71 protein-coding genes (1 of these 71 running past the window's edge) are annotated in these 115343 nt (G+C 35.8%); 15 read left to right on the forward strand and 56 right to left on the reverse strand.

Going from position 1 to position 115343, the window contains the following annotated elements:
• The first annotated feature begins 58 nt into the window (after window positions 1–58).
• Both ABD682_RS13155 and ABD682_RS13160 read left to right on the forward strand, forming a co-directional pair.
• Window positions 59–277 (forward strand): hypothetical protein, encoded by a 219-nt coding sequence (locus ABD682_RS13155; RefSeq protein WP_344741988.1) that lies wholly within the window; start codon window positions 59–61, stop codon window positions 275–277.
• A 7-nt stretch (window positions 278–284) separates the two neighbouring features.
• Window positions 285–1784 carry a recombinase family protein gene (locus ABD682_RS13160; protein ID WP_344741989.1) on the forward strand — a complete coding sequence of 500 codons (1500 nt, stop codon included), beginning with the start codon at window positions 285–287 and terminating at the stop codon, window positions 1782–1784.
• Window positions 1785–1977: 193 nt separating this feature from the next.
• On the opposite strand, the gene ABD682_RS13165 is transcribed toward ABD682_RS13160, so the two are convergent.
• From ABD682_RS13165 to ABD682_RS13180, 4 genes are all read right to left on the reverse strand, one after another.
• Window positions 1978–2865, reverse strand: a complete 888-nt coding sequence (locus tag ABD682_RS13165; RefSeq protein ID WP_344741990.1) for a hypothetical protein — start codon at window positions 2863–2865, stop codon at window positions 1978–1980.
• Between the two features lie 116 nt (window positions 2866–2981).
• Window positions 2982–3863 carry a T9SS type A sorting domain-containing protein gene (locus ABD682_RS13170; RefSeq protein ID WP_344741991.1) on the reverse strand — a complete coding sequence of 294 codons (882 nt, stop codon included), beginning with the start codon at window positions 3861–3863 and terminating at the stop codon, window positions 2982–2984.
• A gap of 27 nt (window positions 3864–3890) precedes the next feature.
• Window positions 3891–7073, reverse strand: a complete 3183-nt coding sequence (locus ABD682_RS13175) for a hypothetical protein (RefSeq protein WP_344741992.1) — start codon at window positions 7071–7073, stop codon at window positions 3891–3893.
• A gap of 211 nt (window positions 7074–7284) precedes the next feature.
• Window positions 7285–10479 carry a CHAT domain-containing protein gene (locus ABD682_RS13180; RefSeq protein ID WP_344741993.1) on the reverse strand — a complete coding sequence of 1065 codons (3195 nt, stop codon included), beginning with the start codon at window positions 10477–10479 and terminating at the stop codon, window positions 7285–7287.
• 627 nt (window positions 10480–11106) lie between these two features.
• Here ABD682_RS13180 and ABD682_RS13185 point away from each other — a divergent pair.
• Window positions 11107–15258: a caspase family protein gene (locus ABD682_RS13185; protein WP_344741994.1), complete on the forward strand. Its 4152-nt coding sequence runs from the start codon at window positions 11107–11109 to the stop codon at window positions 15256–15258.
• A gap of 43 nt (window positions 15259–15301) precedes the next feature.
• Here ABD682_RS13185 and ABD682_RS13190 read toward each other — a convergent pair whose 3' ends face one another.
• The 11 genes from ABD682_RS13190 to ABD682_RS13240 form a co-directional block, all read right to left on the reverse strand.
• On the reverse strand, window positions 15302–16978 hold the full coding sequence (locus tag ABD682_RS13190; RefSeq protein ID WP_344741995.1) for a DUF6531 domain-containing protein: 1677 nt from the start codon (window positions 16976–16978) through the stop codon (window positions 15302–15304).
• Window positions 16975–20004 carry a tetratricopeptide repeat protein gene (locus ABD682_RS13195; RefSeq protein ID WP_344741996.1) on the reverse strand — a complete coding sequence of 1010 codons (3030 nt, stop codon included), beginning with the start codon at window positions 20002–20004 and terminating at the stop codon, window positions 16975–16977. Before ABD682_RS13195 ends, ABD682_RS13190 begins: the two co-directional genes overlap by 4 nt.
• A 39-nt stretch (window positions 20005–20043) precedes the next feature.
• The gene (locus ABD682_RS13200) at window positions 20044–22020 is read right to left on the reverse strand and encodes a caspase family protein (RefSeq protein WP_344741997.1); all 1977 of its coding nucleotides are present in this window, start codon (window positions 22018–22020) and stop codon (window positions 20044–20046) included.
• A gap of 27 nt (window positions 22021–22047) precedes the next feature.
• Window positions 22048–23457 (reverse strand): coiled-coil domain-containing protein, encoded by a 1410-nt coding sequence (locus ABD682_RS13205; RefSeq protein ID WP_344741998.1) that lies wholly within the window; start codon window positions 23455–23457, stop codon window positions 22048–22050.
• Between the two features lie 36 nt (window positions 23458–23493).
• On the reverse strand, window positions 23494–24888 hold the full coding sequence (locus tag ABD682_RS13210) for an alpha/beta hydrolase (protein ID WP_344741999.1): 1395 nt from the start codon (window positions 24886–24888) through the stop codon (window positions 23494–23496).
• Between the two features lie 89 nt (window positions 24889–24977).
• Window positions 24978–26531 (reverse strand): trypsin-like peptidase domain-containing protein, encoded by a 1554-nt coding sequence (locus tag ABD682_RS13215; RefSeq protein ID WP_344742000.1) that lies wholly within the window; start codon window positions 26529–26531, stop codon window positions 24978–24980.
• 639 nt (window positions 26532–27170) lie between these two features.
• Window positions 27171–28559: a sialate O-acetylesterase gene (locus ABD682_RS13220; RefSeq protein WP_344742002.1), complete on the reverse strand. Its 1389-nt coding sequence runs from the start codon at window positions 28557–28559 to the stop codon at window positions 27171–27173.
• A 50-nt stretch (window positions 28560–28609) separates the two neighbouring features.
• Window positions 28610–30199, reverse strand: coding sequence for a sulfatase family protein (locus tag ABD682_RS13225; protein ID WP_344742004.1), 1590 nt, complete (start codon window positions 30197–30199; stop codon window positions 28610–28612).
• A 34-nt stretch (window positions 30200–30233) separates the two neighbouring features.
• Complete coding sequence (locus ABD682_RS13230; protein ID WP_344742005.1) at window positions 30234–32003, reverse strand: right-handed parallel beta-helix repeat-containing protein; 1770 nt, start codon at window positions 32001–32003, stop codon at window positions 30234–30236.
• A complete protein-coding gene (locus ABD682_RS13235; protein ID WP_344742006.1) occupies window positions 32000–34684 on the reverse strand; it encodes a LamG-like jellyroll fold domain-containing protein in 2685 nt (894 codons plus the stop codon). The genes ABD682_RS13230 and ABD682_RS13235 overlap by 4 nt, the downstream gene beginning before the upstream one ends.
• A 17-nt stretch (window positions 34685–34701) precedes the next feature.
• Window positions 34702–35985, reverse strand: coding sequence for a T9SS type A sorting domain-containing protein (locus tag ABD682_RS13240; RefSeq protein ID WP_344742007.1), 1284 nt, complete (start codon window positions 35983–35985; stop codon window positions 34702–34704).
• 453 nt (window positions 35986–36438) lie between these two features.
• Here ABD682_RS13240 and ABD682_RS13245 point away from each other — a divergent pair, with 453 nt between their 5' ends.
• Together ABD682_RS13245 and ABD682_RS13250 are read left to right on the forward strand one after the other, a co-directional pair.
• Window positions 36439–37992, forward strand: coding sequence for a sulfatase family protein (locus tag ABD682_RS13245; protein ID WP_344742009.1), 1554 nt, complete (start codon window positions 36439–36441; stop codon window positions 37990–37992).
• Between the two features lie 126 nt (window positions 37993–38118).
• Window positions 38119–42087: a hybrid sensor histidine kinase/response regulator transcription factor gene (locus ABD682_RS13250; protein ID WP_344742010.1), complete on the forward strand. Its 3969-nt coding sequence runs from the start codon at window positions 38119–38121 to the stop codon at window positions 42085–42087.
• A gap of 37 nt (window positions 42088–42124) precedes the next feature.
• On the opposite strand, the gene ABD682_RS13255 is transcribed toward ABD682_RS13250, so the two are convergent.
• The 24 genes from ABD682_RS13255 to ABD682_RS13370 form a co-directional block, all read right to left on the reverse strand.
• Window positions 42125–43930 (reverse strand): right-handed parallel beta-helix repeat-containing protein, encoded by a 1806-nt coding sequence (locus tag ABD682_RS13255; protein ID WP_344742011.1) that lies wholly within the window; start codon window positions 43928–43930, stop codon window positions 42125–42127.
• A 39-nt stretch (window positions 43931–43969) separates the two neighbouring features.
• A complete protein-coding gene (locus tag ABD682_RS13260) occupies window positions 43970–45436 on the reverse strand; it encodes a sulfatase-like hydrolase/transferase (RefSeq protein ID WP_344742012.1) in 1467 nt (488 codons plus the stop codon).
• 65 nt (window positions 45437–45501) lie between these two features.
• Window positions 45502–47559, reverse strand: coding sequence for a hypothetical protein (locus ABD682_RS13265; RefSeq protein ID WP_344742013.1), 2058 nt, complete (start codon window positions 47557–47559; stop codon window positions 45502–45504).
• 33 nt (window positions 47560–47592) lie between these two features.
• On the reverse strand, window positions 47593–48927 hold the full coding sequence (locus tag ABD682_RS13270; RefSeq protein WP_344742015.1) for a sulfatase: 1335 nt from the start codon (window positions 48925–48927) through the stop codon (window positions 47593–47595).
• Between the two features lie 89 nt (window positions 48928–49016).
• Window positions 49017–50660 carry a RagB/SusD family nutrient uptake outer membrane protein gene (locus tag ABD682_RS13275; protein WP_344742016.1) on the reverse strand — a complete coding sequence of 548 codons (1644 nt, stop codon included), beginning with the start codon at window positions 50658–50660 and terminating at the stop codon, window positions 49017–49019.
• Between the two features lie 11 nt (window positions 50661–50671).
• Window positions 50672–53782 carry a SusC/RagA family TonB-linked outer membrane protein gene (locus ABD682_RS13280; protein WP_344742017.1) on the reverse strand — a complete coding sequence of 1037 codons (3111 nt, stop codon included), beginning with the start codon at window positions 53780–53782 and terminating at the stop codon, window positions 50672–50674.
• 58 nt (window positions 53783–53840) lie between these two features.
• Entirely contained in the window at window positions 53841–55712 is a 1872-nt protein-coding gene (locus ABD682_RS13285) for a right-handed parallel beta-helix repeat-containing protein (protein ID WP_344742018.1), read from the reverse strand.
• Window positions 55713–56000: 288 nt separating this feature from the next.
• Window positions 56001–57518 (reverse strand): RagB/SusD family nutrient uptake outer membrane protein, encoded by a 1518-nt coding sequence (locus tag ABD682_RS13290; RefSeq protein ID WP_344742019.1) that lies wholly within the window; start codon window positions 57516–57518, stop codon window positions 56001–56003.
• An 11-nt stretch (window positions 57519–57529) separates the two neighbouring features.
• Entirely contained in the window at window positions 57530–60484 is a 2955-nt protein-coding gene (locus ABD682_RS13295; protein WP_344742020.1) for a SusC/RagA family TonB-linked outer membrane protein, read from the reverse strand.
• Between the two features lie 485 nt (window positions 60485–60969).
• Window positions 60970–62064 carry a glycosyltransferase family 2 protein gene (locus ABD682_RS13300; protein ID WP_344742021.1) on the reverse strand — a complete coding sequence of 365 codons (1095 nt, stop codon included), beginning with the start codon at window positions 62062–62064 and terminating at the stop codon, window positions 60970–60972.
• Between the two features lie 108 nt (window positions 62065–62172).
• Window positions 62173–63048 (reverse strand): T9SS type A sorting domain-containing protein, encoded by an 876-nt coding sequence (locus ABD682_RS13305; RefSeq protein WP_344742022.1) that lies wholly within the window; start codon window positions 63046–63048, stop codon window positions 62173–62175.
• Between the two features lie 31 nt (window positions 63049–63079).
• The gene (locus ABD682_RS13310) at window positions 63080–63412 is read right to left on the reverse strand and encodes a hypothetical protein (protein ID WP_344742024.1); all 333 of its coding nucleotides are present in this window, start codon (window positions 63410–63412) and stop codon (window positions 63080–63082) included.
• Window positions 63413–63622: 210 nt separating this feature from the next.
• Complete coding sequence (locus tag ABD682_RS13315) at window positions 63623–64468, reverse strand: alpha/beta hydrolase (RefSeq protein ID WP_344742026.1); 846 nt, start codon at window positions 64466–64468, stop codon at window positions 63623–63625.
• A gap of 72 nt (window positions 64469–64540) precedes the next feature.
• Window positions 64541–65863, reverse strand: coding sequence for a sulfatase family protein (locus ABD682_RS13320; protein ID WP_344742027.1), 1323 nt, complete (start codon window positions 65861–65863; stop codon window positions 64541–64543).
• A 34-nt stretch (window positions 65864–65897) separates the two neighbouring features.
• Window positions 65898–67733 carry a sulfatase family protein gene (locus ABD682_RS13325; RefSeq protein WP_344742028.1) on the reverse strand — a complete coding sequence of 612 codons (1836 nt, stop codon included), beginning with the start codon at window positions 67731–67733 and terminating at the stop codon, window positions 65898–65900.
• Window positions 67734–67735: 2 nt separating this feature from the next.
• Window positions 67736–69325, reverse strand: a complete 1590-nt coding sequence (locus ABD682_RS13330) for a RagB/SusD family nutrient uptake outer membrane protein (RefSeq protein ID WP_344742029.1) — start codon at window positions 69323–69325, stop codon at window positions 67736–67738.
• Window positions 69326–69337: 12 nt separating this feature from the next.
• On the reverse strand, window positions 69338–72550 hold the full coding sequence (locus tag ABD682_RS13335) for a SusC/RagA family TonB-linked outer membrane protein (RefSeq protein ID WP_344742030.1): 3213 nt from the start codon (window positions 72548–72550) through the stop codon (window positions 69338–69340).
• A gap of 11 nt (window positions 72551–72561) precedes the next feature.
• On the reverse strand, window positions 72562–75027 hold the full coding sequence (locus ABD682_RS13340; protein ID WP_344742031.1) for a T9SS type A sorting domain-containing protein: 2466 nt from the start codon (window positions 75025–75027) through the stop codon (window positions 72562–72564).
• A 2-nt stretch (window positions 75028–75029) separates the two neighbouring features.
• A complete protein-coding gene (locus tag ABD682_RS13345; protein WP_344742032.1) occupies window positions 75030–76229 on the reverse strand; it encodes a hypothetical protein in 1200 nt (399 codons plus the stop codon).
• Between the two features lie 8 nt (window positions 76230–76237).
• Complete coding sequence (locus ABD682_RS13350; protein WP_344742033.1) at window positions 76238–77509, reverse strand: hypothetical protein; 1272 nt, start codon at window positions 77507–77509, stop codon at window positions 76238–76240.
• Window positions 77510–77667: 158 nt separating this feature from the next.
• Complete coding sequence (locus ABD682_RS13355; RefSeq protein WP_344742034.1) at window positions 77668–81489, reverse strand: hybrid sensor histidine kinase/response regulator transcription factor; 3822 nt, start codon at window positions 81487–81489, stop codon at window positions 77668–77670.
• Window positions 81490–81554: 65 nt separating this feature from the next.
• Window positions 81555–83045, reverse strand: coding sequence for a sulfatase family protein (locus ABD682_RS13360; protein WP_344742035.1), 1491 nt, complete (start codon window positions 83043–83045; stop codon window positions 81555–81557).
• Between the two features lie 17 nt (window positions 83046–83062).
• Window positions 83063–84694, reverse strand: coding sequence for a sodium:solute symporter (locus ABD682_RS13365; RefSeq protein ID WP_344742038.1), 1632 nt, complete (start codon window positions 84692–84694; stop codon window positions 83063–83065).
• A gap of 25 nt (window positions 84695–84719) precedes the next feature.
• On the reverse strand, window positions 84720–85733 hold the full coding sequence (locus ABD682_RS13370) for a glycoside hydrolase family 130 protein (protein ID WP_344742040.1): 1014 nt from the start codon (window positions 85731–85733) through the stop codon (window positions 84720–84722).
• Between the two features lie 298 nt (window positions 85734–86031).
• On the opposite strand from ABD682_RS13370, the gene ABD682_RS13375 reads away from it, so the two are divergent.
• On the forward strand, window positions 86032–87597 hold the full coding sequence (locus ABD682_RS13375; RefSeq protein WP_344742041.1) for a sulfatase family protein: 1566 nt from the start codon (window positions 86032–86034) through the stop codon (window positions 87595–87597).
• Between the two features lie 37 nt (window positions 87598–87634).
• Here ABD682_RS13375 and ABD682_RS13380 read toward each other — a convergent pair whose 3' ends face one another.
• The gene (locus tag ABD682_RS13380) at window positions 87635–89842 is read right to left on the reverse strand and encodes a TonB-dependent receptor family protein (protein ID WP_344742042.1); all 2208 of its coding nucleotides are present in this window, start codon (window positions 89840–89842) and stop codon (window positions 87635–87637) included.
• Window positions 89843–90097: 255 nt separating this feature from the next.
• Here ABD682_RS13380 and ABD682_RS13385 point away from each other — a divergent pair, with 255 nt between their 5' ends.
• From ABD682_RS13385 to ABD682_RS13415, 7 genes are all read left to right on the forward strand, one after another.
• Complete coding sequence (locus ABD682_RS13385) at window positions 90098–91603, forward strand: AGE family epimerase/isomerase (RefSeq protein ID WP_344742043.1); 1506 nt, start codon at window positions 90098–90100, stop codon at window positions 91601–91603.
• A 255-nt stretch (window positions 91604–91858) separates the two neighbouring features.
• Window positions 91859–93172, forward strand: a complete 1314-nt coding sequence (locus tag ABD682_RS13390; RefSeq protein ID WP_344742044.1) for a Xaa-Pro dipeptidase — start codon at window positions 91859–91861, stop codon at window positions 93170–93172.
• A gap of 413 nt (window positions 93173–93585) precedes the next feature.
• A complete protein-coding gene (locus ABD682_RS13395) occupies window positions 93586–93873 on the forward strand; it encodes a hypothetical protein (protein ID WP_344742045.1) in 288 nt (95 codons plus the stop codon).
• A 165-nt stretch (window positions 93874–94038) separates the two neighbouring features.
• The gene (locus tag ABD682_RS13400) at window positions 94039–94863 is read left to right on the forward strand and encodes a DUF6090 family protein (protein ID WP_344742047.1); all 825 of its coding nucleotides are present in this window, start codon (window positions 94039–94041) and stop codon (window positions 94861–94863) included.
• Between the two features lie 94 nt (window positions 94864–94957).
• Window positions 94958–95845, forward strand: coding sequence for a dienelactone hydrolase family protein (locus ABD682_RS13405; protein WP_344742048.1), 888 nt, complete (start codon window positions 94958–94960; stop codon window positions 95843–95845).
• 137 nt (window positions 95846–95982) lie between these two features.
• Window positions 95983–96543, forward strand: coding sequence for an HdeD family acid-resistance protein (locus ABD682_RS13410; protein ID WP_344742051.1), 561 nt, complete (start codon window positions 95983–95985; stop codon window positions 96541–96543).
• Between the two features lie 63 nt (window positions 96544–96606).
• A complete protein-coding gene (locus ABD682_RS13415) occupies window positions 96607–97518 on the forward strand; it encodes an alpha/beta hydrolase (protein WP_344742052.1) in 912 nt (303 codons plus the stop codon).
• 20 nt (window positions 97519–97538) lie between these two features.
• On the opposite strand, the gene ABD682_RS13420 is transcribed toward ABD682_RS13415, so the two are convergent.
• The 4 genes from ABD682_RS13420 to ABD682_RS13435 are packed head-to-tail and all read right to left on the reverse strand — an operon-like array spanning window position 97539 to window position 99298.
• On the reverse strand, window positions 97539–97997 hold the full coding sequence (locus tag ABD682_RS13420; protein ID WP_344742053.1) for a hypothetical protein: 459 nt from the start codon (window positions 97995–97997) through the stop codon (window positions 97539–97541).
• On the reverse strand, window positions 97997–98440 hold the full coding sequence (locus tag ABD682_RS13425; RefSeq protein WP_344742054.1) for a hypothetical protein: 444 nt from the start codon (window positions 98438–98440) through the stop codon (window positions 97997–97999). The genes ABD682_RS13420 and ABD682_RS13425 overlap by 1 nt, the downstream gene beginning before the upstream one ends.
• A 52-nt stretch (window positions 98441–98492) precedes the next feature.
• Entirely contained in the window at window positions 98493–99074 is a 582-nt protein-coding gene (locus ABD682_RS13430; RefSeq protein ID WP_344742055.1) for a hypothetical protein, read from the reverse strand.
• Window positions 99071–99298 (reverse strand): hypothetical protein, encoded by a 228-nt coding sequence (locus ABD682_RS13435; RefSeq protein ID WP_344742056.1) that lies wholly within the window; start codon window positions 99296–99298, stop codon window positions 99071–99073. Before ABD682_RS13435 ends, ABD682_RS13430 begins: the two co-directional genes overlap by 4 nt.
• A gap of 286 nt (window positions 99299–99584) precedes the next feature.
• On the opposite strand from ABD682_RS13435, the gene ABD682_RS13440 reads away from it, so the two are divergent.
• Complete coding sequence (locus tag ABD682_RS13440) at window positions 99585–100040, forward strand: hypothetical protein (RefSeq protein ID WP_344742057.1); 456 nt, start codon at window positions 99585–99587, stop codon at window positions 100038–100040.
• A gap of 169 nt (window positions 100041–100209) precedes the next feature.
• Here ABD682_RS13440 and ABD682_RS13445 read toward each other — a convergent pair whose 3' ends face one another.
• The 12 genes from ABD682_RS13445 to ABD682_RS13500 all read right to left on the reverse strand — a co-directional run bounded on the left by ABD682_RS13445 (window position 100210) and on the right by ABD682_RS13500 (window position 113636).
• A complete protein-coding gene (locus ABD682_RS13445) occupies window positions 100210–100665 on the reverse strand; it encodes a universal stress protein (protein WP_344742059.1) in 456 nt (151 codons plus the stop codon).
• The gene (locus ABD682_RS13450) at window positions 100662–101165 is read right to left on the reverse strand and encodes a hypothetical protein (protein ID WP_344742060.1); all 504 of its coding nucleotides are present in this window, start codon (window positions 101163–101165) and stop codon (window positions 100662–100664) included. The genes ABD682_RS13445 and ABD682_RS13450 overlap by 4 nt, the downstream gene beginning before the upstream one ends.
• Before the next feature lie 164 nt (window positions 101166–101329).
• On the reverse strand, window positions 101330–102010 hold the full coding sequence (locus ABD682_RS13455; protein ID WP_344742061.1) for a hypothetical protein: 681 nt from the start codon (window positions 102008–102010) through the stop codon (window positions 101330–101332).
• Between the two features lie 367 nt (window positions 102011–102377).
• Window positions 102378–102905, reverse strand: coding sequence for a hypothetical protein (locus ABD682_RS13460; RefSeq protein ID WP_344742062.1), 528 nt, complete (start codon window positions 102903–102905; stop codon window positions 102378–102380).
• Between the two features lie 181 nt (window positions 102906–103086).
• Entirely contained in the window at window positions 103087–103791 is a 705-nt protein-coding gene (locus tag ABD682_RS13465) for a Crp/Fnr family transcriptional regulator (RefSeq protein WP_344742063.1), read from the reverse strand.
• A 150-nt stretch (window positions 103792–103941) separates the two neighbouring features.
• A complete protein-coding gene (locus ABD682_RS13470) occupies window positions 103942–105213 on the reverse strand; it encodes an NAD(P)/FAD-dependent oxidoreductase (protein ID WP_344742064.1) in 1272 nt (423 codons plus the stop codon).
• 140 nt (window positions 105214–105353) lie between these two features.
• A complete protein-coding gene (locus tag ABD682_RS13475) occupies window positions 105354–108200 on the reverse strand; it encodes a gluzincin family metallopeptidase (protein WP_344742065.1) in 2847 nt (948 codons plus the stop codon).
• A gap of 186 nt (window positions 108201–108386) precedes the next feature.
• Complete coding sequence (locus ABD682_RS13480; RefSeq protein ID WP_344742066.1) at window positions 108387–110381, reverse strand: LTA synthase family protein; 1995 nt, start codon at window positions 110379–110381, stop codon at window positions 108387–108389.
• A gap of 201 nt (window positions 110382–110582) precedes the next feature.
• On the reverse strand, window positions 110583–111035 hold the full coding sequence (locus tag ABD682_RS13485; RefSeq protein ID WP_344742067.1) for a PepSY-like domain-containing protein: 453 nt from the start codon (window positions 111033–111035) through the stop codon (window positions 110583–110585).
• A gap of 112 nt (window positions 111036–111147) precedes the next feature.
• Complete coding sequence (locus tag ABD682_RS13490) at window positions 111148–111603, reverse strand: PepSY-like domain-containing protein (RefSeq protein ID WP_344742068.1); 456 nt, start codon at window positions 111601–111603, stop codon at window positions 111148–111150.
• 92 nt (window positions 111604–111695) lie between these two features.
• Window positions 111696–112958, reverse strand: coding sequence for a sensor histidine kinase (locus ABD682_RS13495; RefSeq protein ID WP_344742069.1), 1263 nt, complete (start codon window positions 112956–112958; stop codon window positions 111696–111698).
• A gap of 3 nt (window positions 112959–112961) precedes the next feature.
• Window positions 112962–113636, reverse strand: coding sequence for a response regulator transcription factor (locus ABD682_RS13500; protein ID WP_344742070.1), 675 nt, complete (start codon window positions 113634–113636; stop codon window positions 112962–112964).
• 146 nt (window positions 113637–113782) lie between these two features.
• Here ABD682_RS13500 and ABD682_RS13505 point away from each other — a divergent pair, with 146 nt between their 5' ends.
• Window positions 113783–115343, forward strand: partial view of an APC family permease gene (locus ABD682_RS13505; protein ID WP_344742071.1) — the 5' portion only. It continues 170 nt past the right edge of the window; 1561 of the gene's 1731 nt are visible here — the first part of the coding sequence; its start codon is at window positions 113783–113785; the stop codon falls past the right edge of the window.

The following is a 115343-nucleotide window of genomic DNA, read 5'->3' on the forward strand; positions in this document are numbered from 1 at the left end:
ATACATGTAGAACACAAATGGTTCCTGGAAAAGCAGCCCGTTTTAATCCTGACAAGGAATGGGCCAAACAAAAAATCAGAATTCAGAACCAAAAAGTCGAGTTAATGATACCCATGGTGAATTTAATAATTTAAACACCAATGACCTTAAAACCCTTGAAAAACGAGAAGAGGTAAAGAATAAATTAAAAACTATATGCGAACCAAACCAGGATATCGATGAACTCATTAGTTCCATTGAAAATTACTGTTTGATCATCCTACATTCATTAAAATAAATCCGCTATGGATAATCTTGAAAAATTTAAACGTTTTAGCCCGGAGAAAAAGACTTTCGGGAGTAATAAAAATGCGATCATATATACGCGTGTTTCAACTAAAGAACAGGCTGATACTAACACTAGTCTGGAAACTCAAAAGAAATACTGCGAGAACTACGCTAAGTCAANAGGATATATCATTGTCTATTCTTTTGATCGATTTTCAAGAACAGGTTCTAGTGCAGCACAGATTAGTCATGAATTACTTCTTCAAGGGGTTCAGGTAAAAGCGGTGACTCAAGATGTTGATTCAACCTCTCCTTCCGGAAAGTTTCAACAAAACCTATTTTTCATGTTCAGTCAGTTTGATAATGAACTTCGAAAAGATAAGACTATTACAGCTATGAGTGACCTTATCAGAAAAGGCTATTGGTTATGGACGCCTCCTCTAGGGTATATAAACAAAAAGAAATATCACAAAGCTGTAGATTGGGAGATCGTTATTGATAACAAAGGAAAACTCCTTAAAAAAGCTTTTAAATGGAAGGTTCAAGGAACTTATTCAAATGTGGAAATTGTCAGAAAGCTAAATTTAGCTGGAATGAAAATTAATGAAAAACGTCTTCATGAAATATTCAAAAATCCTTTTTATTGTGGCATATTAATAAGCAACATGCTTCCGGGAGAAATTAACTTAGGAAAGCATGAACCTCTGGTATCAAAAGAAAATTTCTTAAAGATTAATTCTAGCGATTCTCCTCATCCTAAAACTCACAAATCAGATGATGTTAATTTGCCTTTAAAACGCCTTATGTATTGTAATAGTTGCAATACACCTCTCACTGGGTTTTTAGTCAAACGAAAAGGCCTGTATTATTACAAATGCCGTAATAAAGGGTGTTCTTGCACCAAGTCTGCAAAGCAATTACACAAAGCATTTAGAAATACACTTGATTGCTACCAGATCGATTCAAAATATAAAGATATCATTAAAGATGTCATGATTTATGTTTATTATGACATTACCAAAGAATTACGAGAGAACGAAAAAAATGTCAAAAAACAAATTACTGAGACCAAATCAAAACTTGACGCCATAGAAGAGCGATTTGCTACAGGAGAAATTACACAGGATATTTATCAAAAATTCAAACCTAAATACGATAAAGAATTAATGGCTTTAGAGTCCAATTTAGTTGATTCCTCGATTTCGAGTTCAAACCTTAAAATTGCGATTGAAAAAGCATTAGAAATGTCTTCAAACCTCAATGAAATATGGACTTCTGGAGATTTGATACAAAAAAAGAAAATTCAAAGATTAGTCTTTCCATCCGGTTTGGGTTACGACAAGCAAAACAATAAAGTTCAAACCCCAAGAGTAAATTCTTTATTTTCTCTTATACCAAGTATATCAAAGGATTTGAAAGAAATAAAAAACGGAGAACCTATCAATTTTGACAAATTCTCCGCTCGAGTGAACCAGATAGGATTCAAACTTTTATATGGATTTAATAAAGTAATTTAAAATTATAGAGAGAAATTTTTATCAATTGAAAAAATCGGTTACCCAAATCAGTTACCCTATGATTGGTAAAACATGGAATCTCTTGCCATACTTAATATAACTTCTTGGAAAGCGGAGCCTCAAAAGAAAGTTGAAATATAAAATACTTATTCAGGTAGCGTCCTAATAATTTAAAAAAAGAATAATTCTGATCTTATAATTTTCTGATTGTAGAAGCACCATTTTTAATAATGGCATTTTTGTTTTCACTCAGAATACTCGGTAATTTATTGATGAATTTACTTTTACTTCCTTCGTATTCTTCTAATCGTATGTTTACTTGTACAACTCCGTAGCTATAAACATCGTCGGATTGAGAAACAATAGGTATATCATAATACCAAGGTGATAATATTGGCTCAGAAATCTGATTTTCAAAACCATACTTTAAATTTTTAAAATCATATTCTTGCTCTATTAAAATTGCCTTTTTAGGCGATCCGTCAGCATTTCGCCATTGTCCCTCTATAGAGACTGAAACCCTGGCATTTAGATCTTCATCAGCAAAAACCTTTGTTTTAGAAAAGAGTACTCTGAGTTCATTAAAACTCAATCTGGTTACCCCCGGATTATTCTTATCACTTATTAGTTCAATTACTGCCTGGAAATTCAGTAAATCGTCCTCCGGCATTCTTATGATATCATCCATAGAAAAATTGGACTCCTGCCCTCTTGTCTTTGGCACATTGGAAAGGTCATGCTCTAAGGAACTTTTTATTCTTAATTCCTCATCAGGAATAACTGGTTTTGAAAATTTTTTTATGACAATTATATTGTAAGTTTTACTAGTTTCTCCCAGGTAAGATGTATAATAATCATTAATAGAAATAGACTGCGAATAGGAACTGGTTAGGGTCTTTGAGGATTTTTTCGCTAAATAATTTGCCCCCGAGAAAAGCACTTGTAGTGTAGATTCTAATAACCCTCCTCTCGACGCAGGCCTTTTGAGTTCAACAATAAATTCTTCGGATGCTTTTATATTAGACTTTTGATTTACTGCACAACTTGTAAAAACAATAAATATTACAAATAATTTCTTCATTCTATTTTTGAATATTACCCGTTTATTTAACTCATTGCTTAATTACTTTTTCTTTTTACAAAACAACAGATACATTTTTGTTGTTTTAATTGTTCACAAAAAATTGGTAGAATAATTTAATCTATAACTACTTTTTTAACACTACTGCCAATTTCAGAATATGCTTTAAGCAGATATATGCCTTGTTCCAAATGATTCACTTTTATTTCTGAATTCATATCGGTTTCTAAAACTAGCTTACCAAGCATATCAAACATCTCCACCTTTTTTATAGTAACTCCTGATCTTAGGTAAATAATATCTCTAGCAGGATTTGGGTAAACCGCTAATTCATTAGATAAATCTTTGGTTTCTACTGAAAGTGTCGCTCCGCCGCTATCAAAGGTATCATTGGTTAGATTTGTACCTGGATAACCACCACAATCTGCTGTATCAACAATGCCTCCTCCGGCAGAACCACAGGCTGTGAAAAACTGATCATCATAGGTGCTTCCATCTTCAAATTGTAACATAGGGTCTGCATTGGAATCCACAAACGTAAAATCCAAATGACATAACTTTTGTGGGGTACTATTTACATTATCATTTGCAATTGTCGATGAACTGTAAGCCTGACTAAAAGCCCAGGAAACCCGAGAGGTAGAATTATCATTTACAGTGAAAGGACCATACATAAAAAAGGGTGAACCGAAATCTATGTATTGCCCGCAAATATAGCCATCAGCATTTGGTTGCGTAACAACGAATCGCGCATTCGCCTGAACATTTTGACCAAATGCTGCCGTGTTATAGTTGAAATATAATTGTCCTGATCCCAGCTTAAAGCTTCCTGTAGTGTTAATTGTTTGGATCATAACATCCACTTCATAATGATCGTTAGTTCCATCATTGGTTATTTGAGCATTCGCAAAAGTAAAGTGAATATCCTGCCCATAGTTTAGCAAGCCACAAACAGCCATTAACACTGTTAAGATTAGTTTTTTGTAGTTTTTTTTCATAATTAAATGTTTTTGGAAATTGGAATTTTACTGTTGAATTATTTTTCGTTTGGCATTCAGCTTTTTGGCTAAATATTGAACCCCTTTACCTAAATTAGGATTCAATAAGGTGTTGATATCTGTATTTTGAACTTCTCCATTCATATCAATGTCAGCATTATTATAGCCACTGATACCCCGTAATTGCTCAACGGCACTTTTATCGGTGTTCTGTACCTGACCATCGCCATTGTAGTCACCCGCGTATAAGGCAAAAGCACCATCCCCTAAATCCATCATGGCATTATTCCCGCCTTGAACCAATGAGCTGTCAAATCTTAAGTCGACATTAATAGTACCGCAACTTACATGAATAGGATTCGCTGTTATAACCCCTAAATGATTGCGATGACTTACCACGACATAATAATCTCCCTCCGGAACATTATCTAATAAAATTGGTTTTTCAACACCATCGGCAGCATCCACGATCACCACATCGCCATTTCTTTTTAGCAATGCAGAACTTTTAAAAGGTATATTATCCTGATTTGTGGAATCTCTTAATTCTATCCATACCCAATCTACAATTTCTTTTGAAAAAGAAGAATAATTGTTTGGTAAAGCAAGACCATCACTATAAGGACTTATCCGCTCTAAAGCCCCGGCTTTGTATAAATTATTATTCATCCATCCTGTGAAATAATTATACGGCCCTTGTAAGAAAAGAGAAAGTTTAAGTAGCGGAGTTTGGAGTACAGTAACAATTCCACCAGGCTCATATATACCGGATGTCTGGGAATCTGGGGAATAATATGTGTAATCGCCTAAACCATTTATTTCTGGGGTGAAATAACAACCAGAAAAATCTTTACTTGTTGGATTACCTCCTAAGGCTTTAAATAAATCATACTGATCAAACATGTCTCCTTCGCAAATACTTAAGTACCCGTTTTCACCCCCAGAAGAGTTACCTGTAATAAAAAAAGTATAAATTGTTATACTTTCTATGCTACCACAATCGTCTTTGACAGTGTATATATATTCAAAACCATCATAATATGCTCCAGTGCCTGTATTAGGGAAATCTACTTCTCCACGATCAATTAGATCATTATTGGTAGTAGTAAATGTGCCCCGTTTCCTTTTGACAAGAGCTAGTTTTGCTGTTTTACTGGACTCATGATCATCAATTAAAACATACAAATTTGTATCACCAGGATCGGCTTGTATAGTGTCATGGCTTACGATAGGAGCCTTCCTATTATATAAAAATTTACTACTCGTTTCCGAACATGAGCTTGTTGCCGGCTGGGTATAAACATAGGTGCCATAGCCTTGAAATGTACTTGGTGTCCATGTGCCACCCGGATCAACCGTTTGGGTATTATTGTTTGAATGCTTTTCGAAAGCCCACTGTTGAAATGCCGCGTCATTTTCAAAGGTTAACTCACTACAATTTGCAGTTAAATTATTATCAAAAAATTCAGAATTTGCACCAACAGCTAATTTTTTTTGAATTTGAAATTCTATGATGGCTTCATCAAAACATGTTGTGTATTTAAACTTATAAGCTCCGTTCTCTGTTATATCATCAAAATTAATTGAATTTTCATTAGTATCAGCAAAAGGCAAACCATCTAAACTTGTCCAATCACCCGCACAACTATTACTTACGCCCACTAAATAACTACTTAAATCCCCATTAGGTTTATTTATATCTTCAGGGATAATACAAATGTTATATGAAGCATCCTCACCAGCATAAGCAGTATCTTCAGAAATACGAAACTTATCAAAAGCAAAACCATCGTTTTCAATTGACCCATTCGAACCAAAAGCAATTCGAAAAAATACACTTTGTTCTCCTAATAAATCTGTATTGTAAGGGTAAATACGGAATACCACTGTTTTCCATCCACCAGAAAATATATTTTCACTAACTCCAGACCAACCAATATTTTGGCCACCAGGCGCACCAACAAGAATATTAGAATTATAAGGGTTTATATTTACAGAATTAAAATTTCCACCGCCAACGTTCTGCCAGGTAGAACCACCATCTATGGAGGATTGAAAAACAGCACCATCTACATTATTTTCACAATTATACCAAATATCAAATTGTATTTGTAAACCACCATATATTGGATCATATGCTCCAAAATCAAATTCCGGACTAATGATCCAACCACTTTCGTTTGAGTTATAATTTCCAGAAAGATTTGTAACCCAGGCGTTATTTCCTGAAGCTGCCGTATTTAAATTTGTAGAAGATGGTGTTCCTAATTCCCAGCTTGAATTGGAAACATTTACAACGTTCCAACCGCCATCGCCACTTTCAAAATCTTCAACATAAGGAAACGTTCTAATTTTATATCCACAATAATCGGAATAAGAGGCACCTATATCCTTGATCCAACCGGAATTTGCAGCAGCGCTTATTGGGTCATCTACTTGAATACAGCTTAGATAAGGATTATTTTCAAGTTGAATCGACGTTAATACATTATTGTTTCCGTTTTTTAAATTCACTTCGGTGAGTACCCCCGTATGCCCGTTTAATCTCGTCAATTTTGTATTCTGCGAAAGATCTAAGTAAGAAATTTGGGACTCATAGGTGTCGAGAGTTTCCAAATCTGGAAGAAGACTGGTATCTACCGAATTTAATGGGTTTATAGCCACACTTAGTGTTTTTAATTTGGTATTATTGGATAGGTCAAGACTAGTGAGTTGATTATCAGCAAGCGATAAATTGACCAGATTGGAATTATTATATAAGTTTATATTGTTGAATAAATCACCTCTGGTTACGACGGTTAAGCTTGTTAAATTTGGGAGTGAATACAGGTAAGACAAATGATTAAGATAAGGCGTATTTATTATGGTGATTTCCTGTAAATTAATATTACTTCCGAAACCTATTGAAAAACTACTACTACTCTGATCATTAATTAAGGTAAATAGGGTTAATGCCAGAAAATCTTGTAAGCCTGTAAAATCACTTATATCATAGCCAATAATATTTAATTCGTTTAGAGCGCTAATATCAGAAGTTAACACCTGACCATTAATTGTTAAGTCAGAATCAAAACCTTCATCAACTAAATATTGTTCAAATTGGCTGTCTGGAATTAAAGTTGTTTGAGCATTTAAGCTTGAACAAAAGCCTAAAATAATAAGAAAGGAAGCAAAAATTAATTTTACCGAAGAAATAGCATTGCAAAACATTTTGGTTGTTTTAAATAAACAAAAATAAGTTGAGACTTATTACAATTGCTAGCAATGAATTCTTAGGGATTTGGAAAATAAAACTATTTTTCCTTCAAAAAAAAAGATTGGAATTTATTTGAGTAAATTTCGATAAAACACAAAAAAAACCCCATAAAATACTGGCTCTCTTGATTTTGTAAAGTGTGTATAGGATTTTTGTAAAAGGTTTCTATTCAAATAAAACAAACGCGGCCCATTTAAATGGTTGATTCTTATATTTAGCTTGCATGATGCGCTGCGTTTCAATAAACGCCTTTTTTACGTTGCCGCTTTGAATCCAGTCCTTGTAAAAAATATTCATAAATTCTACCGTCTCCTTATCAGGAACTTGCCATAGACTCATAATAATAATATCAACTCCAGCCATCTTAAAGGCTCGCTGCAAACCATAGACTCCTTCATTCCCATCTATGTCGCCAAGGCCGGTATCACACGCACTAAGCACTACCAAATCTGTATTTGACAAATCTAAATTTGCAATTTCCATGGCGGTTAAAATACCATTGTCGTCATTTATTGAATTATGCGTGTTATTCCAATAATAATTTGCGCCGGCAAAAATAAGTCCGGAACGCAGCAAAGGATCATCTGACAAATGATAAGGATTTTCTAAACCATATAATTGACTTTCTTTATCAGTATTTTTATTATTATCAAAAAAGAATCCATGCGTCGCAATATGAATAATGTTTGGGCTATGACCACTTAAACCCTTAAACCTTGTTTCTGTTGCTTCGTCTCCACTCCACCTATTTACCGCACTTTTTTTATCTATCAAAATGGATTCTAAAGATTTAACTTCTTGCAAAGTTCCCTCCAGATAAGACCAATTATCACCTTGGTTATTAGACCTCGTTTTATTGGGTTTATTGCGGTTTGATTTTAAATCTACAGCCGGTTTTTTAACCGATGAAATTTTAGAATCATAATTAATACCACCAATGAGCAAGGCGTTATTGAATTCTGGATTAGCTAATTCCTTGCCTATAACACCCGTGTTACTAATTTGATATAAGTCATATTTTTCGCTTAAAGTTCCCTCCTTTTCGCTTTTAAGAGCAGCAAATGATATTTGATTTAATAACCCACTGGGAGAAAAAAAGATCTTATTACTCCCCTTAACATATTTTTCTAATGGACTCCAAATCAAATTATAAAGTGATTCAAAGTTCTTCAAACTACTTCCCTTGGACCCTCTGCTAGCATACAACTGATTGGGGCCATTTTTTGATAAAACGGATTTCAATTGTCGTTCTTCAAATAAAGGTACCATTACGGGAAATTCCCAGGTTTTTTTAAAAACATAAGCAACATACTGAATGCTATCGGTCAATTCGTTATTATCAGAATACCGAAAATGAGAAAACTCAATAGCTATATCCTTATGCATTAAATTAGCTTTTGATTTCTTCCAATTTTGATTTAGACTCAAATTATCGTGAAAATTGCTACTATAAATTCTTACTAATTCAGATTCTTTGGTATTCACTTGAGATTTCAGACTATCAATATTGAGAACCTGATCCTCAGGTGGAAGTGAAAGTACTTTTGTTAGCTTAATTTTTGAAGATCGATAACTTTGGAGTTTATTGTTGATATCAGGATTATTTAGACCAGTTAATTGATCCATAAGATTTTTTGAATTATTAAGTAACAACCCCTTCAAAATTATCTGATTGTTCAAATTTATTTCATTTAATTTATAAATCTGCTTTCCAGACCTAAAGGCTACAGACTGAATTTCATCGAAGTTTTGATTTGTTATTTTTAAAAATGCCTTTTTTTCTTTTTCACTTCTGAATTTAAAGACCTTATCAATTTGATTAAAATGAACAGCATTTGAGGAGTCTATTATCGGGATTGCTTTATTAATTTCATCTAATCCCACGTAGGTTTTCCAAAGCGTTTTCAAGATAGCGCCATAATCAGCATGATCATTACCTAATTTTTCTTTTAATTTTTCTAAATAAGTACTTAAAATTTTTAAGGCTTCATTATAGTTACCAATTTGATAATAAGCCTTAGCCAAAGCATGTTGTTTTTGATAATAAACAATGTTCTCAGTACTGGAATTGGCCTCAGAAATTTTTAAATTTTTGTGCATTAGATCAATGGCCTCGTCATATTGATTTAGCTCAAGTAATGCATTCGTATAATGATTTAAATAAAAACCGTATTCACTATGGTTGGTATCAAAATTTTTCAGAAAAATTTCCAGAGCCTCTTCAAACAATTCTTTTGCTGGAACCAAATCTCCTTTCTTTAAGTAGAGTTGACCCATACAGTCCAGAATATCAGCATTTTTAGGATGGTTGAGACCAAAAATCTTTTCAGATGATTTTAATGCCAGGTCATAGGTTTTAAGAGCTTTACTAAACTCTCCTAATTCCGAATAGCTATATGCCACATTTTGTAGCCTTACGGGATAGTTTGGATCATTTTCGGCAGTGCTGTTTGCGACCTCCAACGCTATTGAGAGTGCTTTTTCATAATCACCCATTTCTTCATAGGCTACGGCTAAATTATTATTGGCCGAAATATAAATGGTTTTATCTTGCTCAGTTAAGGACTTTACCTCTTCTAATAATTTAATTTCTTGTTTAAAATCATATTGATTATGGCTTAATACCGCCTTTGTAAATACAGCTTGGATGTAAGCTATATCTTTTCGATCCTGATCTTTTAAAATAGATAGGGCTTTATTTAAGTTTGTTAATGCCTCATCGTAAAGCCCCATTTCAATATATATTTGACTTAAACTAGTCAGATTTTTGGCGTAACTGGAATTTTGATTCCCCAACAAATTCTCAATGATCTCGTTTGATGATTTATTATATTTAATGGCTTTATCGTAATCCCCAATCTTTTTATAAGCAATGGAGATTTTATTTAAGGTTTGGCTGTAATATAAATTTTCTTTGCCTTGGACCATCTCTATTAATTTCAGGCCCTCTTCCAAGAGTTTTATAGAATTATCAAAATCACCAATAAATCCATAAATGGTTCCCACTCTAAGAAGCATTTTAGCAAAATAAGGCTCCTTTTCTTTGTTATTCAATCTTAAATTATTCAAAGCTTCCAAATAAAGTGGTAAAGATTTTTTGTAATCTCTTAAAATATCATAGGTGTACGCTAATTGATAAGCCGTTTCAGCAAATTCTTCCTCATTATTAACAAAAATAATTTTTCCAAGATCGTAGGCCTTTTTAAAAATAGGCAGTGCGTCATTAAAATTTTTAGCTTCAAAAAACTCGAATCCTTGATCAAATGTATTTTCCCAATTTGTATAATCGCTATTGGATTGGCCAAAAGACTTTAAAAAAAATAAAAGTATAACGAGCCTAATAAAAAGTGTGTATTTCATCTTAAAATAACTTATGCGAAAAAACGGTTCAGGTCTTTTCTAAAACTAAGATTAAAGTAGTGTTTTCTAAGATAATGGAAAAACTCAGAATCCACATATTAACCTATCTATCTAAAAAAGAGTAATTTATGATATTTTTATTATATTTAAAATTCCTACATGCATTTAATCTTTATCGCATGAAAATATTTTGCATTTTATTATTCCCGATGATTTCAATTAGCGGTAATTCTCAGAAAAAAAATAGAGTTGTATACTCTTCCGCAAAGTGTAACTCACATTTTATTGAATTAGTTTTTTTTAGTAGTTTCTAAATTTAATTGAAATAAAAAATTCAGATCGTGGAGCGGAATGTGGGTTCCATTTTTAAATTGGATTCTTTTTTGTGAATCAAGACTTATAATCCCTCTTCTTCCTCAATCAAACTCAAGGTCTGAAAACAGAAAACCGTTTATATTTATTTTATCCGGTTTTTTTTGTAGGGCTATACCTCTTTGTTATTAATTCAACTCTTCGATAACATACGTTTTTTAATAAATAATTCCGATAGCTTAACATTATAGAAATCGAAAAAATAATTAGTATTTTACAAATTCTTTTAAAACAATTTTAAAAAGATCATAAAGGATGAAAATAAAGCTGACTTTGGCCCTTTTCCTGTTTTTTTTGTTTGTTAAAGCACAAGAGTCCAATACGGTAAAGGTGAATCTCAAAGATTATCATTCTGCAAAAATCACAGATGCCGTTTTAAGTAAGGATGAATCTTATTTTATTTCTAGCGATGAATCTGGTAAGGTTTTGATGTTTAAAACTAAAGACTATAGTTACTATAAAACCATACGAGAAGGACACGGGATTCCTGTTAAAAGTTTAAGATTAATTGTAAATGATTCCATCCTACTTTTTCAACAAAAATATTCTTTTGCCGATGGTAAGACAGACTCCTTGTTCGGTGTTCGACTTTATGACAACAAAACCGTATTAAGCAGAAAATTAACCGGTGATTTTGTAGGTAATCAGGATGAGTTCATCATTGGTGCTTCAAAAAATAATAGTGGTATTTATGTTCTGGAAGCCTTTAATACCAGGTTTCAACCGATTACCAAAGCGTTCTCTAGTAAACATGTTAGTATAGCATCCCTTTCTTACTCTAAAACGCTTGTAGGTTTCGTTACCGATACGTTTGGAACACAAGAAGATTTGGTACTCGTGGACACCGCGGTAGGAAAAGAAATTATTGAAACAAAGATCCCGGAAAATCTTAATGTGCTGCATTTATTTTTTAACAAACTAGATAACCAACTTTTCGCATTAACTGTAGATTCCGAAAAAAATATACTTTCCATATTCAATCTGTCAAAACAAAAACAATTTGTAAATCCAGTTTGGGAAACGTCCTGGCCCTATGGCAGACAACCAAATATCGAAGCTCACTATTCAGGTAACCAATATAGAATGATTATTTCATCGGATCTTAATATGCCTGTCAATCCGCTTGTAGTAAATTTTAAGAATAACACGTTCTCTGAAGAAGTACTAAAGCTCAGAAACGGTTCACATTTGAGCTTAGAGCACCCGAAAAAAAATGACATTCTATTTTTCCCAACGTTCATGTCAGTTTACAACAGTACTGTTGGTTTCAATGTATACAATACGAATGCAAAAAGGGTTATTGATAGTTTTCCAAAGGGAAACAGAAAGTTTTATTCCGGTACATTTTTACCCCAAAACTATTGGATGATATTGGGGAGAGCCTTGAATACATCAGGGATAGTAACACATTTTGAACCGCAAATTAAATTGTATGAAGCAGGAACTTTTAATAACCGCTTCGGAAAACTGAGTTATCAAAATTATTTAGAAGCGAAACATGACATGATAGAATTACCTTCTCAAAATTTTATGTTTGATAAGCACACTGGCATTCATCCTTTCTATGGTTATAAAAAAGAGGGAACAGAAAATGTTTATGCCTTTTATAAATATGATCTTATCCATGACAAGATTACTAAAATAGCGGATGAGATTACCAATGAACGCACCCTTGTTGATTATAATAACCCTCAAAATATGTTATTGCTAAGTATGCAGCGCTATAATAATTCAGGGTATGTAGAGCCGCAGGAATTTGTGATTCTAAAAAATGAGAAACCCACAAAATTAAATGGGCTTTATAAGTTTGGAAAGTTCTCTGTAGACGGCAATTACCTTTTAACCGTAAACAAAGACAATAAAATAAAGGTTTACCAAACCAAGGATTTAAAACAAGTTTTTGAGGAACAACTTACTGAAGGTACTTACAGTTTGTTTAATATGGATGCCACAAATTTCGCGGTTAGTAATAAGTATCAAACCATAAGCTTAAATAGCTGTAACGAAGCATCAATTATTATTGCACAAGATTCCATAACGGGCAAGTATAAATCGCAAAAAATGGATTGCACAAATATTAAAGATCTAAGTTACAGCAATGATAAAACAGCTATTATTTTGGAAAACTTTGGTCTTATTTTAAACAACAAAACCTTCCGGTTTGAGACTTCTGAATTTCCGGAAAATGTTTCCTTAAATACTAACGGCACCAAAGTTATGCTGAGTTTTAATAACGGGAAAATTGTAGTGTACGATAGCGAGACTTTTGAACCATTGGGAACAACCATACAACCGGACCTGGTTAGTCATGTGTTTTTAAGTTCTGAAGGTTATTATTTCAGCAATACAAACCCTGAAGATTATCTCATTGCTACATCAGGAGGGCAATCGGTACCTCTACAGGAGGTTGAAAAGGATTATTTTAAACCTGAAAAAGTACTGGGGGTTTTTGGCGAACCAAATAAAGACTATGTGGCTGTCCTTAAAAAAGCCATGCAGTTAAAGACTGATAATTATTACAACAGCAGCCCTAAGGAAGATTTAATAACTGATACTAAAAAGGAGACATTTGAGTCTGGACCGGGTGATCTTTATGTATTGTCCATTGGTGTTTCTGACTATAAACAATCCAATTTCAATCTGACTTACGCTGATAAGGACGCCTTAGACATGGCTAAAATTTATGGTGCATTAGACGACGAAACTATCAAAAACTATAAAACCAAGTTTTTTGGCAAGCAGTATAATTTAACCGATAGCAATTATAACGTTCAGGCCAGTTTAAAAAAGTACAGTGAACAATTTAAAAGTATAGGTGATTTAAGATGTTTAAGCACTGATGCCAATTATTGGCTAGAAAATGATTTTAGAACGTATTCTCTATGGATTTTTAAAGATAAAACCACAATACCATTCAATATGCCTCAAGGCTTCGAAGAAGATACCTACACTTCAGCGATAAAAACTATTTTTATTCATCCGGATAACACCGGGTTTTATATAAAATCGAAGGATTCGATATATTTCTACAACTTCGTTAACAAAACATTTCAAACCATATCGTTACCATTTAATGATTTTCAATATGATAATACAGTTCCTCTTACGAATGATAGGTGGTTACATTTTGAAGTGAAAAGTGACGGACTTACAAATCAAGCGGAGATACTAATCGCAAAAAATAACGCTTCTGAAATAGACCAAAAGATCACTGTAAATTTGGATGAATACTATGAAGAAACTACAAACAATCAACCCACATTAAAATCTGAAAATCAAGATTATGGCTATTCCTTTAAAGCTACCTCTTCTAATGGTAAACATATTATTTATTCCAGCTTAAATGATAATGTGTATTACCTCAATTTAAATGAACAAAAGATAATTCCGTATAAAACCAGAACAAATAATGATTTTGATAAATATGGTGATATTTATCTTTCAGAAGATGGAAGTCAGTTTTCAGTGGTCTCTGAATCTTCTGGTGATTCGAAGTTTGAAATCCGGCAATACTATACCAAAGGCGGGTTTTTAAAAACCATAACCCTAAATGATGATGATGAACTCAATTTAAAGGCCATTGCCTGTTTCAATAATGATCCTCGTTGGATAAAAGCAAGCGCTGCTTTAGTTGAAGAAGAGTTTCTAGACAGCAATAATTTACTAGCTGAGAATCAACCTTTCTCCTTTAAAAAAACCTTTGTTAAGCATTTAACTAACGCAGACGCTTCCTCAACAAACATAAAAACAACTCTTAAAAATTTTTTCAATCAGGCCAAGCCTAACGACCAGGTTCTCGTATTTTTAGCCGGTCATGGTGTTCTGGATAAGGATTTGAATTATTATTTTGCGCCTTATGATATGGATTTTAATGCGGTCACCAAGTATGGGGTTTCTTTAAATACTATTGTAGAAAGTTTAAAAGTGATACCTTCAAAAAACAAACTATTGCTTATGGATTCCTGTCATTCAGGAAATACGTTGGATATGGATAATTCAGGGACGGTTATCGTTAATACGAACAGCAACCTAAACCAAAGAGGATCTAAGGCTAAGTCTACATCCAAAAATTCAGATTTTAAAGTTTCGGATGTGATCTCAACGCTTTTTGAAGATTTCCTTTCAACCAGCGGAATCACAATTGTTTCCGCTTCTTCTGGTGAGGATGTAGCTTACGAGAACAAAGCCATAGGAAACGGCGCCTTTACTTCTGCTTACATCAAATTACTAAAAAAAGAACTCATGGGCAACGGTTATATTATTGATGAGTCTAATTTAAAGCAAAGTATCGATCTCAACAACGAAGTTATCGAAGCGCTCATGAAAGATGTTATGATTATTACTAATGGTAAACAAGTGCCGGATCTTAGAGAGCTCAATAAAAGTTCACATTTAAAAATGTGGTAATTAAAATACATCTAAGCCCAAGGACTATCTGAAATATCCTTATCTACATATTGAGGTTGACACCTGCAGGTTTTACCAAAGCTAACAAGTTTTGAAATGCCTGCGTTACTTTAAGAGAAATATTACTTCCCTCATCACTGGAAACCCTGGTTATTTCGCCGTATTTATCGTACTCTACTTTAATAGCACCAACCTCTTCCATTTCAATTTTTATTGGTTTTCCTATGTCGTTATAAGTAAAGATTAATGAATTTTTTTCTTGTTCCATTTTAGATATCTTTCCATTTTCATTATAAATTAATCGCACCCAATTATCTCCTTTTTTGGCATAGGTTAAATCACCATCGTCAGAATATTCAAATTCCGTTTCACCGTTATTATTTTTAACGTAAACTATTTTTTCAAGTTTAGGATGATAACGCATGGTAATCGTGTCATAATTGGTAGCCTTATACGTTAGCAAGCAACGATTATTGTATTTAAATGCTGTTGATCTGTTTCCTCGAATGATCAAGGTAGGCACGTTACATAGGTCATCATAGGTCGTTTCTGTAGTTATTCCGTTTATGGTGGTTTTTATCTTTTGAGTGAAGCGATTTCCATCTCTTTTCACCCCAATAAAATATTCATAACTGTTCTTAAGAGGCTGACCGTTGAAACCTCTCTTTGTAACTTCCGTGCCATAATGGTCGTCATCCACAGAACCATCTTCTTTATAAAAAACCAAATAGTTGTATTCTGTTATATCACCATTTCGATCGATTATTTTTGAAATATAATAGGTTTTTGGAGAATACTCCATAATCATAGCATCCTCTTTTACACCTTCCTGTCTATCAAGGTTATAAATTATCTTGATGAGGTTATGATGATTATCATACTCAAAGCCGTAAATGTTTCCTTCTACATCCTTCGAATAAACCAAATCTTGACCGTCATATTTAAATACAGAAACATTATCATTCACGCTTGAGCTTAATTCAATAATAAAACCATCAGCATTAGTTTTAAAGTAAACCTCAGATCCATCAGCATTAATCATTTTAGTAATACGATTTTCAATATACTCCAGTTTCGTGAAAACACCATTTCCATTGTCCTTCAATATCAAATTGCCATCATTGTCAAACTGTTCAATTTCTCTTCCGCTCACACGTTCAAAACCAAAGCCGGTTTTTTCTAATCTTTGATTTCCTCTTTGAAAGGAATCCCACTGCATACCCTCAGGCATTCCGTAAAAGGGTTCCAGTAATCCTTTTTTAACATATTTATCCCAATATACAGATCTTAAAGCCGCATTTTCGGTAAGCTTTTTACGTCGTTCTAAAATAGCATCAGGATTATAATCAAGAGCGCCATCTTCAATCTCCGCATCAATAATTTGATCAATCATGTCTTCTAGCATATCATCTGTAGCAAACTGAGACGTATACATGGTTCGTCCTCCGGAACCGTGTTCTTGAATTACAACAGTTCCATCAGGATAGGCATACAAGTGCGTCTGAAATTCAACACCCCAGCCATAACCGAATAAACCAATTCTCGTAGCCTTCGAATTATAGGTTCTTGTAATATCCTTGAATGCCGTGTATGGTGATATTTGTGATAAATCGGTATATGAAATATAGAAATTACCGTTTTTTAGATTTACGCCTGCGAAAGCCGTGAGATGCAGTGCGAGAAACGTAAAAACTAGGGTTGAGAACTGTTTTAATTTCATTTTGTTAGTTGCTTTAAAAGGTTAATAGTATTCTTGCTATATTTCTTTTTTAGGAAGGTTTCATTCAGCATGATTTTATTCAGTTTATTGATTTCCTGACGTGCTTTTGAATTTTGGCCATTAAGTTTAAGTACCAAAGCATTTAAAATGACATCAGGCCGAGGATTAATTTTATTTAAAGAAGCGGTAAATTTCTGGGATTCTTGTTTTTGACCGAGATCAATAGCAATCTTAGTGGCCAATTCATAATACTTTAACTTCCAGGATCTTGTAGATTGCTTTTCAATATATTCTGAAACTACAGTTTCTGCCTTTTCGGGTTGATCTTGTAAATAGTAAAATTCACCTAATTTAAAGACTGTTTCATTATTTTCAATGAGGTCTTTTGCTAGTACTAATAAGTGTTCCGTAACTTTCAGATCTCCTTTTCTTCCCTGCTTTCTGGCCTCACTACTTAATAGTTTAGAAAAAAGGTCTAAACTGTTTTTGTACGGATTATTTTCAAAAGCCATTTTAAAGTTTTTTACAGCTTCGTCATAATTTTCATTCTTCAATAAACAAAAGGCCAAGTTAGTATAGCCTTTGGCATAGGTAGCATCGAGATCAATAGATTTTTGATAAGCTTCAGATGCTTTTTCAAAATCCTTCAGATCGAAATAAGTATTGCCCAATAGCGTATACAAAACCGGAGATTCTCCATTCCATGAGAGTAGTTTATTCACTAAATCTATAGATTCCTCCTGGCGATCATTATCGTTATACAAATCAACCAAACCTTCATAAGCGGGTATGTAGAAGGAATCTTTTTCCACAGCTCGCAAATAGTTTTCTTCAGAAAGACCACTATCTCCCAAAGCGCTTTTATAATAACCGGCTAGATAATAGTACGGTCGTGGCTTTTGACTATTCTTTTCTATACCTTCATTGAAGGACTGCAGCGCTTTTTCCTGATTACCTTGCTTTTCATATAACCAACCTCGACCCGCATAGGCCCAAGTATAAAAAGGATCATTTTTAATAGCAAAGTTGTATAAGCTATCTGCCAGTTTTAAATCTTCATCACCAGAATTATAGCGTCTTAAATAGTCCCCATATTTAGCATAGCCTTGTGAAAAAAAAGGTTCTATTTCTATAGCCTTTTCAAGCATTTGTTTTGGCTTTCTCGCATCCAGATTATAGTCATTTATAATGTCACTGTAATCATATAAAGTGTAAACATTATCCGGATCTTTGTCATAAGCCATTTGATAATACTCTATCGCCTTCTTTATATTTCCTCGATTATTATATAATTTCCCCAGATTGCGAAGGGTTGTTACTGAATAAGCGCCATCTGTTTCTTTAACCTTGTGATAAAAGGCTTCCGCTTCATTGTATTTACCTTGTCTTTCACTGATTGCTCCAAGATTGTTTAGAATACTTCCATAAGAATTTTGATCCCTGTCCAGCGCTTCCTCATAGTAAAATTTAGCATTTTTGTATTGATATTGTTCATAAAAATTCACCCCTAAATTGAGAAAAGGATAAGACCAGGTAGGAATTAATTCCATAGCTCGTCTGTAATGGTATTCAGCCTCCTTAAAATTATTTTCATGATTTAGAACAATACCGAGGGCATTATGAAGATAAGCTGCCCTATTTTCAATTTTTAGGGCTTGTCGCAATTTTGCTTTTGCCTCAGGATATTTAGAGAACTGCTGCGCCCTGATAATGGCATAGGACTCCAAAAAGAGCTTACTCATAAGCAAGCGTTCATAATTAAAATCATCTTTTCTTAACAAGTCCAAACAAATAGTCAGATATTTTGCTTTGGTCTTAAAAGTTTTACTCCCCGGCAAGAATTCAGCATTACCGATATAACTGTTTATTAGAATTTGAGCATCAGTGGACAAGGTATTTACGAGACTGTACTGCATACGTCCTAAAATTTCAGGTTCAACTAAAACCTGATCTTTTGCCTTATTATACAATTCCAAAGCACTGTTTTCAGAACCAAAATAATTTTCATTTTGTAAAGCCCTATTAAATTCTTTAATTATAGGAATTTCGGTTAAGGTTTCAGTTACAGTACTTTCAATACCTCTACTCTTCCAAATGTTCTTCATGGTACTGCTATTCTTTAGAGCTTCAAATGCTTTTTCTTTATAAGAAATATTTACCGGAACAAAGATTTCGTTGAAATACTGCGTCCAAACGATAGGTGATTGTCTTGTATTAGTTTCTTTTGAAACATTATTGGCTAAAAATGTGCTTAATTCGAAATACTGAAGGTTATTGTCCGGCATTAAATTATCCGCAGCTCCAAGTAAACCAAGAACAAGATAGTACGTAAAATAACCATGGCCTATGTCTTTACTTTCCAGAGATAGTTGCTCTGGTTTACAACTAAAAAATTTAGTAGAGTTTTGAAAGTTATTATTAAAAGTTTCAAGGTTTTTTTGGGTACCTTCCTTATATAAAAACCCGGATCTACAAGCATCTAGAACCAATACAAACTTCGCGCCCTTATCTGTGATACTTGTTATCACTCGATTTAGATGTTTTAAGGAAACCACACCTGGTGTTCCAAAATACTCTCGGTTGTCATTGGCATCTTTAGCTAGTAAAAAACCTTCTTCCTTGTTTTCAGGATTCACAACAACATCACCGTGGCCAGCGAAATAAAAAAAGATGGTGTCCCCTTCTCTGGTATTGTCTTCTATCTCCTTTAACTCGTGTAAAATATTATTTGAGGTAGGCTGAGTTTCGGGAGTTCCGGAAATAGAATCATCAGCAATTAGAGCTACTAATCGCTCCTTTGGGATCTGCTCCACCTCTTCCAGATACTCTTTGAAAATCTTTGCATCATCATCGGAATAATTCAATTTTAATGATTCGGCATTATAATCGGCAATGCCTACAACCAGAGCCCTTTTAACTCCTCGCTTCTTTTTAAGATTTACCGCACCGGATCCCCTCTCTCCATCTTGAGCAAAACCAGAAAAGGAAAGCGTAAATAAAACCAAAAAGATCAGGATTCTATTCATGTAATTGCATTGAGCCTAAAAAACCTAACATCAAATATCTTATTCCTTTTTTACGATCTCGTAAACGAACTCAGTGCTGTAACCGTCTATATTTGCTGAACTTTTATTACCATCAGAACCTCTTGACTGAGAATAGGTATCTCCCAGAAAGCTCTCCAAAGGATTAGATGCACTTCGGGAAGAATCTCCTCTGGTCTCTACAGTTGATTGAAAATTTATAGGATATGGCGTTGCAAATCCCTTTAAAACCAATTTTTCATAAGGTGGATAAAAGGAAAATACACAATCATCAAAGGTCATGGTTTTTCCCGGCAATAATTTACGTTCGTTGTCATTTAAAGAACAATCTCCATTTGGCATAAAAGGATTTATTTCTCCTTTTGAATTGATCTCTATAATACTGAAGTACAAAGGCGTTTTACTTTTATTGGTAACCTGAAGTACTACATGATCGGTTTCTTCATGAACCTGGAAGGTTCCGTTGTCATTTTCAAAATCCTTTGGATCTAGTTTTTCTCCAATTTCATCAAGTAATACATCATATGAAACCGGAATCAATTTAAACTCAAATTCATAATCGCTATTCTTCATATCCAGATTCTTCAAGTACTGACCCTGAGCAAAACTGAAAAGTTTGTTCTTAATATCATCTAAGGTTGCACCTCCACGGGAGTCTTCATCATTAGAAATAGGAACCCTTCCGTTTGGGGCGTAAATAGTTATCTCTTCACCTTCCTGAGCCAATATGACATCAGATTCGAGAGTGTCTTTTACAACCTTTCCTAAATGATTTTCTTCCAAAAACGCTTCAATACCACTTCTTATAGATTTATTGGTAAGTGTTCCATCGAAATATACATCAACAGCTATATCACCATAGGCTGGTTTATCAATAAACACCCAATATTTACTAATATTAGTATCCTCCAGAGGTTTATCTAATTTAATAATAGCCTCATTGAATTTTGCATTAACCACTAAACCTTTGGTAATTATATTTCCTTCCTCTACTCTGGCTGAACCGGAAGGCAAAATATTAATTGTAGTATTTTTAAAGATTCCCTGAAGTTTGCCTGCCTGAATCTTTAAAACATCACCTCTAGGAATGGCAGTTACTTTAAAAAATGGCTGTTGTTTTATGTAAGCGTTGTTGAATAGCGCCACGTTAACATCTCCTTCGATGGTTGGATTTTGTTGCGGAGAGATCACGCTCATCACTGTTTGAATGTTCGCGAACAACTGATTATAAGAATAATCACTTCCCAGTTTACTCATAGCTTTAGAAAAGGCATAACTTAGGGAACCAGTTCCTTTATATTCGTAATTGAGCTCATCAGCCGAAGCACCTGATATCAAAACAAAAGGAGCTGCGTTAGAAGCTAACTTTTCCGTAGATTGCTCCGTCATATCACTACCTTTAGAGGATCCTTCTTTGTCTGGTTTCCAGCCATCGGGTGCGAAAACCGAACGACTTCCTCTGGCAATACCGCCGCGTGTTGAAGATCCAGAATGGCAACTATCTAACAAAAGTAAAAGTTGTCCTTTACTCTTTAGTGCATTTCTAAATTTCGTAATGTAATTCCCCAGTTCATCATCGCGAAAATGATGCTCTCCTTTATAATTATAAGTATACTTGGCCCAGGCATCATAGGGTACCAATGCTTCATCCTTATCATCGATCTCTTCGTTTTCATCGTCATCAAAAATTTGCTGCCCGTGACCAGAATAATGAATCACAACGATATCATCCGGTTGAATTTTTTTTAGCAGAGCATTTAATGCATTTTCAATACCCGCATAGGTAGCATCTGCGTTTAAAAGAATTTGGATGTTCTCAGCTTTGAAATCCTGATTTAGTAAGGTTTGTTGAATGAGTGGAACATCATTAGCAGAACTAATCGTGCTCCAACCTGTTTTTTTAGGATAATCCCCAATGGCTATAATTAATGCATATTTTTCAGCATGAATAAACTGAAAACAAAAGCAAAGTAATAGCGCAATTACAATTTTTTTCATATTTAAAATGATGGTTAAACTTAAATTTTAGTTGATATCGAATAAGCTAAAAGATATTCCGAAAAAGTATCCAAAGTCATAAACTTCTTTAGTAAAGTTATCTATGGAACTAAAATTTACAACATCGCCAACCTGGTAACCGTTAGTTAATTTTTTAACCGGTCCGTAGGCTAATCCTCCCGATAAGGAAACCGTATTTTTAGATCCAAAATGTATGGAAGGGCCCAATAAAAAACTGAGACCTTTAACATTGCTATCACCGGAAATAGGTATGGCCAAACCAAAAGAGCCACCAATATTAAAATTTCCTCCGGTGTAAGGATAAAAATTTATCATGGTACTCAGGTTTGGTGTAAAATAATTGTTTTCATCCGCACCAATAGTACCACCCTCGCTGATGTAAAAGTCTTTAGATTTGGAACCAAAATTACTTAGTGTGAGTGCGATCCCAGTATTTATTTTGAAACCGCCTTTAGCAAATAATTTTATGTTTCTGGTTTTGATCGTATTCCCATTATTCTTGACGTCTGCACTTTTAGCAAAATTACTTTGCACAAATTTTAATTCAATATTTACCTTATCGGCATTTAATTCGTAATCATAGGTTCTACTAAAATCAGAACTTTCAAGCATGGTGTACAACGACTTGATTTTGTCCAGATTCTCTACCGTTTGGGTCGTTGAAGAATTCAAGGTTTTTAATAAATCCTGTAAATCACTGATAAAATAATTCCGCTCAATTAACTCACCTCTAGACAATACCTTATCGTTATCTGTTTTCTTATCAACTTCCTTAGATGCACTATTAATTTCAGAGCTTAAATCAACTTTATCTTCCTGAACTATTTTTTCTAATTCCGTGAGAAAAGCATAAAAGTTCTCTTTAGGATCGGGTAATCGGGCATCTTGCTGCATTCGGGCTGTGGCAACAACACTATTCAATATCTCGTCTTTACTCAGATTTGGATTGAGTAACTTCGACATAAGTGTAGTTTTTAAGGTAGAAACATTAGCAATTTTCTCGTTTAAATCTGAAAATCCGCTCGTAATTTTATCACCTCTGGAACTCGCTTGTTCCAATAATCCTCCCGTAGGTAAATTACCTACATTCAAATCTAAATTTCCACTGCTAAACGTATTTATACCCCCTAATAATGAACTAAAGTTAAATCCCTGTCCTGATTGCTGCACCTCTTCCTCTTTCACATCCGTTTCCACATCAACCGCGAAGGGATTCACATTTTTCAATTCAAGTTCAACCAGGCTGTTTCTTCTTATTTTAGGCTTGTTCAAAGTGTCTATGACCTTGTAGTTTTTATCTAGCTTATAATAGGTTATATTTTCTGAATTGTAATCATATACAACTTTATACTTTTCTTGGCCGAAAATGTAGGTTGACATTACAATGAAAAGAAGTGAAACTAATATTTTTTTCATGGCATTGTTTTTATTGGTCTGATGATAAAAATTTTATTATTGTTTTACCTTCCAATATGGAAGATTCGTTACTTTAACCGGGGTAAGTTGCGTTCTTTGCATGGCCCGTTTACCTGTATTTATGAGGTCAAAAATATCGGAGATAATGGAATTCGTATCGGCAAAATACGAATGACATAAAAAACTAGTATCAATTCCCGTAGCATCAATAGTTTCTACACCATTCAACAAAACAACACCATCCTCAGAATCACCCGCTCTAGGATTTCCATGAAGGAGTTTTGAAGCCCTAAGCGCTAAGTCATCAGCTGACACATATAAGGTAATTGGTTTGTTGATATCCGAGACCATCTGTGGAGCAATATCATTTTTGAATACATCAGCATCAATATCTGGTGCAGCCAAAATAACCTCTTTAATATTTTTATTGAGTTCGGGTTTTTCGTTGAATAACTCAACTAAGGCCTTTGTTAACCCTCGGTTTCCCATACTGTGTGCCACCAAATAAATATCTTCTGCTCCGGATCTTGTTATGTAATCCTCCAAAAAACGTTTTATGTTGTATTTGGACCACTCAATATTCGCTTCATCTTTCGAGTATTTAAACATAGAAGCTTGAGACGGCCAGCTGTAAAACACAGCTCTGCCATCAAATTTCAAATCGTAGGATATCTGTGCGGTGCGTTTCGCCGCTTCACTAAAGGACGTATTATAACCATGAACGAAAAGGAATGAACTTTTTCTCGGAGATTTTTTAATGGACTTTGAAAGTGATTTAAAGAATTTTTCTTTATCCAAAACATTGATATTCTGGATCATCACATGTTTAGAAGGATCTTCACTGAATTCAAAACGCCATATGGACGGACTTTCAACTTGTCCAACATCATGACTGTTCGGAATACTAACCTGACAAATACCATATTTAAGTTTTGAGCGCTCCGTACCAAAAACATCATTGAGGTTTTCGGTTTTTACATAGTTCCTGTCGGTTGCGAAATATACAGGAAGTTTAATGAATTTAGAAGGTGCCTCCGCCATAGCTTTTCCTTCTCCTCGGGAAGCTGCCACAACATATTTGAGACAAACCTTATAGAATAATTCAATGGTATTCGGTTGCTCCTGACTCTTATATTGAATGGTGATTTTTAAAGGAGTTTCAGATTTAAAAGCCTCATTTTCGAGTAACCAAAACTCTAAATCAAAATCATTAAAAGCCTGAACACTTTCAAAAATTTCACTTTTAAAATTAACTTCAATAAAAATCTTAACATTATCAACTTCAGTATCTGGTTTAACTAGCAGCTTCAATTGTCTAAAATCACTTGTATTACTTAAACACTCCCCGGATGAAAAAAGACCTTCATCAGTCCAATAAATACTATTATTTTGCCCAAGCATACTAAATTGAGTGAACAAAATAATAATCATAGATAATATAAACTTATGCTTCTTAAAGCTTAATTTAAAACATTGCATCATTTTAAAATTATAATATTACATGAAATATTTAACTACTTTCAACGTGAACGTTTTTGCTTTTTTCGTAGTTTTTTCAAATATTTTTTAGCTGATTTGTTACCAAATTTTTTCGCGATATCCTCAGGCAGTTCTCCTTTTGTATTGGTTTGCATCGCACTTACGCCTCTGGAGGCCAAGCTTTGAAGTATCGAGGTGTTACCTGAACTTGCAACGAGATGAAGTAGATTATTACCGTCATGATCACGGACATTAGGATTAAAACCTCTATCTATTAGCTCGAGGAGTATTTTTGATCTTCCGTTTTTATAAGCCGTAATTAATGGTTTATTTGGATCATCTAAAATTTCCACAAAGGAAACGTGATCTAAAACGTAATTTACGAGAGCTTCATTATTATTTCGGATACCCGTATAAAGAAGTCTGGAACCAATAGCATCCAAATCCTGAGCTTCAGATTTTTCAAATATCTTTTGTAATGCTGACAAATTATTGTAGCTCGCAGCAATATATTCAAATCGCTCATGTTCGTTGGTATATTCGTGGTTGATCATCCAGGAGTAAGTCAACCAGGTATTCAATCTATCCGAAAGATTATTTCTAATAGCATATGCTATATTTTCGTAAAGTGCTCTGTATAAAACATGATATGGGACCTTGTTTATCCTATGTGCCTGGGCACCGGCATTCCAGTACGCACTAGTCGATTGTACAGTTTTAATACAGTTACATATATAGTCGTACATGTAATCTCCTGTATATGTTCCATTCTGCGATTGTACCGTCGCAACCCGGACCATAATACCCTCAATAAAACCGTTTGGATCAAAAACGGGTCCTCCTGAATTCCCTGGAAATGTATCAATACTATTTTTAAACCAATTAGGCTTGGAGTTCTCTACAACAATAGCATTATCGGCAAATTTTAAGGGAAGACCTGTGGGGCTTCCAATGGTGTTTACCTTAGTATTTAATGCTACTTTACCACTTGTTCTAAAGCGATAGGGAGCTCTGGTTGACTGTCTGTTTAGTCTTAAAAAAGAATAATCATCATCTGTTTTATCGTTGAGATCTGCTGTCAAAACCTCGGCCACCTCATAAATATCATTTGGATCTACCTGTACATATTTATAAGTTTGGTTGTATTTCAAATCGTTAGTATAATCAAAAACCCAAACATATTTATTAGCATCCTGCATTTGCTTCACACAATGGCCAGCAGTGACGAGAATATCCGGAGCGATTAAAAACCCAGTACATTGAGCACTTGTAGGCTGATCTAAAAATCGGACATTTTTATCGAACTTTGAAGTTCCGAACATACGGGATAGACTTTCCCGTAGCGTATAACCATATATTCGGTTGTCTGTAATTAAATTTTTTGGAATCATCACGGCCGTTGCACGAACAAAATCTTTAAAACCATAGGCATCTTTAACTTCTTTTCGATCATCTGTTCCAAAAACGCCTCGAGGGCTTTCAGTGCCTAATTCCGCAAACGGATATTGAAGTTTAGGTTGGTCTTTTTTATCTTGTGAATAGGTTAAATAAAATAATAAAAGGGCAACGGTTACTAAAAAAGATTGTTTCACCATAAGTCTGATTGAAAGTAAATTAGTAGTTAATAGCTTTTAAATATAATAATTTTTTGAAAACACTAGTAATAAAGAATGTTTATGGCCCGTTCAACTGTTTTTTCGCGGATTTCATCCAAAAAATTAAAAAGGATAACCTAAAAAAATCAGTAGTCTTTACCAGGGTTAATACATCATCTTTTTACTTTTGTACAAATAATAATGGAAAATTTACAATCGTTAATGTTTACCTAAAATTCATTATAAGAGAATTAAAACATAAACAAATCTTATTTTCATGAAAATTAAATTTGAATGTAAAATTTAAAGATGCCCCATTAATCACACTAATTATTTTAAAAAATAATTATCTTTACAATAGTATTACGTTCATTAATAAGTATGTATTGACTTACAAAAGCGGTTACCCTATGAGTTACCTTTTGGCTATTTAAAAAATAGGAAAACCTTGCTATCACTGATAAAATTAAAGGTTCAGCGGGGCCTCTTCCTCCGCAATCAAGCGCAAGGCTTGAAATAAAAAAACCGCTGAGTTTACTCTAGCGGTTTTTTGTTTTATAAAGTTTGGAATTCATAATTGATCTTAAAAGATTAATTAAGGAACTGATGAGATCAAAAAGTGAACTCTAGCTTGTAAGTTTAGTCATCCCAATCATCTGTTCTAAAGGACGATGCCGGTAGGCCGGCTGTATTGAATAAGGTAGCCTCCGGGCAACTTTCAAAAGCATACCTCACGGCTACTGGATTCGGCACTTCTTCGGAAAAAACAGAAATTGTACCATCTCTATTAATAACGGCTTTTGCGGGGTAAAAAATCTTATTTGGACCCGCTATTTGAAATCCCGTTTGAGTTTCATTGATTGGAAGAAAACCATTTTCAGAAAACTTGAAATACAACTTGATTTTTCCATCATTTGTAATATCCATCTTTTCATAAACCGGACCTAAGAAAGTGATACCATCAAACCCATAGTTCTTAGACAAGGCCCAATACGCTAATCGTTCACCAACTTTACGTTTTTGAGCCGGGTGGATTCTATTACAGTCTCCTGCATCGAGCGACACTGCCATACCCGTATTATTTACAGTTAACATCGTTTTTAATTGTGCTTCTCTCAGGTAGCCAGCATTCATGCCTTTGTAGCCAAATGGAGCAATTTGAACAAAATAAAAAGGTAAATCGCCCTGATTCCATTGGGATCGCCATTGTTGGATCATAGCAGGAAATAATTTGGAATATTCCTCTGCATTAAATCTGTTGGCCTCCCCCTGATACCAAATAAACCCCTTCAATGTAAAATTCTGAAGCGGGTGTAACATACCGTTGTATAATAAATAGGGTGATTTTTGAGGTTTATCTTCTGGTACTTCTTTTAAATCTTCAATTATTTTATATTCAGACAAGGTCTCTTTATCCATCCAACTTTCAATGTTAGAGCTACCCCATGACGTATTTATTAATCCAATAGGCACATTTAGTAATTCATTAATCTTATTTCCAAAAAAATAGGCCACAGCGCTAAATTCTTTAGCGGTTAATGGATTACTCTTTTCCCATGAACCGGCTACGTTGTTTAATGGTTCTAGACTTGCACGACGCTTTACATTAAACAAGCGAATCTGGTTATTTGTAGCGTTTAAAATAGCTTCGTTACTGCCAATAATGGGTTGATTTTTATATCCTTTTAAAGGCATTTCCATATTAGATTGTCCTGAGCAAAGCCAAACCTCTCCAATTAATACATCCTTAAAAATTTTTTTAGTGCTTCCTTCTACAGTCAAAGTGTAAGGACCGCCTGCTTCGGGAGTTTTAATTTTCACCTTCCACTCACCCGAATTACCGGATCTAACCGTGGCTTCTTCATCCCAACTTCCGGACACCTTGATTAAAGTATTTGGTCTATCTGTTCCCCAAACAGAGACATGATCATGACGTTGCAAGACCATATTATCATCAAAAATTGACGGCATTTCAATTTGAGAGAACACCAGACATGGTAAAAATAAGAGAAATGTAAAAATTTTCATGGTAATTTCATTATTCAGTGAAGCTCGATCAAACTTTTTAATTACCTTTTTTAATGCTCTTTTCTTTTTTCAAAATCAGATGCATTGATCCAACCTGCTTTAACATCTTCACCATTCATGTATCTTTCGTAGAAATGAGCATTTCTATCAGGAGGATAATTATCGAAAACATCTCCATTACCGAATTGCCTCGGATCTTTTTGACTTTTTAATTCTGAAATTAAAAGATTTTTTAAATCGGCTTTTAACGATTGATATTCTTTATTTTCTGCCAGATTATTTAAGCAATTTTCATCCTTACTTATTTGATATAGTTCTTCCGGTGGATGCTTACCAAAATTCCATTCCCAATACCGGTGGTTTTCACCACTTCTATTAAGATTTAATATTTCTGTTTTTGTTGGGCTTCCATCAGTATTGGTATAACCTGTTTCAGGATTGCCTGCCGGCCACCGGTCATTTTTATAATTAATTACATATAGAAAGCCATCTTTTACAATCCCTCTAACCGGATAACCTACATCGTTGGGTCTGCCAACATCATGTCTTTCCTGCCCTAATAATACATAGTCTTTTTCAGCTTTAATAACATCTTCTTTATCGGAATCAAAAAATGGTTTTAAACTATTTCCTTGTATTGGATGCATCCCCAGTGTTTTAGCATCGTATCCCGCCAAATCAATAAATGTAGCTGCAAAATCGACAAAACTTACATAATCTTCAATTTTTCTACCCGGATTTTTAATGCCATTTTTCCACATAATAGCCAAGGGTAAATGGTTTGAATGCTCATAACTCAGTCCTTTTACGCGTGGGAAAGGCATACCATTATCTGAGGTAACTACAATAATTGTATTATCTAATTCTCCACGCTCTCGTAATATGTTGAGCATTTCACCTAATTGTTTATCAAAGTATTCTAATTCAAAAGCATAATCTAAAACATCGTTTTTCACAACCTCAGATTGCGGCCAGTAAGGGAAAACAGAATCCAGCTGTGATAATTTTTTATTACCTAATTTAACGCCTGTTCCATACTCATACTTTCGGTGAGGTTCATGACCGCCATACCAAAAACAGAAGGGTTCATCTGTTTTTTTTTCATCCAAAAAACTTTTGAAGTTTTCAACGTAATCAACATTTGAAATACCCGTGGTTGGGGGCTCCGTTTTTATTTTATTAAAGGCTTTTACCAGGAGTTCTCTTTTACTTCCATCTTTATTTAAAGAGGTACCCGGAGCCCAGCCTTTTCCGGTATAACCCACATGATAGCCCTTTTCATAAAGTGCTTCCGGATAAGTTTTAAATTTCGTTGGAAAATAGGCCAAATGATTGGCAGCTTCTTCTAACTGCCAGGTATTTCTACCGGTTAAAATTATAGATCTGGAAGGGCCGCATTTCGCATTCGGCGTATATGCATTATTAAATAGCAAGCCATGAGCTGCAATATAATCAAAAGCCGGGGTTTCAATCCAATCTGTCCCGTAGGCACTCATGTGCTTCCAGGTTGCATCATCAGCAAGGCAAAAGAGAATATTTGGCTTTTTTGTTGGTTCTGATTCTTTAGACTGACAAGCAAACAGAATACCACTTCCCAAGGCTAAACAAAGAACGGTGAAATAAATTTTTGATTTTTTCATAAAATAAAAAATTATTGAATTTCTATTTGGTCACTTAGTTTTCAAAAACCAGATTTGTATTGTTGCTTTCCAAAAGAATTTCATTTTCACCAGAAAGGTCCTTTTGATTTCTTATAAATTTATTTCCTTTAACAACTGTATTGGCTGAGCATTCAATGGATAAAGCTCTTTTGTTGTACAAAAATGTGTTGTTAGAAATTACAATATTTTCCAATCCCTTCCAAGGAGCCGTCGCTACACCATTCCATTTTCCTTTGGCATCCAAATTTTTAAGTTTTGTAACGCGCATTTTTATGGCTGCCGCGTTATAATCGCTTAAATAAGTAGCATCGTACCCGCAGTTCTTGAAAATATTTTGATTAATAGTAATATTGTGAGCTATAAAGCCTTCTCCCCAATCTACACCATTAACAAGAGTAATCGCAGATTGACTTAGGTTTTCAAAGATATTACGTTCTATGACACCAAATGAATTTTGCAATAAAATTCCATATCGACGTGCATTCCTGAATGTGTTGTTTCTAATCACAAAAGATTCGTTGGATTCCGTATCAAGGTAAGCAACATCATTGGTTTTAGTATCGCCAACATCTAAAGTTTCATTTATAGGTTCAGGAAGGGTGACTTGCATCATCCCCTTTCCTAAAGGTTTTGAGGATACAATTTCATAATTTCCAATGAGTTTTCCTTCCCTTGGATTGTATATTCTTAATATATCTCCCTTACTAACATTAAATTTTACAACTAATTCCGTTGGAGATAATTGCTTCAAGATATTGCGTTTATTTGCCTTCATATTAATCGCATCATCACTATAACCTTCAAAAAGACAATTTTGAATCCAGGGCCCAAATTTTCCTCCGTTAACATGAATGCAATCTGCATTAGCACTATGGATCCTACCGGGTTTTAATAATACCTGACCTCCGATAATATTCCATTCTTCCATGTTGAAAGCATTATAACTTCCAGCCGCGCTAGAATAATTTGTGTTTTCTAAATAGGTAATATTTTTACTTTCACCAGATTTAAAAATGCTGCAGCCATTTGTTCTTGCCAAATGAACATATAAATCGCCAATTTCCATGGTTTTTAGAAGATTGATCGATTTTAATTTCACCTTAAAATGTCCCGGTGCCAGTTGTTCAAATTCCTTTGTTGCAAAGAGGTTAGGTGAACCATCTTTCAGTTTTCCCGGAATTTCCGGATCCATAAGCATGCCCCAAACTCGTGATGCTTCCTGAAACATACTTTCGCTAAGACTTGGAAATCCTTCGTCAATTTTTAACTCAAAATATTTGTCTTTAATATTCACTCCAGTAATTTTCCCCTGAGTAAAAGGTAGCGGATCGTAATCAATAAAGAAGTTTTTTACAATGATATTCTCACTTTTAAATACTGAAAAAAATCCTTTTAAAGGATCATGAATAATAATTTCAGCGCCATTACCATCAATGGTTAGATTTTTAGCGTTACCGAGGTAAATGATATGTGTCTTTTTAGGGTCGCTATCACCAAATAAATCATAACGTCCTTTTTCAAATACTAATTTTATACCTGTGGCACCTGTACGGGCAATTTTTTTACAAAAGTTTAAGGCTTTCATGATACCGGGGGCATCATTTTCTCCGTCATTTGGAAGAGCACCAAAATCTCTTAAATTAACATTCATAGAAATTGGCATTTCCACAAGCGGAAGGTCACGTTGCTTTCTAAAATTATCAGGTAAAGAAAATTGGTATTGCGCTTCAGTAAAAAAACTGAAAAGTAATGCGACAATAAAAGCAAAATGGGATTTTATCATTTTTTATAAATTTTTTCTGTCTGTAGGTTATTTAGTTGAATTATATAAATTCCTGAAGGTAAACCTGACAAATCAATTTCCTTAATATTAGAATGATTTATTTGAGTAAAGTTTTGACCCAGAAGATTAAATACTTTTATCGAATTAACCGACTTACTGAAATAGAGCTTATCTGATACCAGAGTAGGATAAACAATTATTTTAGTTTGCTTTCCTTTAAGGTTAAAGTCATTTGAAAGGGTGTTTGTTTGCCTATCATTAAAAACACTTTCAATTTCACTGCTACATAACTTGTAATCAAAATATCTTATATCACTTACAAGACCATTAAAAGTTGGAAAGAAATCAACACGGGTGCTTGTTGTATTAATCAAATCATCTGAACCGGAATAGGTTTCCGATGAAGCCACACCGTTTTTATAAAGTTGAATATCGAACATCGATTCATTTTCCGGAACTGAAATCGCTATATGATTCCATTGTCCTATATCTATAGGCATATCATCCATCTTAACCATATTTTGATTGTTATCAGTGACTCTTAGAACACCATTAGATTGCATTTGAACCGTAAATACCTCACCATTGGCAGGTCCACCACTGTACAAAAGAGATTGAAAAACGGAAGCTTCGGGCTTAAACCAAAAAGCATAGGTTCTTGCCGCCCCTCCAACAGGACCGGGAAATGGTGAACTGTCAGACGTATTCACGAGGCGAAGACGGCCGTTATTTGCCGTATTAATTTTAAAGGCATATCCTATTTCTGAATCATTAAAGCCTTGAGTAATATCTCCACCTGAGGTAATTACATCCAGGCCTATATTGGTATCACTACCCGAATTTAAGAGTTCCAAAGCACTCGGATCTTCATTTAAAAGGAATTGCGCATTAGCATCGGGTACGGTTAATTGAAAATCAACAACATTAACATTACTACAATTTAGTATCGTTTGCTTCACCGGAGATTCATTGGCAGCTAAAGTAATATCTTCATCACGGTGGCAAATAAAGTTATTACTGAATGTTAACCCATCTATATTTTTAAGGTATACCCCTTTTTTATTATAAAGTATTGTATTATCTAAAATACGAATATTGTTGTGGGCTTTCCAATTTGAAGTTTGCGTTCCGCACCAGGTGTCGCTTGCAGTACAAGGGCTACCAAGTTTCATGAAATCTACAGCTATGGCTGCAGATTCTGCTTCAGTAATATAAGTTTGATCAAAACCACAATTATCGAACGTGTTATTTCTTATTTCAATTTCTGAAGCCCTGAATCCCTCACCCCAATCTACTCCATTTTCGATTCTGATTCCAGAACCACTCAGATTTTGAAAGGTATTATTTTCTATAAGCGCATATTTGCTTTGTATCAGAATCCCATATCTTCGGGAATTTCTAATAATATTATTTCTAAAAATGAATGATTGATTAGATCTGCTCTCCACGTATGCCTTATCCGCCAGTTGATGGTCAGGATCTGTGATTGTGGTGATATTGATCGGATCAGAAAGGGTGATTTTGTAAAGGTTGCTTCCTAAATTTTGAACAGCAGTTACGGTGGCATTACCCAAATACACACCGTCTCTAGGGTTATAGAATTCTAAATTTTCTCCTACATCGACTTGATATAGTACTGTGATTTGGGTAGAGCTGTTTATTTCAGTAATCGTTCTTTTTGTGTATTTTAAATTCACACAGTCATCGGAAAAGCCTTCAAACGAACAATTTTCCACCCAGGGAGCAATTGTACCTCCGTTAACATGAATACAATCTGCATTTGTAGAATGTACGCGCCCCGCTTTCAATTTAATTTGAGAATTAATAATATTCCATTCCTGGCAATTTACGGCATTAAAACTGCCGGCCGGACTTGAATATCCTGTGATGTTCAAGTAAGTTACATTTTTTCCTGCGTTGGTTCTAAAAAGTGATTTTCCATTATTTCTTGCAATATGCACGAAATAATCACCAACTTCCACTCCATCTAAATTAGTTCCCCCTTGATTGGCATATTTATAGGTTCTGGGAGCAATCAATTCAAAATACCTGTTATGGGGTATTAGATTTTTAGTTCCTTCTTTAATCCCTCCTTTACTATTTTTTATCATACCCCATCGTTGTGGAGCGTCCGAAAAAAAGGTTTCGGTGGGCAAAGGAAAATTATCGTCAACTGTAAATTCAAAATACCCATTTGCCTCATCTACAAATGTAATTTTTCCTTGTGTAAAAGGTAATGTGGCATAGTCAACTGAAATGTCTTTAATGATAACGTTTGTACACCGTAAAAGGTTAACAAAACCAACGGCCGGATTATGATTTAAAAATTCCGCATTTTGCCCATCCCACAGAATATTGTTTGCATCAGTTATTGAGAGTGCATGAGTAGAACTGCCGTCGGGCATAAGATCATAAGTACCATTTTCAAAAAGTAAACGAACCGGATTCGACTCTGTTGCCGAACTTACTGCGGCATTTATCGCTGCTGTTATAGCAGCAATATCATCATTCCCATCATCCACAACAGCTCCGTAATCTGCAACAGAAATGGTAGATGTTGTATTCAGGTCGAGCAATGGGATTTCTCTTTGAATATTGAAAAATGAAGGTACAGATCCCAATTGCCCAAAACAATTCATTCCAATAATGAGAATGATGACACTACATGCGTTTCTTATCATTATATTGATATCGAAAATTATTTTTTAACGAATTTTTGAACGCTTAGTTTATCGAAAACAATAAGATAAAGCCCTGGTGATAAATTATCTACCGCAATCTCTGATTGATTTTTAATTTTTTTGCTTAGCAGAACACTTCCATTTAAACTTATAATTTGAACATCGTTCTGAGGCGTTCTAAAATACAATTTGTCTGAAGCCAAGGTTGGATAAGCGATCGGCTTACTGCGTTCTGAGCCAAAATCATCAACAGATAATGAACTTTGATTAACTAAATAGCCACTACTATCTAAAGCTAATGGAGTACCACCATTATCTGCAACAATTTGTGCTAATTGACCAGAGGTTAATCCATTACTATCGGTTCCAAAACGAATAACACCTTCTGAATAATTCGTGATATTTACAGTACCCGTACCCCAGTCGGAAGCTGAATTGTCGGAAAAGGTCAGGTCTGTAACTCCAGCACCGATAACAACATCAAGTGTTCCACCACCTTGAAAAACAATAGAACCCATATTGCTTTGATTTTTATTTGCATTAAATGTGAACGCGTTGTTACCTCCAACTACGATATCACTCTCAAAAACATTCGCACCATTTAAATCCATGGACGAATTTCCATTTATCTGAACTTTCGGACCATTATAAAAAATGTTGTTATCTGCAGTATTTACAATTGCCGAGGAATTTGCTAAAAAGACAATTTGTCCTGTGTAACTTGAGTTTGATGAAGTACTTCCAAATGTGGCAGATGTGTTTGTTCCAAAACGCAGGTTACCATTTCCGGCTAAACTTCCATTAAAATAAAACCCACTGTTATTGGAACCTTGATCAGTACTAAGGTTCGTTGTCAATGTAAGCGTTGAGCCATCTGCAAATTCAATAACATTAGCTGCTCCGTTAGCATTTTCCATGTAAGTAAAACCTGCAGCATTATTGATTTCAATCAGGCCTTTAAACGATATTTTAACATCATTATTCGATACATTTGTAATGCCAAAACCATTTGCAGCACCGGGATCAAGTGTTAACGTGCTAGTGCCGGATACGGGGACATCACCCGACGTAGCAAAAGTGGTTTGAATTTTTTTTATGGTTACATCCAAATCAACAACAGACTCTACAATTAATGGTAAACGAACCTGACCAGTATTGGTTGTATTTGGGACTGCCCCCAGAGACCAATTTGCAGTATTGGACCACAAAAGGTCTCCTCCAGTATTAGTAAAATCGTTATTTTGAGCAAAAAGAATACCTGCACAAAACATTAGGACAAAAGAAAAGTAATTTTTTTTCATAATTTATTTAGATTTAGTTTAAACGCATATTTTTTTTTAGATCCGATATGGAAAATAAAAAACGTTATGTTGCCTTTTACCTAAAAGTTTACCGTTTTTTCATTTTCATAATGTGGTGAGACCTGTCAAATTAATCTCGAATGTATAGGACTGCATTTTTCAAATTCTTCTCAATCCTTTTTATTTCTTGATATGTTTTCAAAGATATAATTCATATAAATGCGCCATGTTTCGTTTTGTAACAAGCTAATTTCAAAATGTAACATTCACTGAATTTTAAAGATTCTTATGGTTACAATACTTCTAAATTTTTTAGTTTAGAAAGTACATTCAATTTAACCTGTGTAATAATCGCAGTTACTAAAAACCGATGATGCGATTGTAGGATTAAAATCCAGCATTTTAAATGTTCTCAAAGGAATTCTGATTCGTAATAGAAAAACAATAATCAACATGAAAAAAAGCCTAATTAGTCTTATCGCCTTACTAACAATTTCGTGTAATTCAGCAAAAAAAGAAGAGCCCTTAAATCCTGGAAAGGATACCACAAAACCAAATATTGTTATTATATATCTGGATGATCTCGGTTATGGTGATTTAAGTTCCTATGATGCCACTGAAATAAATACTCCAAATATCGATGCCCTGGCAGATGGTGGTTTAAAGTTTACAAACGCCTATGCCTCTTCGGCGACATGCACCCCTAGCAGGTATGCTTTGCTAACAGGAGTTTATCCCTGGCGCAACAGAAATGCTAAAATTTTACCGGGAACAGCTCCTCTTTTAATTGATACGCTGCAAATAACCTTACCTAAATTTTTGAAAAAAGAGGGTTATGAGACAGCTGTTATAGGAAAATGGCATTTAGGTTTGGGAACTGGTGTGATCAATTGGAATGAACATATTTCTCCGGGGCCCAATGAAGTGGGTTTTGATGAGTCTTATATTCTTGCTGCAACCCAGGATCGTGTCCCTACAGTGTATATTGAAAACGGACAGGTGGCTAACCTTGATAAAAATGATCCTTTAGAAGTAAATTATTTTAAGAATTTTGATGGCGAGCCTACAGCATTAACAAACCCTGAAATGCTAACAATGACATGGCATCATGGTCACAATAATAGTATCGTAAATGGTATCCCGCGTATTGGATTTATGAAAGGTGGAAAATCCGCAATATGGAGCGACATTGATATGGCAGACAACTTCTTACTTCGTGCCCAGAATTATGTTAAATCTCATAAAGAAAAACCCTTCTTTTTATATTACGCGATGCAGGAACCTCATGTTCCAAGAACACCTCACCCAAGATTTAAAGGAAAATCAGGAATGGGACCAAGAGGTGATGCTATTTTAGAAGCAGATTGGTGTATAGGAGAATTTGTTAAAACACTCAAGACCGAAGGGTTATTGGAAAACACCTTAATAATATTCTCTAGTGATAATGGTCCGGTACTTAATGATGGATATTATGACGATGCCGTTGAAAAGTTAGGAGATCACGATCCCGCCGGAGGTTTAAGAGGTGGTAAATATAGTATTTTCGAAGCCGGAACTAGAGTTCCATTTATAACCTATTGGAAAAATAAAATAGAGCCGGGGGTTTCTGATGCGATAATTTGTCAGATGGATATTTTAGCTTCCATAGCCAGCCTTTGGAAAAAAGAAGTTAAAAACACGGATAGTAAACCCTTATTAGAGGTGCTACTTGGTGATTCTAAAAAAGGTAGAGATCATTTAATTTTAGAAGCTACCGGTAAAACAGCCTTACGACGTGGTGACTGGATTTACATACCAGCTTATGAAGGCAAAAATTTCAGAGAAGAAGTTGGTATTGAAGTTGGAAATCTTCCTTTCGAACAACTTTATAACATTTCAAAAGATACAGGTCAAAAAGAAAATGTTGCTGAAGAATACCCCGATAAAGTTCTTGAAATGAAAGCCATCTTCGAAAAATTAAGGGGAAAAGATTATGAGAAAGGTGTTAAAGAAGTTGTATTTCAATAAACCTATTTAATCAAAAAAAAGGCAATAAATTAAATATCCGGGCCATAATAAAATTGGAGAAGCGTTTGAGAATTGTTTATATTGGGATTCTTTATTTCAGGAATAATAATATTTAAAATCAACCTCATGAAGGGTTATATTATTTTAAAGAGATTATTAATAAACCTCTACATAATTACAGGCATTATTATTTTCAATCCATTATATGCCCAGGATCTCTATTTTAAAAATTTAACGATTGAGGATGGTTTATCGCAAAATGACGTGAACTCCATAATACAGGATAGTTATGGATTTATATGGATTGGAACCTATGACGGTCTTAATCGTTTTGACGGTAGAAACTTAGTGAATTTTCGCAGAGAAACAACCAATCCTGCCAGTCTTCCTGATAATCGTATAAGTGCTCTTTTCGAGGATAATAATAAACGATTGTGGGTAGGCACAGAGTCCGGTCTATTCTCCTATTATTCACTTTTAAAGGATAAGTTTATAAGGGTAAAATCTCCAAAGGATACTGGAATTATTTTTAATTTTCTGAAAGCCGGTGATAATACCTTATACGCCATTACATCTACGGGAATCTTGAAATTTGTTGATGATAATGAACCAAAATTTGAACTTATTTCCAGCGTTCACAACACCCATTTCAGGGATGCTGTTCAACTTCCTGACGATGATATTTTATTTGCCGGGAATGATGGAATATTTCTTTTAAGAAGTAACAAGTTTTCAAAACTACCTAATCCGGAATCCTTAAGTTTTACAAGTTTGCTGTATACTGAAAACGCAATCCTTGCGGGCACTGGCAAGGGGCTTTTTACCGTTGATAAACTTAGAGGTGTAACTAAATTGAATCGTCCCAAAATGCCTGAGATTTCTATAATTTCCATGACTAGAGATCAGGGAGGTAATATTTGGGTTGGAACTCAAAACAATGGCCTTATAAAACTGGATAGTTCTCTTAATTATCTCGATCAATTCAAAAGCTCCAGAGCTAACAATAGAGGGTTATTGAGTAATACGGTCTTGAAATTATATCACGATAGTTTTAATAATCTTTGGGTAGGAAACAGACAAGGACTTTGTTACACTAACCTTCATAATTCAGGATTTAATTCCATCAACTTGCAAGGACTTAATAGTCCGAATGTTAGATCAATGTTTATAAAAGGATCGAATCTCATCTTAGGAATCAGTAATGAAGGACTTTTTAACTATGATCTCAAAAGTGATAATCTCAAGGAAATAAAGGGACCACAAATTAATTACGTAAATCAAATTGAAAAAATTGATGATGTATTGTACGTGTGCTCCAATAATGGACTTCAAATACTTAAACCTGATAATACATTAGAACAGGTTATTAAAGATCCCATTTTCCCAAGTAATATTAAGTGTATTGAAAAAGATAATTATGGCCGAATTTACATTGGTACTCCAGAAGGGATCCTTGTTAAGGAGAACAATAAAATAAAGTGGCTTTGGGAAGATTTTCCTTCACTAAAAAATTTAAGCCAGCACCATATATTCAGGATCATGTTTGATCCTAATTCTAATCAACTTTTAATCGGGACTATTTCCAAAGGGTTGATCGTACTAAATATAGAGAAAAATGGCCATCTTAAACGACAAAAAGAGGATGTTCTAAAAGGTATTAAAGATAATTTTGTAAAAAATACATCTGTTTGGTGTTTCCACAGATCTTCTGATAATACCATGTGGATTGGCACTGATGTTGGTCTTTTTAAAAAATCATTAGCATCTGAATACTTCGAACAAATTGATGAAGAGGGTGTGATCGACAAGAAGATCATGAGTGTTATAGAAGATAAAAAAAATAATTTATGGCTTGGTAATACCCATGGGTTAATACATTATAATCCTGAAACGGGAAAGGTAAAAACATTTACTTCTGATGACGGTTTAGGCTCCAGTAGTATGACAGAAGCCTCCGGATTTTATGGTGATCTTTTATACCTCGGAACAACCAATGGTGTGAATTATATAAATCCTCTAAAAATCTCTCCCGATCCTTATCATCCTAAGTTGTTGTTTTCAAATCTCAAAGTAAATAACCAATTAGTAAATCCGGGTGAGAACCTTTTTGGATCCGTGATTTTAAAAGAAAATATTAATGATACAGAATTACTAAAGCTAAACCACCTTCAAAATAATGTATCTATTGAATTTGGTGCTACAAACTATTCAAAAATTACAAAGAATAACTTCCGCTATCGTCTCGAGGGCTATGACACCGATTGGATTTACACCTCTTCCAACCCGGTGCTTTCCTATTCCAATCTTGATCCCGGTGATTACACCTTACAGGTACAGGTAGAGGATAATGAAGGAAATTGGACCAGAAATAGCGAAGTTCTCCCCATTTCGGTAATTCCCTCGCCCTGGAAAAGCACCATAGCGTATGTGGCTTACGTATTAATTATTGGCCTTATTGCATCTGGGTTTATTTACTTCTGGTTTCACAAGCAAAAGCTTGATCATCAAATTGAATTAGATCAAATAAAGATCAATCAGGATAAGGAACTTAGAGACCGGCAACTCCGATTTTTTGTTGATGTTGGTCATGAATTCAAAACACCTCTGTCGTTGATTCTTGCTCCATTCAACGATCTCATGAATCAGGCCTTAAGCAAGGAACAAAAGAATATGTGCATGGAAATTGTCTCCAGAAATATCCAACGCATGAATTTTCTTGTCAATCAATTATTGGATTTTGGTAAAATTACAGAAGGTGTGAGCTTAGTTCGGGTTACAAAAAAAGACCTTCGACAATCTATTAGAGATTACACCAAGGCATTTCAATGGCAGGTTCAACATGAACAAATAGATCTAAGATTGAATCTTGATAAATGTGAAGGTTATTTTGATCGTAATGTTCTTGAAAAGGGATTTTATAATGTGTTATCCAATGCTTTCAAATACACGCCTTCCGGCGGCGTTATTGATATTTCACTAAAGGTTGAAAATAAAGCGGATTTTGAATATGCTATTATTACCGTTAGCGATAGTGGTCCGGGTGTTCCTGACAATAAAAAGAAACTAATTTTTGAACGTTTCTATCATGGAAAGGATAGAGCGTCATCAGGCATAGGATTACATTTGGCTCAAAGTCTGATTAATGCCCATGGCGGAACCATTACCGTTGAAGACAGCGAGTTAGGTGGCACCAGGTTTAAAATTACTTTACCGGTCTCCAGAAATTACTATTCTGAAGAAAACATAGATAGTAAACTTGATGACATGAATACCCCGGATAGTATTGAAGACCATCCTTATGATGATGAGGTGTTTGAGAAAGAAGAAACCATCCTTATCGTGGAAGATGATCATGACCTACGAAACTACTTAAAGATCAGCCTTCAAAATGATTATTCCATTCTGGAAGCTAACAATGGGGAACAAGGTTTATTAATGACACAAGAGCACCTTCCGGACATTATAATAAGCGATATCATGATGCCTATTATGGATGGTATAGATATGTGCCAAAAGTTAAAATCGAATAAAGACACATCACACATTCCAATAATATTTCTAACGGCAAAAACGGAGTTTGAATTTCAGAAAAAAGGTCTGGAAGCCGGAGCCTGGGATTTTATTACCAAACCTTTTGATTCCGAGTTGCTGCGTAAAAAAGTTGATAATATTCTTGAAACACGAAATAAGTTCAAGACTTATCTTATGGACCATAATATCAATCTTGAAATTAAATCTCACTACACCTCTTACGACCAGAAACTGATAACCAGTATTAATCAGGTTATTGAAAAGAATATACAGAACCCTAATTTTACAGTAAGTGACCTTGCTGATGAAGTTGGTTTGAGCAGGATGCATTTACATCGAAAATTAAAAACCCTGGTTGGCGAAACAGGAAAGAGTATCATTACCAGTGTCAAAATTAAATATGCCGTATCCATGTTCGACAATGGATGCGATAGAGTTCAGGAAGCTATGAACGCTGTAGGTATAACCAATTATGGAAACTTCAACAACAACTTTAAGAAGGTAATGAACGTAACGGCTACCGAGTACATTGCCAACCTAAAGAAAAACAGCAATACCGCCTAATTAAAATTTAAATTCTTGATTCGCTAAAGTGACCTCCTTATTTGAAACCCTTATTCCTTTTCGAAGTTAGCGTTGCTTTACTGAACTCATCCGTCTTGATAGCTGTCTCACAATCACCTTCGTAACTGTTACCTTCGATCAAAGTATTTTGGCAATTAGTTAATTGAATAAGAGGCCTGTTAGGATAAAGTTCTTTAGCAGAAAAGCTTTTAATGATTTTGTTGTTTTTTATAGTTAAACCCTCCACCCTATCGGCATTTACAATCCTGTTACCAAAGTTGTGAATTGTATTATTAATAAACCGGATATTACGATCGTATAAAGCGGATTCATCGAAGGTTTTTCCTAACCTCGGTGTTATGTATAGAATTGAATGCTCTGCGCCACTATAAGTGCAGTATTCGAAGGTGTTATTTTGAATCAAAACATCATTTACAGCACCGGATTCAAACCAGAAAAAAGTTTCCCCACGGAATAAAATTGATGCCATCATCGATGAAAATATATTGTTCTCTATTACCGTTTTTAATGGTGTTTTTAGTACTACATTTCTGGCTCTATGATTTCGAATCGTACAACCGCGCATGGTAAATTCAGGATTCCATGTTTTGTTTTCTAAAATGTCACCGGACTTCAAATCTTGTGGCATTGGAGAATCAAAACTAATTTCAATAAATTCATCATTTATGGTTTTCACTTTACTTACCACATTGGTTTCTTGACGCTCCGGAGAGGGTTGCTTAATGAACCAAACTTCATCACCGGGTTCCGCAAAATTAAAACCACGTTGTTCAAAATGCATCAACTTAACTAAAAGTGTTTTGTTATCAATTATCTTATCAATAACAACGTAAGTCCCGTGAACATTGGTTCCGTCGTCAAGCATATTTTCAAACCTGCAATTCTCTAGAAGAATAGATCCTTTACAATTACAAAAATGGGTGGCATCAGCAGTTGTAGAAATAACCCGATTAGTGCCCTTACGTAGAAATATACCACAATTGTTCATTTGAATATTTTCAGAACGCTCGAAAAGAAATCCCATTCCAAGAGCATGATGCACAACAATACCATCAAGATTAATATTTGAAGAGGTCTTGAAATCAAAGGCAGGAGCATATCGATCATGTTCCCGGTCACCTTTTGAGCTTAGCAAGGAACCCACGGGTGGATAATGTTTAAGAGGTTCGTGAAATCTTAAATTACCATCAGGTAATTTTTCCACCCATCGCGGTTTACTGTGGATATCCCAGGCGCCATGCACCGGTCGTTTTTCAACAGGATCGAAGGCTAAAGTACTTCCCAAATAATTATAGTTAAAACCATCAACGTTCGGAAATTCAATCTGGCCATTCTTTAACTGCCAGGAAAATCCATCCTTAAATGGTTTGATATCACGCCAGCCTTCTTCTTTATTAATGGCCAAAACTTCTCCAAGAAATGTAAATGGAATGTCCCAGTCAATGACCAGGTTACTTACATTTATACTTTCGCAACCTACAAACAGAAATGGCATGGCCTGACCGTGAAAAATAAACTCTGCGCCATTTCCCTCTATGGTTACTGTGCGAAATTTATCGAAGTTAAAAATAATGCGCTTATAACCGTTTCCGTGATTTGTAATTTCCAGATATTTTCCAACGGCATAGTCCGGCAGAAACTTATAAACGCCTTTTTCAAAAATCAGGTGGATATCCTCTGTATCAGCTTCTTCAAGTATTTTACGAACTATGGGAGCCATATCTCCTTCAACCGATTTTACTATGATTGAATCAGATGTTTTAGCCATACTATAATTAACTGACAAGGCTATTATCGCTATGATTACGGTTATTTTGTTCATCTTAATATGTTTTTTCATTTAGAAATTTATAGTGTCTTTTCAATCTTCAATTTTGGGTAACGGTTCAGGAAAATCCTCAGTTAGTTCATTGTAAAGTTTCGATAGTTCCTCCCTTTTTGAACTTAATCCTTGTGATAAATCTTGGGATTCACTTATGTCATTTTGAACATCGAAAAGTCCGCCTCCCTCCGGTTCGTGATTCTTTTTCTTAACGTTTCTATTCTGATGAAAAACCCATTTGTAATGCCCTTTTCTAATGGCCCAAAAATTTCTGTCGGCTCTCCTGAAAAAAAGAGATGAATGGGCCTGTCCTTTCTTATTTCCTATTAAAAAAGGAATCAAATTAACACCATCTATAATGCGATCATCTGGATTTTGCGCACCCGATAATGCTATGGTCGTACTGAAAATATCCATGGAAGACACAATCAAATCATTATTGATTCCCGGCTTTAATTTACCAGGCCAACTCATTACAAATGGAACTCGGATCCCTCCGTCGTAAACACTGCCTTTTCCACTTCTTAACGGAAGATTTACGCCACCCAAATCTTTTGGTCTGGCAAGGGCAGCACCATTATCGCTTAAATAAAAAATAAGTGTATTTTCTCTTAAGTTATTCTTTTCTAAAGTCTCCATGATTTTACCAACACCATCATCGGCTGCCAGCAACATAGAGATATAGCACAATCTTAGGATATCTTCATCAAGGTCTTCAATTAAAAATTTACCAAAATAGTATTGATCACCTTTCCATTTTTTTGTCTCCTTTTTCATTTTCTCGTAAATGGGAGCCCATTCCGAACGTTCTTGAACAACACGTTCTACAAGTTGCCGGGTTGTTAAAAAAGGAGAGTGTGGGGCATTATAGGCGATGTAAGCAAAAAATGGTGTTTCTTTATTTTTTTCAATGAACGTTATAGCTTCATCAGTGTAAGCATCGGTAATATAGCGGCCGTTTTCGCCGGGGGATTTTAACCCGTTTACCCAACAAGGTGGATCCTGTACAACCTTCATAAAATAGTCTTTATTTTTAGCCATGTCACCATAGTAGTAATCAAACCCCCTGTCTAATGGTTTCGTGCCTGGTTCTTTACCAATGTGCCATTTTCCAAATGCTCCGGAAATATAACCTTGAGATGAAATAGCCTTGGGAATTATAATCTCCGTGGAGTCTACATACCTGTTATTATCCTCTACCCCAAATCTGCTCGAGCTTCTTCCGGTAAGTAATGAGGCACGAGAGGGACTGCATGTTGAAAAAGCGACATATCCATTTTTGAAAACAATTCCTGATCGCGCCAGTTTATCCAAATTAGGTGTTAAGACTTGTGATGACGCGGGTAAGTTTTGAAATCCCACATCAGCATAACCTTGATCGTCTGTAATTATAACAATAACATTGGGTTTCTCTTTTACCGCTTGAGCAATTAACCTCTGGGTTATACCTGTTCCGAACCAAAACAGATTGGTCAAAAGAAACAGGATTGCATGTTGCTTTTTCATTTTTTCAGATATATTAAGTTTGAAAACCATGTCTTTAAAAAAACCTCATATTTAGAATCGATTAATTAGTCCTTCAACAAAAACAGCGCATCTAATGCCGGTATGCTCACTGAAGTAATATCATCTATATTTAAATCTTTATTTTTGTTTGAAGAAGTATCCAGTCTTTTGAATTTAGATTTATTATTTACCACTTGACTCAGATCAATATGGATGTTTTCTAATGAAGGATTTACGATAATAACCCCTTTTTCAAAAACTCTTGAAATCACACAGGGCGAATTAAATACTTGCAAATTCCTTATCGCGAAAGCACCTTGTTCCTCTACCTCCAAAGTCATTTTTAGATCAGCTCCTCCAACGTTTCTGAAATAAAACATGAGTGGTGTATAACCGTCAACTCCCATAAATCCAGACAGATTATTGTATAGGAGATGGCCCCTCATAGGCTCTTCAGGATAATCTGGAAGACCTTCCATTTTTATATTGATCTTTCGAGGTACAAGGCTGCCTTTTTCAAGATCTATAAAAGCTTCCATTGCCTTAGCCTCTAGAAAGATGATTATATCACCGGACTCTACCTTCAGATCGGGCCCGGGAATAACCATATTTTCATGACGATCTTCTTTATTTCCTTTTATTATTAATTGGTTATCTTCTATACGATGCGAATGATTTTTTAAATCAAACTTTTGAACCAGATCAGCACTCATGGATAAGCCATCGCCCAAAAGCAAATCTTCCTGATCCCCAAGTATATATTTCATGGGTCCTTTTGGTTGCCCCAACCAATTCGGTTGATTTAGTTTACCACCAAGTATCTCCGGTATATTTAGGTTTGGAGCGGGAGAATAAGCCACTCCCAGGCAACTAGCTAACCCTAATCCCATGCGCCTTAATTGGTCAGAGATCATTTCATCAGCCGGGTTTCTAAGCTTTGCGGTGATGTAACTAAATTTATATTTGGTGGTATTATGTAAATTCCAGTAGGTATGTTGATTTATTGTCCTTGATATTTGTCTGAATCCATCATTCCAACGGCATAAACCTTCCGTTTCCATACCATTTAAAATACCTACGGCCCGTTGCATATTATCATTCCATCCGTCAGAAGTAATGATAAATTCAGGTCCAAATACGTTTCGAATTTTCTGCAAAAAATTAAGATCACCTTCCTTCCAAATATTTATTCCATCAACGAATCCATTATCAATTTTCCCGTCATTATTACAGTCCCATGTTTTATGTTTTACGACGAAATAATTAACGTCGAAACCAACGCCGTCAAAGTTTTCCAGTATGCCACCCTTTCCAAACCAATCTTGCATTTCGCCTACAAAAATATCAGCTGCAGAATGACCATTTTTATCTCTTGGACAAGTGGATGATAAATTATAGTAATACATCAGGTTTCCACCCCAAATATCTCCAGCAATCGGAGCGATATAAGTATTCTCCATACTAAACTCCCGAGCCATACTACCATGTTGTCCCCGCTTGATTTTGATTTGATTTTTTGCCTGGTCAATGTTTATTATTGAGGCAAATTCCGATTGGCCCCAGAGTCGCTTCCCGTTTTTATCTACTTTTACTAAAAGGATGTCATGCGGTCTAAATGCAACACCAATATCCTTACCATGAACAGTGTAAGCCTTTAGTGAAAAAGTAGATACATCCTCTAAGGTGATTATATTTTGGTTTTTACTAATATCCTGTACCGGTATACTTCCCTTCTCATAAACCCAATGACCCGGGAAATAAGTTTTAAACGTAACGTCATCATTTACCGATCTTGCTTCTCCGTTCAAGTGAACAAGCATCAGTTTTTCAGGGTGATCTTTGGCATAGGTGTTTGCCCATTCTGAAGCCATTAACGGCATATTTACTTCCTCTTGTAAATACTTTTTTGTTATGCCATTAAAATGCATATGCGCTTTTTCCCAATGGCTGAAATTTAAATTCAAAAGCCATTTATCATTTCGAAAGGACAGCGTTTTTGGATAACCAGATTCGAAAACTTCCTTTCCTGAAAGGGATCTTTCCGTATTGGATTCCTGGGCTGAAACATTTGCTTTATTTAGAAGTACCCATAGTAAAACAAAGAAAAATACTATATTTCTCATTCTGAATTTAGATAGATGAAGGTTAAAAAAGGATTAGTGATCATAAACAGGAACGGCTCGTTTTTCCCATTTTTCAAGCTTTCTTTTTAGTTTTTTTTCAATTGCTAAACCTTTTCCAATCAGGTTGTTCTTCTCGGAAATATCCGTAACGACATTAAATAATTTGAAAGAGCCACTTCTATATTTAATCAGCTTCCAAGCACCAGACATGATTGCTGCGTATTGATCTTCATAACTTCGATAAAAAAATAAATCCCTTGATTTCAGTTTTTCCCCGTCTATCTCAGGCATAAGACTTACACCCTGGATGCCGTGAGGTTTATAGTTACCTTTAGAAGCTATTTCAGCAATTGTTGGTAAAACATCTATCGTTTGAATAGGTGTATCAGATTCTGAACCCGGAGTTGTTACACCCGGATAGTAAATTATAAATGGAACTCTGGCGCCTCCTTCCCCTAAGGTATTTCCGCCAATTTTACCACCTGATAAAGGCGCATTGCTATAAAAGCCACCTTGATCAGATATTAGTAACACTACTGTGTTTTTTTCAATTCCCTTATTTTTTAGCTCTGTTCTTATTCTTCCTAAAGATTCATCAACGGATGCAACCATAGCAGCATATACAGCATCTTCCTGAGAATACCCTTTATTTAGGAATTTATTAACCAGGTCTTTCCTGCCAACATGTGGCGAATGTACATTATAATACCAAAGTGACATCATAAAGGGTTGCTCTCGATCATATTGATCAATAAAATCAACCGCCTTATCAGTTAGGACATCTGTAAGATATTCGTTTGTGTAATCTTCTAACAGGTCATCCTTAAAAAAGTCCGGATAATAACTTTTTGGATGCCCCCAATTACCTGTTCCGAACATGTCATCAAAACCTTGATAAATAGGATAATATGGCTGATGTCCTAAATGCCATTTACCAATGAACATGTTATAATAACCTTGACCTTTCAAAACCTCAGCATAAGTAACCTCCTCAAGAGGAAGCCAATTTATAGAAGGCATATGAGCCGGATCAGTTTTCCAGTAATTATACTTCTCATCATTAGTACCATCTTTATTTTTTTGTTCAATGTGGCGTGGCATTTCTAACCGGATAGCTTCCTTCCCTGTTAGTAAACTTGCCCTACTCGGACTGCAGGTAGGCGTAGGAACATAGGCTCTGGTGAACTCCATTCCATCTTTTTTCAATTGATCGATGTTTGGCGTTAAAAATTTATCATTTCTATATCCCAGATCGGACCAGCCCCAATCATCTACAAAAACTAAGACAAAATTAGGTTTTGACTGTGCTGCCAGATTTGAAAACACCAGAATATTAATAATAATGGTAAATACGAATTTTGACTTCATTTTAATTCCTTTAATATAAAGAGCTATGCCAGATTCTAAATAAGTCACTAACATAGCTCTTATCACCCAATATAAGAATAATTACTATTCTAGTATCCAGGATTTTGTACGAGATTTGAATTCAAATCTATTTGTTGTAACGGTATTGGAAACCAAACCTTTTCTGATCTCCAGTTTTGTTGTAACAAGGTTACATCACCATTATAAAATCCATTATTCGGATCTAGAGCATTTACGGTCTCATCATAAATATTAAAACGAGCCAAATCTATTCTGCGCCAAATTTCAAAACAAAGTTCTCTTGAGCGTTCCTCCTGTAATTCTTTAACAAAATCTGCATTAAAATAGGCGGTGTTTAAATCGTCAACGGTAGCCGGGGATATCACCGAACGCTGACGAAGTTCCGTCAAAACATCTCGTGCTCCGGGCTCGTCCCCTGTAAAATACAAGGCCTCAGCTCGTAGTAAGAGAATATCGCCATATCGCAACAATGGGAAAGATAGTCCGGTTGCCCATGGCGCAAATGATTTTTGAGCGGGATCTACCATGCGGTACTTACCTACACTCATTAATCCGGAACCTTTTCCCGGAAGTGGTCTGGGCTGATAATATCTCACTCCATCAATCTCTATAACATCAAGGATACTAGGGTTTCCTCCCAGGTTTCCTGAAACATTTTGACTGAAACGGAAATCATTTCCATTGTATAGGTCATACAACTCTCCAGTAGGGCGTGTCCAACCGGAACCACCTCCAACTGTTCTTGCATTTCCTTGAGGAATAAAGTTGTTTACTACAATAGTAATAACCTGTTGCGATGCATCCGATGATCCTTCTGCTGATAACATGACTTCTTCATATTGCGCGGTTTTTGTTGATGCTCTGAACAGACGGTCATAATTTGGAGTTAGTATATAACCACTATTATTTACAATATCTTCTGAGATATTTACAGCGCTGGTATAACTTGCATTGGCATCAACCCAATCAAAACTATTTGGGGCATAACCAAAATCACTTAAACCATTTGATTTCATGCTAGCCAGATAAGTATGAACCTTTACCAAAAGTCCGGCCGCCGTCCATTTGTTTACACTAGTTGCCAATGGGCCTCTATCGGCACAATTTTGATAAGCGAACTCATAATCAGAAATAATTTGGGCATAAACTTCCTGAACAGATTGTCTGCCTTTTGTAGGATCTTCATCAGTTCTGGTATAAACGGGAATGGCGCCATGCATCATAGAAAGCATCATGTGGAAAAAGCCTCTTAAAAGTTTCGCTTCTCCCTCAATTTGTGCTTTTCGGTTACCACCAAAATCTTCATCCGGGATTTTTGGTAAATTTTCTAAAAGACTATTTGCACGTCCAATACCGGCGTACATAAAAAACCAGGCATTATTTATTTCAGGATCCTGACTTGTAAACGCCGCTGTTCCGAAGTTCGCGCCTCTTCGATTAGCGAATCTTGAGGGAACAACACCCTCTCCTGTGGCTCCCACTAACATCTCAAAAAGATCTCTTCTGAATGCTGAAGCATTACCTGCTCCCTGAATACTACCTGCGGTGAGCGTATTATAAATACCAACCAGGGCTATTTCCGCATCGTTTGCAGTTTTATAAAAATTTTCCGGTGCCGTAAAAGAATATGGCGTGGGCTCCAGTGTATCATTACAGGACAAAGCTGCCAGTAACAACACTAGAATTGATATGTTTTTAATATAATTTTTCATAATGAATATTATTAAAATGTTGCTTTAAGACTTAAGGTAAAATTCTTCGCTCTTGGATAAGCAATACGATCAAATCCTGAAAGTAAAGGATTATTAAAATTAACCTCAGGATCCCACCCGGTATACTTGGTCCAGGTTGCTAAATTATTTCCAATAAGATTAAACCTAAGAGAATTAAACCCTAATTTATTTGAAATATCTTTAGGGAGGTTGTACCCTAAAGAAACGGTTCTAAGTCTTAAATAAGACCCGTCTTCCACATAATAAGAAGAGGCAATTTGTTGATCTATAGAACCATAGGAAGGATATTGGTTACTAGGGTTTTCCGGGGTCCAGTGATTTTCAAAATAATCCTGAGTAATGTTCATCCATGGTGCAACGCCATTTAATCTCACTTTTGAGGCGTTATAGAGGTCATTTCCATAAGACCACTGAAAAAATACGGATAAATCCCAACGCTTGTATTTGAAGGTGTTATTTATACCTCCAAAATGTACCGGGTTGCTATTACCTATAACTTTTCGATCCTCATCGTTAATAAAGCCGTCACCATTAACATCTTCATATTTCATTCTTCCCGGAAGAGCCGTTCCTGAATAAACAGGAAGTCCATCCTTCAAAACAAAGGTTCTATCTTCAAAGGGAATGCTTGGATCGCTATTATTTTCCCAGGTGAAGTCATCAATTTGATAAATTCCATCAAATACATAGCCATACATCGTTCCTATAGGCTGCCCAAGAATAACTCTACCTACATTAGATTGCCAACCACCACCAGTTGTTACCGGGATAAATTCAGCACCTCCAAGATCTTTCACCTCATTTCTGTTAAATGAAATATTAAAATCGGTTTTCCAGGTAAAAGGGCCTTTGTCTATATTATATGAAGTAATTTGTAATTCCAATCCATTGTTATCAATCCTTCCAATGTTTTGCCATTGGGAATTGAATCCACTTTGGGACGGAATCGGAGCATTTAATAGCAGATCCGTTGTTATCTTTTTATAAATGTCGGCACTTAATGTTAAACGACTATTAAAAAGCCCCAGATCGATACCGGCGTTATACTGATTTGTCACCTCCCACTTCAAATCCGGATTGGGTAGTGAAGATGGCGCAAGACCAAAAATAAGGTTATTATTACTCGCATAGAAAGCCGGATCTAATTGAGCCAAATAGGTATATGGTGGGATTCGCTCATTACCTGTGGCGCCATAACTTAGTCGGAGCTTCAAATTGGAAATAGGTTCAATCCCTTTCATAAATTCCTCGTCAGACACTTTCCAACCTAGAGCTGCAGATGGAAAATAACCCCATCTGTTACCTGCACCAAATTTATCAGAACCATCAGCTCTTAAACTCGCGGTTAATAAGTATCTATCGAATAGTGCGTAATTAACCCGTCCTAAATAAGATAGTCTGTTCGTACTCCATCTTTGGGTACTATATTCACTAACTGAGGTTCCTATACTGATATTATTTACCCCGGTAGTCTGATTTTCAAAACCAATAACTTCATTTAAGAAGTCTTCGAAGTTATAATGAAAAATCTCAAATGCAGCCATCGCATCAATTTTGTGCGCCGAACCAAAGGTTTTGTTAAAGTGTAGCTGCGAAGAGTGGTTGATGGAATACGTATTAACTTCTTTCACTCTGGCGCGACCATTCTGTAATCTACCCCAACCGGTATTCGAGCTGTAAAACTCTTTTACTTTTGAATGGCTTATATTACCTCCCGTTACAGCGGTATATTTAAAAGCATCAGATATCTTATAATCTAGATTCATGTTTGCGAATATTCTGGAGATATTTGTTGATTTATCAGATTCCTGAATTAACTGAAGTGGACTTATATAAGCATCATCGGTAAGATCTACATCTTCTGTTTGAATATTCCAGGGATTTCCCATCAGAAGCTGTTGTGTAACTCCGGTAAAACTTGTGGGTCCTCCACTATTGGCGATACCTTCTAGCACAGAGTAAGAGGCATTGGAATTAAACGCAAGCGATAGTCTTTCATTAACATCACTTTGGATTCTTAATCTTAAGTTATATTGATCATAATCGTTATTAACCACAAGGCCTTCTTGATTAAGGTATCCCAAACCAGCAGAATAGTTGGTTTGTTTATTACCCCCTCTTATAGATATTTGATGCTGCTGTGTAACTGCCGTTCGTAAACCTTCATCCTGCCAATCGTAGGAACGTAATTCATCAAAGTTTCTGGGAGTCTCAAAAACACCGTCGTTATTGGTATCCTGATTAAGGAACTGCGTATTCCCTCTTTCTTCTTGATAGATCAGATAATCCTGGGCAGATAACACGGGCATTTTCTTGATCACATTTGAAATTCCAATATTATAGGTGTAATCGGCATTTAAACGCCCGTCAGAACCTGTTTTGGTAGTAATAATAACGACACCATTGGCTCCTCTGGATCCGTATATTGCAGTAGCAGAAGCATCTTTTAACACCTCGATAGACTCAATATCAGCAGGATTAATACCTGTTAATGGATTGATTCTGGACTGAGAAGAGCCTGTAGTTGCTACCTCATCATAATTCACGTCAATTTGCACTCCGTCTATCACAAAAAGCGGCGACGAGGTACCATTGATAGAAGTCTGACCTCGAACAATTAAATTAGTTCCACCACCCGGCTGACCCGAATCTGAGGATATTTGAACTCCGGCCATTCTACCTTGCATGGCAGCAAAAACATCAGTGCTTTGCGATTCCATAAGGGTTTCAGATTTAACACCCGATAAAGATCCCGTTAAATCACTCCGCTTCTGGGTTCCGTAACCAATGATTACGACTTCGTCTAGCTTGCCAACGTCAACTTTTAGATTGATCTCAAGATTAGACCCTGCTTTAACTTCCATGGTTTGATAACCTGTATAGGAAATCACAAGCATAACATCCTGGTCTTTTACGGAAAGTTGAAACGACCCATCCATACCAGTAATTGTTCCATTATTGGTTCCTTTAACCAATACTGTGGCCCCTAACAGAGGTTCCCCTGTTTCATTATCCTTCACCACGCCACTTACTTCAACCTGAGCCAAAGCAAAATTAACCGTAGTAAGGGTAAATAGCATTAATAATAGTTTGATTCTCATAATCTTGGTTTAATTTAGTTAGTATAAAGTGTAATTTAGTTAGTTTGTTATTTTTGTATTAATTGGTATTGATAGAGAGATCTGTATACGCCCCTGACAATAATTTATACGTATTATCTTTTATGGTGACGTTGTTACAGTGATGAATACTTAGGTTTGGCTCATCCGGGAAGATGGGTTCATAGGCATCAGTTTGTATGACTTTATTTGATTCAAAAGTTAATCCGTCTACGGATTCTGCACTCAATACAGGCGAATCAAAGGTGTAAAACTCATTATTTTTTATGAGTATATCCTTGTGGTAATATCTCTGATCTACAATTTCATTGAGTTCAGGATCAATAAGGATTATCGCTTGTTTATTTCCTCCGTGTAAATTATTCACAAACTGGTTTTTTTCAATAACAAGGTTGTCAACAGGGCCGGATTCATTCCATAATTTTAGGTCACCCGAAATACGCATACCTGCCATTTGAGAAGAGATAAAATTATTTCGCACCTCTACTTTTCCGGAGGTTGAAATTAAAAATCCTCTTGCTCGATTATTCCTAACCGTATTGTTTTCAATTAAGGCAGAAGCATGCCACGAAACATTGTCAATGCCATCGTAAATACTAGCTATTCCTTTAATCGATTTGTTAAATTTCAGAATTGATACCTTTTCATTAATCCGTTCAACGTTTTCGATAACTAAAATTTCGGATTTACCAAGAAGTGTATTTTGGTCTACAATACGAACACTGTCTCCTGCAGCGGCAAATAAATAATCCTTTTGATGTGGGTGATAAGTTTCGTAAGCAATTTGTTTATCGCTTAAAATCTTTTTAATTCTGGCATAAGTTCCATGTACATTGGTAGCATCATCCAACATGTTTTCAAAAGTGCAATTCCTGATGGTTATCAAGCCTTTGCAATTGCAAAAATGAGTAGCATCAGCATTTGTGGTTACTAATCGCTTGGTTCCTTTTCTTAAAACAACATTGAAACTATCAAGTGTGATATCCATAGAACGTTCTGCAATAAGCCCCATGGCACCGGTGTGATACACATTGATATTTTTGAATAATAAATCTTTTGATTTGAAGATTCGAAATCCAGGACATTCTCTATTGCTAAGATACTCTCCTTTTGAAATGAAGACGGATCCCACAGGAGGAACCATTCTATATTTTGAACTTAGTCGAACGACACTATCATTTAAGACTTTTGCAGGAAAGAAAAAACTATTATCGAAGCCACTATATAATCCATGTTTGTACAAAGGCGCTTTGGTTTTCCGATCCCATATGATGTTCTGACCAAGTCTTTGATAATACTTTTCCTGCTTGGCATACCGGTGTCCAAATTCTTGTTCATAAGGTGAATCTTCTCTTTCAAGGGTTAAATAAATGCGATTATCATCCACCAGATAAGGAGTTTCCATCTTTACATCGAAAGTCATGTCATCAGGATCATTTCCTACTACAGTACCCTGAGCAAAAAATGGTACCTCCCAGTCGATACTCAAATCCGTAACTTTTATATTGCTACTACCTTCAATAATAAATGGTAACATTTTACCGTGAAAAATGAAATCCGATCCTCCACCATCTATATGGAAATCATTAAAATTAAAAAGTGGGAAGGCCGTTCTTTTCAGACCATTGTCGTTATTGGTTATAGCCGTATAAAAATCGGGCGCATAGGTTGGATAAAAATGGTAAGTTCCTTTAGGAAATTTAATACCTGTATAACCTTTTTCTTTGCACTCTTGCAATGCTTTAATTACAATGGGTGTAACATCCTTTACCTCCGATATTCCCGATCCACTCAAATCGAAATATTTGGAAGTTTTATTTTGATCTTCTTTAGTTGAGGGATTCTCACAGCTTAAAAGAAGCATGCCAAACAGGACAATTAAAAATACGGTAACAGGAAAAAATCTTTTCATTTATAAAATTTTATGAAAGCATGGAACATCGCGTAACTTCTAGTTCTCCAAACATATCATTTTATAACTTTGAATCGAAAAACAACTGTAACATAATAATTCAAATTTGTAACACGCTGTGATTATTTACTAGTATGTTACAAATGTGAGTTGATTTGATACGGATTTTCTTATCTGTTTCGGATTAAATGGTTCGATTGATTTACATGGAATTATATGGCATAAAAAATGGCGAAGTATTAAAAAGTTAATACTCCGCCACTCAAATAAAAACAACTCGACTTCTGTTTAGTTTATTTTGAAACCTTCCGGATTCTGTAACAGTTTACTATTGTTAATGGACTGGGCAGGAATCGGTGCAATGTATTGCGCTTCAGTTGGCATTCTTACAAGGGTAACAGGTTCGGACGGATCTCTTTTAGCAGCCATTTCAGCAACTCTCTCCGTGCGCACCAGATCAAACCAGCGTTTATTCTCAGCGGCTAATTCCCAACCTTTTTCATCTACAATCTCATTGGGTGTTGCGGAAGCCACATCAACAGTGCCATTGGCCACATTATATGGTAAGCCCGCAGCGCGACGCTTCACTTCATTTAAAGCTTCAATAGAACTTGAGTTTTCTCCCAGTCTTGCCTGAGCCTCAGCATAAATTAAAAGTACTTCGGCATAACGATACAATTCAACAGGTCTAAAATTTACTGGTCTAATGAATACTGTTAAGTTTTCTGAATATACATATTTTCTGTACATGGGATGGGCACGATCTGAATCCTGCCATGGAATAGTTGCAGGAGTCTTATCGAACATAGCCCCATCCTTAACGCCACGATTTGGAATATCTAACAAGAAGGTATAATCCTTACGAGGCCCCTCAGGGAAATCATAGAAAAATCGTAACTCAGGAAAGCAATCAGAAAAGCCTCTTCCCTGGTGAAAGGTAAATGCAGTTGCCTGGTTCACCCACTTACTTTCATCCGAAGGAACTCTTACGGAAAAAATGGTTTCTTTACTCATAGCGCCGTCAAAAGTCCATAACTGATCAAGGGGCAGAAGGGTGTAATAGCCATAATCAATAATTTCCTTGGCCTTTGTTGCTGCTAAGCTGTACTTAGACTGATCCTTAACCGGCCAGCCCGCCCAGGTTAAATACAGGTCGGCCAATACCGTTTTTGCAAAACCTGCGGATACACGTCCCGTGTCTTCTGTACCGGGGGCTGGTAACGAATTTTCAGCAATCAGTAAATCACTTTCAATTTGTTTATAGTTTTCCACTACAGTTGCACGCTGCTCATCACCCGTGGGTAAATACCCATCCAAAAGAATTGGTACATTACCATAAATTTTTACCAGATTAAGATACGCATGTGCTCTAAACACTCTTGCCTCTCCATCGGCCAATTTCACAAGATTCTCAGGTGCAGTAGACGTTTTTAGTCCTTCTATCAATGTATTGCAAACATAAATGGTATTCCAATAGTTATCCCAGGCAACATTCAGCCAGTTAATATCTGAATTTTCACCACTTCCGTAATCAAATCTATCGAATACCCTTAGTGGCGCTTTATTACCGGCAACCCAGGTGGTGATATCGTCCGCCCCATAAGTGGCGCATCTTAAATAATGTGGATCATTATTGGTGTTAAGTACGGACCTGTATATAGGCGCAATGTTGGCCTTGATATCTGCTTCGGTAGAAATTACCCCAACCTGTAGTAAACTACTTGTGTCCTCTTCCAGGGTTGAGCAGGATATGTTCAAACACATCATCGGCCCAAACAAAAACAATATTTTAATTAAATGTTTCATAGTATTATTTTTTAAAAATTAACATTGATACCAAAGGTAAATGAACGGTTTAACGGATATGAATTGTAATCAATACCTGTATCGGTATCCTGGTTACTTACAGATGCAGTCGCTTCCGGGTCAAATCCAGAATACTTGGTAAGGATAAATAAATTTTCAACACTGGCATAGAGTCTGATACCATCCAAACCTAACTTGTTCAGAAAATTTTTATCCACATTATAGCTCAAGGCAATGTTTTTCATGGTCACGTAAGATCCATCTTCAACAAATTGTGAAGAAAGAATTTCAGTTCCATCTCTTCCCGATGGGATATCACTAGGATTTGTAGGGGTCCATCTATTTCTATAATCTCCATAAACGGCATGGAACTGCTTTGCGCCAAGTGCCATCAATCGGGCACGTTGCAAGTTATAAATGTCGTTGCCGTGGGAACCTGTCATCAAAAAGTTCAAATTCCAATTTTTAAAACTGATATCCCAATTCCAACCCCAGGTATAATCGGGACTGCCATTTCCTATGATTGTAATATCATCGGTTGAAATAATACCGTCACCATTGATATCTTTATATTTTGCCTGGCCCGGAACTTTACCATAGATGGCTGCTTCCGCTTCTTCACCCAATTGATAAACTCCTTCAAAAACATACCCCCTAAAAGAGCTTATAGGTTGCCCCACCTGAACAACCGAAGGGGATACCGGAAAGGTACTTTCTCTAATTTGACTTCCATAGCTTTGAGATTGGAGGTCATCATTTAATGCTAAAACTTTGCTTTTGTTAGCTGAAATACTCAAGGTAGATTTAATATTCCAATCCTCATTTTGTAAAATTCTGGTATCCAAAGTCACTTCGAACCCATTGTTTTCAACTTCTCCGGCATTATCAAAATAACCCTCAGGGCCATAAAATGAAGCAAGCGGGACAAATAACAAAAGATCTGTAGTATTCTTCTTGTAGTAATCAAATGAAAGATTAATGGCCGAATTGAATAAACCCAGATCAAATCCAGCATTAATTTGTTTGGTTTTTTCCCAGGTCAAATCCGGGTTGGCCAGAAGTATTGAGGGTGCAACTCCTCTGGTGTAAATACCATTAAATGGATAATCAACCCCTAGGCCAAGAGTACCCTTGGATCGGGTATCAAAAACTTTAACCCCTTGATTTCCAACTTCACCATAACTAACTCTTAATTTGAGATTATTTATGGCATCTACAGCTTTAAGGAATTCTTCTTCAGACGCTTTCCAGGCAATCGATGCAGATGGAAAATAGCCCCATTTTTCTTTTTGGAAGACGCTTGAACCGTCAGCCCTGAAAGATGCAGTAAACAAATATTTATCCAATAAGGCATAATTGACACGACCCAAAAAGGATTCGAGTTCCCTGTTGCTTTCATCATTGGCAACGGTTTGAACATTTGCTGCACTTACATCCTTATAGGTTACCAAATCCGTAAAAAAATCGGTGGCTGTAATATAAGCCCCATTGGACTTATCAATTACGATTTCGTGAATAGCATCAATTTTTAAACTGTGGTTTTCTCCAATATTTGGAGTATAAGTTAGCCTATTAGTATTGTACAGGTTCGTACCATAAATATTATCAACATCGGCTCTCCCGCCAGGAAGTGATATCAAGGGCTGATAGCGATTGTTATGAATGTCTCTTTTAGTTATACCTCCCGAGGTATTGAATACCAGATTATCCAAAATATCCCAATTGAAATTACCGTTGATACTAATTCGGTCTCGCGTATTTACAAGTACATTATTTTCAGCGGCCACCAATGGGTTGGTATCTGAGGTTGCTAAATTAGAGGCAAAATTATAGTCGCCATTTTCATCAAATGCCGGTGTTGTTGGATCCCAGGCCAATCCCACTCCCAGATCAGCTCTTTCTCCGGTAGTTTTATCTTGGCCAACATTAAAATTCAGTCCAGCTTTTATTTTTTCGGACAATTTTATGTTGAGATTGGATCTTAGATTCAACCGTTTGAACCTTTGATGGTCTACAATGGTTCCTCCTGTCTCATAATAATTACCGGAAATATAATAGTCCGTATTATCATTACCTCCACTTGCAGAAAGCTGAACATTGTTAAAATAGGCCGTTTGAAACAGTCGTTTTTGCCAGTCTTCGCCACCGTTGGCCCTTAAATCGGCAATTTCCTGGGCAGAAAACACCTCTGATCCCTCAGAAAAATTAACTCCCTCTGCAAATTCCGCTGCACTCAACAAATCTAATTTTTGGGTTACGTTGGAGATTCCTGTAAAAACATTCACATTAAATTTAGGCTTCCCTGAGCGCCCTGACTTGGTGGTAATCAAAATGACCCCATTGGCACCTCTGGTTCCATAAATAGCAGTAGATGAGGCGTCTTTAAGGACTTCCATCGACTGGATATCATTCACATTTATGGTGTTAATGTCGGCGAACTGCCCATCAATAACATACAAAGGCTCATTACCTCCGGTGATTGAATTCGCACCTCGTATCCTAATTTTAAAACCGCTTCCGGGTGCGCCCGAATTTTGTGTTACCTGCACTCCTGCCGCCCTACCTTGCAAAGCCTGGCTCACATTATTAAGGGGTTGCTTATCAAAATCCTTAGATGATACGGAAGTTAAAGCTCCTGTTAAATCACTACGCTTTGCTGTACCATAGCCAATAACAACAACCTCACTAAGGGAAGTTGCATCTTCTTGCAAAACGACATTAATAGTTTGGCGATCTCCTACAACCTGTTCCTGAGTTTTGTATCCCACAAAACTAAAAACTAAAATGTCATCAGGTGACGCCGAGATCGCATAGTTACCGTCAAAATCGGTAGCTGCTCCCTGCGTCGTTCCTTTAACAAGAATATTCACTCCGGGAATAGGTTGCCCATCGGAAGAAGTTACATTTCCCTGAACGATATTCTGTCCAGACAACGTTGTAACTCCACATACTATTAAACAAATCATTATGACCTGTTTAATCATTAATTTGGTTTTTTTCATACTTGAAGTTTAGTTAGTTAATATTGAAAAAGTTTTTGTTTTGAAATTTCTTCTTAATCCTTATTTCTAAAAGTAAATTGTACTGTAATAGAAATAGAAACAACATTTGTTGATTACGTAACTAATTGAATAGTTAGTTTTATTAAAAGTTGGTCAATAAAGAAGAAAATCGATGGTTCAAAATCTGTCAATGATCTATATAAAGGTATTATTGAGAACTGAAATGGAATGCTAAAAACTAGCCATTTTTAGTTTGAAAACAGGTCTTTTCTGTTTTTTGGCTATTTTAAGAAGATTTTGGTGTTTGGTCGGAAGAAAAAAGGAGTTGTTAAAAACAAGCTTATGGACTCAAAAAAAGTATTTACACGGAGGTTTTTTTCTTGTTTTCCTATGAAACTAATAAGATTAACGGGTTTTCAGCTATTCCTAATGAATTTCTAAGTAATATTCTATTGAAAAGTTAAAATTTCACCTCTACCAAATGACGAGTTACTTCCTAAAATAAAATGGGTATTGTTGGGTAGAATTTTAAAAGTTGCCTTTGAGGCATGCTGTTCAATCTGACTAATAATTTCTTTATACTTTAAATAATTAGCATCAAAAATTACCTGAACATCATTTTGATAAGCGAATCCTTCTTTATTTAAGATCAACTTGTAATTTAGAACCTTTTGCAGATTATCATTCAGTTTGTTTGAGTGTAATAAATACATTTGTGGTCTTGGTTGGTTCCCCCTTGAAGATCGTCTTGATAACTTAAAACATTTTATGCCTAAAAATACTAGTAGATCCAATAATATATTTCGTTTAAAATGCTTGGTATAAAATATTTTCATGGCACCAAAGAATCGCATCGCATATATAGCATCTTTAATGGTGCTCTCACCTTTGAAATGAAGTACGGTTGTTTTTCCAAAGTAATAATTTTCAAAACCATGTTTCAAGCTACAATAAGACAAATCGATATCTTCGCCGTACATAAAATACTGCTCATCAAAACCTCCTATGGTATGAAAAACATTTCGTTTTAAGATCATGAAAGCTCCGGTCAAAACATCAACTTTTTGGATGGCATGTTCTTCAATTTGGGTGGCATAATAATGTTTTGAAAACCCTAAAAGTTTTTTAAAGGCAGTACCAATTTTGGGAATATTTCGTTTACTTTCGGGAAGAAAATTTCCTGAGCCGTCAATAAGTTTACACCCCAAAATCCCAAGATTTCTTTTTTGTTCGGCAAATTCAAGAAGTTTTTCAAAGGTATCTTCTGCTACGACGGTATCCGGGTTTAAAAAACACAAATAGTCGCCACTGGCTTTGGCTACCCCTATATTGTTTCCCTTTGAAAACCCATAATTTACATCATTTTGAATAAGCGTAATTTCAGGAAATAAAGTCTTCACCATGGCACAACTATCATCCGTTGAATAATTATCAACCACAATAATTTCAGCATTAAGTTGTTTTGTGGCAGCCTGAACACTTTTTAGACATAGTTCTAAAAAATAGCGTACGTTGTAGTTTAATATGATTATGGATAGTTTCAAGTTTCGAATTTAAAATAAATTCGGAGCGGAGACTTATTGCAAAATTACTTTAAGTCCCACTCCGAATGGCTAATAATCAATTCTTAAGGAGGAATTGGTTTCTTTAATTTAGTCTTTAATTATTTTAAATGAGCCAACAGCATCTTCAATAAAAACTCTCATAACATAAATCCCTTTAGAAAGGCTAGACACGTTAACCTGAGTATTGCTACGGTCAATTCTTCTATTCAAAACTTGTTGACCAACAAGATTATAAATTTCAAATTTATTAATGTTTTTAGAAGCTGATATAGTCACAAAATCTTTTGCAGGATTTGGAAACGATTTAAAATCATATTTTACTAAATCATCAACTGATAAGCTATTATCTTCTACGACTGACACATCATCCAGAAAGTGAAATTGGTTACCATTAGGAAGAAAATAAGTAAACCTAACTTGAGTGATACCAGAAGCCGCGGGTATCGTAAATGAAAATTTTGCCTCCTGCCAACTTGATGCTGATCCTGAATTATCTAAAATTTCGCACCCATAATCTGTATTGTTTAAGGCATTAGCACCATTATCTGCAACGATTGGTGTTAAAGGTAAATTGCCATTTTCAGTACCCCCTGTTAAATCAGTAATAACAGCAGAAGTAGCCGTATTCAGTTTTGTTCCTGTAAACCAAAATTGAACAACATAAGTTGATCCCTCAGTTACCGGTACAACCTGACGTAGGGCGGATCCACCGGTTTTTACATGACCTGCAAAGGTTCCTCCATGAGTAGCAGTTAAGGTATATCCAAATCCACTGTAAACTTGTCCAGCTGACGCAATCGCTGTATTATAACTGTACTCTACCCCTGTGCTACTGTTACCCCAACCGTCATTTACATTTCCTGCTTCGAAATTGCCATTCACTATTAGGTTTTGTGCAAAACCAAATGTAATGCTTAATAATGTTATTAAACAAGTAGTTAAAAATGTAATTTTTTGTTTCATAATTGTTGGTATTAAAAGTTAGTTCTCGTTTTTACTTTTTATTGTTTTTCCGATAATCAGCCCACTGCTTCATACGTTCCTTCCCTAAATAATTTTTCATTTTGTTATAGGTTTCATTGCCATTTGCCTTAAGTTTTTCCTTCTTCATTTCTGGGTCATTGGCGTATTTTCTTTGAATATCCTGTGCATCCTTAAAACGCTCTAATTGAATATTGTAAACAGCTTTACTATCTGCTTTATTCAACGACAAGGCTTCCGTAATTTTATCGGTGATTTTTTGAGCTTTCTTTTCCGGATTTGGCTGAGCGTAAATAGCCATACTTAAAAACAAAGCGATACATGGTAATACAATTCTTTTCTTCATGATTGAATTAGTTTTAATGATTTTTAGTTTTCACCAAAGTATCAACAAACTCTCTAAATCAGGTTTTTCAACCATTCAAAAAAGTTTAAATACTATTCAAGCCTTATAAATCAATATATTCAATAGAAAAGTCTTACAAGACTGAAAACTAATGAAGTAGGAAATTTCTGGGATTAGAAATTTTCAAGAAACTCAAACCTGGATTTGATGTTATTTAATTTCTACCATTGGATCTTTTTCTAAATATCCAAGCGATTGTAAGAACTGATCGGTTTGGTAAACCGTCTCCTTATAATTATCAAATTTTCTATAATTGAAGAAGCCATGTTTTCTGCCGTCATAAAAATGAACATCACAGCGGCTACCTACTTTTTCCATAACCATTTGATAATACTTTATAGTTTCTACCGGAATGAGATAATCTTCCGTGCCCTGAAAAATAATGGTTGGTGGTGCGCCCTTTTTAATATTATGCAGGGGTGAAAATTCCTTGTAAGCCTGATCAATTCGTGAATAACCTACACCGCCCGGACCATTATCAACAACAGGATTAAATAATACCAGAGCATTGGGTTTACAGCTAAAGGATAAATTATCTGAATCCTCATTAAATCCTTCAATTAAAGCTGTAGCCGCAGCGAGCTGCCCTCCAGCTGAGCCTCCTGAAGCTATAATTTTATCCGGATCGATGTGGAATTCTTTTGCATGTTCACGAATGTAACGCACAGCTGATTTCGCATCTTTAAGCGACTCAAATGGCGTGGTTTGTTGTCTGTTTTTTACGCGATAATCTGCCAAAAAACAAACGATACCTCTTTTGGAAAAATATTTGGCATGTGGTTCAAACTGACTTATTTTACCCTTATTCCATCCGCCACCAAAAAAGAAAATCATCGCCGGGTATTTTTTTGCCATGTCAATGGAATCTGGTTTGAACACTTGCATGACCAATGACGTTGTATCAATCTTTTTATATACAAATGTTTCATTTTGAGAAAACGAATAAACCTGAGATAATAATGCTAATAATATTATGGTAATGCTTGTTCTTTTCATAAAAAAGTCTCAATTATTTCGAGTTGGATATGAATCCGATGATTTTGTTTAATTGCTTTGGTAACTATCAAATTATTGCCAGGGAATTTTGCCCGAAACTTGAATATGTTTCATAAGAATCGTCATTAATTTCTTTTTCAGTTCGGGATTATCCAAGGGGTTTTTCTCTAAAGGGTCTTCTTTAAGATCGAATAATTCATATCCGGTAAAAGGACGATTTTGAACCAATTTATAACGCCCATCAGAAATCGCATAATACGCTCTACCACCAAAAATAAATCCCTCACGACGCATCCAGACCATCTCCCTCGATGGAACCTTGTCTCTTTCTAAAAGTTCATTTATAGGTTTGGAAGGTAATTCGTTTTCTGTTTTTCCTTTAGCCAATTCAACCAGCGTTGGATAAAAATCCATGAGTAGTATGGGTGAATCGCTCATTGCATTTTTCGAATGATTGGGAAGTTTTACCAAACATGGAATTCGGATGCCACCTTCAAGCAAATCACCTTTTCCTCCGGAATAGGGTTGGTTACTTGCACCATAATGAAGGGCTCCTCCATTATCTGATGTAAAGACAACGATTGTATTTTTATCAAGGTGAGACGCTTTGAGGTAATCCAAAATACGTCCTACATTGTAATCTAAATGTTCTATTAATGCTATGAGTTTTTGTCTTTTCAGGCTAGCATCGGGCTCCCTTTTTTGAACTTTCTCCAACCAATTTTCCGGTGGTTGCACCGGATTGTGAGGTGCCGTATAAGCCAGATAAAGAAAGAAAGGTTTTTTCTCTTTCCGATGTTTCTCTAAATAATCTAAAGTCCAATCTGTAAATAAATCCGTGGCGTGACCCTGCGGATCAATTTCCTGTTCATTTTCCCGCATCCAATTAACACCGGCTCTTCTATGGGTGTAATAATCATCCATCATATCCCCCAAGAACCCTTTAAAATAATCGAAACCTCTTTCTTTAGGAATATCCGGAGCCTTATAACCTAAATGCCATTTTCCAATAATTGCTGTATTGTATTGGACCTTTTTAAGGGCTTCCGGCAAGGTTACCAGATCATCTTTGAGATTACCCCAGGTGTTATCCGGCATATCCCGAATAACCCCCGGAACGCCAACATAATCAGGATAATTTCCCGTTAGTATCGCTGCTCTACTTGGTGAACATACCGTACTATTCGCATAAGCTCTGGTGAACTGGATTCCAGATTTAGCCAAAGCATCAATATGAGGTGTTTCAATGTCTTGTGCCCCATAACAACTCAAATCGCCATAGCCCAGATCATCTGCGAGAATAAAAATAATGTTTGGTTTTTCTTGTGCATTAGTATACTTAAAAAGTACAAAAACGATTAGGAAAAGAAATAACTTAAATCTATTTAGTTCCATGGTAGGAATCTATTTAATTTGATTTTTAGAGTGCCTAATTGGCAACATAAACAGGATCTGAAACCGGTAAAGTGTAACTGTAATTTTCAAGAGCAACGGGAATATCATCACCATAGAATTTCGTTGTTTTCACCAGATTCATATGAGCAACAACCCAATAATACCCTGCTTTATTTGCTGTAAATGAATTGCTATGAATGTTTTCTGAAATCAAATCAGCTTCTTCCGAATTATTAGTTGTTGAAAAATAGATGTCATAGCTTTTGAATTCGTCTGATTTTGGCCAGTTCATTACATGGTTTTCCAAAGAAATTTCCATGGGCGAATATTCAGGAAAACGCCAATCAGATAATGTTTGAAAAAACATACTTCGATATAATTTCTCGTATTGCTTTTTGAAGATCAAATTATCTAACTCGTCCGGATCTTCTTTAACATTATACAACTGATCAATGATACCATGCGTATAAATAAATTTATAATCGCCTTTACGCATCATTCTGGAAGGCACATTTTTAATATCGGGAAGCAGATTATAATTGGTGCCTCTGAATTCTGAATATACCGCTCTATCTATTTTTAATTCGCCTCCATTTTTCAAAATATCCACTAAAGAAACTCCTTGAGCAGTTTCTGGTGTTTTTCCACTTATAAGTTCGGTTAATGTTGGCATGATATCTACAAAACTCACCAATGAATTGTTGACAACATTTTGCTTAAACAACTTAGGATATGAAATAATAAATGGCACATTTACAGCATCTTCATACATACAATGTTTTCCGCGTAAACCATGCTCAAACAAATGCTCTCCGTGGTCTGTGGTGTAAATAATTATGGTGTTTTCATAAAGCCCATCATCTTTTAATTTTTTAACGATCCGACCTACCATATCATCCATTTCCGTAACACAAGCATAATAGGCAGCCATGACATTTTGAGCTTTTTCAAGATCTTTTGGAACCCCGGAATGCACCCAATTGGGTACCCACGGATATTTCCCTTTTTTATACCAATCGTTATAAGTATCAGGCAAAGTAAAATCCTTCGGATTGTACATGTCCAAATATTTTTGTGTGGTAGTAAACGGTGGATGCGGTTTTTCAAAACCGAGATACAGGAAAAAATTATTGCCGTCTTTTGCCCGTTTATCCAAAAATTCAATACCCTTTCGAGCAACTACCATATCAAAATTATCCTCGTCGTTATTTACGAGTGTCGTATGATAATCGGTATTGATATCGGAAGCACCTCCTTTATAAACATCTTTATATTTTTTAAATTGTCGGTATCTCATGTATTCATCCTCGCCTACTTCATCTTCGTAATGCCCACCAGGGAAATACGTATAAAACCGAACACTTGCTTCATCAAAACCCATTGAATTTCCTTCCTTATGGTCTTCATCCACATTTTTTTGAAGTTCACCATGTACATGCATTTTTCCAGGAGAAGCGGTACTGTAACCTTCAGTTTTAAATACTTCTGCTAACGTTTCTATACCATCATGATAACCGGTTTCACGCAAATATCCACTACCAATATTTTTTATTCGCCCATTGGGCATCTTTATTGGAGCTTTATGATAAACAGCACCATTAGCGTAGGGATACATACCTGTCATTAAAGCAGCTCGAGCCGGAGCGCAAACGGGTGCCGGTGTATAACAATTTGTAAACCGTATCCCCGTTTGAGCAAGAGCATCAATATTTGGTGTTATAGCAAGTGAATTTCCGTATGCCCCGGAGCCTTCCAGTTTATGTTGATCCGAAATGATAAAAACCACATTAGGCTTACCATTACTATTTTCTTGTGAAAATGAGTATGATAAATTCAGTAAGCATACGAATAAAGCAAGTTTATAATTCATTTTTAGTCGATATTGTCATTTGCAGAACTTTCTATTAATGGAATAGGCCAAGTATAATCTTCTGGGCCTCTGGCACCTACATTATTTCCATAAGTTCTTATACAATATTCGTTGTACACACCCATTCTGGTTAAGTCGAACCATCGATGTCCTTCCATAAACAATTCCACACCCCTTTCCCGCAATAATGCTTCTCTAAACTCACCCATAGTTAAACCGGTACCATCAAATAGATCCGTCATTCCAACGCGTGTTCTTAACACATTAATATCGTCATTTGCCAAAGCAGGATCTTGATTTAATTCGGCTAACGCTTCAGCCCGCAGTAAATACACATCGGCCAATCTGATGACGTGCCAATTTTGCTGACTGGTATACTCAGTAGTAGCATCCGTGTCGATATATTTACTTGTGAAAACTCTGGAGAAATTACCGGCAGATGCACCAGTTGCGGTAACTGTTCTGATATAACCTGTTAAACCAGGTCCGAGTTCATAGGTGTTTGTTTCATCTTGATAAAAATAAATTATTGAATTTAAGTATCTGAGGTCATTCTTATTAATACTTTTGTTGATGTATTGTGGTTGTAATCTATTTACCCCTCCAAAACCACCACCAGCTAAACCGGAATTTCTCGGGCTAAATAAGTTAGAAACTGCAGTTCCTTCACCTGCAATTGAAGCACCTTGTATATCAAAAAGCATTTCGAAATTATTTCCGTTTTTAGCATCGAAAATAGTTTCATATTCGTTTAGGTCTGACGCTAATCGGTAATAAGGTTGTTGTAATGCTAAATCAGCTTGTTCAATGGCTTTTTGGTAATAAAAATCTGGTGTTTCAGTAAGCGTAAGGTAAATCTCGTTACCAGTATCTCCAGCTTGGGCTGTTCTCAAAGATGAAGCCATTTGCACATATACCTTAGCGAGCATTGCGTGGGCAGCAGCATTAGTTACTCTTCCTATATTATTTGTAAATCCATTTCTTGTTTCATTGAAGCCCCAGCAGTTTTGCCCTGCAAACTCTAAATCTTCTATAATAACCTTGTAAATATCTACTACCGGTGAAAGGGGTAAGCCTTTTTCGCCAGGTTTTACAGGTGTGGTTCTTAATGGAACTTCACCATAACATCTTACCAGGTTAAAATAATGAAGTGCTCTTAAAAATCGAGCTTCGCCTAAAATTCTCAAGCGTAATGTTTCATCTATTTCCGGAACTTCAGGTACTCTTGCAATAACATTATTCGCATCTTTAATGGCGGTATATACATCAATCCAGGTTCTTTCAATCAAAGGTTCGCTATTCGTTATGGTTCCAAATCTAAAATCTCGGTGATTAAAACTACTTTGGCCTTGATCTGAAGAGGCGTATAAGTTTGATAAAAATTGTTGTCTGTAATAACCGTTGCCACTTTTTAATTGTGCATAAGCACCGGTTAAACCGGCTAAAGCATCAGATTCATTTTGATAAAAACTGCCTATGTCCACTTGATTTAAAGGATCTTCTTCAAGGTAACTTTCACAACTTGTAAATACTATTGAAGAAAAAAGCAGTAAGCCAATGAATTTTATTTTATTTATATCTATAGTTTTCATTTTCAGTGGGTTTTAATAAGTGAAATTTAAGCCAAGAGAATAGGTTTGTACACCCGGATATCCTCCAAAATCTACACCTCTTCGTTGAGGGTCTTTGTTAAATGTTGAAACTTCAGGATCAAAACCAGGATAATTAGTAATTGTAAATAGGTTTTGGGCTGTTGCGTATAGTCTTAACGATCCTCTTGTTTTAAAATTGATGGTATAACCAAGGTTAATATTCTTTAATCTGATAAACGAACCATCATACACATTTCTATCTGATGAAATTATTCTTGGCCCGTTAGAATCAATCAAAGGAGCCGGGTTTCCAACGCCAGAGGTATTTGCCAGTACAGGATCATAAAATACCTGCCCTGATGTATCTACACCAAGTGGCGCCTGCCAGGAATCGGCAAAAGCAGCGCTTAAACCATTTCTTGAGTTTGAGTTACCGGTAAGAGGCCAGGAATCTACCCAAAAAAGATCACCTCCTTTTTGTCCCGTAACCAGGATACTTAAATCCCAGTTTTTATAATTAAAATTATTTGTTATTGCGACATTAAAGTCTGGATTAGGATCACCTATTTGAACGTAATCATCAAAGTTGATCACCTGATTACCGTTGCCATCCACAGTATTAGTATCATTATTGATATATTTAATTTCACCCGGTGCAGCACCTACTATGCCACTCGCATTCGCTTCATCCCAGGATTCATAAATCCCATCGGTTTGTGCGCCCCAGAAAATTCCTAAAGGACTCCCCACTTGAAATAAAATGGGATTTTCTTGCGCGAAACCAACATTAGGCCCAAGTTGAAAATCTAAATTTGAATTTAAACTTTTAAGATTATTTCTATTCAAACTAAAGTTACCGCCAAAACTCCATTGAAAATCTGAGTTGTTAATGATATCGGTATTAAGAGCGATTTCCAAACCATAATTTTCTACTTCACCAAAATTGTCCAGGATTCTTACAAAACCATTTGAGGCAGGTAAAATTACATTTTGTAATAAATCGCTTGTGAGTTTGTAATACGTATCGAACGTTAGATTTATTTTATCTTCGTTAAGTCCTATATCTATACCAAAATTAAACTGGTCTGTAAGCTCCCATTTTAAATTTGGGTTTGGTAGATTTGTTTCAATAATACCTGTAGCAATTTGACCATTAAAATTATAACGAATGGCTTCTCCCAAAGATAAAGATTGAAATGGAGGTATAGCGTCATTACCAACGCGACCATAAGATAATCTAAACTTAAGGTTAGAAATAACGTTCGATTTTCTTAAGAAAGGTTCTTCTGACGCCGTCCAGGCTAATGCCATCGAGGGAAAAAAGTTTGCTTTGTTTCCTTGTGCTAATTTTGAAGAGGCATCTACTCTGGCATTAACATCTACAAAATATTTTCTTTTGTAATTATAACCAACTCTTACAATACCAGAAGCTAATCTAAAAGAAGGAAAGTTAGTTACTGGTGGTAAAATATCTGTAGCTGCTCCCAGGTTATAAAATTGTAATACATCGTTTCCAAATCCAAAGGCCCGGTTAAATGTGGTTCTTATTTGAACATCTTCAACGGTTCCAACAGCAACGGCATCGATACGGTGTTTTCCAAAACGATTCCTGTATCTTAAATTAAATTCGCCATATAATTTTCTATACTGACGGTTGGCTTGAGAAGCCTCTCCATTATTTCTTCTACCTCTTGTTGTATTCGTTGGATAATAAATATCTCTATTACTCATTTGAAAATTAAAGGCACCTTTTAAGATAGCAGTTAACTTTGGAGTTATCTTACTGGTAACACTTAAGTTTTGAAGAATGTTATAACTTTCTTTTAAATCGGTTACATCTTTAGCTAAGGTATAAGGATTTGAAATAATATTCCCTTCATTTAAGTCAGCATAAACATCATCATCTTGTCCGGGTTCTAATAATCCGAAAATAGGTTGAAATTGAAGCGTTTGAGAGGTCACACTTCTATTTAAAAGCAAATCACCATTTCCAATGGATGCTGCATTACCTTTATTGTAAGCAATATTGGTTTTAGAGAAAATGTCTATTTTATTGTCAAATGCTTTTTTTCGTCCATTTACATTTAAGGTTACACGTTTGTTACTGGTATTAATAATGGCGCCCTCGTTATTTAGTAAACCTAAACTTACCAACAAATTACTTTGAGGTGTTCCGCCTCGATAAGAGACATTATAGGATTTTGATACAGCTTGACGAAATACTTCCTCCTGCCAATCTGTATTTAATCCCGAACTGGTTAAATAAGGTATGCTGAACCCATCTAACTCAGGATAATTCGCAGAGGTTAAGGCTTGGCTCCCATCAAAAGGGCCTCCAGGACCACCATAGTTCGGGTTGGAGATGTTTAAGTACAGTTGATTGATGGATCTTCTGTTCATATAATCTTCAAAAGTTGGGCCATCCAAAACATCTATTTTATTGGTCACATTGGTAATAAATGTATCAAAAGTAACCTCGATATTGTCTTTTCCTTGCTCTTGACCTCCTGTCTTTGTGGTAATCAATATAACTCCATTAGCCCCTCTAGCGCCATAAACGGCTGTAGCTGCTGCATCTTTTAACACCTCTATTTTGTCAATATCGTTAGGGTTTAAAAAACTTAAAGAGTTTTGAGCCGATCCGGCCCCGCCATTTCCTTGAGCATCCTGAATTGGGTCTACAGGCAAGCCGTCTACAATATATAAGGGCTGTGTACCCCCTAAAAATGAATTGGTACCTCTAATAGAAATGGCAATCCCTCCACCGGGTTCTCCATTTTCAGTAACAGTAACACCGGCTACCTGACCTTGCAATAGTTTTTCAACTGATTGTGCTCTTTGTTTTTCTAAGGTTTCTGATTTTACTTGAGCTATCGAACCTGATAAATCCTTTTTGTTTACATCAAAGTACCCGACACTCACCACAACCTCATCTAATTGCGCTACATCGGTTTGTAGATAAACTTCCATCGTGGCGCTCGTTATAGTAACCACTTGAGATTTCATTCCTACATATGAAAACACCAACTGATCGCCTTTTTTGGCTTCGATTTCAAACTTTCCATCAAAATCAGTTACGGTTCCATTTTTTGTTCCTTGAAGGACTACAGAAACCCCTGGTAAAGGTTGTTTTAAATCTTCGTCCATCACTGTGCCTTTTACTGTAATTTCCTGACCAAAAAAAGTGAGTGGCCATAAAAATAGAAATAAGAGTATGTTCTTCATTAGTTATGTGTTTAATTGATAATTAGTTTTTTAGTTTGCGTGGCATTATTAATATCTTTGATTTGTAGAATATAGGCGCCTTTACCTAAACTCGAAACATCGATTGGGGTGTTATTTTTATAGTTAAACAACTTTATAGTTCTTCCATTCATATCAAAAATTGCTATGGTGGCATCGGTTTTCATATTTCCCAAATAAATATGGTCTCTGGCGGGGTTTGGAAATAGCGTAATTCCATTTTCAAAATTTTCTGTAGAACCATTTGATAAAGTATTCGCCCATTGCTCCATTAAAAATGAAGCTGCATAACCCCAGGTTCCATCCGGTTCTAAAAGCCATTTACCATTCATATTGTCATATAAAAATGCCGTATCATATTGCACTCCTTTTTCCCAGGTAAAACCTGAAGGCCCCTGCTGATCGGTACAATAGAGATTCCATAGATAAAAATTAGGTATGCCCAACCCCAGGGCTACACCTATGTAGCGCCCATAGCGACTTCTTATGGTAGCTTCGTCATTACTACCATTGTAAGGTGGATTTTCATTGATTCCGAATTCACCAATTTGAACCGGAAAACTCGTAGACATTGCCTTAGTTTCGTTGGTGTAATAACGAGCTATTTCCAAACCTTTCCACATCACATGACCTTCCGGGTTACCAGCATTAGATCTGCTGGCGTCATAGGCTGAGTAGGACGTTACATCTAACCGGGTTTTTGAGATCACATCTGCAACTACGCAAGGCGTACCGTTATCCATCATGGTGATATAACCTCCGCCACTGTCCATCCAAAGTTTATTGAATTCCATGGCATGAAATACTTTAGAAGTTGTTGCTGAAGTATATTCATTTCTGGCACGCTCGGTACCTCGTTGTCTGGCTCTGAACAATCTGGCCATACCTTCAATTTCCCAATCAATATCGTCAGGAATCAAAGTGGGATTATTTTCCCAATTTACACCTTCACCGCCACGAAGCATCCAATCGCCTTCCCAATTCTGATAAACGAAAGTTTTGCCCAGACTACCATAGGTGTCCAGGAGGTACTTCGTTAAGTCGTAGAACTGTTGCTCTTCGTTTAAATAGGTATCGTGATTAAAATCAGGGCCATTTTTAAAATCGCCTTGCTTTTTGGTAGTTGTCCAAAAATTATGAGTTTTTATATGTGTTCGCTTAAAAAGAGAATCAATGTATTCGTGTTGTGCCACATCCTTTAAGGTTTGGAAGGTTGGCCAGGTACTATTAAATGGATATGCACTGTACATTTTTCCGTTTACTGCAGATAACACAGTTTTTAAAGCCGTGGAACCAAATGTTTTATAATAGTCTAAACCCTCCAGTAAATAAGGCCGACTGGTAAAATTATACCATCCTGCTATATGAGACGATCCGAAAATATCCTGAATCTGACTCACATCTACACCTAAATTAGGATCGTATTGATCAATCTTGGCCGTAATTTGCGCGGTTGTTGGCATGGTTTCAGAATAATGCTTTCGTATTTCACCATTGTTGGTTAATACAAAGTTTGCGTTATTCGTTGTTAAATTGGCCAGATCAACACCCTGACCTAAACGCCACAAACCTCCCGCATCAATAGTGAAATTAAAACCTCCAGCCAGAGCCTTTCGGTCCAGAATACCCTTGTTTACTTTTAAAGTGTATAAACTGCCTTGATTACCAATAGTAAGGTAGGTAGTTTCACCCGGGGTATCATTTTTTGTAAAAAGACTAACATCTTTAGCTACAACAATACCATTAATGGTAAGATTTGATTTGGCTGTAGCCGAACTGTATTGATACGTACTTCCGGTTAAACCAAGGGTTTCTTTTATATCGATGTAAGCGAAATGCGAAATGGTAACATTAACATTATTATCAGATTTTATTGAAAAGTTTTCATCCAAGACCATATTATACAGGTCGATGGTGAGATTCTTATTTGCAAAGCTGCTATAGATACTCAATGCCTTTGCATTTAAAAAACCTGAACCTGAAATGTAGGTGTTGTCCTGAGTAATATTCATGTAAATACGGCTATTATTCGCGTAAATAGAACCATCACCACTGGCTCCGGGCTGATTCCTGCCTGCGGAAAACGTACCATTGCACAGGATACTACCATTGATCTCCAGAATTTTTAAAAAGGCGATGTCGTTTAAGCCCATTTGAAGTATAGCTGTTTGCTCTACCTTAAGATTATTGCACAAACTCACAACATCTCCGGAATTAACACCTTGAACATCAATATAAACCGTATGACCTGCACTGATAATCACATCTGTATTTGCATCAGGAACTGAGCCGCTACTCCATATTGCGGGGTTGCTCCAATTGCCGCCAGATATGGTCTGCACAGCAGAAGAAAAATCAATATTTTGATTACTTACTAAAGGAAGCTGTGCCTGAAGTTTGGTTGCCATGTTGCTCATAACCACCAAAAGGAATATCCATATGTTTTTTTGTAATTTCATCTCTAGTTAAGTTCTTCGAGAACCGATAATGCTTTTTTGTTAAATTCTTCCTGAGCCGGATATTGATTATTTTCTGATTTATAGGATTTCAAATAATCATTCATCTTCTCATAATAATTTTTATGCAGGTAATACAAAGGGCGTTTTTCACCTTCTTCATTGATCAAAGACATCTGCTTTGAATTCCCTTTGTTATCATATTCATTGTTGTACATTTCCCAATGTAGAGCAAAAGGCAGATTAAGCTTTAAAGCAATTTCCATGAGATCCTTGGTCTTGTTGTATTGCTTTTCAAATGTTTCAGGTTTTTTAGCATTGGCCTGATATCCGTATTCACCAATATAGACTCTACGCGAAAAAGGTAATCCCGGCTTCGGTTCTAATTTCGATTCCAAATAATTAAAAACACTATCAAGAGTTTCATAAACTTCAGCTTTACTTCTATTCTTAATAGCTTCATAACTTGAATAAGAAACCAGATCTACAGGAACTTTAGGGAGCACACTTTCTGCGATACACTTTTCACCTTTCATGCCTTTTAATACCAAATTCAATTCTATATAATAGTAAATGGAAACGTTAACATGCGGTACGTTCTTTTTAGCATCATCAATGGCTCGTTGTCTTATTTGAAACCATTTGGTCATGTTTCGTATAATTTTGGAATCAGGTGTACTTTCACGACCGTTTCCATTATGCAACAACCAATCGCCTTCCCAATTTCCTATTAAGAAAGTTTTCCCGGAATCGTTATACGACTTCAAAAGATAACTGGCAAAGTCATACATTTCATCGTAGAGAATTTTTTCTTCCATTGGTGAAATTCCTTTTTTCCAGTTCACGTCCGTGCACGTATGCACCCATGCAAAAATGTATTTGAAATCCATATCAAATACTTGCTTAAAATCAGGCGAAGCATTAAAAAGGTCTAACGTATTATGAACCGTTTTTTTACCTAAACCATAAGAATCCAAAGCATTTTTACCTAATGAAATTTTTAGAATATTAGAGCCCATCGCTCGGATATGCTTAGCCTGCTCAACCAACGCTGACTCGTGAGAGAACTTGTATTTACCTCCGATGCCCTGGGTTCCTAAAACGAAATCATAATTTTCTAATGGAGAAATGGGATCGTAACTCACATGCTGTGCGTTAAGACCAGCAAAAAAGGTTAAAAATATTATGGTAAATAACTGTTTCATAGTACGGTTTATAGACTTAAACTTTTAAATTTTAATGCATGCTTTCTAAAGGTGTCATAATCAGGTAATTTATTATGATCTTCAACATAGTTCTTTATAAAATGCTTTGCTTCCTTATAAAATTCATTATGAGTATACCAAATGGGTTGCTTTTTACCCTTGTCGGTAATTAACCAATACCCAACCTGCTCACCGGTATTAGGTTTAATTTCATTATTATACATTTCCCAATACAATATAAATGGCGTACCCCACTCTAAAGACGCTTTGATGGTCCATACTGAACGTCTGTTCTGTTCATCATCATCATAATTATTACTCGGGTTTCCATATTCTCCTATCCACACACGCCTCCCTGCCGGTAAACCTTCTTTTGGGGTGAGCTGTGATTCTAAAAAACTTAAAGATTCCTTTAAATGTTTGTTTAATGACGCTTCTGTTTTATATGGGTTCGTAGAATCGTAAGATGAATAAGAAACATAATCGGGGTTAACCGCTTTAATAACACTGTTGGCAACCACTTTTGATCGCGAGTTATTAATGGCCTTTCTCACCAGGTTTGCTTCGATATAATGGTACACTTCAACGTTGCTATGTTGTGTGGCTTGTTTCGCATCATCAATGGCTTTTTGTCGAATTTGAGCCCACTTAATCATACCCTTCAAAGTTTTTGGATTCACTGGTTTGTCGCGATCATAATCAGGTCTTAAATGCCAATCTCCTTCCCAATTCCCCAGATAAAAAACTTTTCCGGAGCCTTCAAAATGAGTTAATAGGTACGTAGTGAATTCAAATATTTCCTTGTACAATGCCTCCTGATATTTTTTAGGAAAGCCATCAATAAATTTTATCTGAGCCGTATCATCCTTGGTTCCCGGAGGCTCGGGAGTATACTGAGAAAAACAGTAGGTCCAGATGTGGTAATATTTAAAATCCATATCCAGAACTTCTTTTACAGAAGGTTCTAAAGTAGCCAGATCTGTTAACGATTGAATTTTGTCATTCTTTGGTAAGCCATAGTTTTCAGTGCAGTATCTGGGGTTCATTGAAAACTTCAATAAATTAGATCCCATATTTTTTATTTCCAGTGCTGTTTCCACCAGCATGGTCTTTTCAGAAAACTTATATTTTGAACCAACCGTTTGGGTTCCAATAACGTAGTTGTAATTATTTATCTCAGCCGCCCAGTCTTTTTTCCGGGGTTTGTCCTTCATAAACATCATACTACATGCTGCAAAAAATACGAGCACGATAGCAGTAAGTTTTAAGAGTCGTTTCATTGTTGCAGATGTATTCATTTATATATCCTGTGGAATTACTTATCTGCAAATTCCAAAAAAAGCACCTAAAAAAAGTTTGGATTTCAATCAAAAACGTTTAAATGGTAGTCAATTACCGTATTGATCAATAGAAATGACAAACTACAGAAGCGCCAGCATTATTGTTCAGACATAAACTCTTTTGGTGTTTTACCGTAGTGTTTTTTAAATAACGTACTGAAGTATTTAGGGTCGTGAAATCCTGAGGCATAAGCAATGTCCGAAATTCTGGAATATTTTTTGGCTTTCATCAATTCTTCGGCCTCATTCAATTTAATTTTAATGATTAAATCTGAAGGTGCCATCTGAATTAATCCTTTCAATTTTCGGAACAAATTAGATCGGCTTAAACCTACCAGGTCACAAAGTTTTTCTATTGAGAAATCGTTTTCTGTAATGTTCTCTTTTATCGTTTCGATAACCTCAGACAAAAATACCTCATCCGGAGAAAGATCCTGGTCTCGATCGGTTTCCTGACCAACCAGTATGCGTTTCACATTTTCCCGGGATTTAATCAAATTATTGATGGTTGCCTTTAAAATATCAACATTAAAAGGTTTCTCAACGTATGCATCTGCTCCGGTTTCCAAACCTTGCAAGCGGTCGTCTACATCAACTAGAGCCGTAAGCATAATCACCGGAATATGACTTGTTTTAAAATTCGTTTTTAAAAGATTACACAACTCTTTTCCATCCATTTTGGGCATCATGACATCCGTGATCACAAGATCGGGACTTTTTGATAAGGCAATCAGCAAACCTTCCTTACCATTCTCTGCTTCCATAACCGTGTAGTCGCTTTCAAGTTCACTTTTTATAGCTTTACGCAACTCGTCATTGTCCTCAACCAAAAGAATTTGTTTGTTTTCATGAATCAAATTGTCAACATTGGCGTTTTTATCTCCCTTTTCAGCCTCTTCAATGAGGTGTTTCCCTTTAAAATGTTCAATGCCGTAGGGTAACTCAATGGTAAACTTAGAACCTACATTTTCTTTACTTTCAAGAAGAATTTTTCCACCGTGTAATTCAATTATTTTTTTTGAGAGCATCAATCCAAGACCGGTTCCAGGAATACCTTTGTTAGACACATTTGTGCCTCGCGTAAAGCGTTTGAATATCAGATCTTGCTGTTTTTCAGGAATTCCTATACCATTATCTTCGAAGTCGATTTTTAGTAAGTCATTTTCACGCTTAGCTCTAATTATAATTTCTCCACCTTCATTACTGTATTTTATAGCATTTGAAATCAAATTATAGAAAATCCGATTCATTTTAGCCTTATCGAACCAAACATAAATGGGTTTCACTTCCAGGATAACATCGATGGATTTCTCTTGTAAAATAGGTGTAAAATCATCAATTATATTTTCCAAACATTCTTTGATCTGGACCTTATTTATTGAAAGTCTGAGTTGATTACGATCAATTTTTTGAAAATCTAAAAGTTGTGTAACATACTCATTCAAGTTTTGGGTATTCCTTTGAATGAGCTCGATAGATTTTTTTGGATTCTCCTGATTTGATAACTGCTTTACCAAAATTTGAATTAATGAAACCGGCGTTCTGATATCGTGAGCCACGTCGATAAAAAACTTGATGCGGTTATCGTCTACTTTTTTCCTGATATTAGCCTGGTTTATTCTATAAATAAGATACCCAAGTAATCCGGCTCCAAGCAAATACAGAATAAGTGCAATATTCGATTTCCAAAACGGTTTATTGATGGTAATGGTCAGGTTCATATCCTTATTTCCTTTAATACCATCAGCATTAAAACCTTGCACATTCAATTTGTATGTGCCGGATTCCAGATTGGAATAAATCACTTTTTGATTTCCGGAATTTTCTTGGTAATCCTCATCATATCCTTCTAATTTCCATTTAAAAATATTGCGGTTTGAACCATGGAATTTGATAGTTTCAAAATTGAATGAGATCGTATTTTGATCATATTTAAGATCTAATTTCTTTTCATAGTTAATATTCTTTGATAAGGTAATAGTATCTGGGGCTTTTCCGTTTATTTGAAAATTTTCAATAAAAATATCGGAAATGGTAGTGTCCGGAGTTAAATCAATAGGATTAAAAATTACCGCACCTTTCGGACCTCCAAAAGCCAAACTTCCATTTTTGAATTTAGCGGAAGCACCTAAACCAAACTCATTTATTTGTAAACCATCAGCAGGACCGTATTTTCTAAAAATATCCTTTTTGATAGCATATTTCCAAAGTCCGGTATTCGAGGCAAGAAAGAGATTTTGCATGTTATCTCTTTGAATGGAATAAACGGTTCCTAACTCCTTGTTATTCTTATTTATTAACTCAAGATCTTCAGTACTCAAACTGTATTTATAGATGCCTCTTTTACTTCCAATCCAAATGCAATTATTAATCTGATCCAGGTTGGCGCTGTAGATTTCATTGAAAGAATTAAAGGTAGCATCATAAATTTTCCGAAAGCTACTGTTACGCGTATTAATTTCATAAAAGCCATTGATAGAACCTACATAAATGATATCATCAAACCCTTGAATCAAGGAGCGAACCAGACCAACCTTATAATTATTGACGAGATTTTTATCGTGATAATGAGAGAGTGGCCCGTCATTTCCTCCAACCCATAAATCTTTATCAAAAACATTTATGCTAAAAACAAGATTTAGCGGTAATTTAGGATTCAACTCAAAAGGAAACACCTCTCCTGTGGTATTCGAAATCTTTAATAGACCCTCTCCATAGGTTCCTATGACCATATTACCCTCAAAATTATCTACGGCCAGAATAGCTGTGTTAAATAATTTTGGATCACCATTAAAATTATACCAGGTATTATCCTTGGTGAGCTTACTTACCCCATTTTCAGTACCAAACCAAATATTTCCGTCAGGGTCTTCAAAAATAGATCGCACATAATTATTCTGGATACTATTGCTTTGATTCTGTACATGTGAAATGTTCCTGAAAACATTATCCTTTTTTTCTATAATATTTAACCCTCCCTCTCGAGCTCCAAGCCAATAGGCATTTGAATCATCAACATAAATGTCATAAATACTGTTTTGTGTTATGGTGTTCTTGTTATTGGGATCGTGACTGTATTGCTTCAAAATATTATAGGAATCATCTAAAACAAATAAGCCCAAACGGTCAATAGCCACTAAAGCATTATTTTCATTGTCAAATTCGATCTTCCGAATGGCGTATGTTTTTTCAGAAGTTTGACTTATTGGAATATGCTCAATATTTTGATTTTCAATAATGAAAAGCCCCCCTAATTCCGTACCAACCCAAATTCGTCCTCCCGGATCAAAAGCCATATCAATGATATCTTGCTGAGGTAGATAGGTCTGATCTAAACTTAAAGTTTGAGTCGCTTTATCAAAATTGAAAATATAGACACCTCTGGAGGTTGCGGAGTAAATTTTATCGTTCCTAAAGAAAACCCTTCGGTTATTAATTACCTGTTCCTGAAGTACCTTGGAAAAGGAATTTTTTTCAATATCATAAATTAAAAACCCAACTGAAAGACCAATGAGAAGATGCCCGGAATCCAATGGTGTAAAGGAAAAAAAGCGTTTGTCACGGGCATATTTTAGGAGCTCCAGCTTGTCGTAGGCATATTGATATTTAAACAAAGAACCATTTGTTCCTAAGAGATACAATTCTTTGTTAAGGTTTAAAATATCTGCAATACCTTCTCCTGAAGATTCCTCGTATAATTCCAGATTATAGTTTTTAAAACTATTCCCGGAATATTTACAAACACCTTGATCGGTTCCGATCCAGATATATCCCAAACTATCCTTTGCAAAGGCACTAATGGCGCCTGTGATCAACCCATCATTAGCATCCAGCTGTTTTATTTGCTGGGCCTGGACCTGAAAGCAAACCAGCAAGAAAATGGTTATGAAAAACCGAGGAAAATTTAGAATACTTCTCATATGCCTAAAGTATAAAACTTTTGATTAATATCGAAGAAATGATACTTGCAGGACCCTGAGAAATATCAATCCTTTTTATTTTTTGGAATTTGTGTTCGCAGCCACCAGTCGCGATCAGGATTGTAATTATATTTTACTTTTAAACTATCCAATTTTGACCTAAGTTCCTTTTCAACCTCATCATAACTTGGATCATTAATAAGATTATGCATTTCACCGGGATCATTTTCAAGATCGTAAAGCTCGTCTATATCATCCTTTAAGAAATCATCTACCAATTTGTATTTATCAGTTCTGATGGCCAACATATTAGGGCCGGCATAAGGATAAGCATCATCCACATAATATTCGAACATAAATGACTTACGCCAATCGTTATCCTCTTTGGTTGTATCAAACAATGGCACCATGGATTCTCCTTGCATATAATCAGGCTTTTCAATACCGGCAAGATCTAATATTGTTGGAGCTATATCGATATTCAAACCTAATTTATCTGTGGATGTATGAGGTTTAATCATTTTTGGATACCGGATGATCATTGGAATTCGCATGGAGGGTTCATAGGCAATACGCTTGTCCCAATAGGTGTGTTCTCCCATGAAATACCCGTTGTCGCTGGAATAAATGATCACTGTATTTTCAAGTTCTCCTAATTTATCTAATTCTGCTAAAATACGGCCTACAGATTCGTCTACGGCTCCTAAACACTCTAGTAACTTCTTAAACTTATAGCCTTTAATTGGCCAGGGTCTTGGCGCTATCGTATCCGTATGAACGTAATCTTTCCATTTCGAATCCCAGGCTTTAATACGCTGCCATTCAGGTTTTCCTGCAAAATTTTCTAAATGTGTATCATATGGTGGTGTAGGAAGGCTGTCATTTTTGTACATGCCGTCGTGGCGTGGTGCCGGAGAATGATCCTCATGAACAGCTTTATGCCACAAATTGAGGCTAAAAGGTTTGTTAGGATCACGCTTATGCTCCAACCAATCTACGGCTTTTTCCGTAAGAATATCGGTGATATAACCTTTCTCCTGATATTCCTTACCATTGTCGTTTACTTTGGGATCGAAATATTCGCCCTGCCCTATAAAACTGTACCAGTAATCAAATCCCGGTCTGATATGTTTTTTGCCGTGAAAATGGGCCATATGGATTTTTCCGATATGTGCCGTTTGATAACCTGCTTGCTGTAAATACACGCTATAAGGTTCATAATCCTTCCAATCGGGATCTACATATTTATTGTTTTGATTTACACCATGAATATGTGGATATACACCGGTTAAAAAACTTGCTCTGGAAGGCGAACATATCGACTGCGTTACAAAGAAATTCTTAAAGGTCATACCTTCATCTTGTAAGCGCTGCATGTTAGGTGTTTTCAAAAACGGATACCTGTTACTGGATTGTAAGGCATCATACGGCTGATCATCAATTAAAATAAAAAGGAAATTAGGTCGTTTTTTTTCTTCTTTTTTTTGACAAGAAGTCATTAAAGAGAAACATGCCAGCCCCATTATTAAGGCTTTGGTAAATTTTATTTTTTTCATGGTATTTAAATTGTTTTCTACCAGAATAGAATTAATATAATAAAGCTGAAGGCCAATAATAAATAAGACCAAAAGCGGTAATTTTTCAGTAAAGATTGCTCTTTTAAACGCAAGGTTTCTTCTTTAAACTCCTGCATACTAAAGGTGAGCTGATCTGTTTTTTCCAAGGGCGGTTTTTTGGTAAGTAAACTTACAACAATCATTACCAACATACTCCAAACAAAATAAAACGGAACAGTTAATAAAAAGTGCATCTCACCAAAAATGGAGTGTCCTGTATTTACCGTTGCTATAATATTCGCTACACCTAAAATAATACCTGCTATAAGTCCGCTGAAGGCTCCCGTAGCATTGGTGCGTTTCCAAAAAATACCAAGAATAAAAGCAGCCACAATTGGTGGTGCCATCATTGAGAGCATTTCCTGATAATACTTTAATAAAGTACCGAATTGTTTTCCGATTTGAGGTGCCCAAAATACGGCAATAATCAAAACGGTTATCGAGGCCATTTTACCTACTCTTACTTTTGTTTTTGATGAACTCTGCGGATTGATCTTATTATAAAAATCCATGGTGAAAAGCGTGGCTACAGAATTCAGTAATCCACTTAAAGACGATGTTAGAGCTGCAACCATGGCCGCTAGCATAAAGCCAATAAGTACATTTGGCAATAAGTTCATGATCAAATGCGGGTATACCATATCCGGTTTTGGCAATCCGGGAAATAAATCAATAGCCATAACCCCCGGGATAATAATTAAAAACAAGGTTAGTAAGGTTAAAAGTCCAACCAGAAGTACGCCTTTTCTACCTTCATCAATCGACTTAGCCGTTAAAACACGTTGTACCAATTGCTGGTTATTACCCCAGAAAAATAATCCCAGAATAGGAATACCAACGATCATACCTAACCACGGCACCGAAGCATCATCCATGGGTCGAACCAGTTCCATCAGCTTGTCACCATCGGATAATAACTGTTTGACATATTCGGCTCCTCCATTAAATGTAGCGTAAAATGTAAGCACTACAGATCCCACAAGAAGGAATATTCCCTGCATTAAATCGACCCTGATCGCTGCCGAAAGTCCACCGGGAATGGTATATGCCGCCACAACAATGGCGAATATCACAGACAAGGTAAAAATGGAAGCTTCAGGAAATACCAATTTCATCACCATTGCCGCAGCGTACAATGAGCCGGCAGCATCCAAAAATATGTTCACAATAATCGTTATCGCCGAAAAATAGTAACGGGAAGCGGCATTAAAACGTTTTTCAAGAAATTCAGGGATTGTAAATATCTTCGATTTGATATAAAATGGTAATATGAACCATGCAAAAAATATCATGACCACCACCGAAATAAAGTTATAATTGAAAACGGCTATTCCGGTACTGTAAGCATCGCCTGCCTGCCCAATAAGGGTAGAACTTGATATACTCGCCGCAAATAAAGAAAACCCGATAACAGGCCAGGTCATGCCGCGTCCTGCAAGGAAATACGACTTTTCATCTTTACTCTTACTATACTTTACACCGAGAAAAACAATGAAAATAAAGTAGATTACGATGATAAAAATATCAGCCCAGGATAGACCATTAACCCAGGACGGTCCGTCAGTAATAATGTTTAATGCTGTGATCATGTTGGTTAGTTTAATTGGTTGTTAGTTATTGATTTAAGGTAAACTCAATAAGCTCATTGACGTTGCAGGTGGCCAGACCTATATATTTATCTGCACCTCCATAGTAAACATATAGTGTGTCATCAATAATCATATTACCTGTTGGGAATACGCAGCCGTTATAATAACCTTCTATTTCATAATCGAATTCCGGCTCCATGATATAATCCTTAGTGCGTCCTAATACTTTAGTAGGATCTTCAAGATCCAGCATCACACAACCCACACGGTAATATCCTAAACCACCTTGTTCTACACCGTGGTATAGTACGAGCCAGCCTTTATCCGTTTTTAATGGCGGCGTACTACCTCCTACTTTTTCTTCCCATCCGCCTTTGATACCGCCAATAATCATCGTACTTGGTTCTTTCCATACTAATAAATCGTCGCTAAAGCGAATCCAAACAGCTGGTTTCGTTACACCATAATCTTCTCCGATCCATTCTTTTGGTCGGTGAAGCATCGCATATTTACCATTTATTTTTTCCGGAAATAAGATCACATCGCGATCATCTAGATTAGAATCGGTGATGCGACCCAGTTTTATCCATTCTTTAAAATCTTTGGTCATGGCTAAAGCAGAGTTTGCCATGTTATTTTTTATGAAATGCGGTGCATGTTCGCCATGATCTGAGGTAAGCACTTCATCATGTCCGAATTTCCAGTATTGCCCCGGAGGAAATGGTCTGAACGCATAGGTTACATAATAATAATCGTCTAACTTTATAATTCGAGCATCCTCGATACATCCCATATCCGGGCCTTCAGGACTTGGCCCTAGAACAGGTTCATCCGACACCCTTTCAAAGTGGTAACCGTCTTCACTTACTGCTAAACCAAAACGAATAATATGTTCTTCATCATCACCGGCCGCTCTGTATAGCATATAAAATTTACCATGGTCATAATAAACACCGGGGTTACATACCACCAAATTTTCCCAATCGTTGTTTGGATTTGGTTTTAAAATAGGATTGCCTTCAAATTTTTTCAGTTTCATTTGTTACGAATTATTGATTAGTACTTTTTGCCTTCACAATAATAATTCGATAAACAAAAAATGAGGTTTTCTAATCGGTCAATATCTTTGAAAATATGGTCAGACCTCATAAACAGATAAATTATTTTAGGTATTTCTAAGTTTGAATGAGTATCCATTTTATTCATTTAATTAAAATTTTTCAGAGATTGAAATTAATTCCTTATGGTCAAATTATGGATATCTTTGCACAAAGGATAAACCAAAAAACGTTAGTTAAAAACTACTTTTGAGGATGACACAAATCCTTTCTGTTTTTATGAAAACCTTTCTCACATTTTTTTTATTTCTGTATACCGCCACGTTATTTGCTCAGGAAAATAATAAGGCAAGCAGACCGAATATTATATTTATACTTTCAGACGATCACGCCACGAATGCCATTACAGCGTATAGCGATCGTTTTGAAGGTATAGCGCCAACGCCTAATATAGATCGCATAGCAAGCGAAGGAGCTATCCTCACCAATGTTTTTAGTACCAATGCGATCTGCGGCCCCAGCAGAGCGTCCATCATCACAGGTAAATACAGTCATAAAAACGGGTATTATAAGAACTTCAAAGGTGGTTATTTCGATAATACACAGTGGACCTATCCCAAGTCATTACAAAAGGCAGGATATCAAACCGCCATGGTTGGAAAGTGGCATTTAGCCTCAGAGCCTACAGGGTTTGATTATTTTAAGTATCATATCGATCATGGTGAGCAAGGCGTTTACTGGAACCCAACCTACAGTGAGAATGGCAAAACGGTGGAAGAAAAAGGTTATGCTACCAATTTAACCACCAATTTTGCTTTGGATTGGTTAAATGAGCGCGATGCAAGTAAACCCTTTTGTTTACTACTTCAATATAAAGCGCCACACCGGGAATGGTCTCCGGACACCAAATACAAAGACTTGTTTAAGGATCAGGATCTGCCTGTACCATCAACCTTCAATGATGATTATAAAGGAAGAGAAACAACGGCCGGAGATACATACATGACCATGGATTATTTGAATCGGAGAGATCTGAAATTAAAAATTCCGGATGCTTTAACTGAAAAAGAAAAACGTAAATGGTTGGATTATGGAAACAAACCTGGTGAAACAGTAGAAATAAACCAACTTGAAGGTGATAAGCTTAGAGTATGGAAATATGAAAAATTCATTAAAGATTATTTAGCAACCATCAGATCGGTAGACGATAATATTGGGCGGGTTCTTCAATATTTAAAGGATCATGATTTAGAGGACAACACCATTATTATTTACTCCTCAGATCAGGGCTTTTTCCTTGGAGATCACGGCTGGTTTGATAAACGCTTTATGTATGAAGAAGCCTTGCGCATGCCCTTTGTTATTCGTTATCCAAAATTAATTAAACCCGGAACGGTTGTAACTGATGTGATCTCAAATATCGATATCGCTCCTACCCTTTTAGAATTGGCCGATGCAGAAATTCCTAAGGAAGTTCAGGGACGAAGTTTTGTTAAAAACCTTGAAGGCCACACGCCTAAAGACTGGCGGCAATCCATGTACTATCATTATTACGAATACCCCATGTGGCATCATGTACAACCGCATTATGGCATTCGTACAGAGCGTTATAAACTGATTCATTTTTATTATGATGAGGATGTCTGGGAGTTCTACGACCTCAAGAAAGATCCGGAAGAACTACATAATTTGATTCACTCCAAAAAATACGCTTCCCAGATCAACTCCTTAAAAGGACAATTGAATGGTTTAAAAGATTTTTATGGAAATACCATGACCTTGGACCAACTTCGAGAAATTACAGCGAAGGATTTCGGTGGTTTGGAATCGCACAAAAATGAATAGTCTTTGTTCTGCTTTGTTCCAATGAAGGAATACAAGCTTATAATTTGATCCCAAAAGAAAAATAAAAAGACCGGCCAACACCCGGTAATATTCCCGGCCCGGGATACATGGTGATTCTCCGGCTAAAATATTGACGATCCGTAATATTATTGATTCCGGCAGAAATATGATAATGATCCAAAAACCTCCAGTTGAAGGCCCAATCGAATAAGGTATAAGCAGGATCATAGCCTACCACACCATTCGATGAGAATGGGGTGTTGTTCGCATCATTAAACTTACTACTTACATAGCTCATTTCCAAGGTTGTTGAAATTTGTTTACTTCGAAATTCAAGACCGGCACGCTCGATCCAATCAGGAACACCTTCTACACGATTTCCTGACAAGGATACATTAGTACCATCGATACTCACTTGTCCACTTTCGTAGCGCGCATTGGTGTAAGCTAATGAGCTAAAAACTCGGATGTCCTTATGTTGAATAGGATATCCTAATGTTTTCAATAACGATAGGCTGGCATAGGCTTCAAGGCCTTTTGCTACAGAATTTCCAATATTGGTTGTATACTGATATGTAGAATTATCCGAATTTGTTTCTGTGAGCTTTCCTATTTTATTGCCATAGAACAGGTAAAAAGCATCAACATCAAAATCGAGAAGGTCTGAGATCTGTCCGCGATACCCCAGATCAATATCATAGCCTTTGCTATCCTTTAGATCAGGATCGATAACGCCTAATTGATCGGCAGGTGTTACATTCGCGTATAAATAAGGGCGATAAGCCTGGGAAATATTGCCATATAATTGCATTGCTTTCGTGGCTTGCAATTGAAGCCCTAAACCAAACAACGGAAATGCTCTGTTTCCTTCATAGGAAACGGGAAATGACGCATTATCGATCACGCCACTAAGCCTGGAATTTATGACCTCATACCGAAAGCCGGGAGTTATAGAGAATGTATTGGTCAACTTCAACATATTTTCAACAAACACAGCATAATTGGTCGTATGAAATTCGAGATCGATACCATAAGACCCTATAAGACTGAGATCATTGTTGCTTTCGGTAGTTCCTTTTCCTTTTTGTTTACGATCGGTGCTTTGATTAAAATATCGAATACCTCCTGATAAAACCCCCGCAACGTTCTTTATTTGATATTTATGTAAAAGCCGCGCTTCTGTGGTAAATCCGTGGTAGAAATCACGATCCACCTGCCGTGGATTATAGCTGCCCAGGTCTGTATTAATAGTATCGTTTACATTGGGCGGATTAATAAATTGAACGCTGCTCCTGTCGCCCCAAATACCATTAGCGGTTAGCTTAAGGCGTGTTTTTTTTGAAAACTGATATTTGAAGATAAGAGCCGGTATGTTGATACGTGGGTCGAAATAATTCCGTGCGCGATTCGATTGTCGCGGATTTTCCTGAAATTGAGCATCTGTAAGACCTCCTGCAATTTGCTTTTTGGTATCGTTATGCGAAAATTGAAAGGCGACACTTCCTTTTTTCGAAAAGTTGAATTTCACATGGGCATAATAGGCCTGGTATTGATAGTCACTATTCGGGCGCCAGCCATCAGAATGTCTATTATTATAAAAGGCATAGTAGTTTATTTTTCCCTTGGTTCCTCCTATCGCATTAAACGAATTAAACATATCAAAAGAACCAAGGGTCTGCTCACTTTCAAGCGTGAATGCCTTCGAGGGGTCGCCACTTTTAATTATATAATTCATCATCCCACCAAACTGACTTCCAAATTGTAAAGCAGCAGAACCTCTTAATAACTGAATGTGATCAACCGCCTGCATCGGAACGGCATAGTGATTCTCAGGATAGCCAAAAATATCAGAATTAGTATTATAACCGTTTTGGCGCATATTCATTTCGATGGAACGGTGGGCATCTGTCCCACGAGTTCCGATATTCATTTGAGTTCCGGAACCATCCATATCCCACAGATTTACTCCGGGCATTTTCGCAAAGACCATACGTCCCAGGTTTTGAGAAAGGTTGGCTTCACCGGGACTCAAATGAACAACATTCGTGCGCTTACCCGAAAAAATGGTCATATCCTTCACTTCCGGTAAATAGGTCCTGGTTTTTTTCTCTGTAATAGTTACCGGCTTCAAAACGGTGGTCGAGAGGGAGTCTTTTCCGGCTTTAGTTTCTTTAACGCGTTCCTGGGCGGTAAGTTGTATGCTTAAAATTGTAAAAAGGGATAGCAGCAATGATGTTTTCAGCATGTTATTGGGGTTGAATTAAAAACAATTTATAAGCGAAAGTATGGCACTTAGAAAAGAGGACTTGATAAAGAGAAGTTAATTAAACTAACGAAAGATTAATTAACTTAATGAAAAATTAATGAGCACCTGGCATTTAAAATGCTCTGGATTTTAAAAAAACTGGTTTGTAAGTTTTTTATGTATATTTAGGTGTATATATAATAAGGATATGTTTACCGGTGGACATATACACTTGTTGGCCATAATTAAGAAAATATGACACTCAGAAACTTTTTATCTATTGTTACATTAATGGCTCTTGCTTATGGTTGTAATAGCCAAAAAGACAAGCTAAAAACTCAAAAGAAAAGTTTAGAAATTGATTGGATATATCAAGTTGACAGCTTGCTTATGCCTTTCTGGATGAGCGAAGAAGCCCTGGGGAATCCATCGGGTAATTACCCCAACTACAGAAATAGCGAAGGCCATATATTGACTTACGAAAATTTTGACTTCACTTCCATACCAAAATACTTAACAGACTTCCTAATTACACAACCCGATAGCTTAAGGAGAAGTTATATTAGAATCAATTCTCGGCAAATATACACGTATTGCGTTGCCTTTAATCTAACAGGAAATGAGGCATATCTAAAAAATGCTAAACTCGGTGTTGAATATTTGCTCAAAAACGGAGGCTATACTACTGGAAGTCCATATACATATTGGCAGGACGGGAAAGGTATGCCCAATAAATTCCAATCCACTACTCAAGATTTAGCATATTCATTGACGGGATTGAGTATGTATTATTACTTAACACGGGATGAATGTGTATTAGAAAGCATATTAAAGGTTAAAGATTTTGTGATTTCAGAATATTATGATAATTCCCAGCTTAAAGAGAACACAAAACTCGTTATGTGGGTTAAAGATAATTACGAAGGAGATACTGTAGGAGACAAACGGCTATTAGCAGTTCTAGATCAACTAAATGCCTATTTGATCTTTGTAACACCCTTAGTACCTGATAATTTAACTGAAACGTTTAAACATGATGTTAAAAACCTAGCATATTCATTAAAGGATAATTTTTATGATGACAAATACTATCTTTTTTGGGGTGACTTGAATAATAAAAAAATGGGCGAATCACCAACAGATTTTGGGCATAGTATCAAATCATTTTGGATGTTATATTTAGCAGGACAACTACTAAATGATGATTCATTAGTAGATTTTGCAAATAGGAATGCCATTAAACTACTTAATACTGCATACATAAAAGAAGATGGTAGTTGGGCGGAAATGTATAAAGACAGTACTTTAAGGATTGTGAAAAATAAAGTCTGGTGGAATTATGCTGAACTAGATCAGATGGCAGCCACATTAAGTTTGCGAGACACTACGCTATATTCAAAATACCTTAAACAGACTTATAAGTATTGGGAAAAAAACATGATTGATTACAAAAATAAAGAAGTTTATTTTTTATTGGATGAGGAAGGAAAACCAAATGATTTAGGCTTAAAAACTTGCCATTGGAAAAATGGTTTTCATTCCTTGGAACACGCTCTTATTGGGTTTTTATCGACATCAAATTATTTGAATGATGAAATACCTTTATATTTTGCATTTGAAAAAGATGCAAAACCAGTAAAAAGTAAAATAAATCCATATTACTACAGTGCCGAAATAATAAATTATGAGGAATCTGAATTTTCAAATCCATTATTAGATAACCTTCAAAAAACCAAGGTAACTTTTCAAAATATTAATTAACTATGGTCAACAATGTATAACAGCAATTACGGCGGATTCGACTATATCCGAATCCACTCGGAATTGCTAACTTCTGTGCTTAACCGAAAATCATTAACTTTAACCCCGAAACTGACGGTTATACGAGAGCGTTGCCCACAATTGGGTTGACTACGTGGAAAGTGACGTGGTAGCCGACAAATGCTGGTTGACTAAAAAATTTGTACGATGAAATGCTTAACACCTAACATAAACCGATACCTAAACCTCATTATTATGCTTCAGATTCAATCAACAGTGAAACAAATTCAATTAACGACAATTTTCTTTTTTATGACTATTAGTATTGGTTTTGCACAATCCAGTATTAAGGTAATTAAAGCGGGAAGGGTTATCGACACTGAAAATGGTAGCGTTCTAGACGGCAGAATGATACTAATTGCGAATGATACTATAAAAGAGATAGGCAAAAACATAAAGATTCCCGACAAAGCAGAAGTTATTGATTTATCTAACGCCACAGTCTTGCCAGGCCTGATTGACTGTCATACTCACATCACGTTTCAATCAGGTGACAACTACTATGAGAGATTTAGAAAATCTATTGTGGACTATGCAATCTTAGCTCCTTCCTACGCCAAAAATACCCTTGAAGCTGGCTTTACTAGTGTACGTGATGTAGGCTCCTCTAATTTCTTGGATGTAGCACTGAAAAAGGCAATCAATTCTAATAAAATTCCTGGCCCACGGATGCAAACAGCAACATATTTTATTAGTTCTACAGGCGGTCACGGGGATTTAAATGGTTTCTCTCCTATGCTTGATTCAAGAGAACCAATAGAAATGTCGGGAATTGCCAATGGCGTTGATGAGGTACGACAAAAGGTGAGGTACTTGGTAAAGTACGGAGCTGATGTAATAAAATTTGGCGCAAGTGCAGGGGTGTTATCCGAGGAGGAAAGTGTTGGCGCACCTCAATATACTCAGGAAGAAATGAATGCTATTGTTGCTGAGGCCAAAATGTGGGGACGGAAGTCTTGCGCTCATGCCCACGGAGCAGAAGCAATAAAGATGGCTATAAAGGCTGGTGTGGCGTCTATCGAACATGGTAGTTTAATAGACGATGAAGGTATTGCACTTATGATAAAAAATGGAACATATCTAGTAGCTGATGTTTATAATGACGATTATATTATTGAGGAATTTCTGAAGCTCGGGTATCCACAAAAGATTATAGACAAGGAAAAAATAGTAGGATTAAAGCAACGACAGAATTTTAGAAAAGCGTTACAGGCAGGAGTAAAGATTGCATACGGTACTGATGCTGGTGTCTACCCACATGGAGGTAATGGAAAACAATTTAGCCATATGGTAAGATGGGGCATGACTACAATGCAGGCAATTCAATCAGCAACAATTAATGCTGCCGACCTTATGGGTTGGAAAACAAAAACTGGCTCAATAGCTGTTGGAAAATACGCTGACATTATTGCAGTAGTTGGAAATCCCATTGATGAAATCAAACTATTGGAGAATGTACAATTTGTTATGAAAGGAGGACAAGTATTCAAAAATTCCATAAAAAAGTAAATATCAAAATTTGACTACACTGACAATTTACTTTGAGAGGAGTTCGCAATTTGGTCTTTGAACTTAAATGGGCACGTTTTTACAACTCTCCTACACCAATGAATTGAAAATTAGTTTTGATGATGATAAAATGATTATTAATATGAATAATAACATCATTAAAGGAATTAAACTACATAGAACATTATATAAACAGCATTAAAACGACCGTTTATACTAACCGTTGTAAGTAATTTTGAGAAAACAGCTAACCATTATATTAATTTTAACTTTCGGACTTATTTCCTGCGAGTCTGAAAAAAAAGTATTCGGACTATAAGGAATCGGACTTTTATGAGGTACAAGGAATAATTAATTACGCTAATCCGACAAGCGACCCTTTTGACAGTCCGACTGAGAAAAATATCAGCTTCATGTACTTTTTAGACCGACCAAATCCCAAAAGGGGAACTGAAAATGACCTGAAAATGTTTGAGGCAAAAAATGGATACCCTTTAATTGTTCTTGTACATAAAGATGATGAAAATATAAGCTTTTACGGTAGAGTTGGAATTCTTGAAAATCTGAATGTCAAGGAAAAAGTGTTTCTTAAAAACCATTTCCAAAATGAGATGAATAAGATAAAGGATAAAACACCTGAACATATTTACAACGCTTTAATAAGAGATACACTAACGGAAAACCAAACTCATAAAAAATAAAAAACTACTTACCATACCGTGTAAAATCCATTGCGGCGGACTTTTCCTTTTGATTTAATCAGCCTTAATTAAATTTCTTACTTTTTTCCCTATCTTAGATTCCAAGATCCTATTAAGAATCTTTCGATAAAGTTGTACTTCTTTAGAACCAACCCACACCAAATAATGATAAAATTTTTCAGACAGTTCCGGAAAAAACTTATTTCCGAAGGAAAAACTACAAATTACCTTAAATATGCCTTTGGAGAAATAATCCTAGTGGTGATAGGGATTTTAATTGCGCTACAAATAAATAATTGGAATAACGACCGACAGGATGCCAACCAGGAATTACGGATCTTACAAGATCTGGAAAATGAGTACCAGGAAAATCTCAATGAGGTTAATGAAAAGATCCACATGAGAGATGGTATGATGACCTCCATTCAAAGGCTTTTTGATTATATGGACCATGGTATCGAAAATGTTCCCCTGGACACGATTCGCATACATATGGGCAGAACATTTTTGCTTCCAACCTTTAATGGTACCGATGGGGTAACAAATGAAATAATTAATTCCGGGAAGTTAAATTTAATCCAAAACACCGAGCTTAAGATCAATTTAAGTAATTGGTCCGGCACCACTGAAAAGGTTATTGAAGAAGAACAATTATTGGTGAATCAAATCACGCCGCTTTACATCGACTACTTGATACACCATTTTAATTTAAGAAAAATGGGAGGAACTGATCAAGACGACGGTTTCAAAAATATTTGGAGATTATCCAACAAGCGAAATTCTAAATTTAAACCCATTAATGGTGAAAATGACATTAATGAATATAAGAAATTCCTATCGGACACTATCATTTCAAACCTTCTGGTAAACATCTATTCGATAAATCGAGGTGCTAATATTCAAGCCTACGGGCTTAGAGATAAAACAGAGCACATTTTAGCGATTATTCGGTCTGAATTAAAGAAAAAGCGTCACATGAAAAATTCTTAGAATGCATTTTAAACCTTATTGACATTCTAAAAATATTGGAGTTTAAAAAACATAATTATTTTGATTATTTTAGAAGGCATTAAAATTCTTCATTATGAAAAAACTTAAAAAAGAGGATATCAAACAGGAAGTGTTTGACCTTTACGATGATTACGCCCATAACAAATTACAACGACGTGAATTCATTGAAAAGCTATCACTGTATGCCGTTGGTGGCCTTACGGTGTCATCTTTAATGAGTTTTTTATTGCCCAATTATAAGGACACCATGTTGGTGAATCCTAATGATCCCGATTTAGACTCCGGTTATATTTCATACGAATCTCCTAAAGGCGGAGGAACCATTAAAGGTTTACTTTCAAAACCGAAAAATACAGTTAAAAAATTAGGGGGTATTGTGGTGGTTCATGAGAACCGCGGACTTAATCCCTATATTGAAGATACCGCCCGTCGTGCCGCCCTTGCAGGCTTTATTACGCTTGCTCCCGATGCCTTAACGCCTCTGGGAGGTTATCCCGGTAACGACGATGAAGGACGCACATTACAACGCCAGCGTGATCGCTTTGAAATGCTGGAAGATTTTTTAGCCGCTTTTGATTACCTTAAGAACCATGAACAATGCCATGGTAAGATAGGCGTTGTTGGTTTTTGTTTTGGTGGCTGGATCTCCAACATGATGGCTGTAAAGCAACCGGATCTGGCTGCCGCCGTACCGTTTTACGGTTCACAACCAACTGAAGATATCGATAAGATACAAGCGCCCTTAATGTTGCATTACGCCGGTTTAGATCAACGCGTTAATGCCGGTTGGCCCGAATATGAAGCTGCCCTTAAAAAGTATAATAAAAGCTACGAGGCTTTTGTTTATCCAAATGTAAACCACGGATTTCATAACACCACAACGCCCCGTTATGATAAGGAATCTGCCGAATTGGCTTGGGGTCGAACCATAGATTTCTTTAAAACACATCTAAACGTTTAATTCCACTGTTTTTATAAACAAAACTAAGTTTTATTGCTACCTAAGTAGCAGTAAGAAAAGGTGGTGCGCCGTATTTTTATCTTACAAAAGATAGATTAATCTTAAAGCCCTATTTCGAATAATTCAATTTTTAGATCATGGTGCGAACTAGTTTATTAACGAAAGTGTATACTAATTTGTGGTGGCTACAAACCTTACTCGGCCTGGCCTTTGTGGGCTTTGGATTATGGATTGCTTTTATTCCGCGTGGTGGATACTCCCAATTAAATGTGTTCTTCGCTAGCGCTATCTTACTTACAGGGGCTTTTGAAATGACGCGCGCGATTAAGAATCGACCCTTCTCTAAACATTGGTTATGGTATTTTTTGGGTGGTATTATCGATATTACTGTTGGTCTTATATTTTTGGCCAATATGGAATATGATATGCGATTAGAACCCTATCTTTTAGGATCCTGGATTGTTTTTCGAGGATTACTCTATCTGGCTTTAAGTCTGGATCTAAGACGGATTGCTCCTGCCACCTGGACGGCACTTTTCTTTTTCGGAATACTCATCACAGCCATGGGTATTCTCATTTTGGCCAGACCGGAATTAAGTAGTTTTACCATTATTTATGCTACCAGTTTAGCTTTTATTATTACGGGGATCTTCCGGATCATTTTGGGTCGAAGTTTGTACATAAGTAAACTGCATTAAGTTTTATTATTTTAAAACCGAATGTATTACACTATTTTAGTGCTAAAATTTCGGAGAAGGTCTATGCATAATTTTAAATTATGGTATTCTACAATACTATGTTTTATTTTAATTCCAGGTTTATATGCGCAAACACGCTATGTTGATCCTGTATTTGATGCTATTTCAGTAAAGACCTATACCTACTCCCTTATTGCTGATAAAACGCTAAAATTTGATCTTTATACGCCGCTTCAGGACAAGATTGAACACAGACCTTTACTGATGTTAATTCATGGTGGTGGTTTCAAATACGGGAAACGCAGTGATCAAGGATTGGTTAGTCTGGCCAAAAATATAGCGAAAAAAGGTTATGTGGTAGCGGTGGTAGATTACACCAAAATTCCAAAGAATAAAAGCTTTGGTTGTCATGTTTCAAAAGACTTTGTATTGCAGACGATCAGAACGGCAACTGAAGATGTTACCCAGGCACTACTCTACCTCCTGAAATACAAAAATATTTTTGGTATTGATGACACGAAGATCATTTTAACCGGCAGTAGCGCGGGTGCAGAGATTGGCCTGAATTTAGCCTACAACCGAAAACTAGTGATAAGTCGAAAATATTTTCCCGGCCTTCCTAAGATCGCTGGCGTGATTTCCATTTCAGGTGCGATCTTAAATACAGACCTCATTAGCCAAGCCAATAATACACCGGGCGTTTTTTATCATGGTACCGTTGATCCCATTATTCCATATAGTTACGGGGCACACCACAATTGTACAGAAACTCAAAAAGGATATTTGCCTGAGGCAGGCTCCAAAGCGATCGTTGAAACCTTAAAAAAACAGAAGGCGAGTTATTTGCTTTACAGTTATTTAGACCGTGGTCATGATATCTTCAATTTGCCTTACGACGATCTGAGACAAGCTTTTGTGTTTCTGCGAAAAGTGGTTATTGATGGCGGAACCTATCAAGATGCCGTTTTTCGATAAGACCTTTTATAAATAGAAATTCAATGCGTCCTGCTAAGCGCCATTAATTTATTGTGAAATGCTTCCAACCAATTATTAATATGAACTCCCGAATTTTCATCGCTTTCTGATGAATAATACGTTCCGTTTGACTTTTCTATCCATATGGTAAGTAAAACACCTGTGAGATCATCATTTGGAGTAATTCTAGAATGAATGTCCGCTTTTTGATGCGCCAGGAATGGGCATACCACATGTTCACTATCCAACTCAATATTACCTCGATCTATAGAAACCACATAAGTAACGCCGCCGTGACTCTCAATGAATTTTTGCCAATTGTAGATTACAAAATCTTCATTTACGCCAATTAAATTAACACCGAAACTTGAGGCCACCTTATGGTATGGTAATTTTTGTTTCATAACCTGAAAATCTTCCTGTGCAGTAGCGACACCAACTGTAAATAAAAAGCATATTGCAAATAATTTCAGTTTCATTATAAATCGAGTTTTAAATTTAAATCTTTAAACTCCTCAAACTCATAAGGCCTATCTTCAATAAATTTCATGATAGATACCCTAAGGTTTTCAATGCTGTTATGAAGTAATTCCATTTTCTCAAAAAGATGAATATGCCTGAGGTTCAAGTCCTCTACATTCAAAAAGACTTGAGCATAAATAACTGTATTTATGGTTTTGGCATGCTTCACCAAATCAAAAATCAAATCCTCGGATACCTGATAAAGGACCGTATCGATATTCCTGTAAATGGTTTTGTGATCACAATCACTATCACATTTTGTATGAATTCGGTTCTCGATGATTTTTCTCAAATGCACAAGCTCTTGCTCAAATTGTTTTATCGCTTTGATCCATTGATAAGTTTGGTTGTAACGATTCTTTAAATTGGTTTCCAAAAGCACTTTTGAATTCGTATTCATTCCCAATAAAGTTTGATTTCTTCAGACCTAAAAATTAAAAACTATTTTCTTCCTATGAGGAACTATTGACAGTAGCTACATTGACCTCCTGTTTCTTCAGTGTTGGTTTATCGAAAACCATTTGCAAATTAAACGGAATCCAGGTGGCAACAAGTTCAGAAGGCGTAGCAAAATTGTAATAATCATGGGTATTCATCGTGAAGTTGCCATCGAGTACCACGTCATTATTAATTTCCTTAGAGGTCATATTTATTTGAAGATAGGCATAGCGTCTTCGAAACTCTAAAATACCCTCAACTTTCCAGTGGTCACCAACTTTAGTTATTTTGTTGCTTCTAAATTTTAAATCAGGATTATTCCAGCTATTGGCCAACCAACCTAGATAACCGGCATGAATTCCCGTAAATGAATTAAGATCAACTTCAAAATTCAGGGATTCAAAAACTCCGGTAGTATCATTTACCGAAGCAAAACCTTTAAAATGTTCGCTTGTACCTTCAATAGGATAAACCGGACCAACATTAACATCATAAGAAATTTTGGTCTGAGGCGTATCGTTCTGTGCTTCTAACTTTCCAAAATTGATAAGAACCAATACCAAGGAAATTATCAATAATTTCAACTTTGTTTTCATAACCTTACTTGTTTTTGATATTTTAAAAAAATATGATGCTGAAAATGATCTAAAATCTCCTGAATAGAATTAAAATAGGCTTGATAGTCGGCATCACTAAACGTTTTCCTGGTGTTATCTTTAAAAGGTGTTTCTTCCAGATAATGATACAGTTCCGGATAGTTCATTTCAATTTCAAAAATGCAAGCTTCTACAGCTTCACTGATGTGACATATTTTACCCATGATTTTAATTTTTATTTTGACTCTTTTAAAGGTACTTTCAGGGCAAAAAAAATAGTGCTACCTAAGTAGCACTATTTCTCATTCTCTCAAGTGTTATAAAAGCTTTAACACTCTTTAACTCTCAACCATAAGTTATAATTTTTTATCACTTTTTTTGCTACTTAAGTAGCAGTTATAATTAATACTGGTATAAAAAAAATTTATGAAATCTTTAACCCAAACAAGACAGAAAAGCATGTAACTTCGTAAGTGTTTTTAATGCATTTCAATCTAAAAATTGAATATCATGAAAAAAGTTTTTTTGATCATATTGGGAGCCTCGACACTTTTGGCTTGCCACAGTAAAAATGAAGAAACAACCGCCTCAGCCAATCCAAAAAATGATATTGAACAAAGTAAACCAAAAGGTAATTGGACGGTTAAAAAAGAGGTTGATGAAAATGGAAATCTAATTAAATATGATTCCATTTATTCCTACAGTTCTTCAGGAAATTCAGGTGATTTTTCAAACCCCTCTATGGACAGCATCATGCATGGTTTTTCCAAAAGTATGCATCAGCAGTTCTTTAGTAATTCGGGAGATCCTATGATGGATATGGATGATTTTTTCGATGATGAGATGAACGATCCAGCCGCTATGATGGCACAAATGCAGCAACAGATGCAGCAGCAAATGCAGGCTATGCGGTCTCAAATGTTTCAAGATCAACCCGCTATTCCCGCGGAACCTCAAAGCAAATAAAATTATTTTTCATAGTTTGTTAGTTAGTTAGTTGATTTACCCATTGTAATACATTTATAGTCTATTACAATGGGTTTTTCTTTTTGAATGGTTCAAATGGAATCAAAAAAAAACACCTGAATTAAAGTCAGGTGCTTAAACCGTGTTTTCGAGCCGAATGAAAATTATTCTAATCTTTCACGGGTACAATCAGCAAAGGAATTTTAGAATGCTTCACGATGTTTGTTGCGACATTACCCAGCAGTACATTTTCCAATAAACTATGACTATGTGTTCCCAACACGATAAGATCTGCTTTCCAATCTTCCGCGAAGCGCAAAATTTCTTCTTCAGCCAAACCTTCCAATACTTCAACCTTAAGATCCGGTTCACCCAAAAAGCGCGCTGTAGTTTCTAGAAACTGTTTTGACTCGTTTTCAAGGCTTTCCACGATCTCTTTATTTTGCTGGATCAGAAATCCATCGTAATTCATTATGGAATCATAGGAATAGGTATAAGCTGCGGCATCATAAACCACATGAATTAATTTTACCTCGGCATTTATCGCTTCGGCATATTCATAACCCGTTTTAGCCACTTTTTCGGCAGAAGGGCTTGTGTCTAAGGCAATACAAATTTTTTTCATGATTCTTGTTTTTTATTGTGAATAAAACCTACAGTAAAAGCCGCTGCAATGGCGCAGATAGCTGTTGTTACTACAGTTTCCAAATAATTTACAAAAACCATTTCAAAAAACGAAAAACTTTGCTCCATCACTTCATTCTTAACAACCGCCTGCATTTCGGTTTTACTGGTCGCTAAAAAAATAATTATGATTGGTAAGTACATGGCCAAAAAATAAAAGCCGGTTTTTAAACATAAAAGAACGGCCTCCACATACGATATTTCTGCTTTATGTTTATGATAATCACTTACCAAAGCAATGAAGCTGAAAAGGATAAAAAATATCTTTACCGACCGCCAGGACATTGATTCGTAAACACCTGAAAGGTATAATGAAATACCCAAAATAAGCGATGCCACCAAAATAAGAGAAGCATAGAACCATGCAAATTGGTTGTCTTTCCAGTGGCCATGACTTTCAAAATTAAAAAGTCCGGAACTTGATGATGATTTATCTTTCATTTTTAATTTAGAGTTGATTATTAAACAATAAGATAGTTTAAATCTGTTGTACTTACTGCTACCTAAGTAGCTTAACTAATAACAAAAATCAAAAAGAGGTTACCAGAAGGCAACCTCTTTTTAAAACTAACCACTAACAACTAATCTAAACTTGCGTTTAAATATTACCACAAAGGATAATCCCATTGAAAATTATATTCCGATTTATGCTTACCTACTTGTTCCGATGTTCTTTTTAAATGGGCATCTACCCGCTTCTCCCAGTCTTGATATTCTTTTTTAAGTTGCTCTCCTTCCATCTGAATGGCCTGACCAGCCTTTTTTGCATCGCCTGTAAGCTTGGCGTTACCGGCGGCCATATTCTTTAATTCATAATCCAGATTACGGAGTCTTTTATTTGCATTCGCTTTATCTTTAGGTGTTATTACAAACACCTGATCTGTTGCTAAATAAGAATGACCAATATTGATTTCTGAATTGGCAACAGCTTCTTTGTAGCCTATTTTAGAAACATCGTAATTATCACTGAGTTTTCCGGCGATATCCCGCAATTGATCCATAGCCAGATCTAAATTTAACTTGCTTTGCCCCCTTGTTTTAGCGCCCTCTTTTTCCAGTGCTTCAACACCCTTGATTATTTGTTTGGATGCCATTTGTCTGTCGCCATTTTCAATAGACTTTAAAGCCTTATTAAAAAAGATATCCGACTCCTGTGGAGTTACCTTTATTGTTTCTTCTGCAGCAACGGCATTATCTGTTGGCAAAGCCTCTGTATCATCCTTTTTTTTACAGCTGATGAAACTCACCAAAGTGAATGCCATCACTATTAAACCAGATCGTTTCATAATTATTCTATTTCTTCTTTTTACTGTTATAAAATTATAATGAAAAACAATGAAAAAATGATACTTAGGTAGCAGTTGACCATAATTTAAAAAAGAGGTTAGTTTATAACCAACCTCTTTTCTAAGCAACTAGCCACATGAAGTCTGCTAGTCTTTCATCAACCAAAAAACAGTGTAAAACTAATGGGATAAAATAAGGAGAAGTACTACTTAAGTAGCATAGCAATAAATTTTAATAAATAAAGACTGCTTAATTTTAATAAGCAGTCTTTATCAACACTAACTAACAAACAAATGAAAAAACCAATTTTCACTCTATGTAACCCCACACTCCCATGAGGTATATTTTAATTCTAATCTTATACGTTTAACTTACCAAAACATTTCCATTGCCATCAATATCCATATGATAGGTTTTGCCATCGTTTTTTACTTTAACATGATACCGAACTTTCGATTTCCCATTTTCCAGGAAACGTTCACTCACATAACGATCCGTTACTATTTGGGCATGAGGGAACTTTTTGAAAATAGCTCTATCAATAACCTCCGGTAATTCTTTATCTTTTATATTCTCGTAAGTACTAATCAATTTTCCGTCTTTATTATAATACGCATCTAACTCAGCTTCTTTCCCCATCATTTTTACCTGATACGTTTGATAATTGCTAGGATCAAAATCTTTATCCTGAGTGACCACCATGTCATCATCGATCATCGTTACAGGTACAGCATCATATTCCTTAACGTCGTAATCTTTGAAATCCTTTTCCTTAGCAGCTTTAATTTCTGCCGGAACTTTTTCTTGTTTCAATTTTACTTCATAAAGCACTTTTTGTGCAAAACTTGAGGTGGTTAGGCTCAAAAAACAAAACCCTAATATCCATTTTTTCATCACAAAAAATATTTAAATAATTAATACTCTATTTTTTGATCTTCTGATTGTGTTATCAAAATTATTAGGTATTGAAGGTGCTTAGTGCTACCTAAGTAGCATTTTAACTACTTTAACAGGAATTTCACATTAGGGAATAAAAAAACCTCTAAAAGAGGTTTTATTTAAATTTATATAGATTTTATCGCCGGTCAGTTACTCGCTCTTCTAGCAGGTGAAGATCAAGAATATCCGTATTCTTACGATGAATATCGAGAATTCCTGATTTCTTGAAACTTTGGATATGTCTGTTCACTACTGCTCTGGTTGACCCAATCATGTTGGCTATTTCATCGTGAGAAAGGTCATTTATCAATTTTAATTTATGGGATTGTTCATCAACATATGACAGCATGAGTTTTGCCAGTCGCGTTGGAATATCAGAAAGCACATTATCTGTGAGGTTTGTTTCCAAGATACGCATACGACTTGCAACGTATGGTAATAAGGTTTTATTGATCTCCGGATGTTCTTCGATCCAATGTCGCATTAAATGCATCGGGGCGCACAACAATTCACAATCATCGATGGTTTCAATATTCATGGAGTGTTTATGCCCATCCATCAGTGAGATTACGTCGAACAGATCATTTTGTTTCAATAAAAATACCGTGAATTCCCTACCCTGCTCTACATCTACCTGATACATTTTTAACCTTCCGGACAGCACAATATAAAACTTATATAAAGTTTGATCTCCATGAAAAAACTCTGTATTCTTTTCCCATTTCTTATATGAAAAGCCACTTAATAGGGATTCTAGTGTAGCCTCATCAAGATTTTTAAAAATAGGATTTTTAGCCAAAAGTTCCAGGCTGTAGTTGTAGTGTAAGTCTTTTGAATCCATTTTGAATGTTGTTGTTTGGGTTGTAATTTTTTCACTACTAAAATTACTTACGAATTCTAAAGTTTTTCTAAAGATTTACCCACACTGGAAACAATTAACATTTGTATAACATTAATACCCGGGAATTAGGATTTTTTTTAGACTCTGGTTTTAATTTTTTGACTTTGAACGTTTGTATGGCCTAATAATGAGCCCTAATGGACGGTCGTAACTTATGTAATTAGAAAACCAATCCATAAAAGCCAACAATTTATTTCGAAAGCCGATCAATGAAAAAATATGAACGAACATCCAAACAAACCAGGCAAAGGATCCTTGAAATTTAAATTTTGGTAAATCCACTACCGCTTTTTTTCGTCCTACGGTAGCCATAGTTCCTTTGTCCTTATAACGAAATGCTTCCAAGGGCTTGCCCGAAATTAAACGAAGTATATTTTTTGATAGTAATCTCCCTTGTTGTTGCGCTACAGGCGCCAGCATAGGTAATCCCCGAGGATTATCATCGGTTATACAAGATGCCACGTCACCAATAGCAAAGATATTTTCAAATCCTTCAATTTGATTGAAAGCATTGACCTTTAATCTATTTCCGCGAACCAAACTTTCCTGTGGCAATCCTTTTACCGGTGCTCCTTTCACCCCGGCTGTCCAAATCACGGTATCGGTAATAAAGTCTGAGCCATCCTCGAGTGTGATCTTCTTACCATCATAACCACTCACTTTGGCATTTAAAAACACATTGATCCCTAATTTTTTTAAATAGGCTTCACTTTTTTCTGAAGCATTTTCAGACATGGCAGCGAGTAGCCTCGGAGCGGCTTCATAGAGATTCACGTGCATCCTGGAAACATCCAAATTAGGAAAATCCCGAGGGATCACATAGCGTTTCATTTCTGCTAATGCTCCTGCTAACTCTATTCCGGCGGGACCTCCGCCAACAATGGCAACATTCAAGATTTCGGTAAGTTTTTCGATCTCTTTGGTTAGCATGGCACGTTCCAGGTTTTGAAAAATAAAGCTTCGCAAATTCAGAGCATCCGGGATAGATTTTAAAGTAAGTAATTGCTCTTTTACCGGTTCAAAATTGAAATAATTATTCTGACTTCCGGTAGCAACAACAAGGTAATCGTAATCAACGGTTCCAGCTGAAGTTTTTAGTTTATTGGTTTTAGGATCAACTTCAAGAACCTCCGCCATTCGAAATTGAATATTTTTAAATCTTCTGAAAATCCGCCGTACCGGGTACGCAATACTTCCGGGTTCTAAACCACCGGTAGCTACCTGATACATTAAAGGTTGAAAATTATGGTAATTATGTTTATCGACGATCAAAACATCGACTTGCTTATTTTTAAGCGCTTTGGCTATGGCAATACCGCCAAATCCTGCACCAATAATTACAATTTTAGGTTTTTTGGTCATTTGATTTCTCTTAGAAATAACTATAAGATACGAATAACAAATACAAGATAAAAGTAATGGGCAAACAACTTTAAGTGTGCTACCCAGGTAGCAATTTTATCAGTATTTATAATACTTTCAGAACTCTTAGTGATTTATTCTTAATACCAGCGACGTGTAAATAAACCGATAAGCGTTTTGAAATTTAAGGTCACTAAAAACCGAATCTTCCGGTCGTAGTTTGGCTGACCAATTTCGAAGCCATTATTAGAAGCTACCGGAAAATAAAGTTCAAAATAATCGGTAACCAAACTCAGTTTTATACCCGAATCGTAAGCAAAATACGGTGTGAATCCTTCATTCTTTAAAAGGCCGATATCGCCATAGGCATGGATCCAGTTCCAGATGCTCACCGTGCCGTTAAGTGTTGTTATCCATTGGTTGGCATATCGGGTTGGCAAAATAGATTTAAAACCGCCTTCTGCAACAATATATTGCTGCGATGCCAAACCGGTAGATTCAGAGCGTCCAATATAATTGTAATCAAATAAATAATCAGAGGGTCGATCAAGAGCAAAATCAAAATAACCGTTATCAGCTTGCGTATTATTATTTAAAAACGTTCCTGCATACAAACGAAAACTGATTTGTCTGTTACTCAAAAATAATTTTCTATAAAAAGCCGTTGTTGAAATTTTACTAAAACGTTTGGATATTTCTAGATTTCCACGAAAAATAAAACTGTTGGAAAAATTAGAATCCGAAAAATAATACCGTGCATTTAGAACACTGTAATTTGGGGTATTTAAAGGGATATCAGGATCTCTGTCTCTATAGATACTTACGTTCCTGATATTGATACTTTGAAACAAATTACTCCTAAGATCCTTTTTACGATAAAACAATGACACCGAAGGCGCCAAACCATTGGCATACAAATCGCGAGCATAACTGGTGCGACTTCCGGAGATTCCGGCATTAAAGGCATACCATCCAAAATCATTGATCTGTTGGGTTAAGGTAAAAAGAAAAGAGCCTAATAAGGCTTTTGATTTAAAACCATAGGTAGGTGTGAGTTTATAAATAAAAGGTTTCTTGATTATGGTTTTATTATAAATTTTTCCGCCCACAGTTACACCATCATAAATATTGTTGAATTCTAATACCGGCATAAAAAAGGTCTGGTTCTTACTGGGATCTTCTACATCCTTGAACAATTTTAACTGTAAAGGTTTGTTGAATACGCCATCCAAATTCTTGTAATTATTTGAGCGTCGAACTTCAGGAATAGTCCGGTTGTAATCCAAAACCAAACGATTGGCATTATTTTTTGAAAGTACCAAAGTAGTGTCATTCAAAAAACCCTTTACCCAAATTTTATTTACAATACTATCTTCCTTTAAAGCGTAAAGGGATACTGGCATGGTATTATTTCGTCGATTTCGAAGGGTAACCATCAAAGAATCACCTCGATCAGTAACATCTGCGATCTTATAATCGATCTTTTTGTTTGTGGCGACATAATCTTCAAAAAACCAATCGATATCCTTTTGAGCATGCGTCTCCAGAATGGTTTTAAAATCCTGAGCTGAACTTTGTTTGAACTGCCATTCATTTACAAAGTTTTTGATGCTTTTTGAAACAACGTCATCTTCTAAATAGTCTTCTAAATATTTCAATCCCAATCCGGCCTTGTACATGTTGGAAATACTGTAATTAAACTTGAGCAGGGAATCTCGAGCCATATCTAAAGGTTGATCAATAAACCGCCGCGCCATGTTTTTATAGCCTAAGTAATACTGATCGTTAAAATCAAGATTAACCGCATGAAACCATTTTAAACCAAATATTTTAGAAAAACTTCCTCCCAATTTCATTTCCGGATAATAGCGATCTACATAGGTCATCAGCCCATAAATCAGGATGCCATCGGTTACCCATTTTTCCTCTCTAGGATTAATTATAAGCACACGATCCAATACGGCGTTTGTGGTGGTTTTTAATAATTCCATTTCGTATTGGAATCTATTTGTAAAGGGCCGTAATTTTTCGGGTAATTGATTGAGACCATAAATGGGACTCTTCCGCTGATCGATATCTGAAACCAAAATATTTTTGATGGGCAACGGCCCAATAAGGGAATCTAAGAAGTTTGTGATCCTATTCCCTATTTGAAGTTTTGTTTCAGTATCTAAACTAGGTTCTGAAATGTTGGTTTTAATAGTAAACTTATCCGTTGGTAACCTATAGAAATCCGGATGTTTTTGAATATAAATCTGGAGATCACGTAAATTATTTCCTTCCAGAAACACTTTTTTAGTATCCGCAAGTGCTTCTGTTTTGGTATGCACCAAACCAGAACTCAACGTGTAATATTCAGGAATAGTAAAGTTGACCTTGTAATCGCATAAGGGCGCATAAAAATCAATAAGATCTTTGTCGCTATAAACTTCCCACTCCCCATCGTATACCGCAGGAATGATATACCACGATCGCAAGTAAAAATTATTGTTTCTGGTGTAACCGTTACCGGTAAAACGACTGTCAGGAAGCTTCACGGTATATTGTAAATTAATGATTGTTGAACTATCGGGTAATAAAGGCTTTCGAAGATCGATCTTTAAAATATCATCAATGGCATCCGGCTTTTCCCAGGCCAAAGTTTCGCTTTTAGCATTGGAAATGTTTTGAAGATCTGTAGAACCGCGTTCTTCAGGTTTGGCAAAATGAAAAATCCGTTTGTAGTCTTCTTCAAAACGTATGGCGAGCGGCGTCGTTTTGTTGGCATAGCTGTTTGGCCAATTATGAAACCAAATCGTCTTTAAGGTATCCTTCGAATAATTATGATAAACAACCTTTTGATTAATAGCGATGGTATGGCCTAAAGTATCTAAAACCGCATCGATTTCAATATCCTGATGAAGATAATTTTTATAAGTTTGCTTTGACGTAAATGAATCGCCTTCTGTTGCGTTTTGAGTTTGGCCAAAAACTGCAAAAGGCATCATTAAAACCAAATAGAAAAAAATTATATTGCCATTCTTCATAACCAAACCGAAGCCGCATAACTACATAAAAACTACCTTTAAATGTGTTGAATACCGGAGTGCGTAAATATAGATTTTCAGTTTTAAATCTAAAATTAAATTCTTAAGCAATTTTAAATTTTTTGATTTTTTTTAGAAAGAAAAAACTCAATTTTCATCCTTCTCAGTCTTAACTTTTAAACCTCCATGGCGATACAGATCATCAGCCACTTCATAAAAGGCTATACTCGTATTCACATAGGTGGTATCTGCTGGAATAGGAGTCAAACTATTGTCTAAATTATCATAAGCATAGAAATTTGCATTTTTTTGTTCATCCAGAACCACAACTTTATTATCCTTGAAATAGCCTAATTTCCTGTAATTACCAACAAAAGCCCGAAGGTCTTCCTTGGGCATATTAAGAATGTCGTTTCCAAAGAAATTCGAATTATAATTCCAGTTTAAACGCGCGAATAAGGTTGGAAAAACATCTATCTGTGAGGCCAGAGTAAACACTTGTTTCGGCATCGTTTTCGGGAGGTTAATAATAAATGCAGGTATCCTGTAATTTTTAATATCCAGTTCCCAGCGTCCGGCACTACTGGCACAGTGATCGCTCATGATCACAAACACCGTATTTTCATACCAGGGTTTATCCTTGGCATTTTTAAAAAACTGATTAATCGCATAATCCGTATATTTCACAGCACCATCACGGCCCGTTCCGGAAGGTATATCGATCTTACCTTCAGGGTATGTATAAGGTTTATGATTAGAAGTTGTCATCACAAAATCAAAGAACGGAATACTATCTGCGTATGATTTATCGGCCTCTTTAATCACCTTATTATAAAGGTCCATATCACAAACGCCCCAGGCATTTTCAAAGGTAACTTCATTATCCTCGATGTTGGTTCGCGTAGTTTTAATAGAACTATCCAGTAAATACCCTCTGCCACGGTCTATAATATTAAAGCCATTTCTTCCAAAAAATGTATTCATATTATCAAAATAACCATCACCTCCATAAAAAAAGTTTCGAGTATAGCCTTTCTGTTTAAACACCTCGCCAATAGTGAAGAGATTCCTATTGTTTTCTCGTTTTACAATGCTACGTCCGGGCGTTGGTGGAATGGATAAGGTAATGGCTTCCATCCCACGCACAGTGCGTGTTCCTGTGGCGTATAAATTCTTAAAAAACAAACTGCTTGAGTTGGCTAAAGAATCTAATGTTGGCGTAATATTTTTGTCATTACCATAGGTTCCTAAAAAATCTGCACTTAAACTTTCAACACAAATAAAAATAACATTAGGCGTTTCCGGCGGAATCGTATCAATTGGATTATTTTTAATAGCGCGGTAGATGCTATGTCCCTCGGGATTAAAAAAGCTATCGCGGGAAAATGTATACTTTTCTTTTACAATATTGAAAGCTTCTTCCTTTGGTATGGTTTTATAAAATTCTCCGTAAGGCAATTCATTGTTCTTAAAGGCGGCAAAAAACGAGTAAATACCTGATTTTGCCAATTCATTATTATAGCGATTTTCTGAAAAATCGGCATTATCATTTTTGATGAAAAATAAATTAAAAAGTAATAGAATGATCCAGGGTGCCATGGCAAAAGCTCTCGTTCTAAAACTGGTATCACTGCGAAACGTTTTTTTGAAATAGCCAAGTTTATAAACAATTACCAAACTCAAAAGCACCATAAATAGGATTCCTGAAATAAGATAAGGCAATGGATAAGATTGATTGATGTTTTGAACCACCTCGTAGGTATAGATCAAATAATCTACAGCTATAAAATTATAACGTCGATGAAATTCATCCCAGAAAGTAAATTCACCAAAAAATGAAAAATAAATTACAAGCAATCCCAAAAAGAAGCCCAGATAAGTTATGACCTTATCTGCAATAGAGCCATAAAAACGCTTTGGAAAAATGAGAAGGTATATTAAAAATGGAATGGCGAAAAATGAAATTGTAGCCAAATCAAAAAGAAATCCCAAACCGAAAGTAGCCATCAGGTTAATGACATGGGTATCGACCTCAGAAAAATTCCAAACAAAAAAACTTATGCGCACCAGAAATGAAACAATCAAAAAGAGTCCGATAAACGCCTTAAAAAGTGCAAATCGTGATGGGAAGATTTTGGACATTGGTTTGCAGTTGGAAATTAACCTTGGTAAAAATAAGTCAAAATTCTAATTTACAATTGAGTTTACCCTCATTTTATAAATAAAATTGAAAATAGATAGCTCTTTTTCATTTAAAAACAGGAATAAAAAAGCTTCAAAACAAACGAATGCCTTGATGCTTTCTTAAAAAACAACCAATAAACTATGAATCATGAGAAACTACTAATCAATATCTTCTTTAATTTTATTTTGACTCAAAATATCTCCTGACTTATTCGCTATAATTTCGGTTCCCAGATCGCCTTCACCAAGCATTATTTCATAAAAAGTACCATCAGGAGTTACAGAAAGTTCCACTTCCGTTATGTTATCATTCGGAAATTGCTTCTCGATCTGTGAGCGCAAATTATGTGGTAAGCTTGAAATTGTAATTTCGTGTTCGGTTTCCTTCCAGGTGCCATTGTCCTCATAGTTTACGGAGTAAGCGATGCCATCCATTTTAAACTCCCCTTCCCATTCTGAAATATTTTCTTTGTCCCATGTCACTTTGGATACATTAGGGAATTTTTTTGCAAAAGCCGCTTTAACTACTTTGGGAGCATCATGCTTTAATAGTGCCGTAAAAGCCACTACCAAACCAATTAAAACAACTCCTATTATGATTAATTTTTTCATTACAAACCTCGTTTTAAATTATTAACTGAATAAAGGTAATAATGAATTTTAAAGAAATTTTTAAGTGTGTTTCAGAAATCATGGCGACACTCCTTTTTTAGAACCTGAAAAATTAGTCTTCATCGGCCTTCGTTACCTTCTTCTGACTTAGAATCTGCCCATTGCTATTTGCTACAACTTCCTTAATAATCTCATCCTTTTCGAGAACCAATTCAAACATTTTACCTTTATCCGTTTCTGAAATTTCGGGTTCTTCTATTTTATAGCCCGGGAATTTCTGTTTGATCTGCATTTTTAGATCCTTAGGTAGTTCTGAAGTACTTATCTTATGCTCGGTTTCTTTCCAGGTACCATCATCAAGAAAATTAGCTGAATACTCTTTACCGTTTAATTTGAATTCAGCTTCCCATTCATTGGCATTCTCCTTATCCCAACGTACTTGTTTGGCATTTGGAAACTTCGAATGAAATGCATCAGTTACTTTTTTTGGAGCATCTTGTTTTATTGGAGCAAAAGCAAATAACAATCCGGCCAAAAACATTCCAGTAATAATTTTTAAATTTTTCATTTTTAAAATAGTTTTAGATTTATAATTGCTTAAATATATTATGGAATTTTAAAGTTCCTTTTAAGACAATCTAAAGCTAGTTTAAAGAAAATCTAATGGTTTTTTGAAAGTTGAAAATCAACTGAGAAAATATGGTGCTTGTTTTCGAATTTATAGCTAACACTGAAGCCGTAGAGGTTACAAATCTTCTTTACGATGGCCAATCCCAAACCTGTAGATTGTTTGGCTTTAGATTCGCGATAAAAGCGCATAAATAGTTTATCAGGGTTATCAATGGGCCTATCGCCCTCATTCATAAAGCGCAACACATGATTGTTCGACGTAATAATAACCTCAGATTTTTCTTTAGAATGTTTAATGGCGTTGGACAACAAGTTATTAATAAGCATATCGACCAGGTAGGGGTCCATTACAGCCATTAACTCTCCAACGTTTTGATATTTAATATGTGTCATCTGCATTTCTTCAAAACCTTTAATTTTCTCATTGATCATGGTCGAGATACTGATCTTTTGAACATTGTCGAATTGCTTTTTATCAATTTTAGTTAAAATAGTCATGCGTTTATTCAGTTGTTTCAACCGCTGAATATCCTTTTGAATGGAGGTGAGGTGTTCAAACTGTTTATCGCTGAGATTTTGGGCATTGATAATATTTTCAATCTTAGCCTGAATAATAGCTAATGGGGTTTGCATTTCATGCGAAACATCTTCTGTAAATTGTTTCAGATTCTCGTAATCCTGTTTTACTTTGGTAGTTAATAACTCGATCTGTTTTTTTAATTCTGAAAACTCCAAAACATCACTATCCTCTAGGGTTATATCCCTATCGCCAGCAACAGAAAATTGTTTCATTTCTTCCAGATTATGAAAAAATGAACTCCAGAGTTTGATGTTTCGCGTGGTACTGAAATAAAAAAGGAAAATGAAAGCCAATAAGAAAATGGAAATATTTGATATAACTATGGCCAGAAGGAAATCTTGCGATTCAACTTCCATGTTTCTAACTGTAATTTGATAATTCTCATTATTAATTCGTCTGAATGTTGTCAACTCCTTAAAAAGTTCCATTTCATTTTGAGAGGGATCGTAAATAACAGTATCTGTGAGTCTTTGTAGTTTTAGAGCGTCTACTCTTTTCACTTCGGCGACCGGTGGTAATGAATACGTGGAACCATCTTTTTTTATCGTACTGGCAATACGTGCTTCAGTAGAATATAGAGATTCTTCAATCTCCCGTTCAAATAAATGTTTCGTGTAAATATACAAGGCTATCGAACTTAAAAAAGCCAATATCATGCCTATCATCAAAAAGATCTTAGACGTTTTTTGGATGAGTTTACGTTTTTTAGTCACGTCCTATTCTTCTATAAATTTATACCCGCTTCCGTAGGCCGTTTTTATATACTTGGCGCCTTCCGCAGTCAGTTTTTTTCGCAAATTATTGATATGCACGTAAATAAAATCAAAATTATCGAGTAGATCACTATCATCACCCCAAAGATGCTCTGCAATAATTTCTTTCGAAAGTACGCGCCCCTGATTTGAAATAAAAAATACCAGAAGATCATATTCTTTTCGCGTTAAAGCAATGGCCTTATCGTTTATGTAAGCCGTTCTGGAGTTAGTGTCTATACGGATCTCATTGAATTCCATTTGGGCATCGCCACCATATTTTCCGCGCCGAAGTACGGCATTGATACGTGCGTTTAGTTCTGCTAAATGAAATGGTTTAGTGATGTAATCATCAGCTCCTAAATCCAAACCTTCCAACTTGTCGTTAAGTGAATTATTGGCTGAAATAATGATGATACTCGCCCTTTTCTTTCCTTTTTTCATTGAACGAATAATATCCAGACCACTACCGGTAACCAGATTCAGATCTAAAATTATAACATCATAATCATAAATAGCCGTTTTTTCCAGAGCTTCTTCAAAATTAGAGGCCACTTCACAAATATGCCCATCACGCTCCAAATAAGTTACTACAGAGCTTTGTAAATCCAGTTCGTCTTCAGCGATTAAATATTTCATAATGTAAAATTACAAGATAAATTTAGTATCGCTTTCTAAATTAATTCTAAAGATTTAATTTCGTTACCATAAAGACTAACTGACTTAATACTTTCTTAAGAATTATTCGTTAACTTTAGTAATTATAAGTCCTTATAATTTTAATTATGCCCAAAAAATTAAATCAACTGGAAGCGACGGCCATTTGTGGTAACGACATCAGTTCTTCCTGTTTGTATGTTTCAGCTCTCGCCATAGTTTATGCAGGACAATACGCGTGGATCTCACTCCTTATAGTAGCTTTGGTTCTGTTTTTTTTTAGAAGAATTTATGGCGAAGTTGTAGGAGCTTTGCCTCTTAATGGTGGTGCCTACAACGCCTTATTGAATACAACCAAAAAATCGACAGCCTCCCTGGCGGCATCCCTTACGGTTCTAAGTTATATGGCCACAGCTGTGATCTCGGCCAGTGAAGCCGTAAAATACGCGCACAGTATTTGGAGCGTTATTCCTGTGATCCCCGTGACCATCGGCTTATTGCTGATCTTTATGGGATTGGTCATTTTAGGAATAGGCGAATCATCAAAAGTGGCCATAGCCATCTTTATATTTCATTTGGTATCCTTAACTATATTATGTGCCTTTTGTATCTTCTTTTTGTTTGAAAACGGTATTGATGTACTTATATCGAATTTCAGCCGCCCCATCAAAGGGGGCTTTTTAACCGCTCTGTTTTTAGGATTTTCCGCTGCTATGTTGGGAATTAGTGGTTTTGAAAGTTCAGCCAATTACGTAGAAGAACAAGAAAAAGGGGTGTTCCCAAAAACCTTAAGAAATATGTGGATCGTGGTGACTATCTTTAATCCACTAATTGCCTTTTTAGCTTTAAGCATTGTTCCAATTCCTGAAGTGGTTGTAAACCAGGATGCACTTTTATCAATCATGGGAAAAACAGTTAGCGGACATTGGTTGTCGCTGCTCATTGGTATTGACGCTGCATTAGTATTAAGTGGTGCTGTACTTACATCATTTGTTGGTGTGGGCGGTTTGATGAAACGCATGGCGCTGGATCGCATTTTACCAAACATCCTTTTAAAACAAAATAAAAAAGGAAGTAATTACACCATTTATGCCCTCTTTTTTATTCTTTGTGTATCCATCTTACTTATTACGGAAGGAGATCTCGCCAAACTTGCAGGTGTTTATACGATTGCTTTTCTATCAGTCATGATCTTGTTTGGTTTTGGTAATTTACTTTTAAAGATTAACCGTGCACGCCTTCCGCGACCTGAACGTTCAAGTTGGGTTGGATTATTTATTGGAATTTTAGCTGTGGGAGCCGCTATCGTTGGTAATATTATTTTGAATCCGGAATATCTGGCCATTTTCATGGAATACTTAATACCGACGCTCGCTGTGGTTTTCTTTATGTTCTATCGGACAAAAATATTTAAAGTATTCCTGATTATTCTTGACTACCTATTTCCGGATGAAGATCTATATTTCTTCAAATGGAATCGCATTATAAATGTGGCGCTTCATAACATCAATAAACAGCAATTTGTATACTTCACAAATCATGACGATGTTGCTACTTTAAATAAAGTTTTATTGTATATTTCGGATAACGAAGCCACCCGAAGTGTAAAGATTGTAACGGTGTTGGATCAAGGTGAAAAGGTGGCCGATGGTTTGAAAGAAGATATTGAGGTTTTAGATCGGGCCTATC

Source organism: Gaetbulibacter aestuarii (assembly GCF_039537665.1).
Taxonomy (GTDB): Bacteria; Bacteroidota; Bacteroidia; order Flavobacteriales; family Flavobacteriaceae; genus Gaetbulibacter_A; species Gaetbulibacter_A aestuarii.

Coding starts and splice junctions, on each gene's coding strand:
- ABD682_RS13155 (WP_344741988.1), top strand. CDS start 59: ATGGGCCAAACAAAAAATCAGAATTCAGAACCAAAAAGTCGAGTTAAT.
- ABD682_RS13165 (WP_344741990.1), bottom strand. CDS start 2,865: ATGAAGAAATTATTTGTAATATTTATTGTTTTTACAAGTTGTGCAGTA.
- ABD682_RS13170 (WP_344741991.1), bottom strand. CDS start 3,863: ATGAAAAAAAACTACAAAAAACTAATCTTAACAGTGTTAATGGCTGTT.
- ABD682_RS13175 (WP_344741992.1), bottom strand. CDS start 7,073: ATGTTTTGCAATGCTATTTCTTCGGTAAAATTAATTTTTGCTTCCTTT.
- ABD682_RS13180 (WP_344741993.1), bottom strand. CDS start 10,479: ATGAAATACACACTTTTTATTAGGCTCGTTATACTTTTATTTTTTTTA.
- ABD682_RS13185 (WP_344741994.1), top strand. CDS start 11,107: ATGAAAATAAAGCTGACTTTGGCCCTTTTCCTGTTTTTTTTGTTTGTT.
- ABD682_RS13190 (WP_344741995.1), bottom strand. CDS start 16,978: ATGAAATTAAAACAGTTCTCAACCCTAGTTTTTACGTTTCTCGCACTG.
- ABD682_RS13195 (WP_344741996.1), bottom strand. CDS start 20,004: ATGAATAGAATCCTGATCTTTTTGGTTTTATTTACGCTTTCCTTTTCT.
- ABD682_RS13200 (WP_344741997.1), bottom strand. CDS start 22,020: ATGAAAAAAATTGTAATTGCGCTATTACTTTGCTTTTGTTTTCAGTTT.
- ABD682_RS13205 (WP_344741998.1), bottom strand. CDS start 23,457: ATGAAAAAAATATTAGTTTCACTTCTTTTCATTGTAATGTCAACCTAC.
- ABD682_RS13210 (WP_344741999.1), bottom strand. CDS start 24,888: ATGATTATTATTTTGTTCACTCAATTTAGTATGCTTGGGCAAAATAAT.
- ABD682_RS13215 (WP_344742000.1), bottom strand. CDS start 26,531: ATGGTGAAACAATCTTTTTTAGTAACCGTTGCCCTTTTATTATTTTAT.
- ABD682_RS13220 (WP_344742002.1), bottom strand. CDS start 28,559: ATGAAAATTTTTACATTTCTCTTATTTTTACCATGTCTGGTGTTCTCT.
- ABD682_RS13225 (WP_344742004.1), bottom strand. CDS start 30,199: ATGAAAAAATCAAAAATTTATTTCACCGTTCTTTGTTTAGCCTTGGGA.
- ABD682_RS13230 (WP_344742005.1), bottom strand. CDS start 32,003: ATGATAAAATCCCATTTTGCTTTTATTGTCGCATTACTTTTCAGTTTT.
- ABD682_RS13235 (WP_344742006.1), bottom strand. CDS start 34,684: ATGATAAGAAACGCATGTAGTGTCATCATTCTCATTATTGGAATGAAT.
- ABD682_RS13240 (WP_344742007.1), bottom strand. CDS start 35,985: ATGAAAAAAAATTACTTTTCTTTTGTCCTAATGTTTTGTGCAGGTATT.
- ABD682_RS13245 (WP_344742009.1), top strand. CDS start 36,439: ATGAAAAAAAGCCTAATTAGTCTTATCGCCTTACTAACAATTTCGTGT.
- ABD682_RS13250 (WP_344742010.1), top strand. CDS start 38,119: ATGAAGGGTTATATTATTTTAAAGAGATTATTAATAAACCTCTACATA.
- ABD682_RS13255 (WP_344742011.1), bottom strand. CDS start 43,930: ATGAACAAAATAACCGTAATCATAGCGATAATAGCCTTGTCAGTTAAT.
- ABD682_RS13260 (WP_344742012.1), bottom strand. CDS start 45,436: ATGAAAAAGCAACATGCAATCCTGTTTCTTTTGACCAATCTGTTTTGG.
- ABD682_RS13265 (WP_344742013.1), bottom strand. CDS start 47,559: ATGAGAAATATAGTATTTTTCTTTGTTTTACTATGGGTACTTCTAAAT.
- ABD682_RS13270 (WP_344742015.1), bottom strand. CDS start 48,927: ATGAAGTCAAAATTCGTATTTACCATTATTATTAATATTCTGGTGTTT.
- ABD682_RS13275 (WP_344742016.1), bottom strand. CDS start 50,660: ATGAAAAATTATATTAAAAACATATCAATTCTAGTGTTGTTACTGGCA.
- ABD682_RS13280 (WP_344742017.1), bottom strand. CDS start 53,782: ATGAGAATCAAACTATTATTAATGCTATTTACCCTTACTACGGTTAAT.
- ABD682_RS13285 (WP_344742018.1), bottom strand. CDS start 55,712: ATGAAAAGATTTTTTCCTGTTACCGTATTTTTAATTGTCCTGTTTGGC.
- ABD682_RS13290 (WP_344742019.1), bottom strand. CDS start 57,518: ATGAAACATTTAATTAAAATATTGTTTTTGTTTGGGCCGATGATGTGT.
- ABD682_RS13295 (WP_344742020.1), bottom strand. CDS start 60,484: ATGATTTGTTTAATAGTATGTGGAGTTACAACGTTGTCTGGACAGAAT.
- ABD682_RS13305 (WP_344742022.1), bottom strand. CDS start 63,048: ATGAAACAAAAAATTACATTTTTAACTACTTGTTTAATAACATTATTA.
- ABD682_RS13310 (WP_344742024.1), bottom strand. CDS start 63,412: ATGAAGAAAAGAATTGTATTACCATGTATCGCTTTGTTTTTAAGTATG.
- ABD682_RS13315 (WP_344742026.1), bottom strand. CDS start 64,468: ATGAAAAGAACAAGCATTACCATAATATTATTAGCATTATTATCTCAG.
- ABD682_RS13320 (WP_344742027.1), bottom strand. CDS start 65,863: ATGGAACTAAATAGATTTAAGTTATTTCTTTTCCTAATCGTTTTTGTA.
- ABD682_RS13325 (WP_344742028.1), bottom strand. CDS start 67,733: ATGAATTATAAACTTGCTTTATTCGTATGCTTACTGAATTTATCATAC.
- ABD682_RS13330 (WP_344742029.1), bottom strand. CDS start 69,325: ATGAAAACTATAGATATAAATAAAATAAAATTCATTGGCTTACTGCTT.
- ABD682_RS13335 (WP_344742030.1), bottom strand. CDS start 72,550: ATGAAGAACATACTCTTATTTCTATTTTTATGGCCACTCACTTTTTTT.
- ABD682_RS13340 (WP_344742031.1), bottom strand. CDS start 75,027: ATGAAATTACAAAAAAACATATGGATATTCCTTTTGGTGGTTATGAGC.
- ABD682_RS13345 (WP_344742032.1), bottom strand. CDS start 76,229: ATGAAACAGTTATTTACCATAATATTTTTAACCTTTTTTGCTGGTCTT.
- ABD682_RS13350 (WP_344742033.1), bottom strand. CDS start 77,509: ATGAAACGACTCTTAAAACTTACTGCTATCGTGCTCGTATTTTTTGCA.
- ABD682_RS13355 (WP_344742034.1), bottom strand. CDS start 81,489: ATGAGAAGTATTCTAAATTTTCCTCGGTTTTTCATAACCATTTTCTTG.
- ABD682_RS13360 (WP_344742035.1), bottom strand. CDS start 83,045: ATGAAAAAAATAAAATTTACCAAAGCCTTAATAATGGGGCTGGCATGT.
- ABD682_RS13365 (WP_344742038.1), bottom strand. CDS start 84,694: ATGATCACAGCATTAAACATTATTACTGACGGACCGTCCTGGGTTAAT.
- ABD682_RS13370 (WP_344742040.1), bottom strand. CDS start 85,733: ATGAAACTGAAAAAATTTGAAGGCAATCCTATTTTAAAACCAAATCCA.
- ABD682_RS13375 (WP_344742041.1), top strand. CDS start 86,032: ATGAAAACCTTTCTCACATTTTTTTTATTTCTGTATACCGCCACGTTA.
- ABD682_RS13380 (WP_344742042.1), bottom strand. CDS start 89,842: ATGCTGAAAACATCATTGCTGCTATCCCTTTTTACAATTTTAAGCATA.
- ABD682_RS13385 (WP_344742043.1), top strand. CDS start 90,098: ATGACACTCAGAAACTTTTTATCTATTGTTACATTAATGGCTCTTGCT.
- ABD682_RS13390 (WP_344742044.1), top strand. CDS start 91,859: ATGCTTCAGATTCAATCAACAGTGAAACAAATTCAATTAACGACAATT.
- ABD682_RS13395 (WP_344742045.1), top strand. CDS start 93,586: ATGTACTTTTTAGACCGACCAAATCCCAAAAGGGGAACTGAAAATGAC.
- ABD682_RS13400 (WP_344742047.1), top strand. CDS start 94,039: ATGATAAAATTTTTCAGACAGTTCCGGAAAAAACTTATTTCCGAAGGA.
- ABD682_RS13405 (WP_344742048.1), top strand. CDS start 94,958: ATGAAAAAACTTAAAAAAGAGGATATCAAACAGGAAGTGTTTGACCTT.
- ABD682_RS13410 (WP_344742051.1), top strand. CDS start 95,983: ATGGTGCGAACTAGTTTATTAACGAAAGTGTATACTAATTTGTGGTGG.
- ABD682_RS13415 (WP_344742052.1), top strand. CDS start 96,607: ATGCATAATTTTAAATTATGGTATTCTACAATACTATGTTTTATTTTA.
- ABD682_RS13420 (WP_344742053.1), bottom strand. CDS start 97,997: ATGAAACTGAAATTATTTGCAATATGCTTTTTATTTACAGTTGGTGTC.
- ABD682_RS13425 (WP_344742054.1), bottom strand. CDS start 98,440: ATGAATACGAATTCAAAAGTGCTTTTGGAAACCAATTTAAAGAATCGT.
- ABD682_RS13430 (WP_344742055.1), bottom strand. CDS start 99,074: ATGAAAACAAAGTTGAAATTATTGATAATTTCCTTGGTATTGGTTCTT.
- ABD682_RS13435 (WP_344742056.1), bottom strand. CDS start 99,298: ATGGGTAAAATATGTCACATCAGTGAAGCTGTAGAAGCTTGCATTTTT.
- ABD682_RS13440 (WP_344742057.1), top strand. CDS start 99,585: ATGAAAAAAGTTTTTTTGATCATATTGGGAGCCTCGACACTTTTGGCT.
- ABD682_RS13445 (WP_344742059.1), bottom strand. CDS start 100,665: ATGAAAAAAATTTGTATTGCCTTAGACACAAGCCCTTCTGCCGAAAAA.
- ABD682_RS13450 (WP_344742060.1), bottom strand. CDS start 101,165: ATGAAAGATAAATCATCATCAAGTTCCGGACTTTTTAATTTTGAAAGT.
- ABD682_RS13455 (WP_344742061.1), bottom strand. CDS start 102,010: ATGAAACGATCTGGTTTAATAGTGATGGCATTCACTTTGGTGAGTTTC.
- ABD682_RS13460 (WP_344742062.1), bottom strand. CDS start 102,905: ATGAAAAAATGGATATTAGGGTTTTGTTTTTTGAGCCTAACCACCTCA.
- ABD682_RS13465 (WP_344742063.1), bottom strand. CDS start 103,791: ATGGATTCAAAAGACTTACACTACAACTACAGCCTGGAACTTTTGGCT.
- ABD682_RS13470 (WP_344742064.1), bottom strand. CDS start 105,213: ATGACCAAAAAACCTAAAATTGTAATTATTGGTGCAGGATTTGGCGGT.
- ABD682_RS13475 (WP_344742065.1), bottom strand. CDS start 108,200: ATGATGCCTTTTGCAGTTTTTGGCCAAACTCAAAACGCAACAGAAGGC.
- ABD682_RS13480 (WP_344742066.1), bottom strand. CDS start 110,381: ATGTCCAAAATCTTCCCATCACGATTTGCACTTTTTAAGGCGTTTATC.
- ABD682_RS13485 (WP_344742067.1), bottom strand. CDS start 111,035: ATGAAAAAATTAATCATAATAGGAGTTGTTTTAATTGGTTTGGTAGTG.
- ABD682_RS13490 (WP_344742068.1), bottom strand. CDS start 111,603: ATGAAAAATTTAAAAATTATTACTGGAATGTTTTTGGCCGGATTGTTA.
- ABD682_RS13500 (WP_344742070.1), bottom strand. CDS start 113,636: ATGAAATATTTAATCGCTGAAGACGAACTGGATTTACAAAGCTCTGTA.